This is a genomic window from Marinomonas profundi (assembly GCF_020694005.1).
GTDB classification, from domain to species: Bacteria; Pseudomonadota; Gammaproteobacteria; order Pseudomonadales; family Marinomonadaceae; genus Marinomonas; species Marinomonas profundi.
Map to the genome: position 1 here is coordinate 634387 of NZ_CP073013.1, position 115343 is coordinate 749729.

Here is a 115343-nt window from a genome sequence, read left to right on the forward strand (position 1 = left end):
TATATCTAACAGCCAATATCTATAAATTGTTTTTTTGCGTTATGATACGGCACAATTTTTTAAAACCTATGAACCTGTTTTCTGTTCAGAAAAGTTAAATAGGGAATGGCGGCGAAAAGTCATCTTCGATTCAAATAGGCAACTAGCCTGAAATGTTAGGGGAATTACATGTCAACGAAACAAACCATTTACTATACATTAACGGATGAGGCGCCAGCGTTAGCAACCGCTTCGTTACTGCCAATTTTTGGTGCTTTTGCAAAAGAAGCCGATATCGAGCTCAAGCTTACCGATATCTCTTTAGCAAGCCGTGTTATTTCTGCTTTTTCTGACCTTCTTCCTGCTGACAAGCAAGTAGAAGACGGCCTAAAGTTCCTCGGTGACCTTACTGCCAATCCAGAAGCAAACATTGTTAAACTGCCTAACATCAGTGCTTCCATGCCTCAGCTTTACGCCACAATTAAAGAATTAAACGCGGAAGGTTACGGTCTTCCTGAATACCCAGAAAACCCACAAACAGACGCCGAAAAAGACATTCAAGCACGTTACTCTAAAGTATTGGGCAGCGCAGTAAACCCGGTGCTACGCCAAGGTAACTCTGACCGTCGTGCACCAGCTGCGGTGAAAGGCTTCGCTCGCAAAAACCCTCATTCAATGGGTAAATGGAGCAAAACCTCAACCTCTCACGTGGATCACATGCGTGGTGGCGATTTCTTCTCTTCTGAACAATCTCTCACTATGCAGGCCGCACAAACGGTTCGTTTAGAATTTGTAGGCAAAGACGGTTCTGTTGAAGTGAAAAAATCCCTGCCTCTTATTGCGGGTGAAATTCTAGACAGCATGAACATCAGCACCAAAAAACTTCGTGCTTTCTTTGAAGCCTCCTTACAAGAAGCCAAAGCCGACAACATCATGTGGTCTGTGCATTTAAAAGCCACCATGATGAAAGTGTCTCACCCTATCGTATTTGGTCACGCGGTAACGGTATTCTACAAAGACGTATTTGAAAAATACGGCGAGCTTTTTAAAGAAATCGGCGTGAACCCAAACAACGGTTTAGGCAGCGTTTACGACAAGATCCAAAGCTTGCCTGAAGCGAAACAAGCAGAAATCAAACAAGCCATTCAAGACGTATACAAAGTACGCCCTGAGCTTGCTATGGTAGATTCCGACAAAGGCATCACCAACCTACACGTACCAAGTGACGTGATCGTTGATGCGTCTATGCCAGCAATGATCCGTAACTCTGGTAAAATGTGGGGCCGTGACGGCAAAGCCTATGACGCTAAAGCCGTTATTCCAGACAGCACGTACGCTCGTATCTACCAAGAAACCATTAATTTCTGCAAAACCAATGGTGCATTCGATCCTGTCACTATGGGCACCGTGCCAAACGTAGGTCTAATGGCGCAAAAAGCCGAAGAATACGGTTCTCACGACAAAACTTATGAAATAAAAGCCGATGGTGTCATGCGCGTTGTCGATGCAAACGGCAATGTCCTCATGCAACACAATGTAGAAAAAGGTGACATCTGGCGCGCTTGCCAAACCAAAGACGCCGCCATCCGTGATTGGGTGAAACTTGGCGTAACGCGCGCTCGTCAATCTGACACGCCAGCAGTGTTCTGGTTAGACGAAGAACGTGCGCACGATAACGAGCTACGCAAAAAAGTAGAACGTTATCTAAAAGATCACGACACCAGCGGTCTAGACCTTCGCATCATGTCTTACAGCGAAGCCATCCGTTTCTCTATGGAACGCATTGTTCGTGGCAAAGACACAATTTCTGTAACAGGCAACATCCTTCGTGATTACCTAACGGATTTGTTCCCAATCCTAGAATTGGGTACGTCTGCGAAAATGCTGTCTATCGTACCTATGCTACAAGGCGGTGGCATGTACGAAACGGGCGCAGGCGGTTCTGCTCCTAAGCACGTTCAACAGCTAATGGAAGAAAACTACCTGCGTTGGGACTCTCTAGGCGAATTCCTTGCTGTCGCGGTCTCTTTCGAAGAGCTTGGTATCAAGCACAATAATCAAAAAGCCAAAATCTTGGCCAAGTGCCTAGACAAAGCCACTGGCAAATTGCTAGACACCAACAAGTCTCCTTCTCGTAAAGTAGGCGAAATCGACAACCGTGGTAGCCATTTCTACCTAGCAATGTACTGGGCTCAAGAGCTGGCAGCGCAAACCGACAACGCTGAAATGGCGGCTAAATTTGCCCCATTGGCGAAACAGCTTGCTGAAAAAGAAGCGACCATTGTGGCAGAGCTAGCGGCGGTTCAAGGCAAAGCGGCTGGCCTAACGGGTTATTACCACATTAACCTTGAAGAAGTGACTAAGATCATGCGTCCTAGCACTACCTTCAATAACGCTCTATCTTCTCTATAAGACGCTAGACTGAAAGACAAACACCTTGTCTTTCGAACAAAATCAAAGCCCCAAGTCAATTCAACTTGGGGCTTTTTCGTTTTGTCGGAAAAATCACCCACAAAACAAAGCTAATCCCTGTCATGCCATAGAAGTACACCCTCCTTTTACCTATAATAGCGGCTCCCTGAAAACCATGTTCGAGGCGTTATCTCAATGGAATTAACTAGCTTAAATGCAATTTCCCCTATCGACGGTCGTTACGGATCGAAAACAAACGTACTACGTCGCTCCGTGAGCGAGTATGGTTTGCTGCGTATGCGAGTCATAGTCGAAGTTCGCTGGCTACAGGCTCTTGCCAAACACCCACAAATTATCGAAGTTCCGGCATTGAGCCATGAAGCCAGCGCTTTATTGGATCAACTGGCAGATAACTTCAGTGAAGCCGACGCCCAAGCGATTAAAGACATTGAGAAAACCACCAACCACGATGTCAAAGCAGTAGAATATTTCATCAAGAACAAAATGGCTGACAACGCCGAATTGGCGGCGATTTCTGAATTTGTTCACTTTGCTTGTACATCAGAAGACATCAACAACTTATCTCATGCATTGATGTTGCGTGAAGCATTGGACGACGGCATTACTCCTGAGCTTAAAAATGTCATCAAAGCCATCCAAGATCTTGCTATCGAGCACGCTGAGCAATCTATGTTGTCTCGTACGCACGGCCAAACCGCATCACCCACCACAGTGGGTAAAGAAATGGCCAACGTGGCGGCGCGTCTTAGCCGTCAACTTAAGCAAATTGAAAGCGTTGAATTTTTAGGCAAAATCAACGGCGCAGTCGGTAATTACAACGCGCACCTTTCGGCTTACCCAGATGTAGATTGGCAAGCACACGCGGAAGCCTTCGTTACTTCCCTAGGTTTGACTTGGAATCCTTACACCACGCAAATCGAGCCACACGATTACATCGCTGAGCTATACGATGCCATTTGCCGCTTCAACACCATCCTGCTCGATTTCGACCGTGATGTGTGGGGCTACATTTCCATGGGCTTCTTCAAGCAAAAAACCATTGCGGGCGAAATCGGTTCTTCTACCATGCCGCACAAGGTTAACCCAATCGACTTCGAAAACTCCGAAGGTAACTTGGGCATTGCCAACGCCATCATGGGGCATTTGAGCGCTAAGTTGCCGATTTCTCGCTGGCAGCGTGACCTAACCGATTCGACCGTTCTTCGTAACCTTGGTGTTGGCTTGGCGCACAGCCTAATTGCTTATCAAGCCACGCTAAAAGGCATCAGCAAGTTGGAAATCAACGCTGCACGTCTTGAAGCGGATTTAAACAACGCATGGGAAGTATTGGCCGAGCCAATCCAAACCGTCATGCGTCGCTATGGCATTGAATCCCCTTACGAAAAACTAAAAGAGCTAACCCGTGGCCGCACCATCGACCAAGCCACCATTGAAGCCTTTGTTGACACGTTAGACATGCCAGAACAAGCCAAAGCGGATCTTAAAAAGCTAACCCCCGCGACTTACATTGGTAACGCCGTGGCGCAAGCGAAAGCGATTCGTAACTGAGACTGATGCTTTAATAACCGTACTAAAAAGGGCCGATTTATCGGCTCTTTTTGCCTTTTGGCAGCGACTCTTTAGCAATATCACTACTTTCTTTGTTCTTTTTAATGAGCGACCTATGACAGACCTAAACACGCCTTTAACCATTCTTGGTGGCATGACAGCCCAAACCTTTATTGACGAATATTGGCAAAAAAAGCCTTTGCTAATTCGTGCTGGTCTGGTGAATTTCACCGTGCCGCTAGAAGCCGATGAGCTGGCTGGCATGGCCATGGAAGAAGAGATTGAATCCCGTATTGTCATTGAAAATGGACGCTCGCCATGGGAAATGCGCCAAGGCCCTTTTACCGAAGACACCTTTGCCACCTTGCCTGAAAAAGAATGGACGTTATTGGTTCAAGCGGTTGATCACTGGGTACCCGAAATTCAAAACCTAAAAGAACAATTTGAATTTTTACCAAGCTGGCGCCTAGATGATGTCATGGTCAGCTACGCGACAGAAGGCGGCAGCGTTGGCCCACATTACGACCAATACGATGTATTCTTAATACAAGTTGCTGGCAAACGCCGCTGGCAAGTCTTAGCGCCGGATGAATACCAAGACACTGCCATCCCCAATATTAAGCTACACATTTTAGACAACTTCCCAGTCAATCCAGACATGGATTGGGAATTAGAAGCCGGTGACATTTTGTATTTGCCGCCTAACTTTGCTCACAATGGCCGCGCCTTAGACGACGAGTGCATGACCTATTCCATCGGTTTTCGTGCGCCCAGCATGCAAGATGTGCTAACCGGCATTCGTGATAAGTTGTGCGAAACCGACAACATAAAAGACCGCTTTGCGGCACCCGAAACCGCTACTCGCCAACACAGCGCGCACATCAGTAAAGACGACATTCAATACTTACAAACCGAACTGGCTCGCCTTATTAATCAACCTGACCTACTTGCCCAGTGGTTAGGCGAAACCATGAGCGAAAGCAAATACCCCGAATACCTTGCACCGCTCAATCAAGAAGAACTAAACCACGCCTTTAGCAGCGCGACACAAGGCCAAACCTTTATTCGCCCTGGCGATGCACGTATTTGCTATTATGTTCAACAAAACACCAACCAACAAAGTGCTGAAAACAGCAGCAAGATTCGCGTCTTTTGTAACGGCGAACACCTACTTGTCGATGCAGAACTAACCGGCTTTGTAGAAGCCGTTTGTCATCAAGTTGAATTTGATTTTTCTGGGCTGGATTTGACCCAAAACACCGATCTAGAACCGCTCGTGCGCTTTCTTATTGGTCAGCAAGGGCTAATCGAATTGGTCGCGCCAGAAGAATAAAAGGACGCAATATTAAGTAAGGTAATTCACATGAAGGTATTAACGTCAGACTGGAACAGCAGCAAGGATCAACTCACCTTTGTGCGCAAACAAGTCTTTATCATTGAACAAGGCATCGACCCAATAGACGAATGGGACGAACTGGATGAAGACGCCGTACATTTTGTTTCTTTTGGCACCACGGCGGTTCCCACGGGAACCTGTCGGTTAACAGAAAATGGGCAGATCGCCCGGCTGGCCGTTTTACCCGCTTATCGTCACCAAGGTTATGGCGACATGCTGTTAACCCGCGCGGTAAAAGTCGCCAGAGAAATGGGCATTCGCAAGGTGTTTTTGCACGCCCAAATAGACCTCCAAACCTTCTATGAAAAACAAAATTTCCACAGCGATGGCAAAGTGTTTTTAGAAGCGGGGAAAATGCACATTCGCATGGAGCGGGATATTTAGATTTGATTCGGCTTTTATATTGATGGTTTTGTAGGTCGTGATTTATCGCGACGAGGGAATTCGTTGTTAACGATGGTGTTTGTGCATCATGATGGTTTTTGTCGGCATTTATCGCGACGAGGGATTTGATGTTAACGATGGTGTTTTTCGGAGCAAGTGCACGACCTACGGCTAAGTCTTGTAGGTCGCGACTTTAGCAACGGCTAATTAAACAACGGCAATAAGCTCAACATCAAACTGTAAAACAGAGAAAGGTTGAATCATTGCGCCAGCGCCTTGAGCACCGTAAGCCAATTCAGCCGGAATCGTCAGACGGTGTTTCGCGCCTTCTTTCATCAACTGCAGACCTTCTGTCCAACCCGCAATAACGCCAGTTAGAGGAAATTCAATCGGCTCGCCACGAGCAATTGAGCTGTCGAAAACCTGTCCGTCAATCAAACGACCTTCGTAATGCACGCGAACCGTTGATTCACGGCTTGGTGTTGCGCCTGTGCCTTCTTCCAGCACTTCAAACTGCAAACCACTTTCTGTGGTTTGAACACCATCTTTTGCTTTGTTGGTCGCTAGGAAGTCTTCGCCAGCTTTCACTGTTTCTTCCGATGCGGCACGACCTTTTTCTTCCATTTTTTGCTGTAGTTCAGCAAAAGCCGCTTCTAATTCTGCGCCTGGAACTCGCATTTCTACGCCGTTTAAGGCATCTTCAATCGCCGCAAAAAGATGCGTTAGAGACAATTCACCAAGATCGCTACCACCTAGTTGATCACCAATTTGACGACCAATGCCGTAGGCGATTTTTGCTTCGTTAGAGTCGAACGACAGTTCTGACATGTTTATACTCTCTTATTCGTTTACTAAAAATTGAACGCGTATCATAACATAGGCAAAAACCATGGGCTTGTTTTTCAAACCTTCCAATCCCTCAAAAGCTAAAAAAACCTCCCTAGCAAAAATATATTTATTCACCCCATAGATTTATTAAATGATATTCATTATCATTTATATCTCGTTATTTATTTGCCTAGGAGTAAGTCATGAAAACCAAAAGCTTTGTTCCGTCTTCCAAGCAACACCCAAACGATAACAAAACCACTGATTACTGGGGCATGCTGTTTGTGGGCTTTATTTTTCTGTCATCTATGAGTTGTTTTTTGTTTGCCAACCACAGCGGCAAACAAACCACTAACAGCTTATCAGACTCAAGGCAGGCAATAAGCGTGATAATCACTGATCCAGATCAGCGCCAAGAAAGTTAAAAAGACTAAGCTATAGGGACATTAAAAGAGGATCTTGCCATGTTACCTAAAATCAACACCATCGTTTATGCTTGCGATCTAGACAGCCAAACACAAGCCGCTATGGAACTTGTTTTGAGTTTAGCCAATTCTCATGATGCAAAAGTGATACTCATGCATGTCATGGAGCCACTAAATATTCAAGCGTCCAATATGATTAATAATTACCTGTCTGAAGAAGTAAGAAGTACAATGCACAAAGACGCGGTCGATGATATCACCGCTCGTATGGACAAAATGCGATCAGAGTTCATGACCAAGAACGCAGAAGAACTGTCCGCCCTAACAACGCCACCTAAGACACTGATTGTAAACGGCGTTCCTGCAGAATGCATTCAGCGCATCGCGAAAGAAAACAGTGCCGATTTAATTGTCATGAATAGCCGAACACACAGTCGATTGGGCCAAATGATCTTAGGCTCCACCGCCAATAAAGTGATTCACAGCAGCGCGATTCCCGTCCTAGTTGTACCGATAAAATAGCCCTTGTGCCTATTAAATAGCCCTTCACTCTAGCCAGTTTCATCGCGCTTCGATACACTTACTGTATATACAACCAGTAAGTGTATTTATGATTCTCTATATTGCCGAAAAACCTAGCCTTGCCCGCGCCATTGCGGCTGCCCTTCCTTCTCCCCAAAAAAAAGAAGAAGGCTGTATTTGGTTACCCAATGGCGACTGTATTAGCTGGTGCATCGGCCATTTACTCGAACAAGCCGAACCTCATCAATATAACCCAGCGTATAAAAGTTGGAGTTTAGATCACTTGCCCATCATTCCAATCGATTGGCAATGGCAAGAAAAAGCCAATACCAAAAAGCAGCTGGGCATCTTAAAAAAGCTCATTAAGAAAGCCACGCTATTGGTTCATGCGGGAGATCCTGACCGCGAAGGTCAATTACTGGTTGATGAAGTACTGCACTACACCAAGGTTCCCGCCCAAAAACTCAAAAATACGCAACGCCTTCTAGTCAATGACTTAACCCCTTCTGCGATCAAAAAAGCCCTGAGCAATTTGCGCTCCAATAATGAATTCGCCGCCCTGTCTCGCTCGGCATTGGGTCGGGCTCGTGCCGATTGGTTATTTGGTTTAAACCTCACTCGAGCTTATACCATTAGAGGCCGTCAGGCAGGCTACCAAGGGGTGTTGTCCATAGGTCGAGTGCAAACCCCAGTGTTGGGCTTAGTCGCTGCTCGAGACAAAGAACGAGACGCCTTTGTGCCCAAAGACTTCTATCAGGTATGGGCTAGCGTTCAAACGCCACAAGGTGTGATGTTTCAAGCGAAATGGCGGCCAAGTGAGGCCTGCCAACCCTATATGGATGAAGAGAATCGCGTGCTGAGTTTGCCTCTTGCGCAAAATGTTGCCCAACGTATTAGCAATCAACCCGCTATTGTGGTTGAAGCAAACTACAAACAAAAAAAGCAAACGCCGCCACTGCCCTATAGCTTGTCAGTCCTGCAAATTGATGCTGCCAAGGCGTTTTCTCTTTCGGCGCAACAAGTATTAGACACTTGCCAAGCACTGTATGAACGCCATCAAATAATCACTTACCCAAGGTCAGACTGCCGCTATTTGCCCACGCTGCAACACAAGGACGCGCCAGCCATTATCGCCGCGCTCGCTCGATCAGGAGGCGACCTTCAACAAGGCGCCCAAAACGCCGACGCATCACGAAAAAGCAAAGCCTGGAATGACAAACAAGTCACCGCTCACCATGCCATTATCCCAACCACTCAAGCCCATAAAGCGGCAACACTATCCAAAACCGAAGCCTTGGTGTTTGGCTTAATTGCTCGCCAATATCTTATGCAATTTTATCCTGAATACGATTATCTCGCGTCCTACATTAAACTCGACATTGCTGGCGGACAATTTGAAGCCAAGGGAAGCACGCCCATCGCATTGGGTTGGAAAGCGCTTTTACCGACGAAAAACCAAACCAAAGACCCAGAAGATGAAAACCAAAACGCCCTGCCAAAGTTAAGCAAAAATGACGAACTTTGGTGTCGCCACGGCCAAGTACAAGAAAAAGTCACCACGGCGCCAGCAGCCTTTACCGATGCAACGTTATTAGCCGCGATGACAGGCATCAGCCGATTTGTGAGCAATAAAGATATTCGCGCCATCTTGAAAGAGACCGACGGCTTGGGCACAGAGGCCACTCGGGCCAGCATTATCGAACTGCTTTTTAAACGCGGCTTTCTGATACGCCAAGGCAAACAGATTCACGCCAGCCAAACAGGTCGTGCTTTTATAGACTGCCTACCAGAACAGCTAGTCACTCCCGACATGACGGCCCAGTGGGAATCCGCCCTGAATGGCATCAGCTTAGGGGAAGCCAGCTATCAAGCTTTTATGGAGAGCTTAGAAAGCAATTTACAGCAATTACTCAGTGCTTCTCGGGACATGCCAACATCGGCATTACAAAACCTCCCCGCCTCCACAAAAAACCCGTTTGCTAAGCGAAAAAGCTCAACCAAGAAAAGGACAACGAGCACAAGAAAGACAACGAGCACGAAAAGCCCAGCCACAACAACAAAAAGACGCCCGAAAGCGTCTTCTTAAAAGCTTTATTTTCAACACCATGGCTCTTTATGACCTATTAGCCAAGCGCTAACCAAACACCCACGCCAATCATCAAGGAGCCAGCAATGCGATTCATAATACGCACATTGCCACTTTGCATCAGGATGGCTTTCAAGGTTCTGCCGCCCGCGGCGTAAATTAACAAACAAATTAATTCTAACGTCAAAATGATCGCAATCAGTACCGTAAGCTGGCTGGCCAAAGGCTGGCTAGTGTCCAAAAAAGGCGGTAATAAAGCCACAAAAAACGCCCAGCCTTTCGGGTTAGCAATCGCGGTCACGAAGCCTTGTGAAATAAGTTCAAAACGTGAAGCCGGTTTTCCCGTCTCATCCATTTTGATCGCCATTTTGCCTTTAGATAACCACATTTGTAGGCCAATAAAAGCCAAATAAGCGCCGCCGATATACTTTAAAAGCATAAACACACTGGGATAATTTAATAATAAAGCCGCCACGCCAATGGCCGATAAAATCGCCACCATCGCCACGCCAACAAGCTCACCCAGCATCATCCAAAGCGCACGTTTAACGCCAATGGTCATGCCCAACGTCATGGCTAACGTCATACACATACCGGGTGTGATGGAAACAAAAAAGAAGGTCGGCACAAAAGCCGAAAGAAGCGCTAAATTCACAAAAAGTCCTTATCAGAAATAGAGTACCAAGGTGGGAAAAATCGCATTATTTTAGGCAACTAGCAAGAGGCGATAGCAAAGAACGTAGCGGACGATAACACGAAAGACAAAAATGAATAACCGCGCGATAAAATGACTCGATAGGACGCCACTTTGTGCGTTATAACACACACATTAAAAGTGCTTTTTCGCCTTAAAAGTCGAGTCCTCAATAAACTTACTCCATTCGTCATCCAACTCGTTTTCGGCTTGATCGGTCATGCTTTTGGTCACTTCTTCCTCGGATTGCTGCAAAGCTAAATCCTCCTCAATTTCTTTTAGTACATCCTTATACCTCTGTATTGTCGGTTGAGCTTCTGCAGCGTCTTTAATCGGCGTTAACTGTGACAGCGCTTCTTTGTACATATCAATCGCCACCCTCATTTGCCCACTCAAAAACGCTTTACGTGCAAGATACGCGTGATAGTCAGCATTCACTTTATAATGATAAAAATTAAAAAGTTTGCTGTAACGATTCGCGACATCAGGGGCGATGGTTTTTTCTTTATGAGAAGCAACCAAAAAGGATTTAAACGACTCCAGTAGCCGTTTCACTTCAATGATTAACAGCTCATCATTAATAGGTTTGGCACGTCTTTTTTGTTTACTGGTTTGAAACTCAGTCATTTCTTCCGCTAAATGCCCACGACGGCGTGTCAGCGTGGGGTCCGGTTGCAATTGCAATAACTGGTCATAAATTGTAATCATTCGAGAAAAGAGCCACAAACGCAGGTCTTTTGGCTGATATTGAGGAGGCATATCATCAAGATAACGCCGCACTTGACGCAGTTGATTATTCAGCGCGGCCACTTTACGCAGTCTTTCTAATCGCGCTTGCTCTTTCAACTGCAACGCAATAGCAAAGGCAATAAACCCACCAATAACGAGTAAAAGTACAGTAATGGTAACAGCGGTCATATTGTATGTCGTTTACCCTAATCAGGTTTATACCAAATCGCCTGCCGTTCTCTTTACAAAGATAGACAGAAACATCTAATGTATTTTTTTTATTTGAGACGTTTACCAAGCTGTATGAACACTAATATTTTATCAAAAGCCTCTATTCTTATATAACATAGATCCCACCATTAAAACAAAAAAAGACCAGATAATCTGATCTTTTTTGGTTTGCCACTTATACGGTTAACGCGAGACTGAAAAACCAAGCAACATGTAAAAAATCATTGCCGAAAGTAACGCTGAAGCAGGCACAGTAATAACCCATGCTGCCGCAATACGTAATAACGCAGAGCGTTTGACCAATTCTTTTTTCGTGGCTCTTTTCAGGCTCTTACGCTCCTGAGACGAAATAGGTGAGGATGTTTGAGCGGCTTTCAGCTCTTTCAAAATAACACGTTTCTCTTCCACATCCGCCAATTTGAAGCGTTTTACAAATTCTTGCGTCTGTTGTCCATCATGGCCTGCAGACGTTGAATGAGCAACAATAGAAGCTAATTTTTTCTCGTAGGATTGTTTTAAATACTCACGTAAAAACCCTACCCCAAAAATCCCCCCTACTGCAATATGAGTAGAACTGACTGGCAATCCCAACTGAGAAGCAATAATAACAGTAATCGCTGCGGCCATCGCGACACAAAAGGCTCTGGTTTTATCCAGTTCTGTAATCTCGGAACCAACAGTTTTAATCAACTTAGGGCCGAACAAAGCTAGCCCAACCGCAATACCAACCCCACCGATAATCATTACCCATAGCGGTATAGTGGCTTTTCCGGAAACGGTTCCTGTCATCAAGGCATCATTAATCGCGGCAAGAGGCCCAATCGCATTGGCCACGTCATTGGCACCATGAGCAAAACTCAATAACGCCGCTGACACAATCAATGGAATGGTAAACAAATCATTCACTGCGTCTTTACTGTTTGCTAGCGCCGTCGCCGCTTTGTCGACAATTGGACGAACAACAAAATACACCGTCAAAGCAATCGCAAAACCTATCATGGCAGCGGTGGTAAAATCCAGCTTCCACAGTTTGCTCAAGCCTTTCAGGATCAAATAGGTGGAAAAAGCCCACATCATAAACCCTACCAAAAGCGGCACAACTTTTCGAGCGGCATCAATCATATCGCTTTTATAGGTAATGGCGCGCTTGATGTACATCAAGAACAGCGCTGCGATTACGCCGCCCATCACGGGGGAAATAACCCAACTGGCAACAATAGCAATCATCTGGTCCCAATTAGCAATATTCCAACCACCCGCTGCGATACCGCCACCCAGCACACCACCGACAATCGAATGCGTAGTAGAAACAGGCGCACCAAGATAAGTCGCTAAATTCAACCAAATGGCCCCAGCGAGCAAGGCCGCCATCATCACCCAAATAAAGGTTTCCGCGTCAGCAATAGCATTAGGGTTAATAATGCCATTTTTAATGGTACCGACGACATTACCGCCGGCAATAAGAGCGCCTGCGGCTTCGAATATAGCCGCAATCACAATTGCGCCTGTCATCGACAATGCTTTTGAACCTACGGCAGGACCGACGTTATTGGCAACATCATTGGCACCAATATTGACCGCCATGTACGCGCCAATGGCGGCGGCAATAGCCAAAGTAGATAAGTTAGAAATCCCCATACCATTAGTCGATGCGTAAAAGCCAGACGCTAAAACAAAGGCCAATGCAATTAACACTCGAATATATTCGTGACCACTTAATAAACTAGATTCGTCTTTCTGATTACTTGTAAGATCCATAAGGGCTCTTTGATTGTGTGATTAATCTATTCCAAGCTGTTGATTGATAAAAGAAAGGCTTATTCAATCAACGACATGTTTTTCCCAACATATCAGGTAGGCTTGGCTCTCAATTCATCCTGTCATATTTTTGTCATTACTAAATTTCGCGCCATTTTACACTGGCTATCTAAAGATAAAAACCCCTATTCAGAGCAATCAAAATAGCACAGCAGAGTGCCTTCAGCGGCAACGGTGACAAAAATACTACATTAGTATGACACTTTTGTTACCAGTCATATTGAGAGCAAAAAAAGCACACTAGGTTCAACATTCAAGGCTCAACATTCAATGACATTAACAGCAAGCCCGCCGCGTGACGTTTCTTTGTACTTATCATTCATATCTCTTCCTGTGTCGCGCATGGTGCGAATCACCTTATCCAAAGAAACATAATGCGTGCCATCACCTCGCAACGCCATAGAAGCGGAGTTAATCGCCTTCATTGATGCCATGGCATTGCGCTCAATACAAGGCACCTGTACCAGACCGCCAATAGGGTCACAGGTCAAACCCAAATTGTGTTCCATGCCGATTTCAGCGGCATTTTCAACCTGTTCAGGTGAGCCACCCGTTGCCGCCGCCAAGCCCGCCGCCGCCATTGCACAAGCGGAGCCAACTTCGCCCTGACAACCTACCTCGGCCCCCGAAATAGACGCATTTTCTTTAAACAGCAAACCAATCGCCGCCGCCGTCAGGAAGAAATCAATCACCCCCGCTTCACTAGAACGAGGACAAAACTCCCAATAATAATGCAACACCGCCGGAATAATGCCCGCCGCCCCATTCGTCGGCGCCGTCACCACGCGTCCACCAGCGGCATTTTCTTCATTCACCGCCAGAGCATAAAGATTGACCCAGTCCATCGCCCCCAGCGAAGGCGTAATCATATCCATACGAGTTTTGCTGGTTAAATCTCGGTGCAAACTGGCGGCTCTGCGTTTCACTTTTAAACCACCAGGCAATATGCCTTCATTACGAATACCTTGCTGTACGCACTCTCTCATGACAGACCAAATAGAGAGAATGCCCTGTTTGATTTCGGCTTCGGTGCGCCAAGTTTTTTCATTCTCCATCATGATCTGCGCAATGCTTTTATCTTGCTCTCGGCAAAGCTGAATCAGCGTTTCGGCGCTATGAAAAACATGCGGCAGTTCTGTGGCGTCTTCCACTATCGCCACATTACCATGCTCGTCTTCTTGAACAATAAAGCCCCCGCCAACAGAATAAAACGTTGCTTGATGAATCACTTCACCAGCGGCATCAAACGCCACCAACACCATACCATTAGCGTGAAAATCCAAACGATCAATACGGTGGAAAATTAAATCGGTCGCAACATCAATGTGAATACTCTGTTGAGATAACAAATTCAGCTGCGACGCGGCTTCTATTTGTTCGACACGCTCATTAACACGGCTTGGGTCAATCCGTTCAGGCAGCTCACCTTCAAGCCCCATCAGTACCGCCGTTCCCGTACCGTGTCCCTTGCCGGTGGCGCCAAGCGAACCGTACAAATCAATTTTTAAGCGATGCACTTGGGAAAGTAGATGCCGATTTTGCAATTGATGAGCAAACTGGTTAGCCGCGACCATCGGGCCAACGGTGTGCGAACTAGAGGGACCAATGCCCACTTTAAAAAGATCAAATAAACTGATTGCCATGGCCGTTTCCTCTGTCGACAAATACGTAAAAAACCTTAGCGCTTAAAAGACATAACGCCAGATCATTGGAAAACGAAATTAGCACTTATGAGACAAAGTTTCCAATAGGAAACAAGTATAGTGCAAAATAAATGACGCTCTATTCGAAAATAAGCACATTTTTGGCGCTTAGAGATCATTACAATATAGTGATAAAGCCAAGGAAAAGAAAAACCTTACAGACGCGGCATAAAAAAGCCAAAAGAACATGTCATGCTCTTTTGGCTTTTTCGCTATCCGTTAGGCTTTATGATCAGATCAAAAGAACCCAAGAGGATTGATGTCATAGCTTACCAACATATTTTTGGTTTGCTGGTAATGCTCTAACGCCATTTTATGGGTTTCACGACCCACGCCGGATTTTTTGTAACCCCCAAAAGCAGAATGCGCAGGATACTGGTGATAACAGTTCATCCAAACACGACCGGCTTCTAGGTTGCGTCCCATACGATAAGCAAGGTTAGTGTCTCGAGTCCACACTCCAGCGCCCAAGCCGAATTCGCTGTCATTGGCAATCGCGAGGGCTTCTGCTTCGTCTTTAAAGGTGGTCACACTCACCACTGGGCCGAAGATTTCTTCTTGGAAAATGCGCATTTCATTCGACCCTTTAAACAAGGTTGGCTGTACATAAAAACCTTGATTCAAACCATCGACAGATTCAATGCCACCGCCTATTAGCAATTCCGCCCCTTCTTTTTTGCCAATCTCGATATAGCTCATGATTTTATCAAATTGCTCTTTGGACGCTTGAGCCCCCACTTGCACATCGGTATCCAGAGGATTGCCGCGCTTAATGGTTTTCGTGCGCTCAATGACCAAGGCCATAAAATCATCATAAATGGATTCATGAATCAAGGCGCGAGACGGACAAGTACAGACCTCACCTTGGTTAAAGAAAGCCAATACCAAGCCTTCTACACACTTGCTAACAAAAGCATCTTCTTGCTGCATCACGTCAGCAAAGTAAATATTGGGCGATTTACCCCCAAGCTCAACACTAGAAGGAATAATATTTTCCGCCGCGCATTTCAAAATATGCGAGCCAACTGGCGTCGATCCTGTGAAGGCGATTTTGGCAATGCGTTTGCTGCTTGCTAAGGCTTGACCCGCTTCTTTACCATAACCATTGACGACGTTTAAAACCCCAGGTGGCAACAAGTCTTGAATCACTTTGACCAACTCAAGAATCGATGCCGGCGTCTGCTCGGCCGGTTTTAAGATCACACAGTTACCCGCCGCCAATGCAGGTGCCAGTTTCCACGCGGCCATCAATATAGGGAAGTTCCAAGGGATAATTTGCCCAACCACCCCTAATGGCTCGTGAAAATGGTACGCCACGGTATGCTCATCTAACTCAGCCGTACTGCCTTCTTGGGCCCGTAAACAGCCCGCAAAATAACGAAAATGGTCTGCTGCCAAAGGAATATCGGCATTTAATGTCTCGCGCACCGCTTTGCCATTGTCCCAAGTTTCGGCCACCGCGAGGGCTTCTAAATTTTGTTCGATACGATCTGCAATTTTTAACAAGATATTGGAACGGTTAGCGACCGAGGTTTTACCCCATGCCGCTCGCGCCGCATGGGCGGCATCTAGTGCAAGATTGATGTCTTCTTCTGTGGAGCGAGGAATGCGGCAGAATACTTCGCCATTGACGGGGCTAATATTATCGAAATACTGCCCTTTAACTGGAGCGACCCATTCACCACCAATAAAATTACCATATTCAGCATCGAAAGAAATAAGGCTACCAGTGCTACCAGGTTGTGCGTAAATCATAGATGTATCTCCATTATTGTTGTTTTTGTATTGGGTTTTGATCTTGCTATTAACCCTGATAACAAGCATAGAACAATGCTAGAGAAAAACTTGTCTGTGAGTCCATGAAACTTGTCTAACGATCCATTTCTACAGCGCTATTTGTATTGACCCGTAAGATCGTAGGAGTGATGATAAGTAGAATAAAAGAATAATTAAGCGCAAAGAGGTAAGTAAATGAATCGTCTTGCATCGACAGAGAAAACCGCATTACAGCACAAACGTATGCCTACTCAGCTGATTGAAAATCGTGTTTGTTTCGCCGGCCCACAATCTGAATTAAGCATTTATGACACCTATGAACAAGCTCAAAAAGTCAGCTTGAAAGCCGATTCTTTGCTCTATTGCGGCATGGTCACCGGGGCGAAAGTCATGCACACCAAAGACCATGACAACATTCCCTTCTTGCCCCATGAGTCCTTTATATTGGCGCCCAAAGAAGAAGTTTTTATTGATTTTCCCGAAGCCCAGCACCACCAGCCCACGACTTGCCTAACGATTGCTATTTCAAAAGAACGAGTGGCGCAAATTTGTGATCGCATGAATGACATTATGACGAGCGTTTTACCCTCTGACATAACACTCGACCCAAATCAGCACTTACATACCCTGCACACCCAAGCCACCCAACAGGTGATCGATCGACTCACCAGCGACTTTATCCGCAATGATCCGGATCGAGATTTGTTGGTAGACTTTGGCGTCAGCGAACTGGTGACGCGCATCCTTAGGCATCATGGACGAGACGCGCTATTGCGCTTCACCCAACGCTCTCCGGATGCCAATGGCCTTACTTGTGTTATCCAGTGGATAGAGCACAATCTTGCTCAGCCGTTGGATATCAATATCCTCGCAAAAATGGCGTGCATGAGCCGCAGCCGTTTCTATGAAAGCTTCAAACGACAGTTAGGCTGTACGCCACTTGAGTACCAACATCAGCGTCGCATGAGCCGAGCACACCAACGCCTCCAAGAAAAATGCTCTGTTACCGAGATCAGCTACGAACTAGGTTATTTAAGCTTGAGCCACTTCAGTCGACGCTTCCATCAACACTTTGGTCTGACGCCACGTCAAGTCGCCCAAAGTGCACTCCACTCTTAACCCTTAAAACGCTTAACGAGACTCTTTAATCGGACTGTCTAATCGGGCTCGTCACTAAAAAATATGACGCAGTTTCGAGCGACAATAGATAAAAACACCCAGCATACAGATCAGGCTCACCATCAAAGCAAAGAAAGGCACCAACTGACCAAGCTGATACAAAGAAGCCAGAATAACTGGGCCTAATGCCGCCCCTAACCCTTGCATAGAGGCATTCATACTGGCGAGACGACTTTGCTGATCATCTTTTACCAACAAGGTTTGTGCTGTCACAATGCCTGGAAATAAGAAACCAAAACCCGCCCCAAATAAGCCCATTGCCAGCAACACACTCACATAGGAGTCGAACAATATAAACACCAATTGCGCCAACACCCCCACCCCAACACCACAGAAAATCAGCGTTGCCACACCCGGCCGAAATCTCGGCACCAAGATCATTTGCACCACAATACTCAAGCAAGACATGGTCATCATGGCAAAGCCCAACTGATGCGTAGTCTGCGCCACATCAAGCTGAAATCTGTCTTGAATCAAAAAACTCATGATTTGCTGAACCCCTGTCATGGCTAAAATCGACAAAGAAGACATGCACAAAAAAGGCATCACAGGCTGGGTAAACCAATTAATCGCTGGCGGCTTTTTAAATTGGCGTACATGCTTGCCGTCTTTCACAAACACCACCACCAGCAAGGCCGCGCAGCCTGCCAGCAAAGCAATAATATAAAACGGTGCTGTCAGCCCTAACCCACTCAACAGCGACGCAAACGCGGGGCCTAAAATCATGCCAATACTAAAAGACGCACCAATCATCGCAATGGTAGAACTGCGGTGCTGAATATCCGTATGCGCAATCAAGTAAGTTTGAATAGAAGGCAACACCCCAGCAATGCCAAGGGAAAAAACAATCCGCAAGGCAAACACACCATAATACGTCTGCTCGGCGGACAGGTGTCGCGCTAAGGCTTCTTGCAGCACAAACCCCGTCAGCGCAATGGTAATCGCATAGCTACTCATGCCAATAATAACCGAACGCACACGCCCAATGCGGTTAATAATACCGCCCCATAAAAACGCCGCGACCACAAACATAGCCGCCCCCACCGTAATAAGCGTACTGATACGCACATCCGTTAAGCCAATTTCACGGCCAATGGGCGGCAAAGAAGTAAAAATAAACGACTGCCCAATGCCCACTGCCATCAAACAAGACAGCAACAGCCAACGGGACAAACGTCCATGACGAGGAGAAAGCGCTTCAGAGTGAGTCAAGGTAAATCCTTATGATCAAATATATCGTCGGCTTAGGTACTAAATAGGCAGACAAAAAACCGTCGGGGAGTCGGTGTAATGCGGTGATTTATCATCCTGATAAATTGAAGGATTAATTTAACATGTTTTTGACCGTTTTTTGGCGCATTTGAAAAAAACGGGGCTAAAAGATAAAAATAATGACTATCAAGACGCGGCCAAAAATGGTTAAATTTTTTCTCATAAAAAAATCAAGAACACTATGCAGCCACTTTTTAAACACCCAAATTTTGTCCATTTCTGGATTGGCCAAATCGCCTCTTCTTTTGCCTTTCAAATGCTCAGCGTTGGTATCGGCTGGCAAATGTACGATCTTACTAACAGTCCGATGGCCTTAGGTTTGGTGGGGCTTTGCCAATTCCTTCCACAGTTACTATTAACCTTAGTAGTGGGGCACGTGGCGGATCGATATAACCGTCGTCTTATTTGTGTTTGTACGCGTTTTACCATGGCGATGACAGTCGGCATTCTTGTCTACGGCAATATGACATCGACCGTTTCAGCCAATATGATTTACACCTGCGCCGTACTGCTTGGCACCGCGAGAGCGTTTGAAATGCCGGCGAATCAGGCTATTTTACCCAACCTCATTCCGAGCGCTTTATTGTCTCGTGCCGTCAGCGCAATGGCGTCAGCACGGGAAATATCCGTTATCGCAGGCCCAGCGCTTGGCGGTCTTATTTACCTGCTCGGCCCAACCACACTTTACGCCTCTAGCATGAGTTGTTTTTTGCTGTCTTGCGTCATCATGTTCTTGTTACGCTACAACTTTACGGTAACCACAAAGTCACCGATCAATATCGAACATCTATTCGGTGGCTTAACCTTTATACGCGGCAATAAAGTCATCCTTGGATCCGTCTCACTGGATATGTTCGCCGTCTTATTAGGCGGCGCAACGGCGCTGTTACCGATTGTCGCCAAAGACATTCTTCAAACCGGCCCTTGGGGCTTGGGGCTACTGCGTTGTGCGCCCGCGCTGGGGGCCTTATTGATGTCGGTGTATTTGGCGCGTCACCCTTTAACTCACAGCGTCGGCAAAATCATGTTTGCGGCGGTGGCTATTTTTGGGGTGGCGACGATTGTTTTTGGTTTATCCGAAAGCTTGATCCTCTCCATGCTAGCCCTCACCCTGCTGGGCGCTTCGGACATGATTAGCGTGGTGATTCGCTCCACTCTGGTACAACTGGAAACACCTGATGACATGCGAGGACGCGTCAGCGCGGCCAATTCGGTCTTTATCGGCAGTTCAAATCAGTTAGGCGAATTTGAATCTGGGGTAACAGCAGCATGGTTCGGCGTGGTGCCCGCTATTATCATTGGGGGAGTCGGCACCATTGCCGTCGTTGGTTTGTGGATGCATTTGTTTCCCGATCTGCTAAAACGGCGCACTTTAGACAAAGAAAACGATTAAGCGCTATTGTCTAGGCTTAGCGCTAAACCGCACGTTTTACAATAATCTGAAAAAGCCCTAACAACACCAGCGCATACACTAAAAAACTAACGCTCAATGACGTCAGCCCAAATTCTCCGCCAATCAAACCACTTAAAAACGGCAAGGTCATGGCGCCCGTGACAGCCGCGCTCATTTGAAACCCGATCGCATGCACAGAATAACGTCTCCCCACCCGTGTGGCTGTCTGGGAAATCATGCAAGGAAAAATCGGCGCAGCACAAAACCCCATTAACGCCAAACCCAAATAGCTAGTGTAAGGCGTCATACTGAAAGTAAACAGGAGCGTGCCTAAAGCGACGCCAAGCAAACAAAGCCGCAATAATTGGTCCACTGGAAAGCGTTCCACTAAGAATCCAAAAATAGCCCGCCCAAATGCTAAGGCGCCCCAATACACAGCCACCCAAGTGCCGGCACTGGCGAGGGAAATACCACGAGATTCCGTCATCACCGTAAACGCCCACTGCCCAACGCCGACTTCAACACCAGAATACAAAAAGAAAAACGCGATCTGAAAACGAATCACTGGGTGCTTTAGAGCCTGAAGTTGCGTCACAGGCCCAAGATTTTCATCAGACATATCGGCTTTTTTAGGCGCATGCTTGTCACTTTCCCACAAGTGTCGACTGAATAAAAACACCAGCGCCATGACAAACAAGATAGCCGCCAGAACCGCATAACCCAAACGCCAGTTTTGCGAAAAACTCACTAATACAGTGGTGGCGATGATTGGGCCTGCCGTCGCGCCAACACCAAAGGCCGCGTGCAACCAATTCATATGGCGGGTTGAGAAATGCTCTGCCGCGTAGGCATTTAATCCCGCATCGATGGCACCGGAGCCCATGCCAATGACGACTGAAAACAGCACAAAAATAACAAAAGAAACGCTGAAATAAAAACCGAATAAACCACAGCTAACCAACACGCTGCTGACCACCAACAGCCAACCCACGCCAAACCGATTGATCAAATAGCCAACGGAAAAGCTCGACATGAGGTAGCCAACACCGCCCGCTGCAATGACCAATCCCAACCACCCCATTGGAACCGAAAATTCCGCCCGAACAAACGGCCAATTAATACCATGAGCGGCGTCAGGCAAACCTAAACTAATAAACCCCAGATAGGCAATAAACAACAACACGCCAGATGTACGCACTAACTTATCCTTAGTTAATTTTTTTACTTATTTGAGCGTATCAGTGCGCTAAATAAAATCTTTAAACTCACTTAAACTCACTTAAACCCACTTAAATTCACTTATACCACTTGCGCTTATCCTTCTCGATCGGCTTCCACTTCCAATTAGGCGCGTCCCCCTTCCAAAGATAAACCAACAACAAAACCAACGTGCTAACCGACACAATTACCGCCCATTTTAGCAATTCAACCTTGGGGTCAACGGTCAAACTCACCACCGCAACCGTAGCGATATACAACACCAATACTAGCCATCCCTGCCATGTATTGGGTTTACCCCAACCCCAGCCATTTTCCTTCGCGGGAAACCATACTGTTTTTTTATCTGTCATAACCAAGCCTCAAAATGCAAAAAGTCTGTCCTAATATGCTGCCTCACTTTGCCTGAATTTGGCGCATAAAAAAAGAGCCCGTACTTTGAAGTGAGTCTTCGGCTCTTTTTATTTGAATAAATGATTAACCTTGAAAAACGCCGCACGCCTGATTACGGTCGTACCTCCCTCATCAGGCCTACAAAACGTATCCAACCTTCGCGGGAATGACCACGCTGGATTTTACAGCAAGCTGCGGGGAATTTATCTTGCCAGCTTATCTTGCAAGGAATTCCGCACGGGTTTTGTCGCTGCGTTTAAACAAGCCACCTAAGGCGGTGGTTTGAGTCGACGAACTGGCGTCCATCACGCCGCGGGCTTTGACACAGTAATGCACAGCACTAATGCTGACGGCGACATTATCGGTTTCCAATAAGGCTTGTAATGTCACCAAAACTTGCTGGGTCAAACGTTCCTGTACCTGTGGTCGTTGGGCAAAAAAGCGCACGATTCGATTTATCTTAGACAAGCCGATGATCTTGGTTTTCGGCAAATAAGCCACCTTAGCCAAGCCATCAATGGTCACAAAATGATGCTCACAAGTGCTGATAAAGCTGATATCACTCACCTTCACCATTTCATCCACTTTCATCTTGTTTTCAATCACGGTGATCTTAGGGAACTGGCCATAATCCAACCCTGAGAAGATCTCCTTCACGTACATTTTAGCAATGCGATGGGGCGTTTCGGCTAGGCTGTCGTCGCTCAAGTCCAAACCCAATGTGGTAACGACATCTTCAAACGCATTTTTAATACGCTGGTATTTCTCTTCACTGGTCAGGCCATTATCGATCATGGGGGTTTCTAAACCACTGCTGACAAGGGCATCGCGTACTTTTATCGCCGCGTCAGACAAGACAGGACGAGTTAAATTGGTTGGTTCCGCTACGTTAGTTTTCATATGTTTGTCCTACGTTACTTAACCCTGTCTTATGACATGAAGGTGTTCAAAAAAGGCATCCTACTGGGTGGATTAAACCAAATGTCGACCTCCATCAAGTGACAAGGTTCGACCTGTCATATAGTGACTGTCTAAGATGTATTGTACGGCTAATACACCCTCTTGTTCTCCTGGCTCTCGACTCAACAAAGACTTATGCAAGGCTTTTTGTCGATATTCAGCGTCGTCATCGTCATGAAACATCAAAAGCGAAGGCGCTATGGCGTTCACTTTAATGTTAGGCGCAAAACGCTTGGCAAACGAATGAGTAAGGTTAGCCAAACCCGCCTTACTCGATGCATAGGCAATGTGTTTATCACTGCCTTTTTCAACGACATAATCTGTCATGTGGATGATGTCTGTCATCTCACCTTGCTGGGATTTCGCACATAATAATGCTTCAAAGGCAAGATTTATACGATAAGGTGCAAATACATGCACTTGCCACATTTTTTCCATCAATAACGCGGTGTCTTCGCAATGCTCCTCCGATTCCCATTCCGACGCATTATGGATAATTCCTCGCAAGGCTTGATAGTCTTGCTGTATCTTGGCAATGAATGCATCCACCCCCGCCAACGTAGAAAAATCCGCTTGGATGCAGCGTATGCCCTGCGATTCTAGATCGGCAATGCTGTCTCTGCTGGTTCGGTAAGTGACAAGCACATCATAATCTTGCGCTGCGAGTGCTTGGGCACAAGCAAGACCAAGACGTTGTGCCCCACCCGTGATGATAATAGGCATTTTACCCGTCATAAGTACCCTTTCCTACTGAGTTATGTTCATCAATGACATAAAAATACGATTCAATCTAAATGCTATGTCGCTTAAATACGCTGCCACTTAGACGTGGTGTATATTTCTGCTAAATTTAATTACGCACCTTATTGAGAAAAAGATCAATATCCGCAATCCAAGTTTATTGTTTTCACGTATAGACTGAACAAAGATCAACCAAAATGCGCTAAGACCACCCTGTCTCCCGTTCGACTACCCAATAAAAGAAGGAATGACCATGTCTCAATCCATTGAAAAATCAAAATCTTCTCTTCTCACACCCAGCAGTATTCCGCAGGAAGCCTTTGACTGGTATGACGAGTACGCCCATGGTGACATAGATCGTCGTACTTTTTTATCTCGCCTAGGCACGCTCAGCATCACCGGACTGACTCTTTCTACTGTTGCTGGCGCCTTGACGCCCAATTACGCCTTAGCAGAACAAATCTCTTTTAATGACCCAGACATCAGCGCAAGCTATGTCGAGTTTCCAGCGCCCAATGGCCATGGCACAGGTCGCGGCTATTTGGTCATCCCCAAAAATGTTAACGCTGACAACAAAGCGCCTGCCGTCTTGGTTGCCCATGAAAACCGTGGCCTTAACCCTTATATTGAAGACGTGGCCAGACGTCTCGCAAAAGCCGGCTTTATTGCCTTTGCTCCCGATGCACTGTTCCCTCTCGGTGGTTACCCTGGCAGTGACGATGCGGGTCGTGAAATGCAAAAAACCATGGATAGCAGCAAGATCGAAGGGGATTTTATGGACGCCGCAACGCTGTTAAAACAGCACGCGTTTAGCAGTGGAAAAGTCGGCATGGTTGGATTTTGTTTTGGTGGCTACTTAACCAATACACTCGTTGCCATGATGCCAGATACCATTCACGCTGGCGCCCCGTACTACGGCACACCCGCTAAATCGAATATTGATGACATTAAAGCCCCCCTGCAAATTCATTTTGCCGAGCTAGACAAACGCGTCAACGACACTTGGCCTGAGTATGAAAAAGCCCTCAAAGCCAATAAAGTAGATTACAGCGCGTATATTTATCCTAAAACCAACCATGGCTTTCACAATGACTCTACCGCGCGTTATGACGAGAAAAATGCCGAGTTAGCGTGGCAACGCACCATCAGCTTCTTTGATAAAACCTTACGCACTTGATAATAAAATGATGGGATTCATGGACAAACAACGGCCTGTCTATTGAGGACAGGCGGTTGTTTTTTTGGTCTCGAAAGCAGTAGTGTTTTGAGGGTATTTAAAATCAATGCCTCGTACATTGGGCGTTTGTAGCCATAGAGACTCGCACAAATCAGACACGCTAATATCATTACTGGATTGCAGCCAAGCCACCACGGCTTTGGCGACATTAGGATAGGAAATTTGCACCACTCGGCTTGTCTCTAACCATTCTTGAATAATCGCGGAATTGAGTGTTTCACTGGTTTTAGCAATGCCGAGCAAATCCAACGCGATGGCATTAGAATGCTGCTCTATTTGCCCTTTCAATGGCTTCGCTAGAATACGACGGCCCAATTGCAGCGCTTCTGAGTTCAATTCAAAGCCCGCATTACAAAGCACAGATTCGCACTCGCTTAAATTCTTTTGGAACACATCTCGGCCAAAGGGAAAGACAGCGACATTGCCATACACACCCGGCTCAATGTCTTTACAATGTAAACGAAACTGATAGTTTGGCACGCCTTCAAGCCAGTCTAAAACCGCTTCGCTGTTTTCAAAAGGCAAATACACCAGAACCTGATCAGAGCTCGCTATATTAACCATGGTCTGCGTATGAATCAGCGGCGGCAATATTGGCTGGCCAAAATGATGCCAATGGGCGCCTAATTGCGTCACCGCTGGCGCGAAATTCGACATAATCCACTGGGCAATAACATTCTTTTTATAACGTGGAATATCATATTTAAACGCATATTGATGACCAAATCCCACGCAAGGCACGCCTTGGCGTTTAGCTGCCCACGCCACAATAGGCTCAAAATCGGTCATCACCAAATCATAACCACGGGTATTTAATGCTCGAATATCTTGATACAACCTGATGAAGTTCGCCTTTCGACAGGTGGCGTACAAATCTAACTGGCCATTGCGCGCCACAAAACTCAACCCTTGAAAGGTACGATATTCACCAAATACTGCCATATCAAAATAGTCGTGCGCGGGTCGCCCTGAAAAAACAAAATCCACCTCGATACCCGCCAGTTTCATTTCAGCTGCCATGGCTCTTGCACGCGTGATATGACCATTTCCAGTACCTTGAACGCCATACAGTATTTTCATAACAGCACTCCGATCGCCACGGCCGCACAAATGCTGCCCAGCAAAGCCCCAATCACGGTATCGGTTGGAAAATGTACGCCGAGAAAAATACGCGATAAGCCCACATTGGCAGCCCAGAAGTACAGCATAATATTCAGACTGGGAAACCACTCACTCAAACAAAAGGCCACAAAAAATGCCCCTGATGTATGGCCAGATGGAAAGGAAAACTGATCCGATGGGATAATAAAACTATTGAAACCGTCTAGGGCATCCGCTGGACGATTGCGCTTAAAACCGCGCTTTAAGACAAAATAAATCCCTCTTTCAAACACGAAACCAAACGCCAAAACAGCCACCAGAGTTTCGTATTCCGCCCACCACAGCAACAATGCCCCTAAAGCATACAAGGGGCCATCGGCTGAAAAGGAAATCGCCCGCCCGAGAGTGGTTAGCTTGGCCCTATGTTTACGCGCCATACACCAAGAAAAAGTCTGTACATCAAATGCATGGATATTTTGCAGTATGTTCATGCTCATCACCTCACTGGTTTGTCTTACTTTCAACATAGACCAGTAAAATGTCTTTTCTGTGACACTAAGGTGACAACTTAAGGAAAGGGGCCTTTACCTCACAACCAGTTGGTTAGCATAATACCAACGCCTATCGATTGGGTTTGGTGGTTATAGTCCAATAGTGATTGCCCGTAGCCATTAAAGTATTGGATATAGCCTCGGGTTTTCCCCCATAAAGGAAAGGTAAACCCAACCTGTACCGCGCCTCTATTACCAGAGGATTTAAGATTATTCCGCAACATCAGGTCAATACTGTAATCGTCGATTACATGCATCACATTAAACTCACCATAGCCGTAATAGTTTTCAATGTTGGGGTTATCGTCTATATCGGCGCTTTCAGGGAATCGGTACCATGGCTTAAAAGAAAACACGGTATCGCCATTCTCAAATAAGAAATCCACATAAAAACGGTTCCACGAACGAGACAAATCCCCCGTCTGGCCATTAGATTGATGATTAAACCCATAGGAAACATAGCTTGGCTTAATGCCTAAAAACCCGTCCTTCGGCTTAGTCACAATAAAGACTTCTGGTTCATGGTTGGTATCACGAAAAGGCGCCGAGATACGGCTATTGTAGGCCTGCCAATAAGCTTGCTGAGTATAGGCAAACCACAAACTTGTATTGCGCCCCACCACCTCATACACCACAGGAAATTTAACGCTTAGCTGAAATTTAAACTCGACGCTCTCTAAGGTCTCACCGTCCGCCTGATCGCCTAAGAAAGAACGATCATTAGGGTTTGAAGTATAAGCAAAAGGCAGAAAATAGTTTGGTCGATGAGGGGTTAAAACAAACGGGTTATTCAAGGTCGCCGTTTCTCTATTTTCCCTTTGCTGAAACAAGCCATTCGCTTCTCTTGCACGCTGAGCAATCGGCTCTGGCACCTCCGGCTCTTCTGGCGAATAAACCTCACTTTCGTCTGTTTCTTCTTCCGTCTCGCTATCATCGGTACGATCAACGGAACTATCATCACCAGTACTATCTCCAGTACTATCTCCAGTACTATCTCCAGTACTATCACCAGAACCATCAATAGTACTATTAAACGAGGTATTTGAAGCCGCTGCCGTTGTTTGCGATCCGACTTGAGCCCATAACAAACTGGGCATGGCAATGCTTAAAAAAAGCATCGCTGAGCAAAGGGTATTCATTCTATTTAAAACCTTCTCTGGTGATAAAATGCACCATTGCTATTTGATTAAAACGACTAGGACAGCACAACTTTCTTGGCATAAGTGTCACGCTCCATTTCACAGACTTCTACCGAGAAACTCACATCTTTTAATGAAAACTGCGTTAGCGCATCAAGCACCAAATGGGAAAGCTGCTTTCTTTGCTCTAGAGTTCGACCGGACAACATCCTCAATATGACGTGTATAAACGCATCTTCTCGACCCGCCGTCAAAAAGCTTTTATAGGGAAAACTGCGCAATTTAATGTCTTCCGCCGTAAATAACGTCGATGCAATGCAGGCTTTCTTCACGGCTTCAAGTAAATCAACCGGCGGCACTTCTTGTTCTAAATTCTGACTGTACTCAAGAATACAATGTGGCATAGACACTCCTTTTAGACTTATTTTAAGACCTTGTTAATCAATAGCCTCGTATCGGATCGACGGCGGGCGGAATATCCCCCGTTAATCGATAGCGTTTAATATTCGAGGCAACAATGTTACTGGCGCTAATCGGATGGGTTGGCGCAGAGATATGCGGCAACACAGTCACCGACTCATGACGCCAATAAGCATGTTCAGCTGGCAACGGCTCTTGCCCAAACACATCCAAAACCGCATGAGCAACATGCCCTTTTTCAAGCTCAGCTAACAACGCATCGTCATCAATGATCGCGCCACGAGCAAAGTTAATGATACTGGCACCAACAGGCAAAAACGCTAAATTTTGTCGATTCAATAAGCCTGCGGTTTCTTGCGTTAAAGGCAACAAACACACCAGTATATCACTTTGACTTAATAACGACGTCAATCCCTCTTCACCCCAAAAACACGACACATCGTCTATTTGCTTGGCGTGACGACTCCAGCCCGCCACGCTAAAGCCATTATCAACCAAACGCTTGGCACTCACTCGCCCTAACTCACCTAAGCCAAGCACGCCAATGCGGCGCTCTTGCGCCTGTACCATCGGGCGCGGAGCCCAAGCTTGCTGTGCCTGTTGTTTGGCATAACGGGGCATATCACGATGAAGAAAAAAGGTCCACGCCAACACCGCTTCTGACATGGTCTTGGCTAAATTAGAGTCGACTAAACGCACAATGGAAAAAGTCGGAGATTCTAACTCATTCATCATCCGCTCAACCCCAGCCCACACACTGTGCACCCATTTCAATGCCGGTAATGCCAATAAATCATCAGGGTTAGGATTGGCAACAATCGCGACATCGCATTGTTGTTTTTGCTCTGCTGTTAACTCAGCAAATGGCAGGATAACCTCGTCTGGTAAAACCGCTGCAAGCTGCTTAATCCAGACGCCTTGTTCTGCAACACTCATACGACTAACAAAAGGAATCATTGTGCATACACCTGTGCCAAATCTTTAAAGCCTTTCAGCTCAATCGCATTGCCACTGGGGTCTTTAAAAAACATCGTCCATTGCTCTCCGGGCTGACCTTCAAAACGAACACTAGGCGCCAAGTCAAACACCACATTCGCCTCGGTTAAGCGCTTCGCCAGTTTTTGCCATGCATCCAACGGCAAAATCAAACCAAAATGCGGCATAGGCACAAGGTGTTCCCCTACTCGTCCCGTTTTTGTCGTTGGGCTAGGCTCACCCAAATGCAGCGATAATTGATGACCGTAAAAATCAAAGTCCACCCAAGTCTCTGTACTGCGCCCTTCCTCACACCCTAAAACCTGAGTGTAAAAAACACGTGTTTCTTCCAGCGACGTCACATGATAAGCATAATGAAATAAAGCAGACATAAGCACTCCTAGCATAATCCATGAATGAGTAAATGAGCCTAGAAAATACAGCACACACAGAGAAAGTAAACATCAAGCTCTAGTGTCGATTTATATACTTAGCATTAGACGAAAAAATGCGGGGCCTGAGTCTGCCCCAAAAACACCCTAAAACAGAGACCTTAATTCAACGCATCATAGACAAAGGTCGAGACAAATTTATCCGCTGGCAACGGATGGCCGAAATAATAGCCCTGATAATGAAAGCACTGCATTTCCCACAATCTATGGTATTGCGCAGCGGTTTCAACCCCTTCTGCTAAAACACTAATATTAAGCGCTTTTGACATCGCAATAATCGCACGGACAATCGCTTCATCGCTGCCATCTACCAATAAATCACGCACAAAAGATTGATCAATTTTCAGTCTATCGATGGGTAAGGATTTTAAGTATTTCAAGGAAGAGTAGCCGGTGCCAAAATCGTCAATAGACAGATGCACGCCTAAGGCCTTTATCGCGTGCATTTTTTCCAGACAAGACGATAAATCATTGAGTAACGTGTTTTCGGTAATTTCAAGGTCAATGCAGCCAGCAGGAACATCATGTTGCTCAAGCTGTGCTTTTAGCATGGGCAAAAACCCCGCCTGCTGGAATTGAATCGGGCTGACATTAATCGACATACGCCAAGAAGCATGCCATTTGCCTTCTTTTAGCCAGATCGCGACTTGCGACAATGCCTCATTCAACACCCACTGCCCAATCTCCACAATCAGCCCAATTTCTTCCGCGACCGGAATAAAGACCGCAGGCGAGATAAAGCCTTTGTCTCCCTCCTTCCAGCGGATCAGCGCTTCCGCACCGATAACCTGTCCGTTCGCATCATTCTGTGGCTGATAGTAAAGTGCAAATTGCTTATCTTCTATTGCATGATGAAGGGCTTTCTCCATCTCAAGGCGCGCATCTGAAACCGCCTGCATTTCAGACTGATACAAGGCAAACGTATTGCGTCCAGACGCCTTTGCTCGATATAAAGCGGTATCCGCTTGCTTTAAAATTGTTTCAGCGAAGCCTTGTCCTGCGTCGTGGCCAGAAAAAATAGCGCCGCCTAAACTGGCGGTAATATGCACCTCATGATGACCGGCTTTTTTCACTTGTTGGCAAGCCGACATCACCCGCTCAGCAAAGCGCTTTATGTGCTTTTCCACCGCCGTTCGGTCATCGCCTAGGGACTCCAATAAAAAAGCAAATTCATCCCCACCCATGCGCGCAAAAACAACCTTATTGTCAACCTCAATAAGAGAAAGCAACTGATCCGCAAGGCTACAAAGCAACTGGTCTCCGACATTGTGCCCAAGAGAGTCATTGATGACTTTAAAGTGATCAACATCCATAAACACAACCGCTGAATAGCCCAAAACATGCCTTTCTCGTTGTACAACCTCTTCCAACCGATCTGATAAAAACTGACGATTGGGTAATTTCGTCACCGCATCGTAATACGCCAAGTAATGAATATGCGCCTCGGCTTCTTTGCGCTCTAATACATCGCGGACCAGTAGTATGATTTCGGTCTTACCTTGTAGCTGATATTTTGCTAAGCGTATTTCGACCGGAAGCTCTGCATTCTGTACTTGATAAACCGCTTCCACCGTTTTAGTGGAACCTTGCTGCAAAGAGTGCAGCACACAAGAAAACGCCGTCCACGAAGACGGCGTATGCAATTGCGCCAAAGAGCCAGACCGAATCTTTGATGCACTCATTTTAAGCATGGATTCTGCGGCACTATTCACCAAGGTTATGCGGTGGTCTTCATCCAATAATAAAATACCGTCCGCGGCGTGCTCTATCATCGCTCGGGTATGACGGTTGCTGCGCTCCAAATCGCTTAAAGCCGCCTTCAGCTTATCCCATAATTGCACGAAGCTTGCATGCAAGTTTCCCAATTCATCAGAGCGATGATAACGATAAAAGGAACCCGGTAAGGATAAGTTTTCATGACGCCCCACGGTCGACAAAGACTCAGTTAAACGCTTCAGCGGATGCGTCACTAAAAAGTAAAAAAACAACGAAATCAAAGACGCTAAAAGCACATCTTTAAACAAGTTATAAGTGAGAATAGACAAGTGTTCGGTGAAAATGGCCTCTAATAAGACACGCTTTTCAGGATAAATAGACAGGTAACCCGCCTGAAACTCTGGGGTTTCGAGACGCAACTCGCGACGGTATTGCGGTAAATCTGATAAAAAATACTCCGCCAATGACGGCGAAATAGAGAAGTCGCCTGCTGCAGCCGTCGCCTCAACAAACAACACACCCGCATCATCTCGAACCTCCACACGCGCAATCGCTGAACTGGTCAGTAAGCTATCAACTTGCTGTTGTGCAAAGTCAACATCCAAACGAAAAACCGCTTCTGCCAACGGCTTGCCAACAATCGCCATAAGCCCGGTAAAGTCTTGATTAATCTGTGCTTTATGTTGACGAATCCCTTCTACCACCTGAATAGCACTACTGACTAAACTCAATACGACCGCCAACGCCAAGGTTAAAACGGCTTGTTTAATAAATAATGATTTGGAAAATACCATGCCCATTCAGACTCGCTTAATGTTCCATATTTAGTAATTTTAACGTCTAAAAATAGACAACATTCACAATCAAACACACTGTCTCGCAACATAACACGGACGACATAAGAATAGAATAACATGCGCCCAGTGTTTGCTTTTGTTACCAACCCAGATGAGCCGAGGCACGAAGGCGTTATCTGGCAATGTAGACGACAACTAACTTGAAAACTCCGTACAAACGTACCCAACCTTCGCTTGAAAAACTCCGATGATTCCCCCCAAAAAAACAAAAAACCAGCATGAGTGAACATACTGGTTTTTGATTGAACCGGCTCCTCTGGCTCGGAATAAAAGTTAACCGATGACGGCACCATCTTCACGCGATATAGCGATAACACTTGAGCGCGGCGCCGATTGCCCACCTTCAGGCCAATGGGAGTTGCCCTTCTCACCTGGGTGCTGAATGCTAATAAACATCGTCGTTCTGCCAGGGTTCCAAGCAAATCCGGTGACTTCACATTCATTTGGCCCAACTAAAAAGCGACGAATTTCACCGGTTTCAGGGTCCCCTACCAGCATCTGGTTATTCCCTTGGCCTTTAAAGTCTTTTTCATTTGAATAGTTGCCATCGGTTTGAATCCACAACAAACCTTTAGAATCAAACGCCAAGCCATCTGGGGAGTTAAACATATTGTCTTGATTAATGTTTTTAGAGCCCGCATTAGCGTCGTCGAACACCGCAGGGTTGCCTGCCAATACAAACAAATCCCACTTAAATTCCGCACTGGTATGATCTTCGTTCATTGGCGACCAGCGTACAATTTGACCGAAGTTGTTTTTCACTCTTGGGTTAGCGCCCGTCGCTGGTGCTTCATCGCCCCCTTCGTTTGGTTTAACACCACGGTTTTTATTGTTGGTCAGCGCACAATACACTTCCACTTTATGAGGATGAGACGCCACCCACTCTGGGCGATCCATGGTCGTTGCGCCCACTTTAGACGCTGCCAGTCGAGTATGAATCGCAATTTCAGCGTCGGTCATACCGGTTGTTTTGGGTGTTAACGCTAACCATTCACCGCGATTGTTATCATGAAATTTCGCCACGTATAACGTGCCTTCTTCTAGCAAATCGCGATTATTACCACCGGCCAAATACTTGTGCTTCGACACAAAGCGATACAAAAACTCACCGCGCTCGTCATCGCCAAGGTAAACCACTACATGACCGTTACTGGCAATCGCTACTTCGGCATTTTCATGTTTAAAACGGCCAAGCGCCGTACGCTTTTTAGGGCGCGACGTCGGATCTAATGGATCGATCTCAACCACATAACCAAAACGATTTGGCTCATTTGGCTCTTTTACCAGATCAAAACGCGCATCGGCCAAGGCCCAGTCATAACGCCCCTTGCTACTAATACTATAGCGTTTAAAACCGTCACTCATTTTGTAGTTTGCATCGCTTGCGGAAAAATAACCGTTAAAATTCTCTTCGCAGGTTAAATACGTTCCCCAAGGCGTCTGACCACTACCGCAGTTATTCCACGTGCCTTTCGCCACTAACCCTTTAGGGTCCGCTGAGGTTTGCATCCATTTGTGACCACGAGCAGGGCCCGTGATGTCCATTTCCGTATCGGCGGTAATGCGACGGTTGTAAGGCGAGTCTTGCACCACACCCCATTTACCACCACGTTGAGCCACTTCAATAACAGACACGCCATGGGCGGCTATATTTTTGCGCACATCATCGGCATTAATCGGCATGGCATCAGCACGATTAGCGTGTAAAGTTTTAGGGTTAGTGTATTCATGATTGATGGCCATAATTTGCTTGCCATCTTTAGAAAACAGCGCCATGCCGTCGTTGTGATCGCCAAAGGCCAATTCCTGAGAAGCCCCCGTGCCACCCGTCGCTGAATCAAACGCTGGCGCATTGCTCCATAAAGGGTCGCCCCAAGACACAACCACTTCCCATTTATAACCTTCTGGCACAGTAACAGCATCAAGCGCATTCGCTTTCACCATACTAAAAGCAAGACGTGAGTCTGTCGTCGTCGACGCAGCAAGCGCATTACCAGCCGCCAACGTGGTAGACCCCATCACAAACGCGCTGGCCCCCACTGCCGCACCGCCGCCTAAAAAGCCACGGCGAGAAACCATTTTATGCGCCACTTCTTCAAACTCAACCACTTCTGGCGCCGGACGTACTAATTCGTCTAACTCATCAAAACTCAAATTCTGCATCTGTTCGATCTTCATCATACTGCCCCTGCATTTTTCAATAGATAGTCATTCAATGGATCGTTGTCCAAGAAATAATGGTTCAAGTGATAGTCTTTAATAATCCTGACCAAAAATGAGCCCTCCCCTGCAAGAGAGCGAACGCTAAATCTATAAACAAAACATGACATTAGAATGACAGTTAAACGACACTATGATTATATGAGGAAAGCAAACCTATAAAATGCACTCAAAACGGCAACCGATGTTACTCATAAAGGTGATGCAATGATAAACTCTCTGCGTAAAATACCCATTAATCTACGACTAACCAGCTTGGTAACCTTCTTCTCAATAGGACTTTTTTTCGTTGTTTATTTAGCATTAACGGCCAACAAACAATCCCTGCTTGACGAAAAATACAAGCAAACAAAGCACGTGGTCGAAACCGCTACCGGTGTTTTTAGTTACTTTTATGACCTAGAACAATCTGGCCAGCTCAGCCAAGCCGATGCCCAGCGCTATGCCATGGAAACCATCAAAAACACCCGCTACGCAACCTCTGAGTACTTTTGGATTAATGATTATAGCGCCACCGTCATCATGCACTCGATCAACCCCGCCTTAGATGGCAAAGACTTATCGAATCTAGAAGACCCTAATGGCAAGAAGCTGTTTGCAGAATTCGCTAAAGTGGCCAAAGCGCAAAATGCTGGCTTTGTCGATTATTTATGGCCTAAGCCCGGCAATGAAAATCCAGTAGAAAAAATCTCTTACGTGCAAGGATTCAAACCTTGGGGTTGGATTATTGGCTCTGGAATATACCTAGATGACGTCGACGCTCAATTCGAACAGGAAGTCATTCGACTCAGCCTTATTAGCGCGGCTATCGTTTTAATGGCCTTGTTTATTTCATTCTTAATCCTTCGTTCAATTCTCTTTCCCATCAGCCAAATCCAAGGGGCATTAGAAAATATTGCTAACGGTGAAGGCGATTTGTCTACGCGTTTACCTGAGTCTGGGAACGACCAATTAACCAAAATTGCCTCTCATTACAACAGCTTCGTAGCACGTCTTTCCAAAACCCTTACCACCGCTGTGTCCCTCAACAAAGCAGTAGAAGATAAAAGCCAAGAACTCAAAACGGTGGCAGCGCAAACCCAAAGCCTAACCCAACAACGAGAAGGCATGTTTGCTCAAATGGCAGACGCAATAAGAGAAGTAGACAGCTTAAAAAACGAGGTGATCGAAAGCACCCAATCCACCCTCACCTCCGCCCAAAACACCGCAGAGAAAACCAAAATCGGACAAGACTCGATTAAACAAACCGTACAATCACTCGATAAGTTATCCCATGAGCTGGAAATTGGACTAGAAGCCGTCATACAACTGGCCGAACAATCACAAACCATTGGTTCCGTGCTCGATGTCATCAGCGCCATTGCAGAGCAAACGAATTTATTAGCTCTGAATGCGGCTATCGAAGCCGCCCGAGCGGGCGAACAAGGCCGTGGCTTTGCCGTAGTAGCCGATGAAGTTAGAGGGTTAGCAAGCCGTACTCAGTCTTCTACTGATGAAATTCAAACCATGATTAGTAAATTACAAAGCGGCGCAAAAGCAGCAGAAACAAGAATTACAGAAAGCCATCAACAATCCCAAAAAACCACACAAGAAATGGCGCTCACCACACAGTCCCTTCAAGACATAGCCGTATCAGTTGATGACATCAACCAAGCCAGCAACCAAGTCATACAAAGCGTTACGATACAAAGCGACCTAGTACAAAAACTCAGTCATTTAAATGAACAGGTTTCAGAGCTTTCGTCTCAAGCGAGTTTACAAGTTAAACAAACCAACGAAACCAGTGAAATACTGGTCAAAACCACCCATCAAACTCAAGAAGTCATGTCGGTCTTTAAACTCTAACGCTTAAAACCATAGTCATAAAAAAGAACCATAAAAAAAACAGCAAAACCAATCACTCAAAGATTGGTTTTGTCTGTTTGGTTCGAATAGAGTACAGACCTCCCATGCCGTACTTCCAAGCCCTCTCTGAGCGATTTTTTAAGGCCTTTCACCACCAAACTATAAGAATGATCAATCTGGCGTTGAATTTCTCCCAATGGCAAATCTCCCGCCAAAACAACCGAATTCCAATGGCGCTTGTTCATATGGTAAGCCGGAATCACATCCGTAAAAATATCGCGCAGCTCGATGGCATGGTCGGGTGAGCATTTTACATTGAGCAATTGACGACCTTGATACCGAATCAATAAAGCAAACATTTTTCCGTGAACTTTGAAAACCGCCGTATGATCATCAAAGGGATAGTCTTCAACCGCTTCGGGTTTGGACAACAGATATTCTTTTACCACTAAATTATTCACCGAAAACGCCACCTCTAGCCTATTAGAAGCCTTCAATCATGAGCAAACAAACGGCTCACAACAAGCCCTCACCTCACCATAAAACGAAAAAAGCCGCTTACTCAATAATCAGCAAGCGGCTTTTAGCAAGCAACTATCTACAAGCAACTATCTACAAGCAACTATCTAAGTGCTAGGTTCGATTAGCCTTGGTGAGCAAGGTACTCATCGTAGGTGCCTTGGAAATCCACCACTTTTCTGCCTTTGATTTCAATCACTCGATTCGCCAACGACGACACAAACGCCCTATCGTGGCTAACAAAAATCAAAGTACCATCAAAGTCGAGCAAGGCATTGTTTAACGCTTCAATGGCTTCCATGTCCATGTGGTTGGTCGGCTCGTCCATCACTAAGACGTTTAAGTCCATCATCATTAACTTGCCAAACAATAAGCGGTTTTTCTCACCACCAGAACAGACCCGCGCTTTCTTATTGAAGTCGTCTGCGGTAAACAACAAACGGCCCAACATAGCGCGCACTTTTAAATCGTCATGTTTGGCCGTACGCCATTGCGACATCCAATCAAACAAGGTTAATTCGCAGTCGAAATCTTCGGTACTGTCTTGTGGACAATAACCAATGACCGCGTTTTCAGCCCATTTTATCGCGCCATGCTTAGCGTCTAACTCTTTCATCAAACAGCGCAAAAAGGTCGTTTTACCCGCGCCGTTTTCACCAATAATGGCCAACCGTGAACCCGCTTCTAAAATAATATTGCCATCAGAGAAAAGCGGTTCGTCGTAACCATGACCCAGATCTTCTAGGATCAAGGCATGACGGTGAAGCTTTTTGTCTTGTTTAAAGCTTAATGACGGCGTCATACGGCTTGACTGCTTCACTTCAGACAATTCAATTTTTTCTAATTTCTTCGCCCGAGAACTGGCTTGTTTGGCTTTCGAAGCGTTCGCAGAGAATCTATTAACAAAGGCTTGCAAATCGTCCATTTCCGCGCTTTTCTTCGCGTTTTCAGTTAACTGCTGCTCACGGATCAAAGACGAGGCTTCCATGAAATACTCATAGTTACCGGGGTAAATACGCAGCTCACCAAAATCGATATCCGCCATGTGCGTACACACAGAGTTCAAAAAGTGACGGTCATGGGAAATAATAATCATGGTGCATTTGCGCTGATTCAACACACCCGCCAACCAGTTAATGGTATGGATATCCAAGTTGTTAGTCGGTTCGTCCAACAGCAAAATATCAGGATTAGCAAACAAAGCTTGGGCTAACAAAACACGCAGCTTCCAACCTGGCGCTACTTGGCTCATCAGGCCAAAATGAAACGCCTCCTCAATACCCGCTTCTAACAAAATATCGCCCGCGCGGCTTTCCGCACTGTAGCCATCCATTTCAGCGAATTCCGCTTCTAGCTCGCCCGCGCGCATGCCATCTTCTTCACTCATTTCTGGCTTGGAGTAAATGGCATCACGCTCTTGCTTGATTTTCCACAGCGCCACATCGCCCATAATAACGGCATCAACCACCGTGTATTCTTCAAAAGCAAACTGATCTTGGCTCAAGGTACCGACTTTTTCACCCGGCGTAATAGACACATTGCCAGACGTTGGCGTCAGCGCCCCACTGAGAATTTTCATGAAGGTAGACTTGCCACACCCGTTCGCGCCAATCAGGCCATAGCGATTACCGTTACCGAATTTTGCAGAGATGTTTTCAAACAATGGCGTTGCGCCAAATTGCATGGTGATATTAGCCGTGGAGATCAAAGGAAAAAGCCCTAAAACAAAGAGAAAAGAAAAACGTTCATACAGACCACAAAAATAGGGTCAAAAGACAAACACAAAGATGGGCGAATATAGAGACTTAGTCCGCTAAAGTCGAGGATTAAGTGATGTTTTTTTGAACGTTTTACGCCACGCTTTCTTGCGTATTTTTGTCAGAAGAAAGTGGTGCTTCGGTGACAGGTGTTTTTTGAGAATCGTCCGCCGACTTTTGGGAATCGGCCGCCGCGGTCTGCGCGTCGTTTGCGCTAGAGGCCGTCATAAATTGTGCGATGAAGAAACTCAGTATCTCTTTGCTGGCGCCATTAAGCAGGCTCTTGCTGATTTTCTGGGTTATATCAAATTGAGTGCTTGCTCCCAGTACAAAGCTGGCAATCAGCCCTGCTGGGCTAGTCGCTTTATCGACAAGATTATCAATGGCTTTTTCACGAGATAGTTTGGCATGTTTTTCAAATACCTGAGTGCGCAGATAAAGGCGTTCACGCTGTTGATGCATGCGTTTAATGCCAAACATAATTATTCCTCATCGGTTGGGATAATGGCATCCAAAGTACGGGTAAAATCCATGCTTGCTAGTGTTCGTTTTACCCAGTAGAGCAAACCCACTGAGCTCAAAAACGTCACTAACGTGGCGGTTAATAAAATATTAACTAAAGAAAAACCGTAACTCCAGGCTATCGCTGCGCTGCTGGCAATGATCAATAGCCAGGTTGTGAGTAATAAAAAAATCACCCCACACATTAGAGCAAGAAGCTGAGCGCTAGACGCCACCCAAAGTTTGGCTTCTAGCGCGCCAAGCCCTAATACACTCTTCAGCCAACTTTTATGGCTCTCAATAACGCCATCAAGGTCAGATTTTTTTTCTGGTGCATCTGCTTGTTGTTCATGCGCTTGTTGTTCATTCGCTTGTTGCGCATCAGAATAGTGTGGGGATTGCATCTATGTTGTTTCCTATGCTTATTTACGTTTGCATAAGAAACTTGCTGCTAACGCACCCGCCAAAAACGCAATACCAATGGTTTTTACAGGGTGCTCTTTGGCGTATTCACCTACCGCTGAAGAGATCTTTTCAGATTGATTTTTTGCCGTATCCGCGATTTTATGCGCTTGCTCACTAATTTGATGCGCCACTTCTTCAATGCGTTCTTGGCTCTGTTCTTTCATTTGTGCGGCACTGTCGACACCTTTATGGGCGGCTTCTGCCGCGCCATCTACTTTTTCGTGTGCCTTTTCTTGAGTCGTACTTTTCGTCGTTGTCGCCATGATTACTCTCCTTTTTAAAATGACTTTTCTTTTACTGACATGTTTTTACTGACTTTCGCTATTTACCCTACTGGGTTATATTTCGTTGGTCAAATACAAGCCCTAAAACACGACTGGCTTCCTTTTTGTGTGGTTGATCTTTTCGAAACTAGTTTAGTTTTGTGACTAAAAGCTGCTCAACCCTGACACCTTCCAAGTCCAACACTTCAAACTTATAGCCATTATGAACAAAAAAATCAGTGCGTTTGGGCAAGCGTTTTAAACTGTAGGTAATAAAACCGCCTAAGGTTTCATATTGAGTACGGTCTGGAAATTCTTCAATACTCAGGCTGCGCATTACGTCATTGATCGGTGTTAGCCCTTCGATTAACCAAGAGTTAGCGTCGCGCTGTACGATTTGCTCTTCGTCATGAGGCGTTAACAAGCCGCCCATAAAGCCGCCTAATAAGTCTTTTACCGTGACGATGCCGACAATCGTGGCGTATTCGTTAACAATGACCGCAAAGGCTTGCGGCGCCACTCTGAAGGCATTGAGTGCTTCCGAAAGCGTTAAGGTTTCCGGTAAGTAAAACACTTCTTTATCGATTTTTTCGGGCTTAATCTGAGCCGGTTCGCCCTTTAGCACTAAGCGTAAAATTTCTTTCGATTCAATAATGCCTTCGATTTTATCCAAACTACCGTTACAAACCAGAAAGTCATTGTGTGGGTGATCAATAATTTTTTGGCTGATTGCTTCGCTGCTGTCATCAATATCAAAATAAATAATCTGATCTCGTGGTGTCATGGTACTGGAGATATTTCGCGTTTCCAGTTCAAAAACGTTGCCAATCAGTTGATATTCTTGACTTTGCAGGCTGCCATCTTCTGCTCCAGCGTCCATCATGGCAACAATATCTTCCGTCGTTACCACTTCGTCACGATCAATCGGCACATTAAAAATACGCAGAATCGTATTGGTTAAACCATTAAAAAGAAAAACCACCGGCGTTAAAATAAAGGTCACCCAAAGCATAGGCGTAACCATACGAACCGCCACGGCTTCTGGCATGATCATGGCTAAACGTTTTGGCAATAAATCGGCGAATAAAATAAACAACGATGTCAGGCAAAGGAATGAAAACACAAAACTAATTTGATCCAATAACGGCCCCGAATAGAGCAAGTTCACCACTTGCTTGATGTAAGGCGTCAATGCTTGTTCACCGATAATACCGCCCAAAATCGCAATCGCGTTTAGAGCGATTTGAATCATGGCAAAAAACGCACCGGGTTTTTGTTGCAGTTTTATCACCGCTTGGGCTTTTACGTTTCCCTCATCAGCCAGCACGCGCAATTTGACCTTTCTTGCGGCCGCCATGCCAATTTCAGACATAGCAAACAAGGCACCGGCTATAATGAGCAAGCCAATACTTAACATATCATTCATTTTTTTCTCTCTTGTCACCAGAAACGATCAAGGCGTCGCTTAGGTTGAACATTGCAACACCATTTAAACCAGCATTATAGAAGCAAGCGGAACCGATACAACGCTTATTTTCTATACTTTCAGAAGGCGAATAGCCCATACTAAACCGTCGAATGACAACGTAAAATATACCCGTGAATGTTTTGTTAACGTATCTGAGGCTTCCATGATTATCACACTAACCACACCTGCCATGCTGTTTCCTGCGGTTTCGTTATTACTGCTGGCGTACACCAATCGCTTTGTGACGCTGGCGTCGCTTATTCGTCACTTTGACCCCAAACTGGAAGATGAGAATATCAAGGAGCAAATTGCCAATTTGCGCAAACGTATTTATTTAATCCGTCGCATGCAAGAGGCAGGGGTTATTAGCTTTTTTCTTTGTGTTTTGTCGATGATGGCGATTTACCTTAAATATCAAGAAATCGGCAGTTATATCTTTGGCGCTAGTTTGGTTTGCCTTATGTATTCGCTGTATTTATCGGTCCGAGAAATCACTATTTCTTGCGATGCGTTGGAGTTGCATTTGCAATATTTCAGCACCAGTGTGAAACAACAAAATCGCAAAAAATAATCTTAGTCACGCAGCGTTTGCACGTTAAACCCTTTCAGGGAAGACGCAGGTGAATAATGCGAAAAATACTCGGCAAATGGCTCATCGATGACTTTTTTATGCGTCAAGCTCGCATGACGAAGGAATAAAACACCGTCTTTTCGAATCGCAATGCCTTGGTGGGAGACGTTCATATTGGTGCCTATCCATTGCTTTAACGGCCAATCAGGACGCACCATGCTGATAACACTGCCAGAAGGAATACGCGCTAATAAAGCCTGATTCACCTCTCTCGCCTCTCCAACAAACAAGGTTGTCAAGGGAACATAGGGCAAATAAGCGGGCTCAGGGGCAAAACCACGTCCCTCGGCTTGCAACTGACTCAAACGCGTTTGACAGTCATTTGAAGACAGCGCGTCGCAGCGCAGCACATCGCTGCTAAGGTGTTGATACCAAGCCGCTTTGTCTATAATAGTCTTTGCGACCTGAGCCTTTCCCTGTGCGACATCTGGCGTTATATCCAGCAATTTATCTTGGTTATTGTGAAACCAGTCCAAACTGGGAAAGTGATTACGCGATACAAAAGACACTTTTGCGTCTTGGTAACGTAGCGCCATTAAGTTGGCTTCAAATTCGGCAGAAGAAGCCGACATAACCCCCGCCAACAAGGTTTCAACATAAGTGGTACAGTCAAACACATCAAAGCGCATCAGCGGGTCTTTATCGTATTTGCCCCCTGCCCCTTCACCAACACTGCCTCCCGCATACGCCGCACCGAGAAAAACACCACTCAAGGCGGCCATTTTTTCGCCATAGGACGATGCCTCTAACGAACCTCGCGCGACGGAATAATCGTCTAGCGTTTGATAAAAAAGTGCCTTATTCGCGGCATCAGAGGCGTTTACCGGAATCGCTTGCACAAGGGTCGAAGATAAAAAGCAACAAAACAGTGTGCTAACAATGAAGACTCTTTTAATAGCCTGACCCATGCAAACTTCTCCATTACAGGCAATGCCCATTTTAAACATTAAAAATCACTGGTTAAAAATCAAACGTTTTCTATGTTAGTATTCACGGCAGGTTAAAAGCTCTATCGGTTAAAAAAGCAATTATTGGTTAAAAAGGCAATTTCATGCAAATCAACAACACTTCATTCCCCTATGGTCAGCAAGGCTTTCAGCGTAGCCAAGACAAGCTAGATCAGGCCAGTCAAAAAGTCGCCAATGCATCCACACAAACGCTTGCCCAAAATAGCACTCAACCCAACACGCGATACGGCTCACCGATTCAAGACGGCTTAATTGACGCCAAAAGCAGTGAATTAGAAGCAAAAGCCAATGCCAAAGTGATAGAGGCGTCCGATAAAACCATTGGTCGACTTATCGACATCACGGTTTAAATACCAACGTTTAAATACGAACGCTTAGACATGAGAACTTAGAGCGCCATTAATAGTTCACGTACTTGATCGACCGATGTAAAACGCACAATACGCCCAACTTCTTGCCCGTTGTTTAACAAAATCAACGTCGGCCAAAGTTTAACGGCAAACTGCCGCCCTAACCGCTTGCCTTTACCATCAAACACCTTGATATGAGGAAGCGTAGAATAATCCGCCATAACACTCTTAGTTGCGTCCCAAGACGCCTGACAATGGCCGCACCAAGGCGTACCAAATTCCAGAACAGCCATACCTTTTAAGCCATTAATGTCTTCAAGGCTTGGAGCATCTTCAGCGTAGTCTGAGTTGAAACCTATTGTCATTGCTTGCATCACATCACCAAGGCTTTGTTTTAGCCATTATCTAATAACGTTAAATTCTTCTCGGCACTCCTCGGAGCCCATCTCAAATTCTCGGCAAATCCAAGGGCGATGTTCATAAATAGTACAGAGAAATGTATCTCTATCAACCGCAGAACACCAACCATCGTCTAGCCTGAGCATGGTTTCACCACCCCATTCATCCACCGATACATGCCTGTCTGGCACACCGGTGTCACTGATGATCATCACTTCCATACGACAACAGCAAGCCTGACAGCGAGAACAAGTCACATCAGAGTCAGCAATATTTTTAAGGGCAATATTCATAAATAGCAGAGAATTATCGAGAAAAAAGCAATATACACCGGATCCCATTTGGAAGATATTGGTGCAACCAATATTCAACTAATCAGAGCAAATCGATCAACGAACACCCACCCCGCAGGTTGGATACGTTTTGTAGGCCTGATGAGGGAGGTACGGCCGTGATCAGGCGTGTGACGTTGTTTAGCCTACAATGGGTTAATTTATATTATTTTTTGTAGGCCTGATGAGGGAGGCACGACCGTGATCAGGCGTGTGGCGTTGTTTAGCCTACAATGGGTTGATTTGTATTGTTTTTTTGTAGGTCGCGGCTTCAGCCCGACAAGGCGTGATTTGTCGTAATGCGTTTTTTGTCGGCATACTTTTTTCAGGATAAATCGCGACCAACAAGACCGACGAAAGTCGTTTAGCGACAACCTTCCTAGCGGGAATGACAAGGCTGGGGTTTAGTTATTTACGCCGCCAGCGACGAGGAATGAAACCTGAAGAGATTAAACAAACAAAAAAGCCCTCAGTCTAACGAGAGCTTTGTTGTATAAGGCGAGTCGTGTTTAGACCTTAAATTTCACCACCAACTCGTTTAGCTCTATCGCCAATCGAGTCAATTCAGCGGTGCTGGCACTGGCCTGATTCGCGCCGACCGCCGTTTGCGTCGCTAAGTCACTAATGGTAGTGATGTTGCCATCAATTTCTTTGGCGACATTAGACTGCTCCTCAGCCGCGCTGGCAATCACGTGATTACTGTCGCTAATGGCAATAATACGTGCGGTAATTTGTTCCAGTGCTTTAGACGCTTCTGCTGCCACCGTTTGCGCTTGATGGGTTTTTTGACTGGTACTTTCCATGGAAGACACCGCTTCATTGGCTGAAAGCTGCACTTGACGAACCATGGTTTCTATTTCACCGGTAGATTCTTGAGTACGATGCGCAAGATTTCTAACTTCATCCGCGACCACCGCAAACCCTCGACCCGTTTCACCCGCCCGAGCCGCTTCTATCGCCGCATTCAATGCCAGCAAGTTAGTTTGTTCTGCAACCGCGCGAATCACGTCCAAAATCTGCCCAATTGACGCCACTTGCTCAGCCAATTGATTAATGACTTTCGTGCTGTTCGCCATTTCGTCATTCATATCAACAATCACCGCCGTCGTCTCACTGACTCGCGCCTTACCTTCGGCCGCCAGCTTGGCAGAATCAGCCGATGCTTCAGAGGTTTGTTGTGCCGTTTTAGCGACTTCATCCACCGCAGAACTCATTTGTGCGATCGCCGCAGCGGCTTGTTGAATCTCATTATTTTGCAACATCAAGCCATTTGACGAACTTTCCGTTACCGTATTTAGCTCTTCGGCGGCAGACGCCAACTGGCTAGAAGAGTCGCCGATATGAATAATTGCCTCTCGCAAATTACCCTGCATGGCCTTTAAAGCCTGAGTTAAACGTGTTATTTCGTCATTGCCTTCGGGCACAATAGCCTGTGTTAGATCGCCCTTAGCAATCACCTCGGCCGACATAACCGCCGCCAATAGTGGTTTGTTAATACTTTTTGACAGCACCATTGCGATGAGCGCCGCCAACGCCGCTGCCACAACAATAATCGCCACGATAAACGCAACACTTTGACTGTACTTCTCGGCCGAATCCGCACCTGCTACATCGGCTTGTTCTTGGTTAGCCGCGACAAGCGCCCGCAACAGGTCCACCATATCGTCCGCCGCCTCATTCATCTGTGGCACCAAAGCATCAATCGCTGACGTATCCCCTGCCATTGCCAATGCAGCCACCTGACTTTGGAATTGATAATACTGATTTTCTTCTTCTTCGAACTGCTCAAACAAACGCCTTTCACTTTCTAAGGTGATCGTTGCTTCATATTCAGCGCGAGATTGTTCGACAGCTTTTTTAATCTGCTCAAGCGCCGCTAGCGTCTCTTTTTTAGCACTCTCATTAGCATCATTTAACAACCTTAAAGTAAATATCCTCACGCGCATTAAGTTACTATTAACATCCCCCAAACTCTCGATAGCAGGCAAGACATTAGTTTCAATCATTTCAGCATTAGCACGGATGGTTTTCATTGACGAAACCGCCACCCCGCCCAAACAGATGAGTAACACTATCACAAGCAAAAACGCCATGTTCAAGCGAAACTGAATATTGAACTTTCTTAACATCATTACCTCCAAAAATCACACTGACCGTTAACAGGTTTATATAATACTGAATTGCTCTTATCTTGCCCGTATTAGTTATTAACCCTAAAGTCGGCCAACCAAGACTCGAAGTCCATATCAGAAAGGGGCGGCGAGAATAAATATCCTTGAAAAATACGATAACCCATGTTTTTCAATTGAATAAGCTGCTGTTCTGTTTCAATACCTTCTGCAACAGAAGTGACACCTATTTTCCGACTAATAGAAAAAACGGTTTCACTAATTTCTTTAGACATATCACTTGGTAATTCGTTCACAAAAACCCGATCTAACTTTAATTGCGAGACGGGGAATTTTAATAATCGTTTGAAATTCGAATAACCCGTCCCAAAATCATCCAACGAGATGTTGACGCCGACAGAATATAGTTCACAAATAATGGAGATGAATGGGCCCGTTGGTATTATTTTTTTGTTTTCGGTTACTTCGATTACCAAGCTGGAAAAAGGCACATCAAATTCCTCTAATATAGAGTAAATGATCTGTTCTATTTGGGGTAAAGCAAAACTCAGGGGGGAAAAATTAACCGCAATAAGAGGAAGCAAAACGCCTTTTTTCCGCCATATTGCCCATTGCTGACAGGCCTGTCGTAACACATACAAATCTAGCTCAGCAATCAACCCCGCCTCTTCTGCCACGCTGACAAACTCATCGGGGGATACCCAGCCAAACAGATCACTGTGCCACCGAGCCAAAACTTCCACACCGTAAAGGCAACCCTCTAATGTATCGACCTGTGGCTGATAATGCACGCTCAAGCGCTGGTCTTTCAAATCAAAACGAAGGGCATCGACTAGGCGATCATATCGGCTGTGTTCTGTTTCAACGTCGAGAAAGGCATCTTTTTCTTCACGAATAATCAGGCTGTAATACAAGGATCCCAGCAGCGACATTTTTTCGACAAACACCTTAACCTTGTAGGCACCGGTGTGTTTTGGCTGTAACAAAAGGGAAATCGCTTTTCCCGCTATGTGCTTAAATTCACTCACAGCAAAACGTCGTTGATCCGACTCTGACCAAAAACAATCGACAGGGAGCGTCACTTTCTCACCCGAATAGGAGCCCAGCAATGTTTTTTGGGCCTTATAATTACAAGAAACAATCAAATCGTTACTGTCCAACACAATTAAACTATCAATCGTTTCTTGTAAGTCGCCCCAATCACCGCCAGTATTCAACCCCTTTGTTTTCACAAGCTAATCCTTCTACTGCATGCTTCAATCAACACCAAATACCGTTTCTCATTTGCCTTTAAGACAAGCTTCTCATTTGTCTTTAAGACAAAAAGGTTCGTCAATATTGCCCATAAGGCAAATAGTGTCAAGCGAATTGCCTGACAGGTTTTGCCGTATAGGCAAAACTAAACGGATAATCTTGTCATGAGTATTGGCCAAGTTATCAAGATTTTGCGAATTCAGCGCAAAATGACACAAGAACAAATCGCACTGGAAGCTGATATGGCCACCAGCAATGTGTCACGAATTGAAAAAGGCCTAAGACACCCTTCTCAACAAGCCTTACAAAAGCTGGCGAAAGCATTAAACACAAAAGCATCGGTACTGTACGCCGCGAGCGAACAACCTATTTCAGATATCTATGGCTTTCTAGAAAAAGAAAACACAGCAGAAAAGCAAGAAGGGAACATTTATCAGCTTTTGCTAAGCCATGAAGCACAGACTGTTTTGAAGCTGTTCAGTGAACTCACACCAAACAACAAATCACTGCTTTTAGAGCAACTCAAAACACTGCATAAATGGCAAGCCAAGGTGGATGTGTGCGATCTTTTATTAAAAAAGTAACCGTATATTTAAAGAAGTGACGGCTGACGTCAAACGGGTCAACACGCGATCTCAACACCAGCCATAAACAAAGTTCGGCACAGAACCTAAGACCTAAGCACCATAATAAAAAATGGCAAAGTAATGGCTTACCGTGCCTGAGAGGACAAACAAATGCCACACAAAATGGCCATAGCGTAACCTTGAATCGAGTACAAAAAACACCACTCCCAAGGTATAAAGCACACCGCCTAACACTAACAATAGCAAGCCATTCGGCGCCATTAGAGCCACTAACGGTTTAATCGCAATGACAATAAGCCAACCCAATACAACATACAAGGTGGTCGATAAAGCAGGATGCGACGCCTTGCCAAAGGCTTTAAGAGCCACACCAATCAAGGCCAAGGTCCACACCGCGGCGAGCAAAGACCACCCCCAAACGCCCTCCAGAACCCCTAACGTAAAAGGGGTATAAGTCCCGGCAATAAGCAGGTATACCGCCGAGTGATCCAACACACAAAACAAGCGCTTAGTCTTCGGCAGTGTTTCAGGAATCGCGTGATACACCATAGAAGCAAGGTACAACAAAATCATCGTGGCGGAGAAAATACTCACCCCAACGACAAAACCTACCTCAGCATTATTTACCGCACTAACAATTAAAAACGGCGTCCCCACAATAGCAGCAACGAACCCTAAACCATGACTGATACTGTTGGCAATTTCCTCACCTAACGACTGACCACGCTTCGAATCTGCAAGTCGATATTCCATTTTTTATCTCCCCCTAGAATCAAGGTTAAAAGCATGGAACAAACACCCCAATTAAACAACCCGCCCCAAGGGGCGAGGTATCGGTGTGTCATTCACGAACCCACCGTCATTCCCGCGAAGGCGGAGTTTTTCAAGTTAGTTGCCGCTAAACGACTAGCTCGCCTCACACACCATGGGGGCCTGATAATCCAGATTCAACAATTTAAAGTAATTTTCCCCCAAGGCAATATGCCGAAACGCGTTATCATCCAAGTATTTCAGTATTCGGCTGGTCACGTCTAACTCTTGCTGATAGACATTAAAATTATTTCCCCTAAAGGCCACAAAATCCGAGCCGGGTAAAATTCGCTCAGCATAGTGGTTCATAAAATCCACGTACAAAGGCCGATTCCCCCATTGACTAAAGTAAGCGTCTTCTAAAATTCGCCATGAAATATCAATCAGCAAATTCGGGTATTGATCCAACAAACGCGACAAGATGGCAATATGTTCAGCCGCTGGCAGACTTTTTTGCTCGTAAGACAAGCCCATGTGCGCCCAAACAATTTTATTATCAGGATACAGGGCTAACGCTTGCTCCATTAGAGGCAAATACAAGGTAGGAGACTGATCATTCCCCAAGTCTGAGTGGATGGTAATGGGGTAATTTCGAGCCTTTAACTCCGCCATAAACCCAGCCCATTTGGTAATGTCTTTGGGGCTAGCGGCTTTATGACGATTATTGAATTGGGCCTGTTTTACCAAATTCACTTCCCCCATCCAATGGAACAAACCGGGGTACTCCTTTTCATAAAGCTTCATCAGCTCAACCGTCGGTTCAGGGTCTGATAAATCAGTAAAGGTCATTGATAAGGTAAGGTGAAGATCATCCGGTTTGTATTCCAACATATTGGCCGCGTTGACAAAATCATTGCGCACCGTAGGCGCTACCGGCGTACCAGGGCACTTTAAATAGTTAGAACAACGAGAATTCGCCGGCAGCATTTGTCCAATCCCATAAACATTGGCAAAGCGCACACTGGTCTGCGACAAATAGTCATTCACTTCATTAAACGGGATCGCCCTGCCGTCAAAAGGTCGGTAATGTAAATGCGTGTCGACCACAGCGGTATAAGGCTCTGTCTCTCGATCGTAACAAGCCGCCCCGCCTTTAAAAGAATCTAACGAACGCAGGGCCGGCGGATTATCAGAAAAAACACAACCACTCACCAACAAAGAAGCCAACACAGCAAAAGGCACACAACAACGCATCACAAACATTTCCATTGACCCACATAATGAAAGAGTAAACACAAAGACATTACAAAACATCCCTGCCCATGTGTAAACCACTATTCAATATCGTTTTTAAGGGGTTAAACGTCTTGACCTATGACCTATATCTAAGGTTTATACTGAAAGGCTCTTTATAGAAGACAAATCAACAGGAGGAAACCAAGATGTACCAAATTGGCGAACTGGCAAAAGCCTGCGGCATCAACAACGACACATTACGCTTTTACGAAAAAAACGCCTTACTGACGCCATCGCACCGTTCAGAATCAGGCTATCGTCTTTACTCAGAAAAAGACAAAGACATTTTGCAATTTATTCTACGCGCTAAACACGTCGGCTTCACCCTTGCTGAAATCCGCGAACTGCTTTCCATTGAAATCGACAAAGCCAACAACGCCTGTGCCGATGTCAAAACCTTAGTAGACAGAAAATTGTTTGACGTCGAAAACAAACTCGCCGAATTGATTCGCTTTCAAACCTCACTCAAACGCCTGTCTAACGCGTGTTGCGGCGGCGCAGAAAGCGCCGAACACTGCACCATACTCGAAGCGCTGGAATCGGATACGGACAATGTTCGTCATGAGCACAATCATCATGTGTACGATCATTACAAATAATACACGAGAACGGATTAACCCTTGCGTGAGCCAACCGCAGATTCTAGTGCTCGTCGTATATTACGTGCCAGTTCTAAACGTGTGTAGGGTTTGGTCAATAGCAGATTGTGGGTACCAAACTGGGTATCATGGGCAAAGGCATTGCTGCTATAACCCGATGTATAGAGTACTTTCATCGCTGGACAAATGCTCCTTACTTCGTCCGCTAGTTCACGGCCATTTTTTCCACCAGGCATGATGATATCGGTGAACAAAAGGTCAATCTTCGTATTCTCTTGAAATATTTCTAAGGCTGCATGAGCGTTTTCGGCGCTAATCACTCGATAACCCAGCAAGCCGAGTTGCGTTTTTGCAAACTCACGAACCAGATCGTTATCTTCCACCAGCAAAATAGTTTCGTTCCCCCCAACAGGCAGTGCCATTGCGCTATCCTGACTGGCGGCATCACGCTTCTGCTCATCGTCGGCGGCCCGTGGTAAAAACAGTTTCACCACGGTGCCATGACCCACTTCAGAATAAATACTCACGTGTCCTTTTGATTGCTTCACAAAGCCAATCACCATAGACAAACCCAGCCCTGTACCATGCCCCACTCCTTTGGTGGTAAAAAAAGGCTCAAAGACGCGTGACAAGTGCTCTGGCGCTATACCAATGCCACTGTCTGACACACAAATCATAATATAATGACCCGCTGTCACGTCGACATTATTATTCGCATAGTTTTCATCTAAATAGGCATGCGCCGCAGACACCGCTATTCGACCACCATTTGGCAGCGCATCACGGGCGTTTAAACATAAGTTTAAAATAACGTTTTCAAGTTGAGAAACATCCACCACCGCCAGCAAATTAGAGCCTTCGCAACTAGAGTCAATCTCAATATTTTCGCCTAATGTTCTGGTCAGCAAGGTGTTAAGCTCAGTAAGCATTTTTTCAATATCTACGACACTGGGCGTTAAGGATTGACGACGGGCAAAAGCCAATAAGCGTTGCGTCAAATCCGCACCACGCTCAGAGGCTTTAAAAATCATATTTGCCAGCATACGCTGTTCAGAATGCTGTGGAAGTTGTTCTGTGAGCAACTCGGCATTGCCCAAAATAATCGTCAGTAAATTATTAAAGTCGTGAGCCATACCGCCGGTTAGTTGGCCTATGATATCGGACTTTTGGGCTTGACGAGCAAGCTCTTCGGCCCGCAGCCAATCGGTAATATCCTTACCAATAGCAAAAAGCTTTTTCTGTTCTTCAACCCAAACTGCAGACCATAATATGTGCACAACATGGCCGTCTTTGTGTAGGTAACGGTTTTCAAAATCGGCAATGGGCGTTCCACCCAACACCCCTGAAAAAATTTGCACAGAATCCTCAACGTCTTCTTTAACCAGAAACTCCGCATAGTGTCTGGTCTGCATCTCCGCTGGCTCATAGCCCAAAATATTCGCACTTTTATTGTTGATACTGACAAAATGACCCGAGTGATCAAAGACACAAATCAGGTCTTTCGAGTTTTCAATAATCGCGCTGTTTTTTTCCAGCGTCTCGCGCAGCTGAATTTCGATCAGCTTAGAGTGTGTATTGTCATGCCCTTCGACAAAAATACCGATCACCTGACCGCTTTCATCACGAATCGGTTGGTAGATAAAACTCAAGTAGCGGGTTTCACGGAGGTCTGGCTCAATGTCTAATACAATGGGGACATCTTCCCCAATAAAGGGCTCGCCAGAAGCATAAACTTGGTCAAGTAACTCATAAAACCCTTGCCCCTCAAGTTCAGGCAATGCCGCACGCAAACTTAACCCCAAAATATTACGGCCCCCCACCAGCTGGGTATAAGCATCATTGGCAATATTAAAAACATGTTCTGGCCCATACAAAACCGCAATAAAGCCTGGCGCTTGTTTAAACAAGCCCATTAACCTTTCCTGTTCCAATTTAAGCGCGTCGGTTGCTTTTTTCTGCGCGGTAACATCGGTGCAAATAACCAATATTCCACCCACGCCATTCGGAGCAAATTCATCGTCAATTGGGCTGCTACTGTAAGTCCACCAACTGTTCTCCACTTTTCCGTGACGCGTAATAGGCATCAGCTTCTGTTCGTTCCAAATGGCGCCCTGCCCCGCCATAACCAACGCCACTTCCGGTTCTATAATGTGCCAAATTTCACCCCACACATCCCGGCCTTTTGCCCCTAATGCTTTGGGATGCAGTTCCGGCCCCATAGTGGCTCGATAGGCGTCGTTATAAAAGCAGATCAAACTCTCACCCCAAAAAACAAAAATAGGGTGATTGGTATTCAGCATTAGGCGAATGGTCGTACGCAAACTCTGCGGCCAACATTCGAACACGCCGACAGGGGTAAGCGACCAGTCATAATCCCGAATCAACTGCCCCATCTCCCCGCCACCCGCGATAAAAGCGCTATGCTGATCGGTTTGTGACGCCGTTTTCACCGGAACGGAAGAAGGGGAATTACCGGCTTTTTCATGCATTTTTTTCATCATCCTGCACGTCTTTATCCAATACTCGTCGTACTTTTGTCGCCAGTTCTAAACGAGTATAAGGTTTGCTTAACAACGCCACGCCGGGGTCTAAGCGTCCATGGTGAATAATGGCATTTTCACTGTAACCCGAGGTAAACAACACCTTTAGTAAGGGGTAAGCCACTCGCGCTTGATCCGCTAACTCTCGGCCATTCATGCCGCCTGGCATAATAATATCAGTGAGCAACAAGTCGATATCATCGTGTGCTTTCAGTGCTTCTAGCGCGTCCGGTCCTGATATCACCGCCGTTACGCGATAACCCAACAAATGCAGCTGGTTTTCAAGATGCTGTAAGACTAAATCGTCGTCTTCAGCGATCAAAATATGCTCATTGCCTCCCAGTAATGGCGTTTTTGTTTTGGCAGGAACCACTAAACGCGGGGCCGACTTCGCTTTTGGAAAATACAGTTTAACGGACGTGCCTTCGCCAATTTCAGAATAAATATTGACATGCCCGCCGGACTGTTTGGTAAAGCCAAACACCATGCTCAACCCCAGCCCACTGCCTTTCCCAACGTCTTTGGTGGTGAAGAATGGTTCAAAGGCGCGATGCACTGTCTCGTTGCCCATACCAACACCGGTATCAGACACACAGATCATCACATATTCGCCCGGCACCACTTCAGGGTGATGGGACGCATAATGACGATCTAATACCGTATTAGCCGTTTCAATGGTGAGTTTTCCACCGTACTGCATGGCATCGCGGGCGTTAACCACCAAATTTAACAGAGCCGTGTCCAGCTCTCCGGCGTCAATTTCAGTGATGCCCAACTGTGGATCAGGCACAAATTCCAGTTCAATATTTTCTGATAAAGTACGCCGAATTAACGGTTTCATTGAGGTGACTTGATGGTTCAAATCGGTCGGTTTTGGGTCTAAAGGTTGACGGCGCGCAAACGCCAATAAGCGGCTGGTTAATTCCGCGCCTCGCCGAGCGGCAGAAACGGTCATTTCCGCCATCGCTCGCTGCTCCGGATCGACTATCTGATCCGCCAGCATTTCCGAGTTGCCCATGATCACCGTCAGCAAGTTGTTAAAATCATGCGCCACGCCACCCGTTAAGTGTCCGACGGCTTCCAGCTTTTGAGACTCACGCAAGCGCTGCTCCATTTCCATGCGCTCAGTAATATCGCGCTCTACAGACACTAAATGAGTGCAATGACCATCATTGTCTATCAATGGCACAATTTCCATTTCGAGCCAATATTCCTTGCCGGACTTGGTGTAGTTAATCAGCTGAGCACGCACAGATTGCCGCTGTTGCAGCGCCTCTTTAATACGCTGCAACTCTTGACGGTCCGTTTTGGGCCCTTGTAACAATCTTGGACTTTTGCCAATTACCTCGGCGGACGAATAACCTGTTACCGCCTCAAAAGCGTCATTCACATAAAGAATTCTGGGGCCCGGCTCGTTTAATGGTTCTGCTTCCGTAATAATAATGATGTCATTGAGCCTCGACACCGCGGTATTCAGCAGCAGCAAGCGTTCCCGCTTTTCACGCTGCTCGGTGATGTCTGAGAAATAAATGGTTAATCCATCAGGCGAGGGGTAAATATGCACTTCGAGCCATTTATCCGCGGGAGAATAAAATTCCTCAAAATGCAGTTTGCTCTGGGTTTGGGCCGCTTTTCGATACTGCATCGCAAAAGCACTCTGGTAGCCTATACCACACTTTTCCCAAATAACATTGCCGAGTAGTTCCTCTATGGAGCTGCCAAGCGCTTCTGCGGCTTTATGGTTCAGATAGGTAAAGCGAAAATCGTGATCTAGGGTAAAAAAAGCATCGGTGATACTTTCGACCGTATGGCGAAATTGCATCGCCAAGCGCTCAGATTCTTCGCGAAAACGCAGCAAATCATCAATATCACTGGAAGACCCAATCCAGCGCTGAATCTGCCCATTGTCATCGCGTTGTGGAATGGCTTGTGTTTGATGCCAAATATATTCTCCATCGTGTCGCTGAATACGAAAATCTACATGGTATAGCTCACCCGTTTGTACAGAACGCTGCCAGGTCGCCAGAGTGTTTTCGATATCGTCCGGGTGAATCAAAGCAAGCCAGTCAGCCAAAATAGTCTCACGGCTTTTGCCGGCAAAATCAGCCAAACTGCGGCTAGTGTAATCCACCACACCACTGGGATCCGCCAACCAGACCTGTATCGGCATGGCATCAATAAAGTTTTCTAGTGTCTGGCGCTGGGCTTGTTCTAGCTTGCTAATTTCCACATTTTGCTGGGCTAAAACACGCAATTTTCGACAATAAGCATAGCTTAATAACAGAATAGCCACTGACAGTAAGCGGTTGCTGATAATATAAAACTCAGGCAAGTCAGTCGCATTGGGGGCACTAAAATAGCCGACGATCACTCCGACGACCGCCAGCGCCAAGACCGCCTTATGAAACCCGTCTCCGACCCGCGCCCGTAGCACTGCAAAAATCACTACAGGGAGATACAGAATGCCGTGAGCAAAACCAAGCGGGGTGATTAAGTCCGTATAAAAAACACCGACTAACAGCCCCAAGATAATGATATTTTGCCCTAAGCGGTCAAAAATACGCCCCGTAAAATGATTCACACCACCACTCCTGCCATCCATTATCAATCACTATCAGTCAAAAATTACCAGCCACTAACTGCCAATCAAAAATTACCAGCCACTAACTGCCAATCACTATAGCCGACGATCGCGCCGTTTCAACCGCACAACCCAGCGTCATTGTCGTGGTAGGCGCTAACGCAACACTGGCAAATAATACGTTCACCGGCATGGCTAATGCTTCACTCTGCTGTATAAGGCATTGCGCAATGGCCGCTTGCAAATGCTGCGACACCTGTGCCGATTCCCCTACCCGCAGGATGACAATCTCGGCGCCTCGATAGCGACCAATTAAGTCGCTCACGCCTGTCGCGGCAATGACGACATCGACCAAACGCTGCAAAAAACGGTCACCCACGTCGCGCCCTAGCTGTCGATTTATTTGCCCAAGATCATCTAAAACAAGGTAGAACAGCGTCACCTCTTGAGCCAGCTCAGTCGCAAGGGCTTGTGTCTGGTTAGCGCGCAGCAAAAAGCGTTTTTTATCCACCAATTCTGGAATCGGGCCATGTACTGGCACCAACATCTCTGCCAGTTCAAGCTCTACCATTTTGGATAATTGTTTCATGGTGTGAATGTCGCTATCAGAAAGCGATCTTATATGACGATCCAACACACACAGCGCGCCTATCTTGTCGCCATTGGGCAAACACAGCGGATGACCGGCATAAAAACGTATATGCTCCTCTCCTTGCACCAAATTAAGCGCCTGGAAGCGATCATCCAAGGTCGCATCTTGAACCACCAAAATGTCATCGTAACCAATCGTGTAGGTACAAAAAGACTCGCTTCTGGGTAGATCGGTAATGGATACCCCGACTTTAGATTTAAACCACTCTCTGTCATGATCCAGCACCGTCACCAACGCAATCGGCACCGACAATAAACGTGCCGCCAGTTCAGTAAGGCGATCAATATTGCGATCAGGCGCAGAACCAAACAAGGTGGAGTGATTCACCGACACCAACCGAGACTGTTCACGCGTCGATTCTCGTCGCTCAAACCAAGGAATAACCGCTTCGGCTGGCATCGGCTTAGCTATGTGGTAGCCTTGCGCCAAATCACAGCCAAGCTCTTTTAAGAAGTCTAATGTGGTTGCGTCTTCCACTCCTTCAGCGGTGGACAGCATGTTAAGACTACGCCCCAGATCAATAATTGAACGCACCACCGCGCTAGACACGGCCGAATTTCGATTCGCCATGACAAACGACTTGTCGATTTTAATTTCCGAAAACGGCAACTGCACTAACTGCACCATAGACGAATAGCCTGTACCAAAATCGTCAATGGCTAAGTGAAAGCCTTTTATACGCAATCGCGTCAAGGTGTCCAGCGCGGTCACAAATTCACTGGTTGCGCTGGTTTCTGTTAGCTCTAATATCAAGCGATTACGTTCTATTTTCCATTCGTCACACTGTTCAACAATCCAGTTTAATAGCGCTTGGTTATTGAGACTTTTGGCAGAAATATTCAATGAAAGCGTGGTCGAACGCATCGTCGTCAAGCCAGCAACCGGAACATACTGTGACACACTGGCAAACCACGCCAAAGACTGCTCGACAATCAGCCGAGTAAGATCGTCAATCAAGCCATGCTCTTCGGCCATGGCGATAAAGGTTTCGGGTGAGACCCAGTGCCCATGCCACTGCCACCTTGCTAACACTTCAAACCCGGACAAGGTGCCAGTACGGCAAAAAATTTTTGGTTGGTAAGCCACGCTAATTTGCTTCGTGTCTATCGCGTTTTTTAAGTCTGCTAAGCTAGGCTCGTTAGCACGGCTTTGCGGCACGAGCAAGGCATTGCTCGTCGAGGTACCGGCTTGTTCCAGTAGCGCCCTAAGAGCATGAGTAGAGAAGGGTTTCGCCAGTACCCCAAGGGTGTTTAAACCATGTTCGCTGGCAGAAAGTCGAGCCGCATCGAGCACGCGCTCCCCCATGCCGCTGGTGATGATTAAATCGGTAGAATAACCTTGCTCCGCCAGCTTGGCGATAACCTCTAAGCCATCCATCTCTGGCATCAATAAATCTAACGCCACGACGGATGGACACCAGTCGCGCATCAACACAAAAAACTCACTGATTGAAACCGTGTACTTACACTCTAAGCCTACATACTCACCCATTCTACGGATGGTATCGGCTATCATGGCGTCATCATCCAGTATCAGCAATTTAAGCCGAGCATTATTGTGCATCATATTGTGTCCTGTATATGCGATTCTTAACCAGTAATGTAGAGGTCTAATATAACAGTCTAATGTAACAGTCTGATCGCCCGTTACGCTGTGAAATGTTAACTAGTATAGAGCTAAACTGCGAATAAAAATCAAACGTCAGCAAATAAGCACTGCGTTGCTGTTTTTACTTACTTTGCTGGTTTTACTTAAACGCGAACTCAACTCTCAAGGACGACACTTCTACACCACTATATCCATCTTAATGGCTTGATTTCAACAAAAACGTTACCAAGGAATATCATTAGGAAACACTGACAAAAAAGCACCCACCACGCGTTTATACGTGATGGGTGCTTTTATCGTTAACTACTTACAGTTTGAACTTCATGACCAGCTTGTTTAAGTTCTCCGCTAGTCCGGCAAGCTCGTTGCTGGAGGCGCTGGTTTGATTTGCTCCTGCAGCGGTTTGCATAGACAAATCACGAATATCAAGCAAGTTTTTGTCCACTTCTCTGGCGACCATGGCTTGCTGCTCTGCGGCGCTGGCGATGGTTAGGTTCTGATCATTAATTTGGCTAATCAGCTTGGTAATTTCAATAAATGTCGCACCCGCCTCATTGGCCACGCTCAGCGTAGCAACGGCACGCTGATTGCTGCTTTGCATGTTACTCACCGTGCGGCTGGTTTGGTCTTGTACCGACTGAATCAACTGCTCGATTTCCAGAGTCGATGACTGAGTACGGTGCGCTAGCGCTCTTACCTCGTCGGCCACCACCGCAAATCCGCGTCCGGTTTCTCCTGCTCGGGCGGCTTCGATGGCCGCGTTTAACGCCAGTAAGTTCGTCTGATCCGCAATACCACGAATAACGTCCAACACCGAGCCGATATTTTTGACACTGGCGGCCAAGGTTGAAACATGTTGCACCGATTGTTCGATTTCTGTGGCCAACAACTCAATGGTTTTGATTGTTTCATTGACTTTCATTTGACCTAATTGAGTTTTTTCGTCCGCTTCTTCTGCGTTTTCACTGGTTGAGTTGGCGCTACGCGCCACTTCTTCAATTGCCGTAGTCAATTCCGTTACCGCCGTGGCGGCCTGTTCTAGTTGACCACTTTGCTGGGTGACCACTTGAGTCGATTGATTAGTCACCACGCTCAACTCTTCAGAGGTACTGGCAAGCTGGCTGGAGGAGTCGCCAATCAGGGAAATCGTGTTGTGCAGCTGTGTCTTCATCGCCTCCAAAGTATTCAGCATCTCAGCGGCTTCGTCTTTATGGGGATCTTTGAAAGACACCGTCAAGTCGCCGTTGGCGATACTTTTCGCCATGTCGACGGCTTGTCTAATCGGCAACAGTAAACTTCTGCTATAGAAAATCGCGATCAACACCAACAGCACTATGGTGATAGCAGAAATGGCTATCAGTGCATGACGAGAGTCTAAGTAGGCTTCAGTGGCGTCAATATTAGTGTCTTCCGCTCTGGTTAGCTGATAAGCCGACAGCTTGTTTAATTCTTCTAATAAAGCATCCACTACAGGAACAACGGTATCACGACGATAGTTCACCGCGGCCCGATTATCGACACCTTCAGCCCCAATCAAACGGTACAGTTCCGGCAAGCGTTCCAAAAAGGTTTGATGCGATGTTTTGACATTGGCGAAAATGGCTTTTGCATTATCGCTTCTTGCCAATGACGCCATAATGCCACTGTTTTTCTGATACACTTTATTCACTACATTAATACGATTGACTATATCTTGAACGTCTTTTGACGTCTCAGCATCGGACAAATCACCCACCAACACCCTAACTTGCAAGACATCTCTGCGTAATTGCGCAGCGGTGTTTAAAGCGGGCATTCTATGCTTAGTAAGCACTTCAGTTACATCGTTGAGCGCATCAAGCTGATAGACAGAAAAGCCTCCCATAAACAAGGTAATGACCCCTAATACACCAAATGCCAGTGCAGAACGCATCCCTAACTTAATATTTCGAATCATACCCTGTCCCTTTTAAAAATTGCGCTTTAAAAACAATGAAAGAAAACTACATAAATATAATAGAGTACAAATTATGAAAAAAATATGCTCAGTTGAAATATTCAATCAAATAACAGTGACGGCACAAAAATAAGAATAGTGATGAGAAATACAGGCGATTACTGCTGAAATCTAGGCTGTGCTGCTTTTGCAGTACGCTTATTACTCAGATAGACCATCGCAATAGCCCCAACTAACAACAAGATCGCAAGGTATCGATTGCCGTCTAATGGAATAATATTATTCTCTAGCCAGCCAAAATGGTCGATGATCAAGCTCATGATAAGTTGACCTGAAATAGTACAGACGGTGGCGGCCGCAATGCCGATTTTAGGCACGGCAAACACCACGATCAACATGTACATCACACCAAACAAGGCTCCGCTAAGTTGCCACTTAGGCGCACTAAAAAGCGTTACGTCATGGCTTGGTTCAAAAAAGAAAAACAACAAGAACGAGACAGCAAAGCCAATCACAAACGTCAGCCAAGCACTGGCAATGACGCCAACACTATGACCAAGACGGCCATTAATAGAAGATTGTACCGACAAGGCCACGCCACCTAATATCAACATAAAAACTGCAAAAAACACGGTCATATAACGATTCCTAATTCAATGATTTTTAGCTCAAAAGCCAAAGGGCGGCGACAATCATCACCAAGGCCAATAGCCGATACGGATCAATCCCGCGTTTTGCACTGCCTAACAGACCATAATGGTCAATCACTAAGCTCATGCCGATTTGCCCTAACAAAACACTGGTCATTGTCATACCGACACCAATAATCGGTGTGGCGATAGTAAGAAAGACCACATAAACGGGGCCTAAAATCCCCCCTGTGAGTAACCACTTAGGTTGTTTAAACAGCTCCGGCAAATTAGGCTTAGCAAAGAAAATCATGATCAATGACAGCAGTATTGACCCAATCATAAAGATCGCTAAGGTCGCTGAAAAATGCCCAACCAGTTCGCCTAATGGCCCCAATAATCCCGCCTCAATCGACAAGCCCATACCGGCGGCCAGCACCAAAAAATACACCACTATTTGCATCTGTTTTATCCCACTCGTTTTCGTTGCGGGCATTGTTAATTAGTGCTTAAATTAAATCAATAACACAGATAACAAGTGATAATTGTATTATGAGCATCAAACCTCTGAGAGTTTTTTTGTCTGTCGCCAAAACGGGCAGCTTTATTGCGGCAGCAAAAGAGTTAGAGCTACCGCCATCGTCTATTTCTCGGTACATTGCCAGTTTGGAAGAAGAGCTGGGGCAGCGCCTATTTTATCGGCACACTCGTGCGGTAAAACTCACGGAAGTGGGTCGCTATTATTTCGCAGAAGTAAGAGAAGCATTAACCAGTTTAGATTTGGCAACCGAGCACGCCAAAGGCTCACTGCTGGTTCCACAAGGCAACTTAAACATAAACGCGCCGGTTTCATTTGGCCGTTTACACTTATCCAAACTCATCGGCCAGTTTCAACAGCATTATCCCGATATTAATGTCGAACTAATGTTAACGGACGCTTATGTCGACCCGGTGGCAAATGGCTCAGACATTGTGATTCGAATCGGCGGCCTCGAAGACTCTAGCCTGAATTATCAACCCATCGCAGACGAACAATTCGTACTGTGTGCCGCGCCAAGTTATCTTAAAACCATAGAAGAACAAACCAACAAGCTATCGCACCCCAAGCAACTGCTCGATTTAAACTGTTTGGTGTATAAGGGAAACAACGGTCGTCGACATTGGTTTTTTCGACAAGAAGGCAAAGCCACCGTCGAATATATTGAAGTCACCGGCAACCTGTGCAGCAATAATGCAGATATCTTGGTACAAGCCGCATTAGCGGGCCAGGGTATTATTTTATTTCCACGCTGGTTGGTGTTTCAACACTTGGCGACAGGAGAACTGGTGAGCTTATTAGAAAACTGGGAAGGCGCAGAAAAAGACACCCCACAAAGCATTTATGCCCTCTATCCAGGCAATCGAATGAAGTCATCAAAGGTACGGTACTTTTTAGATTTTATGGCGGCATTTTTTGGGCATTCACAGCCCTATTGGGATAAACGTCTTATTGAAAACACATAAAAAAGAGACAGATAAAAACGCACCTGTCTCTTTTTTTATCTGTCTCTTTATAAGATAGTTTTTGACATTATTTTGCTGTGATCACGTCCATCACTAGCTTGCCGCCCACCTTGATCGGACCGTCTTCTTTGGCGCCCAAGGTGTATTCAAAGATACCCGTTTTCATACCACCCGCTTCGCCATGAAGCATCAACATTAGCATTTCACCTGACTTAACTGGCTCCGTCAGAATAGCAGCAACGTCATGGTTTTCGCCTTTTTTAAGTGGCGCATACGCCACCACTGGGCCAGGCTTCATCGCCTTATCAGTACGATGCACAACCAACCAGCCATTGTTCTCAGCCATGATCATATCGGTTGTCACCGTTCCTCCAGATACATCCTGATCACTGCCTTTTACCGCAAGCTTACCGCTCATTCCACCAGCCAATACCGCGCCAGCCATTGTGACAATACCCAAACCAAGCGTAATGCGTGAAAGTGTATTTTTCATAATAAAACCTCTCCATTGTGTCTCGTTGAAATAGTATTTTTTTGCTTACTACTTTAGTTACGAGGACAATTTAAAAAGGTTTCAGAAAGTCTGACTTTTTCTACTTTTTCATTTCAAGAAGAAAAAAGCCAAGCAACACACCTTAGTTAGGCTGGTTGCTTGGCTGGTTATAAAATGATTAAAGTGCTGTCGGGTAAAGCCTACCATGAATAGCTGGCCCAGTAGGGACGCCAGTTGGCGATCCTCCCAAAGGCTCTACACTAATACCAAAGGTCGCATGACGAATCACCGCAGGGTCATAATTGATCTGCTTTTGAATCGGTGCCGTCACATTCGCCAATAGTCCTAAAGAGCGTGGTGCCGGACCAATTTCATCCGCCTTGATCCACAACTGATAGGTTTTGTCTGTTTGCCCTTGAGCCATCACCGGCCGAACAGTTAACTGACGTGTTTCAATGTCCAGCGACATAATAAAGGCCGGTTGACTATCATCCGCTTGAAACACGGCCACAAAGGGCGCGCTCGCTTGAATTGGCGGCGAAGCAGGTGGTTTTACCACCATAAACACCGCAAGACAGGCTGCAATCGCCGACGTACCTAGCGCGGTAACGCGCCAGCGCTTCAACGTCGTGCGCATGGCTTCCATCTCCACGACCACCGCCGATGACGCTTTATTCATCACAGAATCATTACTTACTTTGGTATGGGAGCGATCATCTAACTTGGCCAAAATATCATCAAACAAATCGACTCTGGGTTCCGCCGCTTGTACATAGTCGTTTAAGCCCGCAAGATGGGTCTGCCAGCTTATAATCGCTTGCTCTAGAAGCGGGTCTTCTTGGCGGCGCACCTCTACGGCATCACGCTCAGTTTTATCTAACGTACCCAGCACATATTCTGCGGCCAACGTATGGATGGCTATTTCTTCGTCGTTATTCATAAATTCATACAACCTTGCAGTAATTTTATACTGCGATGAAGCCAAGTTTTAATCGTTCCTAATGGTTGATTTAAACGCTCCGCAAGCTCCTGACGAGAAAACCCATCAAGGTAAGCCGCCTTAATCATTTCTGCCCGAGGTGACTCAAGTTCGGCCAAACATGCCTCTAGCTTTAAAAGGTCTTGGCTCTTGCTAAAAGAGTCGTCTGGCGCCATCGAATCATCGGCGATTAAATCAAAGTCCACATCAATTTCGCTGTCTGGCAGCTGGTTTTTACGCACTTCATCAATCGCTCGATTGCGTGCGATGGTTGCCATCCAAGTAATCGGCGAAGCGACGCCTGCATTATAAGTAGATGCTTTTTCCCATATCTTGAGATAAACCTCTTGCAACATCTCTTCGGCCAATGCCTGATGCTTTAAGATACGATAAACAATGCCAAAAAGTTTCCGATGCGTAGATTGATATAACTCAGAGAAAGCATGACGGTCTTGTTGGGCGACTCGGCCGAGCAAATGTACCAGCGATTCTGTCGTTTGCTGTTCTGATAATAAAGATTGCGTCATAAGGCTCGTATCAATTGATATCCACTCAGTGAAATTTCCATACCACCATCGAGTGATTCAGGCAGCAGATTGCTTTTATAGTAGACAATAAATACGCCCAACAAAAAAGCAAAAAGCCCCAAATATTGAATTCAACATTTGGGGCTTGGCGTTCAATATGTCAACAGCGAAACTCGCTCGTCAAAAACACACCTAACGGATTAAAAGCACAACTAAGAAGCGAGGCAAATTGCGCGACCATGGTTATGCACTTCCACCAGTTCTTTGTGTAAGCTGCGAATGGCTTTTTCGTAGTCTTCTTCGTCGACCACAAATTGCATATCGACTTGGCGCATCGATTGGTGCATCGCCAAGACGTTCACATCTTGCTCGGCAATGGCTTTTACCGCTTTAGCCAACATCCCTGTGGTTTTCATATCACTGCCAATAGCAGAGACAATCGCCACTTTACGTTGCGTAATTTCTGCATCGGCAAAACGCTCGTGCAATACTCGCATAACGCGCTTTAAGGTTTTTAAGTTAATCGCCAAATAATGCGTAATGGTGTTGGCGTTAATGTCTTTGGCAATAATATGAGCATGAAACTGTCTTAATACCTTAAGAATGTCCACATCAAATTTATCGATATCGCCCGCCATGTCTTGGTCAAATAGTTCTACCGCAAACACACCTCGACACCCTGCGATGATTTCAACACATGGCGCGTCACTGACATAATCTCCAGTAATAAGCGTACCGGTGTGCTCTGGCTCAAAGGTGTTTTTCACGCGTAATGAAATACCACTTTGGCGTAGACCTTTTGCCGCTTTAGGGTGAATGGCTTCCATCCCGAGGTTGGCGAGCTGATCGGCCACATCGTAGTTGGTTCGGCCAATGGGCACGGCGTTGCTTTCACCGACTAAACGCGGATCGGCGCTGCTTAAATGGAACTCTTTATGAATCACCGCTTCACGCGCTTCGGTCAGCACGGCAATTCGGCTGAATGTCATTTCGCTATAACCGCGATCAAAGGTCGACATCAAGCCAGTTTCGCTGTGCGCATAACCGGTTGCAATCGGCAGCTCTTTGCTCAGATCAATGCCTTTAAACGCATCAAGAATACGCTCGTCAAGTGACATATGACTTGGGCTGTTCCAGCCGGTTAAATCAACAAAAACCGCATTCACGCCGTCGCGTTGTAACAAATGCGCGGTGTTCCATGCGCTGTGAGCTTCACCAAGACTGGCGAGCATTTCACGCACTGTCGCAAGGTGTTCACTGATCGAAAAATGACCATGCTGACAAAGACGATGTAAGTCTTCTAAACACTCTTGCGCTTCTTTAAGACGGCTCGTTAGAAAAGCATCTGCTTTGTGGCGCAACTCACCCGCTTCAAATAAAGCGTGGTTGATTTCAAGCATGGCATTGCGTACGTCTTGCAAGGCTGGAAACCAGTTGTTTTGCTTACGCTCTTGGGCGAATAAAGCAAATACGCCAGCATCGCCGGTTTTTTTATGCTCCAGCAACTTATCTGTCATCCCCGCATAGGCCGAAACGACAAAAACACGCTGGTACATGCTGTCCGCTTGAGCGGGTTTAAAAATAATATTATCTCGAACCGAACGGTAGTCACTCATGGACGTACCGCCAATTTTTTCAACTGTATGTTGTCCCATCATTTATCCAATCTATCTAGGGGTCAAAGGCGTCCTTCAACCGAAATCAAAAACTGCCGCTATATTGTCATAAGGCTGCGGAAAATTTAAGCATTAATCGCACTTTCTAAGCTCAGTAATCGGTAAATAAAATGAGCGTGCTAAGGCTTAACTCTGTACGCATTGAGTATTGAACAAAAAACATAATGGAGGACAATAACATGCAGCAGAGGAGTGAGTCAGAATGCTATTAGGCGCCTCAGAAAAGAGGCGCTTAATAGTAAAAACACGGCATTTAACGAAACGCCGTGAGAGTAAAAGACGTGACGATTAATCAAGAATCTCGTAAGCGCCTTCTGAGTTGTGTACTTCTTTACCCGTTACTGGTGGGTTAAAGACACAAGCCAGCTTTAGTTCTTTAAACGCACGTAGGGTATGTGCATCATGTTTGTCTAGCACGTAGACAACACCCGGTTTGATCTGATGCTTTTGCCCTGTTTCACGACTTTCGACTTCACCTTCACCCGAAATACAGTACACAGACTCAAGATGATTCTTGTAATGCATGTCGAAATCTTTGCCTTCGTAGATGGTGGTGATGTGAAAAGAAAAGCCCATATTGTCTTCTTTTAATAAAAGACGTGTGGTTTCCCAATTACCATCTGGGGAGACAACTCGGCGTTCGGTTTTTTCACATTCTGCTAAATCACGTGCAAACATTCTTTTCTCCTTATGATCCTAAGATCGATTAAGTGTCGGTATCTCGCTACCGAACGAAACTTGAGGTTTTTAACTTACGATTTACCTCACTCAAGTATAAAAAAGAAAACGCCTTCGCATCAGAAGGCGATCCTCTTACTAGGCGCCATGAGACTAGATGGCGATGTTGTAGTTCTCATCAAAATAGCTTTTTGCTTCTGGCATGTCATCTTCTTTGGCGCACACATCACGAATCGCGCGCTCTAGAATATCAATACCCTGCTTCAGATCTTCGTCGCTAATAATAAGCGGACAAAGGAACTTAACCACCTGATCATCGGCACCAGAGGTTTCGATCATCAAGCCGTTTTGGAAGCATTTCTTCGTAATTTTATTGGCTAATTCACCGCTTACACAGTTGATGCCACGCATCATGCCTCGACCTTGAACGATGAAATTACCCTCACCGAATTCGTTTATGATCGCTTGTGTGCGCTGATGAATGTATTCGCCTTTGCGTTTGATGTCTTTCTCAAATGCATCGTCTTTCCAATAGGTTTCAATCGCTACTTTCGCCGTTACAAACGCAAGGTTGTTACCACGGAACGTACCGTTATGCTCACCCGGCTTCCATTCATCCAACTCAGGACGCATAAGCACAACAGCAAATGGCAAACCGTAACCGCTCAATGATTTCGACATGGTCACAATATCTGGCTTGATACCGGCGTCTTCAAAGCTAAAGAAAGTCCCCGTACGGCCACAGCCCGCTTGGATATCATCAACAATCAACAACACGCCGTGTTTTTTACAAACCGCTTCAAGGTTTTGTAACCAACCAAAGCTTGCCACGTTAATACCGCCCTCACCCTGAACCGTCTCAACAATCACTGCGGCTGGCAGATCAACGCCACTACTAGAATCCGTTAGGACTTTGTCTAGGTATTCTGTGGTTTCAATGCCGTCGCCTAAGTAGCCGTCAAACGGAACCGTTGATACACCCGCACCCAAGCTTAAACCTGCCGCGCCACGGTGATGGGAGTTCCCTGTTACCGATAAAGCGCCCAAGCTACAACCATGGAAGCCATTGGTAAAACTCACAATGTTTTCACGACCCGTTACGTTACGTGCCAATTTAAGTGCTGCTTCCACAGCATTGGTACCGGTTGGGCCAGTGAACTGCACCATATACTCCAAGCCACGAGGCTCAAGGATGTGCTTTTTAAACACTTCTAAAAACTCGCCCTTGGCTTTGGTATGCATGTCTAAGCCATGAGTAATACCGTCATCCAGTATGTATTCGACCAATTTTTCTTTGAATACAGGGTTATTGTGACCATAGTTCAAAGTACCTGCACCCGCTAAGAAATCCAGGTACTTGTTGCCTTCTTCATCAAACAAATGAGCGCCTTGGGCACGGTGAAAAACACGTGGAAAAGAGCGTGCATAAGATTGTACTTCTGATTCAATTTCGTCAAAAATTTTCATATTGTTATCATCCTTTAAATGAATAAACCATTAATTAAAAACATAAGCTAAACGCGTAATGTTAAAGAAAACTCGAGAGCGAAAGACTGACTTTCTAGCTCATCTTGTTTTCTTACGATAAAGAAATAGGGCCGATTCGAACCAAATGCTCGGTGTCATGCTGACCTTTAAAATGCGTCTGTTTATCAAACATAACGGATTCTTCCAAAGGCGCACCCAGCTGATCGGCAAGGCGACGAAACAAAGCCCATGAGCCTTGGTTTGACGCTGTAATACTGGTTTCGATGTAACGCACGCCAGAACAGCTGGATCGTTCAAGCAATGATGAAACCATTTTTTTCGCTAGGCCCTGACCGCGAGCTTTTTCACTCACCGCCACCTGCCAAACAAACAATGTGTCTAATTGATTGGGAATAATATAACCAGAAACAAACCCCACTAAGCCTTCATTTTCTAGGCTAGCCGCAATCGACGTTTCACTAAAATGGCTGGCTTGCAATAAGTTGCAATACACCGAATTAGTATCCAGTGGAGGGCAAGACGCCACCAATTCATGTACGGCCATGCCATCCACTGCACTGGGTTTAGTAAAGACTATTTTTTCTGAATTCATAACAATATCCATTAGAAAACAAAGCATTAATATCTCGTAATCTTTATAAATCACATCATCAACAATCATCTACATAGCTGATTTATATGATATAAACATTACTTAACTGACCTTTAAGTCGATTTGATTTGATGTCTAACCATTTTACCTGAAAACAAATTCATGTCCAGCCATTTATTTAGAGAACTAACTATTAGAGGCGTAATCTTAGCGTGCAAATGGCGCCAACCCTAGCCAGCATTAGGCTTGGCAAGCACCCTCCAATAAAGTCGAAAATCGACTAAATACAGGCACAGTCGATAAGATAAATGCGATAAAAAAGTCATTTTTAGTTGCATATAAGTGGCGAAATTCGGAAAATCCGCCCCCTATTCGGAGTTTTGCTTACCAGCATTCCTTCATGCTGGCGAAGTGGGAAGCGCAAGTATGGATAAAAATAACTCCGAACGCTGTTTAGGAAGCGCTTTCGACATGATTAATACACGCATCGTCTTAGCGCCTCGTTGTATATTGCTTTCAACTATTTAGAGATAACTATGAAAAATAAAACCTCTATCCAAGGCTCGTGGGCGAGTCGATGGATATTCATTTTAGCGGCCACAGGCTCTGCCGTTGGCTTAGGCAATATCTGGAAATTCCCATACATTACAGGTGAAAACGGCGGCGGTGCATTCGTACTTGTCTATCTTGCTTGTATTTTACTGGTTGGTATTCCAATCATGATGGCCGAAGTATTTATTGGTCGTCGCGCTCGTAAAAACCCTATTAATGCGCTAAGTGATCTAGCCGAAGAGTCTGAAGGGACAAGAAAATGGGGGATCATTGGGGTCATGGGGATGCTATCTGGCGTGCTTATTTTCTCATTTTACTCCGTCGTAGGTGGTTGGGTATTACATTACATTATCGCCATGCTGACGGGCGACATGGCAAACGTTACTTCTGATCAAGCGGGTGACGCGTTTGGTGCTCTGCTTGCAAACCCTATGACATTGTTAGGCTGGCACACTCTGTTTAGCATTATGACAATCGTTGTCGTGGCAGCGGGAATCAATAAAGGCATAGAAACAGCCACTCGCATCATGATGCCTGCGCTGTTTGTTTTGCTTATTGTTTTGCTTGGCTATGCCATGACAACGGGAGGCTTTGCGCAAGGTTGGGACTTTATGTTTCATTTTGACTTCGGTCAATTAACCTGGAATGCCGCCCTGATTGCCTTAGGTCATTCCTTTTTTACCTTGTCACTCGGCATGGGTACCATTATGGCGTATGGCTCATACATGACGAAAAATGCGTCCATAGGTAAAACGGTATTAACCATTGGCGCACTAGATACCGTGGTGGCGCTGGTCGCTGGCTTGGCTATTTTCCCTGTCATTTTTGCCAACGGAATGGATCCGGCCGCAGGCCCTGGGTTGATGTTCATCTCCCTACCCGTTGCGTTTGGACAAATGCCTTTTGGTCAATTATTTGGCACCTTGTTCTTTGTTCTTGTGGGTGTCGCTGCATGGACCTCGGCCATTTCATTACTGGAACCTACCGTGGCTTTCTTGGTAGAACGCTTCAAAATGAAACGCATCACAGCGTCTATTGGTTTAGGCCTTGTGGTTTGGGCGTTAGGCATTGCTTGCTTAGGGTCATTTAACTTTATGTCAGATGTCACCTTCTTTGGCAAAAACACGTTTGACTTCTTAGACTACATTACCGCCAACATTATGCTGCCATTAGGCGGTATCTTGATCGCGCTGTTTGCCGGTTGGGTGGTTAAAGACAAATTCGCACAAGACGAATTAAATCTTTCCAGCACTGTCTTTAAACTGTGGAATGTGTCGATGAAATTCACCGCACCAGTGGCAATTGCAATTGTGTTGTATTTCTTGATCAATCCATTGCAGTAAGCTTTCTACCGACTTCTCCGCCGGTGCAAAGCACTGGCGGGGCTGTTTTTCCTTAAACTAACAACCACTTTTTTTTAAAAACTAACAACCACTACATAGATCTTAGCGCGTAATTCTCTCCCGCTGTTTGTAGCGTCTTAGTCAGCTCCGACGCCACGTCTGCCTGTTGCACCTTGTTCCAAATAATCTCATGAAAATAAAACGCCACGGTATTAATGGCTGGCTCAACAATTGCCACCAAACCGCCCACCAAAAGACTGCCAGTAATAAGGTAGGCAACGGTAAACGCAATCGAAAAGTGCATCACTGCAAAGGTCATTGTCTTAGCCATTTTTAATCTCCTTCTTTAATTTAATAGAAAGAGTAAATGACACATGGTGATTGTAAAAATATATTATTGATATCTGTTTAATAGTTTTTTTGTTTTTTTAAAAGACTATTTGGTTAGTCGGTTATTCGCGCCACAAAGTCAGCAACTCCTTCTAGCGCGTCTGAATAGACTTTTACCTCTCCCTGCATGGTCGCTTTAGCGTCGTGAGCCGCCAACCAAAAGCTCGCCCCAACCACCCCAACGGGCCGCTGCCATTGCTGCATTTGCTCTAGCAATTCTGGCGCTTTACCCACCCATTCATTGTCACAAAATACCAACACAGACTGAGCCTGGACACCGCCGACCAGTGTGGTCCAATCATGGCTGGACGACACGCTTGGCACAATTCGACAGGACAACCCCTTATCCAATAAAATCGCCGCCGCCATATAACACCACAATATGCGCGAACTGCTTCCCGTAACAAGCACCCGTGGCGGCTGTTTTTGCTGGGGTTTAAACTGATTTACCCGAGCCATTAACGCTGGCAACACAACCGATTCACAAAACGCCAAGGCCGCGCCCTTGCCCATCCGCTCAAAGCTTGGCAACAACCAATCCCGTACCGCGATATTGGCAGGGTACTGCGAAAAAATTTGCTGATACATTTGCTCAATTTTATCCTGTTGAAACGTTTCTGCGGCTTTTACCAATGCCTGCTGCCAGTCCAACCATTCACTAGAGGGTAGCGCGCTTTCTAACGTCGCATCCTGCTCCAACAAAGCCCGCACTTTACTCACCGCCACGCCTTGCTGAATCCAGCGCAGTATATTTTCAACTCGTTGCACATCCGCTTGATCGTAAAGACGGTGGCCTTTGCCTGTGCGTTTTGGCTTTAACAAACCATAACGCCGTTCCCACGCCCGCAGTGTCACCGAGTTAACGCCGGTTCTTAACGATAATTCTCTTATCGGGAAGTAAGCGGCACTCTCTCGTAAAGCGGCATCATCCTGTAAATCCGACACCCCCCGTAAAACCGACGCATCTAAAGACGCCACAACCTGTTTATTTTTCACTTCAACATTTTTATCCAACTCGTTTACACCTATATTTTTAATGCATCAGATTTATTTTCGACAAACACCCAAAGCCCATGACACAGCAATCTAAACGATTTAAAAAACAAACCAATATTGTACAACAATTTATTTGTACAATTTTATTGCTTTTCTTGTACGAAATTATATATTGTATAAGAACATAAACACAGCAGCAGGAAAACACATGAACGCATCAACCGCCAATTCTCCCCATCCAGCCAAATTTGACCTGTTTGTTGATGTGCCAAGGCAATGCTGAAGGTGCATTGATCAGTGCCCTTTCGCTGGTTAACAAAATCGAACACACACAATAAACGTCATTCTATTGGTTTTTGGAGGGTTTAATTATGCCACTTTCTCAGTATTCACCAGATCAGCTCACCCATAAAATCCCGGTTGGCATCAGTGCTTGCTTGCTAGGGGACAATGTTCGATACAATGGCGGCCACAGTCATTCAGACTATTGTGATAAGGTATTAACCCATTACTTTGACTACCAAAAGTTCTGCCCTGAAGTGGCCGCAGGGTTTGGCACACCACGGCCCACATTACGCCTAGAAGGTGATCCAAACGCACCAAGAATGACGTTCAGCAAAAATTCAGAGGAAGACGTATCCGCGGTATTTATGACGGCCTCTAACCAGTATCTAGAAAATTTATCGCATCTGGATGGCTACATTTTAATGAAAAAATCCCCCAGCTGCGGTATGGAACGTATCAAGGTGTACCAAGAAAACGGCCACCCTCATATGCAAAGAAGTGCTGGGCTTTTTACCAAAGCGCTCCAGCAACGTTATCCCTTATTGCCCGTAGAAGAAGACGGTCGTCTAAATGACCCCGCACTAAGAGAGAATTTTTTATTGCGTGTCTTTACTCACCACGACTTTCGTCACAGTGTTGGCGAAGAGGCAAAAATGAAAGACCTTATCGCTTTTCATAGCCGCTATAAATACATGGTCATGGCCCATTCCCAACCGATATATCGCAAACTCGGGCGCCTGCTTTCAGGCAATGACCCAAGACCCATTAAGGCATTGAAAGCCGCCTACTTTGAAATATTAATGACCACCTTGTCAAAACCCGCGGCACGTAAAAACCACTGCAACGTCTTAATGCATTTGGTGGGGTATTTAAAACACGCTGTAGACGTTTCGGTACGTAAAGACATATTAGACGTTGTAGAACAATACCGCCGTGAAGAGGTCAATTTGGCAACGCCAGTCACCTTATTGCATCACTATTTAAAGCACTACGGCAGCGACTATATTAATAAACAAAGCTATTTCATTCCCTACCCATCCCCTCTTGGCATCCGTAACACGGTTTAAGGTAGTTAATAACATGAAAACCAACCATCTAGTTTGGCTGAGAAATGACCTGCGTTGGCGAGATAATCCCGCGCTTTATTATGCCTCTGTCGCCGCACAAGCCGAGCAGAGCAACCTTGCGGTCATTGTCACGCCTACTCCCGCTCAATGGTCTGAACATAACGAATCAGACGCCAAAACAGGGCTAAGAGCCGGTCTAGTCAACAGGTTGGCCACAGCACTCGCGGCGCTGGGTATTCCACTGCATAGTCTCGAGGCCAAGACGTTTGATCAATTGCCCGAGATCATCTCGCAGTTTTGCTTAGACAATGACATCCACAATGTGTGGTTCAACCAAGACTTGCCCATTCACGAACAACAACGTGACAAAGCGGTTTGCGAGCGTTTACAACAACACCAGATCAACACTCATTTACAGGCCGAAGACCTGATCGTCGCCCAGCCTGTGCTAAGCCAACAAGGTACGCCATTCAAAGTATTTACGCCTTTCTTTAAACGTTGGCTCACACTGCTTGCTCAGCAAGATATCACTCCATTTGCAGACCCAGAACCACAAGCTGAACCGCTGCCCTTTACCCCCACCAGCTTCACTTGGGAGATGCCCTTTAGAGAAGATTTATGGCCAGCCGACCAAGACACCGCCAAGCAAAAACTCTGGCAGTTTTGCCATCACAAAGAGCGCCATTATCAAGCCGGCAGAGATTACCCTATTGAGCCCGCCACCAGCACGTTATCGCCTTACCTCGCCCTTGGCGCCTTGGGGCCAAGACAGTGTCTAGAAGCGATTTTTTACACCTGCGATCAAGAAGGAAAACGCTGGCAAGACAGCGTCTGGCTCAAGGAATTGGCGTGGCGCGACTTCTATCGCCAGCTAATGAAACACTTTCCTTTGCTGTGCATGAGTCACCCCTTTAAAGCCGAAACCAATGCCTTAATTTGGCGCCGCAATGAAGCAGAGTTTCAGGCGTGGTGTGAAGGCAAAACGGGCTTTCCTATCGTCGATGCCGCCATGCGTCAGTTAAACCAAACCGGCTGGATGCACAACCGCTTAAGAATGGTGGCTGCCAGCTTCTTTACCAAGCTGATGTTTGCCGATTGGCGCAGAGGCGAAGCGTATTTTATGAGTAAGCTAATTGATGGTGAATTCGCTGCCAACAATGGTGGCTGGCAATGGAGTGCATCGACAGGCTGCGATGCCGCACCGTATTTCCGTGTTTTTAATCCCACTAGGCAATCAGAAACCTACGATAAAGAAGGTGATTTTATTCGACGTTTTGTGCCAGAACTCGCGCCGCTAGACGCAAAATCTATTCATGACCCAAAGCCAGAGCAAAGAAAGCGCTGTGGTTATCCTGCGCCCATCATCGATTATAAACCCGCCAGACTGGCGGCGATTGCCGCTTTTGATGCGTTAAAAGGAAAATAGTGCGATAAATAATGCTTTGAACTGTAATATTTATTAAAACTGCCTTTTAGAGCCTCTCACAACATTATATAATCGACCAAATTCTGGGGATCACGAATCACTATGCCTAACTCACCGCAACACCTACACGATGTTCTCGTTCACTTACGACGCATCATTCGAGCCACTGATCTGCAGTCAAAACGCGTCGTCAAAGCCTGTGGTTTAACCATTCCACAAATCATGGTGCTGCGCTCCATCGAAACACTTGGGGATGTCACCGTACGCAAAATTTCAGACAGCGTGTCGCTGAGTCAAGCGACGGTAACCACCATTTTGAATCGTTTAGAAGACAGAAAGTATGTGGAACGCGTCAGAGGGCAAAAAGACAAACGCGTCGTAAACGCGCGACTCACAGAACATGGCTTGGAAGTATTGAAAACAGCGCCGCCTTTACTGCATGAAAAATTCATTGGGGAATTTGAATCGCTAGAAGGCTGGGAACAAACACAAGTTCTCGCGTCATTGCAGCGCATTGCGATGATGATGGACGCAGAAAATTTAGACGCGGCACCGCTGTTGGATATCAATTCTCCTGGCGCGTAAATCCAAACATCGCCTCCATCCAAACATCACAGATAATCGTTGCGCCTTATCATGCGCAACGATTGCAACCACAGATGAGATACCTTAATTATTTAAGATTAAGCACATCCTGCATATCGTACATACCTGCGGCTTTTCCGTTTAACCACGTCGCTGCTCGCACCGCGCCTTTGGCAAAGGTCATTCGGCTGCTGGCTTTATGAACAATTTCAATCCGCTCACCTTCCGTTGCAAACCACACACTGTGCTCTCCCACGACATCGCCAGCACGAATGGTTTCAAAGCCAATTTCTTTTTGAGTACGAGCGCCAGTTTGACCTTCACGGCCATAAACAGCACAGTCTTTCAAATTGCGACCTAGCGCTTCAGCAACCACTTCACCCATACGCAATGCGGTACCAGAAGGCGAATCTACCTTATGACGGTGATGCGCTTCGACGATCTCCACATCGTACTCGTCCCCCAAAATTTGCGCCGCGGTGGCCAGCAATTTCAGGGTTAAATTCACCCCGACACTCATATTCGGTGCAAAGACCACAGGCGATTGCTGAGCCACTTGGTTTAGCCTTGCTTTTTCAGCGTCGTTTAAACCCGTTGTGCCCACCACAATAGCCTTTTGATGTTGAGCACAAAAAGCCGCATTTTCTAACGTTAACGTCGGCGTCGTAAAATCAATCAAGACATCAAAATCATTCACGCAATCCGCCAGTGTCGCCACCGCCGTCACACCAAGTTTGCCAACGCCCGCCATTTCTCCAGCGTCTACGCCAATCAAACTACTGCCAGGCTTTACAATTGCGGCCCCTAACGAGATGCCATCGGCATCATGAATAGCCGTAATTAAATTTTTGCCCATGCGCCCAGATGCGCCAATCACTGCTACCCGCATTGTGTTTACTTCCTCAATATTTTGTCTGCGCAAACCATAGCAAAAATCGACCCAAATCTCAGCATTAAAATGGTCATGTTCTTTAGACAATAAAAAAGACGCCGGAGCGCCTTTATTGTCGAGAAAAGAATAACTAGGTGACTGCCGAGAACCATCAGTGACACATTAAGACAGTGGCTTAAAAAGACGATAAATTAAAAATACGCTGAATTAAAAAATCTCATCCGGTCGCAATTCCTGAATACTGTCTAGATCAAATTCAAACGCGCCATCATCCTGTAAGTCCGTTGACTCTGAACGCATCACGGAAGGCGGAGCATCGTTCTGCTTAATCACTATCTCAACGCGCCGATTAGTCGCACGGTTGCTGGCTGAATCGTTAAGAACCAAAGGCCGAGTATCAGCATAGCCAGTCACCGCAAAACGACCTTGATTAAGCTGCCCAGTCGAGAACAACTCTTCGGCAACAGCAATAGCCCGCGCCGAAGACAATTGCCAGTTGGAACGAAACTGACGGCTGTCTATGGGCACATTATCTGTGTGCCCTTCAACCGAAATAGTGCCTTGAATTCCCACCAGCACACTACGAATCAAATCAATAACGGGAATAAAGGCGTAATTTAACTCCGCAGAACCAGACTCAAACGAGCCTTTGTCTTTGATACGAATGGTAATGGTCTCTTCTTTCGTCTCTATCTCTACATTGCCTTTTGAAATTTCTTCGCGCATCACCGACGCGATCATTTGAGCATCGCCTTCTGTTTCTTGGATTTTTTTCTCGCGCTCAAGATCCGCAAAAGACTTGTCTACAAAGGTAATCGGCGAAGGCGAACCAGAATCACTCTGATCTTTTAATTCCGCATCACCTGGCTTACAAATGACCTCTAAGGTATTTTCAGGGGTAGAGTCTACTTTTTGCCGAACTTCATTAATTGGCGTTGGCTCAGGACGACCTGGGCTGAACTCCTGAGCAATTATTGAGGTGCCCATTGGAATCGAGTCCGCTTCAACTTCTCGTTGCACACCAAATGCCATTTTCAAAGAGCCGGCAAGTTGCTTAAACTTGATAACATCCATTTCTGAAAATGTCAGCAAAAGCACAAAGAAACACACCAACAAGGACATAAGATCCGCAAAGGTACCCATATAAGCGGGCAACCCCTCAACACATTCTGGGCAATCTGATTCTTCTTCGTCACTCATTATTAGATCCGTTTACAGCTGATATATTATCCACGTTCGATTCGCTTACTTTCTGCTATGTAAGTTTTCAAAGCACCATCCAAAATACGCGGATTTTGACCAGACTGAATCGCAAGCAAAGCATCCAGAATGAGCTTCTGGCAGATCAATTCTTCATCGGCACGAACGTTTAATTTGGTCTGAATAGGCAGACACACCATGTTAGCCAGCGCCGCACCATAAAGCGTCGTCAGAAGCGCGACCGCCATGGCAGGACCAATAGATTTTGGGTCTGACATATTAGATAACATCTGCACCAAGCCAATCAAGGTGCCTATCATCCCCATCGCCGGCCCTACATCACCAAACGACTTAAACACTTTTGCGCTGCTGTTATGACGATAATAAGATTGATTCATATCCCTAGAGAGCTGAGTTCGAATCACAGTACCATCGTGACCATCCACCAGCATCTGAATGCCTTTGGATAAAAAAGGGTGGCTCACCTCCCTGCCCTCTAATGACAACAAACCGCCTTTACGAGCGTCGTCTGCCAAGCTGTATATTTCATCAATTAAAGTATCCAGAGGCACACTTCTGAACATAAAAGCTTTGGCGGCGATTTTTCCCGCACTCAAAAACTTAGCCAGAGGATATTGCATCAAAACAACAAAGGTCGACCCGACTAATACGATCAGTATTGACGGGACGTTTACAAACATTCCAGCCGATCCGCCAAATACTATAGCGGAAACAACCACTACAAAAGACCCTATAAGCCCTATTAACGTTGCGATATCCACACACGTCTCCCGATAAAAAGCGATAATACGACACGATACATTTGTGTGATTCTATACGAAACAAAGACCAAGAATGGTATCTTCTTAGAGGATTTTTGTAACTTTCATTAACACGCCCTCGAACCATAAGCCATTTTCTGTTACAAAACATAGATTAATCAAAGAGAAACCATCATGTCCCGTAAAACAAGTGTCCGTCATTTTGAAGAAAACCTCAGCGAACTCGACATTCTTGTCACTCAACTTGAGTCAAATCAGCTCTCGCTTGAAGACGCGCTAAAAGCCTTTGAAAAAGGTGTTAAACTTAGCCAAGAATGCCAATCAGTCCTCACCCAAGCTGAGCAAAAAGTTCAAATTCTGCTGGAAAAACAAGACGGTGAGCACCTAGAAACTTTTGATCCGGAACTAAATTCGTGACTTTAGACGATTTTTCTCACTACGCGCGTCAGCGAGTAGACACTTACCTTACGCAAAATTTAAACCAATATAAACCCGCCAGACACTTACAAGAAGCCATGGCTTACAGTCTTTTCAATGGTGGCAAACGCATTCGTCCCATGCTGACGTACGCGACCGCGTCTTTATTTGGCGACGCAAACAGCCTCACAGACGCCAGTGCAGCGGCCATCGAATCAATTCATGCTTACTCACTGATCCACGACGACCTTCCTGCCATGGATGACGATGACTTACGCCGCGGTAAACCCACCTGCCATATCCAATATGACGAAGCGACCGCCATACTCGCCGGGGATGCGTTACAGACGTTTGCCTTTGAATTATTAAGCGACTCAAAACATCAAAATACCAAAGCCCAACTAGCATTAATTCAAGAACTTGTTCACGCCTCTGGCCGCCATGGCATGGTTGCAGGGCAAATGATTGACTTAGCCAATGTCGGCAAAGAAATCGATGTTCAGGCCCTTGAACAAATGCACCAACACAAAACTGGCGCACTGATTCGCGCGAGCATTCGCATGGGTGCCATCAGTACTTGTAATAAGAGTGGCGCCAAAAACGAAGCCGATTTTGCGGCGCTGGATGTTTACGCCGCGGCCATTGGTCTGGCCTTTCAGGTTCAAGACGACATTATTGATATTACCAGCGACACAACCACACTGGGTAAAACGCAGTTTTCCGATGAAGACGCCAATAAACCGACTTACCCAAAATTACTCGGATTAGAAGGTGCTCAAGCTCTTGCTCAGACTTTACATCAACAAGCTATTACAGCGATTTCACCTTTTGGTGAGGCGGCTCAGCCTTTAGTTGAGCTTGCGAACTATATTATTGGCCGCAACCACTGATATACTTACCCGCTTTTTTAGATTAACTACTATGTGACCAAACCTGTGCCAATGTTTGAAGAGATACCCACAGCGCGACCTAATACACCGCTACTTGATCAAGTCAACGCGCCCGCTGACTTACGTGCTTTTAAAAAAGAGCAATTACCAGCGCTCGTCCGTGAATTGCGAGAATTCATGCTTTACAGCGTCGGACAAACTGGCGGACATTTTGGTGCAGGCCTTGGCGTAGTCGAACTCACGGTTGCGCTTCACTATTTATACAACACCCCAGAAGATCGCATTGTTTGGGATGTCGGTCATCAAGCTTACCCGCATAAAATTCTTACCGGACGCCGAGAAGCCTTACTTAATATCCGCCAAGAAAACGGCATTTCTGGCTTCCCTAAGCGTGATGAAAGTGAATACGATACCTTTGGTGTTGGCCATTCAAGCACATCAATAGGGGCGGCTTTAGGCATGTCCATTGCAGCCCAACAATTAAAAACGGGGCGCAAATCTGTTGCCATCATAGGCGATGGCGCCATGTCTGCCGGTATGGCGTTTGAAGCCCTTAATCACGCAGGTCATGTTAAGGCTGACATGCTGGTCATTTTAAACGACAACGAAATGTCTATCTCAAAACCCGTTGGCGCCTTATCCAGTTATTTTGCGCGTATCTGGGCCAGCAAAACCTATGACAACATTCGCAAAGGCGGACAAAAAGTCTTTTCAGGACTGCCTTCTGCACTGGAGCTAGCGCGTAAAGCCGAAGAACACATGAAAGGCATGGTTTCGCCGGGCATGATGTTCGAAGAATTGGGCTTTAACTACATCGGGCCCATTGATGGTCACGATATGGATCACTTGTTAACCACCATCGCCAACTTAAAAGACCGTTCTGGCCCGCAGTTTTTGCATGTTATCACCAAAAAAGGCAAAGGCTTTGAACCTGCCGAAGGCGATCCAATCGGCTATCACGCCATTAACAAAATTGAACCCGACCCAAAACCTAATATCGAAAAAAGCACACTGCCAAAATACTGCAACGTGTTTGGCAAATGGATATGTGATGCGGCAGAACAAGACGACAAGCTCGTCGCCATCACACCCGCGATGAAAGAAGGCTCAGATCTGATTGATTTTGCCGATCGCTTTCCAACCAGATACTTCGACGTTGCCATCGCAGAACAACACGCCGTGACGTTAGCCGCCGGCATGGCATGCGACGGCATCAAACCCGTTGTGGCCATTTATTCGACATTTCTACAACGCGCGTACGATCAGCTTATTCACGATGTGGCGCTGCAAAACCTGGATGTTTTGTTCGCCATTGACCGCGCGGGATTAGTGGGTGAAGACGGCCCTACCCACGCTGGCGTATACGATTTAAGCTACCTTCGCTGCATTCCAAACATGGTTGTTATGGCGCCGTCCGATGAAGACGAATGCCGTAAAATGCTACAAACAGGCTATGAATACAAAGGCCCAGCCGCCGTGCGTTACCCTCGCGGAACCGGCCAAGGCGTCGACATTGAATCGACCTTAAACACGCTTGAAATAGGCAAGTCTCGCACGTTGCGAACGGGTCAATCTGGCATTGTGATTTGCGGCTTTGGGCGTCCGACTTACGATGCATTGCACGCCGCAAACAACCTAGACGCCACCTTGCTTGATATGCGCTTTGTTAAGCCTCTCGATGAAGCCGCATTACTCGCACAAAGTCACGCAAAACTGATTGTCACCGTGGAAGAGAATGCCATTATGGGCGGCGCAGGCTCCGCCGTCAGTGAGTTCTTATTGGCCAATAATCTCACCATCCCAACCCTTCATCTTGGCCTACCAGATCAATATGAAGAACATGCCAGCCACGCCTCTATGTTAAAACGCGTTGGATTGGATGCCCCCGGCATTGATCAAATGATCAAACAAAAACTTACTCAGCTATAGCGCTCACACCGTCGCAAATAGCACTGAAAACACTAGAACAGAAAATAAAACGAAAAACTAAAAATCCGCTGACGTATTAGTAAAAAACTAACGTCAGCGAATTTTTTCTATCTACAGCACCATTTCTACAACCCCCTTTAAACTGAGCTCTTTTCACCTTATATTGAGCCATTCCCATTCGTCTTAGTGAGCAAATCACGCCATAATGAGCACACGATTATTTGAGTAGCCATAAATGAATATCACCGAAGCAGAACGTGATGCCGTCTATAAAACGATTTTTTCCCGTCGTGATGTGCGTCGTGAGTTCAAATCAGACCCTATCCCCCAAGCAGTATTAGAAAGGATACTGCTGGCAGCCCATCATGCCCCAAGCGTTGGTTTTATGCAGCCGTGGGATTTCATTACCATTCAGAGCCCCATCACTAAAAGCGCGATTAAAAAAGGCTTTCTGCAAGCCCATCACGAATCATTAGAACAGTTTGAAGGTGATCGGCAAAATCAATACAAACGTCTCAAGCTGGAAGGTATTGAAGAGGCCCCGCTCGGCATCTGCGTCACCTGCGACCGAAGCCGTACAGGCCCCGTTGTCTTAGGCCGCACCACCAAACCTGAAATGGATTTATTCAGCGCCGTCTGCGCCGTGCAAAACCTCTGGTTAGCCGCTAGAGCCGAAAACATAGGCGTTGGCTGGGTGAGTATCATCCACGATAACGTCGTCCGAAACGCGCTAAAAATTCCAGAAAACATAGATATTATCGCCTATCTATGTGTCGGCTATGTAGACAGCTTCCACTCAACTCCCGACCTAGAAAGAGCCGGATGGCTACCAAGACGCGATGTCAAATCGGCCATTCACCACGAATACTGGCAAGAACCAAGCTTCGACTAGACCACCCTACTAAAAGCGAAGCCTAGACGTCATAACAAAGAGTTTAAGTCGCCCTTAACCCATCACTCAAAAGCACCAACAGACACGCATAAAAACGTCGCGAAATGTTCTCTAACTGACGCTTTCATATCTTCTATTAACAGAATGCCATGCAACACTCTTGTCCTATAAACCACTGCCCTAAACAAGCCTTGTATCCTTGGCGGTGTGCTGACTACTAACCAACTCACCCAATTTTTCATTCTCAAACGGGGCGCTACCATGGTCAAAATGTTGTCTGGCGTTTGGCCCTTATTACTGGGACTAGGAGACGCGGGCACCTCGGTGCTATTTATTGGCGCGTCTATTTTAGTCTCCATTTCATTTGCCCCTATCCTCTTGTCCGTTACTCCAGCGCCGACAGTGGAAGTAGCCCGTCCCATGAGTTTGCGTAACCTGTTTTCGGGTTCGCAATTAGGCACGGTGGGCATTTTCTAACACTGTAAGTTACCTCGGCGTCACACCGACCTCTTCTCCTGTCGCCGTAGAGGCCGCTGGGGGGCTGCCGAACACGCCGAACGTGAAAACGAAAGCTATGAACAAGCCTCCACCCCCTTGAATCGCTTAGTGGTCAGCGGAAGATTTCGTGATATAGTATTTAAAGGTAGTACCTTTAAATATCGAGGTGAAAAAATGGCGACATCAGTAAAACTTGACGATGATCTGAAAAGCAGAATCCAGCACTTGGCTGAAGCGCGACATCGTTCATCACACTGGATTATGCGCGAAGCGATCCGTGATTATGTTGAGCGGGAGGAAAAGCGTGAATCTTTCAAACAGGACGCATTGCGAGCCTGGGAAGACTATCAGGAAAATGGACTACACCTGACGCTTGAAGAAGCTGACACCTGGCTGGCTAAGCTTGAAGTGGGTCAAGACGTGAAAATCCCTAAATGCCACACCTGATCTGGTCTCCGGCAGCTCTCACTGACGTACAGCGCATCTATCGCTTTCTCGTCCAAAAAGATGAAGACGCGGCTCAACGTGCCATCAAAACAATACGGGCTGGCGTAAAAATACTGGCGCACCAGTCAAAGGCCGGGCGTCCAGTTGAGGATATGGATACAGCATTTCGAGAATGGCTGATCGATTTCGGAACCAGTGGCTATATAGTGCTGTATCAATTCGATGGTGAAACCACAACGATTCTTGCCATGAGACATCAGAAAGAAGCCGGGTACTAAGACAAGAAAGAATAATGACCAAGTTTGCGCGGATGTCCTGTTAAATTGACCCTGTTAAATTGACCCTGTTAAATTGACCCTGTTAAATTGACCCTGTTAAATTGACCCTGTTAAATTGACCCTGTTAAATTGTCATGCAATACGAAAGGTGAACACGATGCGTGATAAATATGATTTTGCAAAAGGCGAACGTGGCAAGTTTTTTAAACCCAACGCCAGCATGAACTTACCCGTATATCTAGAAGCAGAGCTACTGGATTATTTTAGAGCAAAAGCTCAAGCTAAGGGCGTTGAGCTGAACGTGATGGTCAATGACCTACTTAAAAAAGACATTGCCTTGAATGAAGGCGTGAAGTGAACCAAGCCTGTGTTTTGCGGGCTTTCGTTTATTAATTCTAACGATAATTATTTATATGAAAATTTCTTTAGATTCCGTGGGTTAGATTCGTTGATTTTCCTTCCCCCTCTCAGTGTCGCGCCATTAACCGCTAAACCCTCTTGCCAAAGCACAGGTCGCTTTGGCGTTTTTGATTTTAGCTAGAACCAGTTCAGGCTCGTCATCCATAATCTCTTGAGCCGCCAAGAGCGCGGCGGATTCAGCGACGCCGTAGACGCCGACGGTGTTGAAGATGTAATCAGATTTGGTGCTAAGAAACGATTCCATTGGCGCAAGCTCTTGAGCGCTGTAGGTGTTGAATTTCCACTGGTATTTTGCCGCGAGGGCAATGAGGTTGGTTTCGTCAGCTTTGATGTCGATGCTGTTTAAGGAATGAATCTGCTTTGGGGTTAAGCCTTTTTGCGCTAAGGCGTCGAGCATCAGGCTTTCCAAAAATTCCAGTGGGCAGTTGCGTTCACAGCCCATGCCCAAAGTATAAATTGGATTCAGATACGGCTTAGCAGTGGTCATCACCAGCTGGGCGCCAAGGGATCTTGCCACATGTGCGCCCCATTCGTTGGCACCGCCTTCATGGCCGGATAACAACGGAATAACAAATTTACCCTCTTCATCCAATACCAAGACTGGCGGATCTTGATACTTATCTTGCAACACTGGCGCGAGGGTGCGCATAACGATGCCAGTGGCGCAGATAAACACCAGCCAGTCAGCGTTTTTAAACGCCGTCTGCACGAACTCGGCAAAGGGTTTTGGTTTGTAATCGACCCTTACCTCAAAATGATTCGCCTCAGGCCATTCAGCTTGTAAGCGTTCAGCAAGTTGTTTGCCTGCGGGTGTTAATGCGATAAGGCGTATCACCTTGTGCCCCGCTCGCTTTTGGTCACCACAAACAAGGAAAAATACGGGCCTGCTTTGTCTTCCAAGGTCGACACATCGCGCACGATACGTTCGTTGTCACGACCAATATATTCAAGGTATTTCGCGTCTTGCATACGATTGGTTTTACGCAGCGCCATCAAAATACGTGGACGCGCACGCCCAGCTTTCATGATGACCACACTGTCGTGCTGTTCTAAGGCGGTATCAATTTGCTGTGCGGTATGACGACCGCTAACCACGGCAAAGGATTCTTTTAATACGGTTAACGGATGATTCAAAGCCGACGAGGCCGCATTGATGGACGATACGCCCGGCACCACTTGGCAGTGAAACTCGCCTTCTAAGCGCTCTAATAAATACGCAAAAGAGCCAAAGAACAAAGGATCGCCTTCACACAAAAACACCACGTCTTTGCCCTGTGATAACTCATTGGCAATGGCTTTTGCGCCGTTATCGTAGGCCGCATTCGCCAAGGAGCGATCTGTCGACATAGGCATGACGATGGCAATCTCGTTTTGCGCATGGGTCACACCCGCAAAGGCTTCACTAGCGATGGTTTTCGCTTGAGAGCCGCCTTCGTCATTGGCAAGATAACTCACCACACTGGCACCTTGAATCAAACGTAAGGCTTTTAAGGTGATTAATTCTGGATCGCCAGGACCGACGCCCACACCAATAAATCGGCCTGTTTTTTGCGATGTTTCCACGGCACTCATTGCGCGTTTTCCTTATAGATTGTCTTATCGTTTATATTGGCCGATGTTGTAGCCGTATATTTTCTAAAATGATACAAGGTCACGGGTAGGCTGGGACGAAATAATCGCTGCCCCGCTAGGCGCTCGCCTTTGGCAATCGACACTTGCAGGCTTTGTTCGTCTGCGTCTTGTTCTGCGTCGCGCTGTTGGGCAAATTGCATGACGTGGTATTTTGTCTCTTCAGTCACAGCGCTCACCATCAAGCTGCCGCCAATGGGCAATAGATCCCACACTTGCGTCATCAAGGCGGTTAATTCGCCATCGCTGCCACCAATGAAGACCTTGTTTGGCAAAGTATTCTGCCCTTTATTTTGAGCAAGCAAATCCACCAGCGCATCCGGCGCTCGCCCCGCCACAATGGATAAATTCTGTATCACACCAAAACGATCTTGATTAGCCGTTAAACAGGCCAAGCGATCTGGATGATGTTCAATGGCAATAATCTGGCTGCGCGGATGCCAATAGGCCATTTCCACACTCACGCCACCGCAACCCGCGCCAATGTCCCAGACTGTGTCGCCCTGTTCGATATTCATATAAGACAAAATCGCCAAACGCACTTCTCGCTTGGTAATCATGCCTTTACCGTCGCCCTTATCTGTCACAAAAGATGCATCGGGAATACCCACAGAGCTTGGATAACGTGAGATTTGCTGGCTGGTTTTCAGCGCAATCACATTGAGCGGATCAAAGGCTAATTCGGTTTCTAGTACGTCCTTGATAAAAGCCTCGGCGACAAAAGTACGCACTTTTTCTTGTGCATAACCCAAGGCTTCACAAACTGTAATTTCGCTTTGATCCAGCCCTGCTCGCACGCATTCTTCGGCAATCTGTTTCGGTTGGCTGTACTGATCGGTCAGCAACAGCAAGGTTTTATTGGACTGCAAATGACGACGTAAAGACGCCAATGGACGACCGTGTAAACTGACCACTTGCACGTCTTGCAAGGACAAACCGAGACGATGACACGCCATTTGAATACTGGAAACATTGGGATAAAAACGCAGCGTATCAAGCGAAAAAGTGCGCATTAACCAAGCGCCAATGCCGTAATACAAAGGATCGCCAGACGCCAATACCACCACTTGGGTTGCTCCTTGTGATTGCCACTGGGCGAAAGCGTCTTTTAGCACCTTGAGTTTAGGCAAGTCTTCACGCTGCGCCTGATGGGCATAGTGCGCAATGGTTTCATGCTGACGCGGTGCACCTAAAACAATGTCTTGTGGTGATAAACTCGCCAAGACCGCTTGCGCCGCAATATCAAGATGCGCAACTTGATTGACACCCAAACCGATAACATGGATTGGCATTTGTGTTTTTGTCATTAACCTACTTCCATTCAATGCCATTAAGTTAAACTAGGTGGATTTTCATCATCCAATGAACAAGCCCCAACGCCTGATAACGGTCGTACCTCCCTCATCAGGCCTACAAAACTAGGCGGATTATTATCGATTAATTGTATGCATTAATAATACTCGCCTAGATTGCAACGCAGCAAAGCATTACAGCTGGCCGATGTTACCGCGCTGCCGCCCATTCTTCCGAGCAAGGTAATACACTCGACGCCAAGCTTTTCATGGGCTTGCCATAGAGCGTCTTTCGATTCAGCCGCCCCAACAAAACCGACTGGCATGCCAATAATCAAGGCCGGTTTCGGTGCGCCCTGTTCGATCATTTCCAATAAGCGATACAAGGCCGTTGGCGCATTGCCGATTAATACCACGCTGCCAGCGAGATGTTCTTGCCATAAACTCAGTGCCGCCATAGAACGGGTTTCACCTTTGCTTTTGGCCAATTCTGCGGTGCGAGGGTCATTCAAAAAGCACAATGGCTCCCTCATTATCATGCGTTTGGTCACGCCTTGTTTAACCATTTCCACGTCACACAAAATCGCGCCGTTATTCGCTAATGCCTCGCGCCCGACTTGGGTGGCATTGGCGCTAAATCGCACCTGCTCGGCCACATCCGGCAAGCCAAGGCTGTGTACCACGCGCATCACCACTTGCTGCTGGTCTTGGCTCAAACCAGACAAATCGGTTAACTCACGGATTTGGCGAAAGCTGTCGTTCTCAATGGCTTGAGGGTTATTTTCGTATTGATAGTTGTATTGATAGTCGTCTGAAGGCGTCACTGTTGGCTGTCTTTTGGTTGATTCTTACTATGGGAAGAAGTCTTGCCCCAAGCCGCTAAACAGGCTTGCAGGCAATCGTCTGTGTCACTAAATTCACGCTCGGCTTCGGGTAAGATTGGCCGAGCATGCAATAAAACGGGGATCGATAATTCACGGGCGGCTTCGAGTTTCGAATAGGTCGCTGAGCCACCGCTGTTTTTACTGACGATCACATCGATACCATGATCCACTAATAGTTGGCGCTCGTCTTCTAAGGCAAAAGGCCCAATGGCTTTTATCCAATTTATATTATCCGGCAGAGGAAATTTGGGCGCCACCGCCGTTCGCCACACAATACGTTCGATGCTTGGCAATTGCAAAATACGTTCGAGAAAAGCCTCGCTCATTTGCCCCGCGCTTAACAATGGCACACGAAAACCATCAAGCTGAGCCAATAAATCGGCTTCGTCTTGGTAATCTTGCCAATGATCGCCCTCTTTTTGTTGCCAAGCGGGACGATGAAAACGCCAGCACGGAATGCCCATTTCTTTGGCGGCCATCACCGCCTTGCTGCTCATGGTTTGCGCATAAGGATGAGTGACATCCAAAATAGCGCCGATGTTATTGTCTCGTAAATACTTCACCAAACCGCCAAATTGGGTAAAACCACCGACCACCAGCTGACAATCTACCTTTGGCACGCGAACCAAGCCCGCTAAGCTATAGACGACTTTCAGACCAAACTGATGTAAAGAATCCGCTAAACGGCGAGCATCCGCAGTACCACCGAGTAATAAAATCTTCATCGCGAGTTTTCCTTTGTTTTATCGGCATCTAAAGCCTTACCAACAAATTGACCTTTGCGATCAATCGCCCACACTTCTAGTTCTATATGAGTAGGAATGTATTGTCTGGCGAAGTCTAAGGCTTGCTGACAGATGGCATCGGCCAGTGGTAATCCCGCTGACATGGCGAATGACAAGGCTTCCACGCTGGTGTTGGCCTTTGTCATACGTTCTTGCAAGGCGTCACCGGCACCTAAACTAGCGGCCAATTGCGCCAACGCCCCAAGGTCAATGCTGGACACGCGACTGTTTAAATCCATGTGATGCTGAGCTAACTTGCTGATCTTACCAAAGCCACCGCAGATGCTGAGTTTTTGTAGTTGTATGGGACCAGCTTGCTCAACTTTTCTGATGTGTTTTAGCACAGCACCGATAAAGTCCCCCATTTCAATCAAGGCCATATCATCGAGCTGATAATGGCTTTTTATCGCATCTTCACTGGCGTTGCCTGTGGTCGCTGCTATGTGTATAACAGAGTTCGCTCGCGCCACATCGATGCCTTGATGAATAGACGCAATGTAAGCGGCACAAGAAAACGGACGCACTATGCCCGTGGTGCCTAAAATGGATAATCCGCCCACAATCCCCAAACGTGGATTCATGGTTTTTTGCGCGATTTGCTCGCCATTGATCACACCAACGGACACATCAAAGCCGCCTTGGTAATGATAGGTTTGCGCAAAACCTTCTAGATGCTCCGTCATCATTTTACGCGGCACAGGATTGATCGCCGGTTCGCCAACGTCAAGCAGCAAGCCTGTGCGTGTCACCGTTCCCACGCCTTGCGCCGCATGAAAGCGCACACCTTGTTCTGGCGACAATCTCAGTTCGACAAATAAGGTCGCACCATGAGTCGCATCAGGGTCGTCGCCAGCGTCTTTGATGGTGGCGGTCTTAATACCACTCTCTATGGTTTGATACTCAATAATCGCTAAATCGACCACTTTGCCTTTGGGCAAGGTAACGCTCACGCAGGGATCTTGTTTTTGGGCAAAAAATGCCTGTGCCGCCGCCACACAACAAGCTGTCGCGCACGTACCTGTGGTTAAACCCGTGCGCAGTGGCGCAGGCGATTCTGCACTTTCTGGCCACATAATCGGCTAGCCCTGCTGACCGGCTAAAAAAAGCTTAGCCGTCGCATCAAGGTTCGAAGGGAAAAACAAATGTAAGTAACTGGCGGTTAAACCTTGCTGCTGATAAATCGCTTCACCCGGTGCCGGATGTCGTTGTCGACGACCATAGCCAACTGGCTCCGGTGTGTTGACACTGCGTGATCTATGGTGAGCATGGCCGCGAATGTCCCCTTGCGGTATCACCGCGGTTTGCATGCCTTGGCAGCCACGTTTGCCGCGCATCGCGCCTTGGCCGGCCAAAATACCCAACATAGGGTATTCGTTTTCGTCGAGATCCGTCAGCGTCTCCAAGCTATACAGCATGCCACCACACTCGGCCAGAATGCCTTTGCCAGTGTCATAAAAATCTTTGATCGCTTGACGCATTGCGGTGTTTTCAGACAAGGCTTTGGCGTGCAATTCTGGATAGCCGCCCGGTAGCCAAAGGGCATCGGCATCCGGCAAGGCTTGATCATGTAATGGCGAGAAAAATACCAGATTAGCGCCTAAGCTTTTTAGCGCTATCAGATTGGCATCGTAGATAAAACTGAACGCCGCATCTTTCGCCACCGCGATGGTTTTGCCAAGCAAGCTTTGCTCGATAGTTTGTTCCGCGTCTACTTGGTTTGCAGGGTAAAACGGCATAGCATTCGGCAAGCTTAACAAACCTGTATCTTGGGTTTCTTTTAACCATTCCACGGCCGCTTCGAAACGAATTTCTAGTTCATCTTTCACTTCATCCGCTTGCACCAAGCCTAAGTGGCGTTCTGGCAAGGTAATCGCTTCGTCACGCTTTAATGTGGCGAGCAATGGCAAGCTTGCTGGCAGTGCCTCGCGGATTAATTCTGCATGGCGTTCACTGCCACAGCGATTGGCTATCAAGCCAGCTACTTGCACGTCATTGCGAAAATTCGCCAAGCCAGTCGCTACCGCAGCGGCGGTTTGCGCCATGCCCTTTACGTCCATGACAATCGCCATGGGAAGACCAAAACGCGCTGCCAGATCGGCACTGGAAGGTTCACCATCAAACATGCCCATAGCGCCTTCAACAAGAATTAAATCCGCCACTTGCGCCGCTTGGTAGAGTTTGTCTTGGCAATAATCTTCCCCTGCCATCCAGATATCAAGCTGTTCGACTGGCTGTTTAGAGGCTTGCGCAAGTATTTGTGGATCAAGGTAATCTGGACCCGTTTTAAACACGCGAACCACTTTGCCCTGATTGGTAAAATAACGCGCCAAGGCCGCCGTAATAGTGGTTTTGCCTTGATTCGACGCGGGCGCCGTCAAAAATAACGCGGGACAATGAACAACAGAAGGTGTCATAAAGCCGTCTCTAAAAGGTGTCTAAAAAATGTCTAAAAAGTCTCTAACAAGGAATCTAATAAAATATATTGGGCACCCAAATGCTGGGCAATAATGTGACCTCGACCGCGTTTAACAGGCGCGTTTTCGGTATCGATCAATAGCGTGTTACCGAGTAAAACAAGATCGGACACATCCGCTTGAGTACGGCCATCGGTCAATAAATAAGTTTGGCTGTGCAGGCCTGTCGTTGTTTTATGTTGCTGGGCTAAATACTCACTGGCGTTTTCAATGGCGGCGCGAAACGGCGTACCGCCACCCGCGCCTAAACCCTCTAATAAATCAGATATTTCCTTTGGCGCACGGACTTTTGGCAAAATCGACGACACACCGTCTTGCCCAAACCCTAAAATAGCAATCTGTTCTCGAGCTAAATACGCACGATGAGCAATGTCTAAAATAACGCCCTTAGCTTGCGCAAAAACGCCTTGGCTTAAAGTAGACGCAGAAGTGTCCAACAGCACCAAATGCAACACTGATTGGCCTGTTTTATTGGGTTTATGCGTCAGGTCTTTCGGCGGCCATTCCTGCGGTTGACGGATGATGCTACGAAACCAATCAATGCCATTTGTTGGCTTGCCATCCGCCCATGGAACCACATCAGGGCGATAACCGCCCTGCTGATTACCTTTATGCTTTCCCGGCGTCACCTCATCAATACGAGTGTGAACTGGGCTTCGTTCGTTCGGTTTATCCTGAATGGCGACACGGATCGGCGCACTGCTGGCAAGGGCTTGTGGCGACATAGTCCCCCACTCACCGGAACCATCTTGTTCATTTGTCTGATTGTCTTGAGGTCGATCGCTTTGTTGCTGATGACTTTTGTTGAATGAAGGCGAACGTGACTCGTCAGGACGACGCGACGGCGATGGGCTTGACGCTTGAGGCTGAGTTTTAGCCTGGCGACGATGGGCTAACACCAAGTCTTCTACTGCTTGGATATCATCGATAGCAACGACTTTTGCACCACGCCAAGCGGCGTGGGTCATCGCTGCTCGAATCCACACAATGTCACCACGCACACCATCAATATTGGCTAATTGGCAACGCGTCGCCACTTCTAAACGCAGCTCATCAGAACAACGCACTTGTGCCAAGGCTTGTCTTGCCAGACGAATGCTGTTTTTTAAGTTGCGCTGTTTGTATTTAAAGGCATCACAAAAAGCCGATGGATCTTGGTCGTATTCATCACACAGACGAACAATCTGTACGCGTTCTTCAAGACTGTATTGATTCACCAGTTCCACCATCAAACCAAAGCGATCTTTTAGCTGTGGACGCAATTCTCCTTCGTCTGGGTTCATGGTGCCAATCAATAAAAACCGCGCAGCATGTTCATGACTAATGCCATCGCGTTCGACACGATTCACCCCACTGGCTGCCACATCTAGTAGTTGGTCAACTAAGTGATCGGCCAGTAAGTTTACTTCGTCCACATACAAAACACCGCCATGGGCTTTGCTCAGTAATCCAGGCTTAAAGGCGACCTGTTTGTCTTGCAACACTTGCTCTAGGTCCAGTGCACCAAGCAAGCGATCTTCACTGGTGCCAAGCGGCAAGGTAGCAAAAGGGGCCAATTCTTCCCCATCGAGTGCTGGCATCACGCCAGACAAACCACGCGCCAAGGTAGACTTTGCTGAGCCGCGCGGGCCGCTGATCAATACGCCACCGATATGTGGATTAATGGCACACAAAATCAACGCCAGTTTCAGCGGTTCTTGCCCTGCTACGGCGGTAAAAGGAAAGTCACTGGAGGCGAAACGGGTCATCGAGCTACCTGTTGTGGTTTGTAAAGGTGAAGAAGAAAATCATTAGCCGTCTATTGTAGGCGTTTTCTGGATGATTTGTCTTGTTTGACCTTATCCATGAGCAAGATCTGTGTCAAACCAAACCCATTCAAGACACCTTGAACGGGTTCAATAGTCCTGCTAGCCGTTTTGCTAAATCAGTCCTTGTTAATCAGCCTTCTTCATCATTCATTTGGTATTGTGCAATCAAGGTCTCGACTGAGCCTAAGTCAAATTGGTCAATGGCGTAATGCAAGTCTTTACGCTGCGCATGAGATAACTTAGCGTGCAATGTCGAAAAGGCGGCTTGTGTGGCTTGCACGTCGCCGCCTTGTGCCGCGTCTAATAACGGCGCCCATTCAGCTGGGGTTAACGGACACAAAATCTCAGCCTCATCGTTGGGCATATTTTCGGTAGACGACATGCTGTTAGCATCGTAAACGGCGGCTTTACTGTCCAAATAAGGCGAGAATTGCACATCAAGGTGGGCAGTCAGTGCCTTGTAAATCGTATCAATTTGGTATGGTTTGGCAATAACTTGCCAAAATCCGTCATCCAGTAACGCCTGCTGTTCATGCATTAACGTAGAAGCCGTCACCGCGATCACCGGAATCTGACCCGTAGGATCCTCTTGCTGAATCACTTTCAATAAATCGATACCCGATTTATGCGGCATGCGAATATCGGTCATTACCAAATCTGGCGGATTTGCTCTAAAGGCCTTTATGGCTTGTTCACCGTCTTCGGCTTCAATAATCTGGCAACCGGCCTTTTCCAATAAAGACACTAATATATCCCGCGACCACGCATCGTCTTCGGCCACTAACACACAAATAGGCTCACTCAGCCGCATATTGATGAAGGCGGCTTGCTCTTCCGGCAAAACCACGCCACTTTCCTGAACGGTGGATAACGGCAAGTCAATCAAGATTTGCGTGCCAGCCCCTTCGCTGCTTTTCACCGACAAGGAGCCTTGCATCAATTTAATCAAGGTGGTCGACAAGGCCAACCCAAGCCCGGTTCCACCCGACGCTTCTCCCGCTTTGCCTTGCACAAAAGGCGTAAACAGATGCGCCATCAATTCATCTTCTATTCCAGGGCCGGTATCTTCTATCAGAATGTGAATGCGCTCGCCTTCTATTCGTGCCGCGACTTTCACGTAGCCCTGGGCGGTAAATTTAACCGCATTGCCTAGCAAGTTGGTTAATATCTGCTGGAATTTTACCGGATCCATCCAAATCAGCGCGCCCTCTTCTAGGTCACAGTCTACGACAAGGGTTAAGCCCTTATTTTGAGCTTGCCCTTGAAACAATTTGCCAATCTGATGAATCTCTTTGCATAAATTGATTTTTTGCTCATGTAAAACAAGCCGCCCAGACTCAATACGAGCGATGTCTAAAATGTCATTAATCAACGCCAACAAACGCTCACCAGCGCTCGCGATGGATAAAAACCGTGACCGAGAAACACCCTCTAACTGATTGTCTTCGCTGATCAATTGAGCGTAGCCAATAATCGCATTCAACGGTGTACGAATTTCATGGCTCATGTTCGCCAAAAAATGACTTTTCGCTTGGTTAGCTTGTTCGGCGGCTTCTTTGGCTTGTTCCAATTGTATGGAAGCCCGTTTTTGCTCGGTAATATCACTCATGATGTCGCCAACAGACGTTGCCTGACCATTTTCATCGCGCAATAAAAAATAGGTTTCGTGAGTCGGAAAAATACTCCCATCTATTTTTTTTGCTTGTAGCTCTCCTTGCCAAACACCATGTTCTTTAACATAAGGAAAAACCGTGTCATGCAGAAATTTCTGGCACACTTCTGGGTAAAAATCGAGATAGTTTAATGGCGCTAAAAATGATTCATCAGCGTCGTTGTTTACGCCTAAAAGCGTGCGTATTTTACTGTTAAAATAACAAATCTCCCCTTCCAACGTCGCCATGGCAAAGCCTTGCGCGGAGTTATCGGCGAAGCTTTTAAACAATTTCAGCTGATTAATAAGAAGGTGACGTTCTGTGATGTCTCGCGCCACGCCCAACATGCCATTAAAATGGGACGCTTCGGCGTTTATCGGCACGCGGTGCACGTCAAATAAACGAGGCTCGCCGCCATCTTTTGGGTAACCCCAGCTTTGTTCATGCACCGTGATGCCGCTTTTTAGGGCTTTATCGTCTTGACGCTGATAGTAATCACCTTTGCCGTCTAGGTTTAAATCCTTATCGGTTTTGCCTTTAATATCATCCGGTGACAACAAATTAAAATCCAAAAATGCCTGATTGCAATCCAAATATCGTCCTTGCTCGTCTTTAGACCAAACTGCATCGGGGATATTATTGAGCAAAGACGACAGAGTTAATTCCCGTTGGCGGGACTCTTCTCGTGCCGTAATTAAGGCATTTTCTGTGCTGACTAGGTGGCTAATTTCCTCAAAAACTCCCGCAACATTATGCACTTGATGGCGTTTATTCCAGCGCGTCGCACTGCCTCGCATTTCAATCCAGTAAGCAGTATGTTGAGCGTTTTCTATTCTCAGTCGTATTAATTTGGGTGAGAACTGAGCTTCCTGTTCCAGTAATTCTGCTTTCCATGTTTTAAAATGAGCGAGGTCTTGGGGCGATAAAAACGCCTCCCACTCCGTCATCGTCGTTGGGACTTTTTCCTCAACAAAGCCAAGGCGCATAAAAAATTCAGCCGACACATACAAGCGTTCCGTTTCTGGAAACCACTCCCAAATGCCGGCGTTAGTGGCCAAAATAGCCCTTGAATAGCGACGCTGTAACAGCTTAAAACGCACCAAAAAAATAAGCTGCAACACAACCAACACAAACGCAGTGATACAAAACAAAACAACCAGCACGTTAAAAATAGCAGGCAATTCAATATCCATGTTTAGCATTCCTTAACAACGGACTATCGCTGGTAAATGGCTCTTTAGGCCAAATAAGGTTGTGTGATTTAAAGCTTTTCGGGCTTATGGAAAAAGTAGCCTTGCCCCCATTCAACACCAAGCGATTGCAAGGCATTAACAATGTTTTGGTTTTCAACAAACTCAGCAACAACGGGTTTATTGAGCATTTGCGCCAGTTTCACGATTGAATCCACCATGCCGCGATGAATTTCGTTCACGTGCATATCTTTAATAAACATGCCGTCAATTTTTATCAGATCAAAAGGCAGATCCATTAAATACGCAAAGGACGAAAAGCCTGTGCCAAAATCGTCTAAAGCAATCGTGCAACCATGCTGATGCAGCAACGCCATAAAACGTCGAGTATCGCTAAAATTGTTAAGCGCTTCGGTTTCCGTAATTTCAAAACAGAATTTCCGGCCATCTAATTGATAATACGCCAGTTGTTCAATAATAAACTGAGCAAAGTTTTCTTCGCGCACCGACAAGGCCGAGACGTTTAATGCCACTTGATCTATCTCTTCCCAGAGTTCTGCTCGCTCAGATAATTGCTGCATGGTGTGGCTAATCACCCAGCGGTCTATTTTAGATACGATACCAAAGCGTTCGGCCGCGCGAATAAAGTCATTGGGGTAAATCAAGCCTCCCGTTTTTTCATCCTGTAAACGCACCAGTATTTCGATTTTTTTCTTTGATTCATCCTTCATTAATGAAAAAACTTGCTGGAAATGCACTTCAAACAAGTCTTTTTCCAGCCCATCAATAATGCGCAATCCCCAGTTCAAATTACCTCGGTGTTCATCATAGGCAAGGTCTTTGGCGTTTTTAATAATACGCGAATGAATACCGGACTTTTTACTTGAGTAACACACTTCATCGGCCAACATGACCACTTGTTCAAACGACACCATATCCAACGTAATCGGAATCGCCACTTGCGTAATACTCAGGCGAAACTGACGTTCATCCCATGCAAAAATAAAGTTTTTAAAACCTTGCTGTAACCTGCGGAAAAAGGATTCAACCGCTTCATCACCCCCTTCGCTAACGACAATGGCAAACTTGTCGCCACTTAAACGGGCACAAAAATCGTGCTGAGGGTCGCTCAGCTCACTCATTAAAATAGCAAGCTGATGTAAGAGTTCATCACCCGCAATACAGCCACAAGAATCGTTTATCAATCGAAACTCGTTAATATCAACCAAGATAAAATACGGGGTGTAAGCGGCGGTTTTTGCTTGAATCCCAGAAATGAGATAGGAAATGTGTTCGTCTAAAGCGTCACGATTATAGAGCTGGGTAACAAAGTCATGCTTTGCTAGGTAGTTGAGTCGATCTTGCATATAGCGCCGCTCATTCACTTCGGTGCGCAGATTGCGGTTGAGCAAATTCAAATCGGCGGTACGTTCTCGTACTTTTTCTTCGAGCGAATGGGTCAATTCTCTTAATTCATGGATCAGATGAAAGCGTTCTAATTGATGCTGAACCCTTGAGCGCACCTCTTCAACACGAATGGGTTTACTGATGTAATCGTTGCCGCCAGCATCAAATCCTCGGCTGATATCGTCCACTAAGGCGGTGACAAAAATAATAGGCACATCTTTATGTAGGGGGTTGGCACGAATTCGACGGCAGGTTTCAAAGCCATCAATACCGCCCATCATAACATCCAGCAAAATAAGACAAGGTTGCATTCGTTCTAACAGCGCCAAGGCACGTTCACCGGAGTTAGCCACCGCAATCTGGCAATCCAATGCATCTATTACTTCCTTTAAAACGCGTAAATTTTCGGGAACATCATCGACAATTAACACCGTTGGAGACTGCTTCATACCTAGCTATGCCTTTTCTATAATGTAGCCATCACATCAATAAAATAATGAAAAACCTATAAGCAAACAATAACCGTACAACATGGACAAATACTACCCCTGTTTGTCATCAAATATCCATCTAAGTTATTCATTCTAACCACGCTGCATGACAATGCGATTAACGCCACACGTTTCGCACTGAATACATTAATTAGTACGCAACAAAAGCGAAAGAGGGTTACAATATCGCCATGAGAATAACACTTAGACAATTACAAATTTTTGAAGCCGTCGTGCACACTGGCTCCGTTACCGCCGCGGCGGAAATGGTCTCCATCAGCCAGCCTGCGGCCAGTCAAGCGCTGCGTGAACTAGAAGCATTACTAGGACGCCCGCTGTTTCGTCGCCATGGTAAACGCTTGCAAATTACCCCCCAAGCTCGGCATCTTCTTCCTCAAGCTCGTGCGGTGCTCAGCCAAATAGAGCAGATAGAAAGCATGGGCAACGAAAATGAATTGAGCGGCTCCCTTCATTTGGCGGCCAGTGTCAGCGTTGGCAATTACGTACTGCCGAAACAAATGTCGCTGTTTAAGCGCCAACACCCCAATATTCGTTTTAATTTAGACATCGGCAACACTCAAAGCGTTATTCAGCAGTTACTTACCGGCAAAGCCGAGGTAGGCTTTATTGAAGGCTACTGCCAACACGCGGAGCTCATGACGCAAGTATGGCTCAAAGATGAACTGGTGGTGTTTGGTTCAAGCCAAGAAGAACGTCCCGAAGCGTTATCTTGGGAAGATTTAAAACAAGCCAGTTGGGTAATGCGAGAAGCAGGCTCCGGCACACGAAATATATTAGAACAAGCCACCGCCGCTGAAATACCGCAACTCAATGTGGTGCTTTCTCTCGCCCATATGGAAGCCGTGAAACAAGCGGTTATTCACCAAATGGGGCTGGGATGTTTGTCACGCATGGCGATTTCACAAGAGCTTAACTCCGGCCTGATTCGACTTTATCAAACGCCCCTTGAGCTCAATCGAAATTTATTAATCGTCACCCCAAAAAACACCGCATTAACTCAAAATGCGCAACGCTTTATTGATCTTTGTGGCACCGCCCCGACGTTATTAAGCTTGTAAATGGTGGATCGGATTAAACGAGTCAATAGCGGATCAATGAAACAGATGAGATGTCGTGATAACTCAAAACACGATATGAATGAAAAATCTGAAGTATTTAGCGTTGTACTTTACACCAAGGTCAATACAATCAATTCATACCACACATAAATCACGCGAATAGCATAACACTCATGAATATAAATAAGATCGATCTGAACTTGCTCATTTATCTCGATGTCCTGCTAAGAGAGTGCAATGTAACGCGCTCCGCGAATAAGCTTAACATTACCCAACCGGCCATGAGCAATGGCTTAAAGCGACTCCGTGACTTATTAAATGACCCCTTACTGGTCAGAACCAGTGAAGGCATGAAGCCCACAGAAAAAGCCCTCAGACTACAGCCTATTGTACGTAAGGTGCTGCTTGAACTAGAAGAAGCCTTACAACCTGAAGCCGATTTTAACGAAAGCACCAGTACCCGAGTCTTTCGCATAATGGCCAGTGATTACGCCGCTTCGACTGTGATTCCAAAGCTACTAAATCGCCTACGTGAATACGCCCCAGGCATCACCTTAGACATAATGACGCCGAGCGATGTCACCTTTCATGATGTGGAAGCCGGCAAAATTGACATGGCGATTAACCGCTTTGAAGAACTCCCTCAATCTTTTCATCAAAAAAGTGTCTGGTTTGATACCTTTGTCTGCATGATGAGTTCAAAAAACCCTATTAAAGACCATTTTGATATCGAAGCGTATTTACAAGCACAACATATTTGGGTGAGCAAAACAGGCTTTGGCGTCGGGGTGGGGATGGACCCAACGGATGTGCAGAAATTAGGCTGGGTAGATGAAGCACTGCAAACGCTAAACCACAAACGCAGCATCCGTGTTTTTACCCGAAGCTACCATACCGCGATGCATCTCGCCCTCGAACAAGATCTGATTGCGACCCTGCCCAAAAAAGTCGCCATGGTGAATAAGAAAAACCCTGACCTTGTCATTTTAGACCCACCTTTTAACATTCCCCAAATAGAACTAAAGATGATTTGGAGCCCATTACTACACCATGACGCCAGTCATATTTGGTTTAGAAGACAAGTCATCGACGTTGCCAATGAATTAAAAGATCAATCCGAGCAATAATTAAAAGGCGGACTTTATGTTTTCTGTTTCTCACGTTCACCACGTCGCCATTATTTGTTCTGACTACGAGCGGTCAAAACATTTCTACAGCGGCATTCTAGGCTTCAAAATCCTTAAAGAAACCTATCGAGAAGCTCGCTTGTCTTATAAATTAGACCTAGCCATTAACCAAGATCAACAAATCGAGCTTTTTTCGTTTCCAACCCCACCAGCAAGACCCTCTCGCCCCGAAGCCCAAGGATTAAGGCACCTCGCCTTTGCCGTGTCAGATTTACACGCCTGTATTCAGCACCTAGAGCAGAATAATATTGCGACCGAAGAGATTCGCTTGGATGAGCTTACCGGTAAACGGTTTACGTTTTTTGCCGACCCAGACGGCTTGCCGCTTGAACTCTATGAGGCATAAAAAAACGCACAGGACGGTTAAGTCATGTGCGTTTTCCAGAACAAGGGTATTTTCAGAACAAGGCGCCATCATACTAACAACGCGACTTTTTATTCTTCAGTAGAACCCACCGCTTCTTTAATCAGCGTTTGTAGCTCGCCATTGCTCGCCATCTCAACAATGATATCGCAGCCACCAACCAACTCGCCTTTCACCCAAAGCTGAGGGAACGTTGGCCAGTTGGCAAACTTTGGCAATTCTGCGCGAATGTCTGGATTCTCCAAAATATTCACGAAGGCAAAACGCTCGCCACAAGACATTAATGCCTGTACCGCCTGTGATGAAAAACCACACTGAGGCGCGCGAGGGTTGCCTTTCATGTATAGCAAAATATCATTGCTGCTAATCTGCTCTTTAATTGTCTCGATTGTATTGCTCATGCTAAAAACCTCACTGTACGATTGTCTATTGATAAGGGAAAGGCGCTGCAAATCCCTTGATTAAATGAAAGACGATTAAAATCATTAAACTTGGCTCAGTTTATTGGGCCTAGTGGTATATTTACAACCCCAAGAAGACGCTTTCGTTTGTGCTTTCTCCGGTTAATTGCCCTTTACTCACTTACCCGAGTGTATTAAATTGACCGATTCCCTTTTCAAAAGACTATTAAGGAGTCCTAGCGTGTCGCCCAGACATTTTCTTACTCTGAAGGATTTATCCTCTGATGAGTTAAAACAATTGCTATTTCGAGCTTCTGAGCTTAAGAAAATCCATCGTGAAGGCGCCCTCTTTCAACCGCTGAAAAATCGCGTGCTGGCGATGATATTTGAAAAATCATCCACTCGCACCCGAGTGTCTTTTGAAGCTGGCATGGCTCAATTAGGTGGCCATGCGCTGTTTCTGTCTTCCCGTGATACACAATTGGGCCGCGGCGAGCCAGTCGAAGACAGCGCGCGGGTTATTTCCAGTATGGTCGACGCGGTGATGATTCGCACCTTTGATCACCAAACGGTTGAGACCTTTGCCAAATACTCATCGGTGCCGGTGATCAATGCGCTGACTGACGATTATCATCCCTGCCAACTGTTAGCAGACATGCAAACCTATCAAGAACACCGTGGCTCGATTGAAGGCAAAAAAGTGGTGTGGGTTGGCGATGGCAATAATATGTGCAATTCCTATATTAATGCGGCGGTATTACTTGATTTCCAGCTGGTCGTGGCCTGTCCTGTGGGCTATGAACCGAATGCGGATTTGGTCGCAGAACACAGCGATCGAGTCACTGTCCTGCATGACGCTCACGAGGCCGCCAAAGGCGCCGATTTGATCGTGACTGACGTATTTGCCTCTATGGGTCAGGAAGACGAACAAGAACAGCGTCTAAAGGACTTTAAAGGCTTTCAGGTCAATTCCTCCTTGATGGCGAAAGCCAACTCAGACGCCCTTTTCATGCACTGTCTACCCGCCCACCGTGGCGAGGAAGTGTCGGCTGACGTCATTGACCACCCTGATGCTGTCGTCTGGGATGAAGCAGAAAATCGCCTACACGCGCAAAAAGCGTTGCTTGAATTTCTCTTGTGTCGATAACGACATTAACACGCTCGGTGTAAACCTTCGTTTCTCCGAGCGGGTTAATTTTCAAGCCTGGAACAAACGCATCAACAGTAAAGTACTATGAGTATTGAAGTGCTATGAGTATTATCGAAGTTAGGCATTTAAAAACACTGACGGCATTAAGAGAAACAGGCAGTTTAGTCGAAGCCGCCGAACGAGTTCACTTGACCCAGTCCGCCCTCTCTCATCAGCTCAAAGATCTTGAAGAAAAACTAGGCTGTCCACTTTTCATTCGAAAAACCAAACCGGTTCGCTTCACCAGTGCGGGGTTACGCTTACTGCAACTCGCAGACGACGTATTACTTTCATTTCGCTCGGCTCAACGCGATATTCAACGCTTCGCGGAAGGCGAAAGCGGGCGTCTACACATCGCCATCGAATGCCACAGCTGTTATGAATGGCTGATGCCCACGATTGACCATTTTCGCGAACATTGGCCCGATGTCGAACTCGACCTTTCAACGGCTTTTGGCTTTATGCCTCTGCCAGCATTGGCGCGGGGCGATTTGGATCTAGTGGTAACCTCCGACCCCCAAGACATCCCCAATATTGAATACATACCTTTGTTCCAATATGAGTCTCAGGTCGCTTTATCTCGACACCACCCACTGGCCAAAAAAGAATTTTTAAGCCCAGAAGATTTCGCCAAAGAAACACTCATTACCTATCCGGTAGAAACAGAACGTCTGGATATTTTTAAGCACTTTCTAAACCCAGCCGATATCTCACCCGCCAAGATTCGCCACAGTGAATTAACCCTGATGATGATGCAATTAGTCGCCAGTGGCCGCGGAGTTTGCTGCCTACCAAACTGGGCATTAACGGAATACACGAATCGGCAATATGTGATTACCAAGTCGCTGGGTGAAGAAGGGGTTTGGTGTAAATTATACTTGGCCATTAGAAAAGATCAGCGCGATAACGCCTATATGGAAGATTTGATTTCGACCGCCTCGAAAACGTGCTTTAAGAACCTAAAAGGCATTCTGGCGCCAGAGCTTTAATTTTACCGTAAGGCTGCCAGCATCAGGACAAGGTGTTCTGATGCTGGCTACGCGACCAAATGAAACTAAACTTCGCTCCACCGGTTTCACTTGCATCAATCAGCACAGCGCCACCATGCCAAAAGGCAATGCGCTGCACAATGGCCAAGCCTAATCCGTATCCGCCAGAAGCACGTGTTCGACTGTTGTCTAACCGCTGGAAGGGGACAAAAACCTTATCCCTGTCTTCAAAGGCGATACCTGGGCCGTCATCTTCAATGTCTAATTGCCAACGCTCGGCGTCATAAGAAAAAGAAACCACTATCTTGTCTGTGGCATATTTCGCGGCATTCAAAATAAGATTCTGCAGCGCTCGGTTCAAATGATGTTCATCTGCTATGGCCACATCATCTTGTCGAATATCGACTTCCACGTGCAAATGCTGAAGCAGCAAATGGTTATGCTGCAAGATACCGTTAACCAATTGGAAAACCGAAACTTCCTTGAAGTTTAGCGCTAATGACCCACCTTCTAATTTTCCATAGGTCAGTACTTCATCAACCAAGGTATTTAGCTCTTCCACATCGCCCTCTAACCCCTCAATCGTTTTCGCAACAATGGGGTCAACTTCATCCTTCATCACTTCTAAGCCAAATCGTAGACGAGCGATAGGGGTTCTCAGTTCATGAGAAATGGCATTGATCATTTCCCGTTGCACTTTTAATAAGCGCTGAATATGAGACGACATTGAGTCAAACGAATACGCCAGCTCTTTCAACGTGCCACTGCTATCGGGAATACCTTTAGGGACACCACTTCGACCCCGAGCAATTTGACGCGTAATGCTCTCAAATGTTTTGCGCTTAAAATCCAACGCAACCAGCTCACGCCAAATTAAAATCAACATGATGGCAATGCCTACGCCAACCACGACAACAACAATCCATGTCAAAGAGAGCGTATTACTATGGGTCACAGACAAGTACAGAGAACGGTTAGTGTCATCGTCTTTCCAGACAAAACCATATTCACTGTAAACACCATGCACTAGGGCAACGCCCGTCAAGGAGTCTGACAACTCAGGTGAAATGGGTTTTATGGAGAGGCAAGGCATGCTTTCTAACAAAGCAACTTTATCTTGGGAGGAGAGTTTTTCACTCAGTAACAGCCGCTTTAATAAGGCCTCTAACTGAAATAACGAATCGCTTTGTACCGCACGACCCACTAATACTGGCGCATCGATATCGCCAAACGTTAACTGATAACTGTTATCGGGAAACCTTAACCATTTTTTCTCGCCAATGAGCCGCGATACCGCCTCGACAGACAGGGAAGGCGTACCTTCAACCGCCCAGCTAAATTGCGATTCAGGAAGTTGACGACTAATATTGGTCAGCAGCAAGGCCGAACTGAATTCAGCATCCGCACAAAGTAGCTGTTCCACTCTTGCGGTGCCAAAACGTATTTGAATAAACTCCATGACAAGATAACACGCAGCGACAATAACCACACCGCCAAAAAGCAGATGTCGATATAAACGCCACATTTCTGTTTTCATGGGGCGTTATACATCTTTAACGAACAAATAACCCTTGCTACGAATCGTTTTTATGCGCCGTGGATGAATCGGATCATCCCCGATTTTAGAGCGAATACGCGAAATTCTGACATCGACAGAGCGATCTTGGCCATCATATTCAATACCTCGCAACTCACCGAAAATTTCTTCTCGACTCAAAATTCGCCCAGCATTGCTAGACAACAACCACAGCAAGTCAAACTCAGCGCTCGTCAGTTCTACCTCTTCGTCTTGTAACCAAGCCTCACGCCGAGAACTATCAATGGTCAGTGGGCCGAAGGTCAAATGCGGCTCAGCGATAGGTTCCTCAGCCGTCAAATCAACATCTTGCGTGCTACGACGCAATAAAGACTGCACTCGCGCCAGCAACACTCTAGGTTTAGCTGGTTTGGAAACATAATCATCGGCGCCGATCTCTAAACCCAAAATTTGATCTACATCGTCACTGCGAGCCGTTAGCATGAGTATGGGCTTTTTATAGTCATTGCGCACACTTCGACAGACTGTAAAGCCATCTGCACCAGGCAACATAAGATCAAGAATAACAAGTGAAGGCTGCTCTGAAATGATACGAGAAATAGCTTTTCGACCATCTGACTCAATGCCAACATTGAAACCATTTTTCTGTAAATATTCCTGCGTGAGCAAGGCTAAGCGCTCATCATCTTCAACAATCAAAATGCTTTGCTTATCATCCATATTCATTCGGCGCCCTCATCCTGCTATCATCGATTAAATTTTAATGGCTTACTTTTTATGGTTGTAAAATCAACGACCTAGAATCAATCTACTAAAAGATCTCGATATTGTCTAACTCTCTCGCGATTTACACCAAAATCCGAATAGCCAACACGCGAAGCAGAACGAATGTGTATCACACTGTCCGCTTCAGGCAGATAAAACTCAACATCATCAATGAAGCCAACAAGATGACTTTTCACTTCAAAATGCACGTAACCAAGGTAACGACTTATTATACGCGTGTTACCTTTAGCCAATATAGAAGACTCTATAAGCAACTGGGTTTCTTTGCGATCGCCGCGATAAATAATCGGCTCAATATAATGCGCTACATCATCAGATTGCGCTTGAGTAGAGACACAATTAGGCGAAGAAGGGCAGGATTTTAATAATCCGTCGGTAATACCAAGCCCTTCTGGTGACTTGTTCGACATACTGACATAAATAAAAAAACCGACAAAAAAGACAACAATCAGTGCAATAATCCAGCGCCCCATACTTCTTCGACTCCCCATCGATTTTTATTTCTATCCTTAACGAAACGATCTTTTACCTGGTTTTTTTGGTTTAAATTCAGGCTTATCATTACTCTGCCAATCAAAGCCTTTTGCGGAGCGACGAGCACCACCCGCCGTAGCTTTGTTTTTATGGCGTTTCACTTCCAATTTTTGCTGTTGCGTTTTGGGTTTCAATTCAGACAATTTAAGGTCTACCATGGCGCACAATGAATTAACATCAGGCTCTTCCATTTCCACCCAACGGCCTACTTTTGCTTTGGATGGCAAGAAAACAGGGCCGAAACGCACTCGTTTTAGACGGTTTACTTTTACGCCTTGTGATTCCCAAAGACGACGCACCTCACGGTTACGACCTTCCATCAAGCACACATAGAACCAACGGTTAATACCTTCTCCGCCGCCATCAACGATGTCAGTAAACTTAGCAATACCGTCGTCCAGCGTGACGCCTTTTTTCAGGGTCGCAATATTGTCCTCTGTCACCTCTCCCATGACGCGAACCAGATATTCTCGGTCAATTTCTGTCGAAGGGTGCATCAAGCGGTTTGCCAACTCACCATCGGTGGTAAATAACAACAGTCCTGAGGTATTAATATCCAAACGCCCAACCGCAATCCAGCGTTCGCCGCGTAGTTTAGGCAATTTATCAAACACAGTCGGTCGACCTTCAGGGTCTTTGCGAGTACATACCTCACCTTCTGGTTTGTTGTAAATAATAACGCGGCGATTTTCACCGGCTTCCGTCGCCACGATCGCGTAACCGTCGATTGTGATCGTGTCTTTGGTGCTGACTCGGTCGCCCAATGTCGCAACCTCACCATTTACCAATACACGTCCTTCACGGATGCGGTTTTCCATTTCACGACGTGAACCTTGGCCAGCTCTTGCTAATACTTTTTGTAACTTCTCGTCCATTACGAACCTCTTAGAGGGAATGCTTCTCAGCAACCCAGTTTTGATGATATAAATTCTACGGCATTATAAGCCAGACAGCGTGAGCCTTGACAGCTGAATATTCAACAATTTACGCAAACGGCGCTGGATCACCCGCCCCCAGCCGAATCACTTCGATGCTGTCAGCGTCCAATTTCACCACGGTCGTTGGCTGAATGCCACAATAGCCGCCGTCAATCACTAAATCTAACGCATGTTCAAGCGTATCGCGAATATCATAAGGGTCGGTCATGGTGTCTGTCTCACCGGGTAAAATCAGCGACACACTCATGATTGGTTCGCCCAGTTCTTCTAACAGCGCCGACACTATATTGCTCTTTGGAATACGAATCCCGATGGTTTTTCGTTTCGGGTGCAAAAGTCGCCTAGGCACTTCTGAAGTGGCGCTAAAAATAAAAGTATAAGGACCCGGTGTATTATTTTTTAACAGCCGATAAAGGCGATTATCAAATCGAGCATAGGTCGATATCTCCGATAAATCGCGGCATACCAAGGTAAAATTGTGCTTATCATCTAAACGTCGAATGGCGCGAATACGATCCAGCGCGGCTTTATCACCTAGATGACAACCCAGCGAATAACCACAATCCGTTGGATAAGCAATCACCCCACCATTACGAATCACTTCTGCCGCTTGCTTTATGAGACGTACTTGAGGGTTTTCGGGGTGTATCTGAAAAAATTGGCTCAACCTAGTATCCTCTTCTAAAATATTCTCTAATCATGAACTATGGCCAAGTTTGCCAAACTAAATCCACTTCACTTTCATGTATCTGAGTAAACTTGCCCACCTGCATCCAAGGTCCAAATGGCCCATGGTAATCACTGCCCGCTGAGGCTTTTAAACCGAACTCTCTTGATAATCGCTCCAGCAAACGCACACTGTCTGGACGCTCATTACCCGAGGCCACTTCCATCCCCGTTCCTCCCCACCGTTTAAAATCACCCAATAGGCGTTTTAATTTACTAACGGTCAGAGGGTAGCGTTTCGGATGCGCTAACACCAATTCCATATTATGACCAGAAAGCGCGCCTAGCACCGCTTCCAGATCTGGCCACACATCGCGTATTTGACCTAGTTTTTTATTGCCAAGGTAACGATCAAAGGCTTTATTGGCATCTTTTACAACGCCTTTTTCGATCAATAACTGAGCAAAATGCGGTCGACCAAGCTGGCTTTCACCCGCTAAGGCAATCGCCTCATCAAACAAATCGGGCAAACCTTGCTTGATTAATAAATCCGCTATGCGCCGGGCGCGGTCAAGACGTATCGCCTGATTGCCTTTCACAATAGACAACAACGCCGAATTATCCAGCGAAAAATTCAACGCCACCATATGCAAAGGAATTCCGTTCCACTGGGTCGATAGCTCAACACCGTGAATAAAGCTCAGTCCGTGCTCTGCTGATCGTAGACTTGCCTCTGCCACCCCATCGATCGTGTCATGGTCGGTTAAGGCAAACAGCGAAACATTCTGCTCGACGGCAAGATCAACCAGCGCGGTTGGCGAAAGCTTGCCATCCGAACGGGTAGAGTGTGAGTGTAAATCGATTTTTCGATAACGGGCGGTATCAGGCATAGATTGGCTGTTCTTTAAAAGGAATGGTGGTTATCATTCGTTCAGCATACCTAAATTGGTTTTTAGATGACAATATTATTCGTTTTTCTACAGAAGGAACAATCATGCTTTACTCCATTATTAGCGAAGATGTAACAAACAGCCTTAGTGCGCGTCAAAAAGCACGTCCAACTCACTTGGCTCGCTTAGAAGTACTGCAAAATGCAGGGCGCTTAGTATTAGCCGGACCCAATCCAGCCATAGATTCAGACAACCCTGGCGATGCGGGTTTTTCAGGAAGTGTCGTCATCGCTGAATTTGCCAGCCTTGAAGACGCCAAAGCGTGGGCAGACGCAGACCCTTATGTGGCCGCAGGGGTTTATCAAAACGTCGCAGTAAAACCCTTTAAACAAGTGTTCCCAAACGCCTAAAACCCCACCCTAGCCCTCCCCTTCAAAGACACAAGGGGAGGGAATAAAACCACAAGACTAGCACCTCCCCTGCCAAGGGGAGGCTGGGAGGGGGTTATTTTTTAACATCGGAATGACCTAAATCCCTTTCTGGGTCTATCACGTCTCGCATTCTTTGTTTTAACACTTTGGCTTCTGGGAAACCTTCTTCGGCTTTGCGGCACCAGATTTCTTCGCCATTGACTCTGACTTTAAAAATCCCGCCTTGTGTGGGTAATAAAGTGACGCTTTTAATATCCTCATCAAAGGTTGTTAACAGCTCTTGAGCCAGCCAAGCAGCGCGCAACATCCAGCGACATAAGGTACAATATTCAATTTCTACGGTTGCAGTTCGCATTTGCTTTCTCTCCGATAAGTTAACGTTCGTCTCTATTAATCAAGGAACTCTCTCATGCGTAAATCTATCATTACCGGTCTCGCTCTACTCCTTTTTTGTTCGCAACTGCAGGCAACTGAAGTCGATATTGTTACCAACCTAGGCACGATCCGAGTCGATTTAGAAGACGATGCCGCTCCTAAAACCGTCGCCAACTTTCTCCGCTACGCCGACGAAGGCTTTTACGAAGGTACCATTTTTCATCGTGTTATTCGTGGCTTTATGACACAAGGCGGCGGATTCACAGAGGACTTAGAACGCAAAAAAACCCACAAAGCGGTTGCTTATGAAGGCGACAATGGTTTGGCCAACAATAGAGGGACACTTGCCATGGCTCGTACGCAAGATCCAAACAGTGCCACATCCCAGTTTTTCATTAATCAAGTGGACAACGTCTTTTTGAATCACGGTGTACGTGGCGGTGCGGGTTATACGGTTTTTGGTAGCGTTATTTCCGGTATGGACGTCGTCGATGCCATTTCAGCGGTTTCCACTTCAACGGTTGGACCTTATCAAAATGTCCCCACCACACCGGTGATTATCGAGAGCGTGACGCGTGTTAACTAGTTACCAGTTAGACTCTCCTGAATTAAGTTGGGGCGAGGATGGCGCGCCCCACTCCAACCTGTTTGATGATGTGTATTTTGATAAAGAATCAGGCTTGGAAGAAACCCGCCATGTGTTTTTAAAAAACAACCAACTAAGCGAGCGTTGGGCCTCGCTGCAAAAAAAGACTTTCGTCATTGCGGAAACGGGGTTTGGCACCGGGTTAAATTTCTTATGCGCATGGCAAGCTTTTTTAACCCAAGCCGCCAGTGATAAACAGTTGCATTTTATCTCGGTAGAGAAATACCCACTAAGCAAAAGTATGCTGACAGCCGCGCTAAACATGTGGCCATCGCTAAACCATTACAGTCAGCCACTGATTGATGCCTACCCAGAGGTTTGCCATGGTTTTCATCATCTTGAGTTAGCACAAGGACGCATCCAACTGTCGCTTTGGTTTGGTGACGCAGAAGACGGTTTTGCCGCGCTTGATGCCGATGTCGATGCTTGGTTTCTGGATGGCTTCGCCCCCAGTAAAAATCCGCAAATGTGGTCAGACACACTTTTTAAGCACATCCATCGCCTGAGTCATCAAGGGACCACTTTTTCGACCTTCACCGCGGCCGGCATCGTGCGCAGAGGGCTGAAAAGCGTTGGCTTCGAGGTGCGTAAAGTCAAAGGCTTTGGTCAAAAAAGAGAAATGACCGTTGGCGAACTCAATCAGCCAACACCGCCGTTAACAGAGCGTATGTCACAGGGCCAATCTTGGTTTAACCTGCGCAGCGATAGCACCGCAGAAGTCACTAAAGTATTGGTTGTTGGCGCCGGGTTGGCAGGGGCAAACACCGCTTATGCGCTTGCCAAGCAAGGCATACGAGTGGAAGTGTGGGAACAAGGCAGCGTTATTGCTGGCGGCGCCTCAGGTAACCCACAAGGCATGCTTTATCCAAAACTCACCACCCAAGACAGCTTTCTCAATCGTTTTTATCTTGCCGCTTATTTGCACGCCACACGCTTTTACAGCGCGCTGGATAAGCAACGGACTTTTTGGGATCCGTGCGGCCTTATTCAACTCCCTAAACACGACAAAGAAGCAGAGCGCTTCCAAAAACTGCTGCAACAACAACTCTACCCTAAAAGCGTTTTGCAAGCCTCAACACAGAAGCCAGGCAGCTTATTATTACCTTTATCAGGCTGGGTCATCCCCAAAAAGCTCTGTGAAACACTCCTATCTCACCCGAACATTCAGCTCAGACTCAATACCGCACTAAAGGAACTGCAATCCACCACGCTCCAGCCAGAAGACAAAACCGCAATACGCTGGCGGGCCATTGCAGCCAACCATTCAGATACCTTCTCTCATGTTGTGTTATGCACGGCGAATGACACCAATGAACTCAGCAACCTTCCTCATCTGCCAATTTACCCAATTCGCGGACAAGTAGCGCAGATGAACATAGAAGACGCGGTCAACGCTTGCCTGCAAAAAGGCGAATCTGCCGAAAAAATAGACATTGAACAAGTATTGTGTGAATTTGGTTATGTTTCGCCGCCGATTGATGGTCTGATCCATTTTGGTTCGACTTATGATCTAAAAGACCAAGACACAGCGGTACGAGAGGAAGGACACAAGCGAAATCTCACCATTCTAGAAGATCTACTTGGCTTAAAAGGCAATACATTTAAAACAGAAGATTGCCAAGGCAGAGTCGCATTTCGTTGCGCCGTGACAGATTACACGCCGATTGTTGGCCCGATACAATCAACAGAAGTCTATCAGCAGGCGTATTCGACACTGAGCAAAAATGCAAAATGGCGATCCGATAACATCGCCGAATTAAATCAACAGCTTTACGTCAATATTGGCCATGGTTCGAGAGGCTTAATTTCCACCCCATTGAGTGGCCGCTACATCGCAAGTTTGATTGCCGGCACACCATCGCCCTTGGAGCAAAATGTCAGCCACACATTACACCCAAGCCGCTTTATTATTCGTGATTTAAAGCGCAGCCAGAAAGTCTAATATTGTCAAAGCAGGCCATTGCCACGACAGGCCATTGTCACGGCTGGCAACGGTCAAATGCTGTGCCGTGACACTCCTACCATGACACTCTTACGACTCAAATAACTCGCAAGCACTTGGAATCAATTCAACAAATCGATTCGAGGTTTGTGGGCGATAAATATATTTATTAAGGTTTGGCAGCAAGGCGCGCAATTGATCGCTTAACTGCAGCAAGCTTGGATTAATAGGCTCATAAGGATAGATATGATCCTGCAAGCTTAATTTGTGCAATTCATCCAGCTCATCTTGTAGAATGCTTTTCATCGCAAAAAATCGATCTTTCTGATTAATATCATTGGTTTCCCAATACGCATCAGAAAACGCCGAATTTAGTTCGTAAAAGATATGCAAGGCATCAGCAACATTTTTTTTAGACATATTATCTCCATCTTTTTCAGCAATCTTCATATTGCCCCTTGTATTGTTTAACCCTAACCTTATAACCTACATTCTAAACGTGAATCAATATAGGTGAATACCCCTTGAGTACGACAATGAATCATGACGTGACTTCTGACAATCTCTGGCAATCTTTGCAAGCAGAAGCAGACAAGCTTGCCCAAGATGAGCCTATTTTGGCCAGCTACTTTAACACCACTATTTTGCGTCATGACACATTATGTTCAGCATTAAGTTTTCTGCTTGCCAGCAAGTTAGACAGCATATCCATTCCCGCTATGGTATTACGAGAAGTATTCGAAGAAGCCATGGCAGATACTCACTCTGGCATTGTTAGATGCATCGAGCAAGACATTTTAGCCATAAAAGAACGTGATGCAGCGTGCGATACTTTCACCACGCCACTGCTGTTTTTTAAAGGCTTCCACGCGCTGCAAACCTACCGTGTGGCCAACTGGCTATGGAAGAACAACCGCAAGAGCTTAGCCTTGTACCTGCAAGGCCAAATGTCGATGGTGTTTAGCGTCGACATTCACCCAGCGGCAACCATCGGCTGCGGTGTCATGCTCGACCACGCCACTGGCCTTGTGGTCGGCGAAACCTGTGTGATTGAAGACAACGTCTCTATTTTACAATCGGTTACCCTAGGCGGCACAGGCAAAGAACATGGCGATCGTCACCCTAAAATACGCTCAGGCGTATTGATTGGCGCTGGCGCCAAAATCCTTGGCAATATTGAAGTCGGTGAAGGGGCAAAAATTGGCGCGGGCAGCGTGGTATTAGAAGCGGTTGAACACCATACAACCGTGGCGGGTGTGCCCGCCAAAGTTGTCGGCCACAATACCGAAGAAGAGCCATCCAGAGTCATGGATCACAACATCAACCACTGCGTTCGCGATTGCGTGGAATAATACGCCACCAATAAATAACCCCGCCCCAAGGGGCGAGGTATCGGTACGTTATTCGAAAAATGCTAGACTTTGTTCATATCTCATTCCCTCGAAAGAGGTTGTCGCTAAACGAATTCCGTGATCTTGTCGTGCCTTTAGGCCGACAAAAAACACACCACGACAAATTACGTCTTGTCGGGCTAAAGCCGCGACCTACAAAAACCAATATAAATCAACCAATTGTAGATTAAATAACATCTCATGCCTGACCATAGTCGTAATGACTTAACGCCTCTTTCGGAATCATCTTGATGGTTTCACTCTCTGTATCAAACAACAATACAGCGTCCCCACTTCGTAATGCTCTTAGCGCCTGATCACGTTTTTGCGCCACAGACAGATCATAATCGCCATAATCTGTGCCGTCACGAGAGACGATATCATCCAAAATAGTGTCTAAGGTATCTGGGGCCAACGAATCGTAAGGTATTAGCGTATCCAATTAGATCGCTCCATATTGACTCAGCAGGGCAATGACACCCGCTTCATCAATGATTGGTACATTAAGAGATTGGGCCTTAGTCAATTTCGAACCGGCTTTTTCACCGGCGACTAAGCAATCTGTTTTGGCAGAAACGGAACCACTCACTTTAGCACCGAGCGCTTGCAATTTGTCTTTTACTTGATCACGGCTAAGTTGACTCAACGACCCCGTCACAACATAGGTTTTACCTATAAGCGGCAGCTCATCAGCAGACGCTTGCTGTTTTTTCTCCCAGACCACGCCAGCGTCAAGCAAACCTTGAATGGTTTCTCTGTTTAATGCTTGCTCAAAAAACAGCCGTACATGTTGCGCCACGATGGGGCCAACATCGTCAACGCCGACCAAACTCTCTTGGTCTGCTGCCATTAATTCATCCAATTCGGTGAAGTAATTCGTTAACGCACGAGCCGTTGCTTCCCCTACTTCGCGGATGCCCAACGCATAAATGAAGCGGTTGTATTGCGTATTTTTTGCCGTTTCGATGGAAGCCAGCAGCTTCTCAACCGACTTTTGCCCCATGCGCTCCATCGATAATAAGGTCGCTTTTTTCTCACTGAGAGTGAAAATACCCACCGGCGTTTTAACCAGCCCTTGATCCACCAGCTGCTCAATCAGCTTATCGCCAAGCCCATCGATATCCATGGCTTTGCGAGATACAAAATGCTTTAACGATTCTTTTAGTTGCGCGCCACAGACCAAACCGCCAGTACAACGAATAATCGCTTCGCCTTCGACCTGCTCTAAATCCGAACCACAAACCGGACACGCGGCTGGAAACACCACTTCCACGGCATTGTCAGGGCGTTTATCCATCACAACCTGCACGACTTTGGGGATCACATCGCCAGCACGATGAACAATCACATAATCGTTCACTTTGACACCCAAACGGGCAATCTCATCTTTATTGTGCAAGGTCGCATTGGAAACCGTCACGCCACCCACAAATACCGGCTCTAATCGCGCCACAGGCGTAATCGCACCGGTACGACCGACTTGGAAATCCACCCCCAATACTCGGGTCATTTCTTCCTGTGCGGGAAACTTTCTGGCGATGGCCCAGCGTGGCGCACGCGCAATGAAACCCAATTGATTCTGCTGGGCGATTTGATCCACTTTATAAACGATACCGTCGATGTCGTAGGATAAGCTGGCACGCTTTTCATTAAGCCTTTCGTAGTACTCAATACAGCCTTGCGCGCCTTCTGCTGTTGCCATCAAATCATTGGTACGAAAGCCCCACTCGCTTAACTGCAACAAGCCCTCGTAGTGGCTTTTCGGCTGCTCCCAACCTTCCACATAGCCGATCGAATAAGCGCACATCACTAAGGGACGCTTAGCGGTGATCTTAGGGTCAAGCTGGCGCAGACTGCCTGCTGCCGCATTACGCGGGTTCACAAAGGTTTTTTCGCCTTGCTCAATCGCCAAGGCATTAAGCTTCTCAAAGCCGTCTTTTGGCAGATAGATTTCACCACGCACTTCTAACACCGCAGGCGGCGTTTTAGTACGTAACTTCAGGGGCACAGAGTAAATCGTTTTGATATTCGAGGTAATGTCTTCGCCAGACAAGCCATCGCCGCGAGTAACACCGCGCACCAAACGACCATTCTCATAACGCAAACTAATCGCCAAGCCATCTAGCTTAGGTTCACAGCAATAAGTCACTTGATCGGTATTGAGTAATTTTCGAATGCGCTGATCAAAGTCAGACAAGGACGCGTTATCAAACGCATTGTCCAACGACAACATAGGCACAGTATGGGCAACGTTAGCAAAACCACTGTCTGGCTTTTCGCCCACTCGCTGGGTCGGGGAATCGGCTTGAACCCAATCCGGGTGCTCAGCTTCTATCGCTTGCAGCAACTGATAATCACGGTCGTACACGGCGTCAGGCACGATTGGCGCATCTTTCACATGATAGGCATAGCTGTAATCATTAAGTTGCTGAATTAAGTCCAGCATCTGCTGATGCGTCATGTTTGTCTCTTGGCTCATAGATAAATAAACTCGAAAAATTCTTCAGACCTGCATTGGATAACAAACAGGAAAACAATCAAGGCCCCTTAGGGCCTTGATGCATACTATTGTTTACTGCGCATTAAGCGGCGACGCTCAAAATCCCGTATTCGCTGACGACAATGGGCGATCGTTTGCTCACTCATTGGGCTTCGGCGCTCATCTCGTAACTCTCCGCCTAGGTTGCGCACTAAGGTTTGCGCTGTTTCAAGCATAAAATCAAAGG

The 115343-nt window shown here is 46.3% G+C and carries 109 protein-coding genes (1 of these 109 running past the window's edge); 37 read left to right on the top strand and 72 right to left on the bottom strand.

From position 1 onward, the window contains the following. Positions 1-168 precede the first annotated feature (168 nt). The 4 genes from J8N69_RS02920 (at position 169) to J8N69_RS02935 (ending at position 5740) form a co-directional block, all read left to right on the top strand. On the top strand, positions 169-2391 hold the full coding sequence (locus J8N69_RS02920) for an NADP-dependent isocitrate dehydrogenase (protein ID WP_168822835.1): 2223 nt from the start codon (positions 169-171) through the stop codon (positions 2389-2391). 195 nt (positions 2392-2586) lie between these two features. Beyond that, positions 2587-3960 carry an adenylosuccinate lyase gene (gene purB / locus J8N69_RS02925; RefSeq protein ID WP_168822833.1) on the top strand — a complete coding sequence of 458 codons (1374 nt, stop codon included), beginning with the start codon at positions 2587-2589 and terminating at the stop codon, positions 3958-3960. Between the two features lie 115 nt (positions 3961-4075). Beyond that, positions 4076-5293, top strand: a complete 1218-nt coding sequence (locus J8N69_RS02930; protein WP_168822831.1) for a cupin domain-containing protein — start codon at positions 4076-4078, stop codon at positions 5291-5293. 30 nt (positions 5294-5323) lie between these two features. Then, complete coding sequence (locus J8N69_RS02935) at positions 5324-5740, top strand: GNAT family N-acetyltransferase (RefSeq protein WP_168822830.1); 417 nt, start codon at positions 5324-5326, stop codon at positions 5738-5740. 207 nt (positions 5741-5947) lie between these two features. Here J8N69_RS02935 and J8N69_RS02940 read toward each other — a convergent pair whose 3' ends face one another. Then, positions 5948-6568: an FKBP-type peptidyl-prolyl cis-trans isomerase gene (locus J8N69_RS02940; protein ID WP_168822828.1), complete on the bottom strand. Its 621-nt coding sequence runs from the start codon at positions 6566-6568 to the stop codon at positions 5948-5950. 203 nt (positions 6569-6771) lie between these two features. Between J8N69_RS02940 and J8N69_RS02945 the strand changes: the two genes are divergently transcribed. The 3 genes from J8N69_RS02945 to J8N69_RS02955 all read left to right on the top strand — a co-directional run bounded on the left by J8N69_RS02945 (position 6772) and on the right by J8N69_RS02955 (position 9601). Next, positions 6772-6993 carry a hypothetical protein gene (locus tag J8N69_RS02945; RefSeq protein ID WP_168822826.1) on the top strand — a complete coding sequence of 74 codons (222 nt, stop codon included), beginning with the start codon at positions 6772-6774 and terminating at the stop codon, positions 6991-6993. A gap of 39 nt (positions 6994-7032) precedes the next feature. Beyond that, positions 7033-7515 (top strand): universal stress protein, encoded by a 483-nt coding sequence (locus J8N69_RS02950; protein ID WP_168822824.1) that lies wholly within the window; start codon positions 7033-7035, stop codon positions 7513-7515. Between the two features lie 88 nt (positions 7516-7603). Beyond that, positions 7604-9601, top strand: a complete 1998-nt coding sequence (locus J8N69_RS02955) for a DNA topoisomerase III (protein WP_168822822.1) — start codon at positions 7604-7606, stop codon at positions 9599-9601. Between the two features lie 37 nt (positions 9602-9638). Here the strand turns inward: J8N69_RS02955 and J8N69_RS02960 are convergent, their stop codons facing one another. From J8N69_RS02960 to exaC, 5 genes are all read right to left on the bottom strand, one after another. Then, positions 9639-10256: a LysE family translocator gene (locus tag J8N69_RS02960; protein WP_168822820.1), complete on the bottom strand. Its 618-nt coding sequence runs from the start codon at positions 10254-10256 to the stop codon at positions 9639-9641. Between the two features lie 174 nt (positions 10257-10430). Beyond that, positions 10431-11213, bottom strand: a complete 783-nt coding sequence (locus tag J8N69_RS02965; protein WP_168822818.1) for a hypothetical protein — start codon at positions 11211-11213, stop codon at positions 10431-10433. A gap of 225 nt (positions 11214-11438) precedes the next feature. Beyond that, positions 11439-13013, bottom strand: a complete 1575-nt coding sequence (locus J8N69_RS02970; RefSeq protein ID WP_168822817.1) for an inorganic phosphate transporter — start codon at positions 13011-13013, stop codon at positions 11439-11441. A 320-nt stretch (positions 13014-13333) separates the two neighbouring features. Further along, a complete protein-coding gene (locus tag J8N69_RS02975; RefSeq protein WP_168822814.1) occupies positions 13334-14716 on the bottom strand; it encodes an L-serine ammonia-lyase in 1383 nt (460 codons plus the stop codon). A 297-nt stretch (positions 14717-15013) separates the two neighbouring features. Continuing rightward, positions 15014-16531, bottom strand: a complete 1518-nt coding sequence (gene exaC / locus J8N69_RS02980; protein WP_168822813.1) for an acetaldehyde dehydrogenase ExaC — start codon at positions 16529-16531, stop codon at positions 15014-15016. A 216-nt stretch (positions 16532-16747) separates the two neighbouring features. Between exaC and J8N69_RS02985 the strand changes: the two genes are divergently transcribed. Further along, a complete protein-coding gene (locus J8N69_RS02985; protein ID WP_168822811.1) occupies positions 16748-17671 on the top strand; it encodes an AraC family transcriptional regulator in 924 nt (307 codons plus the stop codon). Between the two features lie 54 nt (positions 17672-17725). On the opposite strand, the gene J8N69_RS02990 is transcribed toward J8N69_RS02985, so the two are convergent. Further along, a complete protein-coding gene (locus J8N69_RS02990) occupies positions 17726-18943 on the bottom strand; it encodes an MFS transporter (protein WP_168822809.1) in 1218 nt (405 codons plus the stop codon). Positions 18944-19184: 241 nt separating this feature from the next. Here J8N69_RS02990 and J8N69_RS02995 point away from each other — a divergent pair, with 241 nt between their 5' ends. Next, positions 19185-20396, top strand: a complete 1212-nt coding sequence (locus tag J8N69_RS02995; protein WP_168822807.1) for an MFS transporter — start codon at positions 19185-19187, stop codon at positions 20394-20396. A gap of 22 nt (positions 20397-20418) precedes the next feature. Here the strand turns inward: J8N69_RS02995 and J8N69_RS03000 are convergent, their stop codons facing one another. The 4 genes from J8N69_RS03000 to folM all read right to left on the bottom strand — a co-directional run bounded on the left by J8N69_RS03000 (position 20419) and on the right by folM (position 23702). Next, positions 20419-21594 (bottom strand): MFS transporter, encoded by a 1176-nt coding sequence (locus J8N69_RS03000; protein WP_168822805.1) that lies wholly within the window; start codon positions 21592-21594, stop codon positions 20419-20421. A 97-nt stretch (positions 21595-21691) separates the two neighbouring features. Continuing rightward, positions 21692-21967 (bottom strand): hypothetical protein, encoded by a 276-nt coding sequence (locus J8N69_RS03005; protein WP_168822803.1) that lies wholly within the window; start codon positions 21965-21967, stop codon positions 21692-21694. A gap of 256 nt (positions 21968-22223) precedes the next feature. Beyond that, positions 22224-22907, bottom strand: a complete 684-nt coding sequence (gene folE, locus J8N69_RS03010) for a GTP cyclohydrolase I FolE (RefSeq protein ID WP_168822801.1) — start codon at positions 22905-22907, stop codon at positions 22224-22226. 72 nt (positions 22908-22979) lie between these two features. Further along, entirely contained in the window at positions 22980-23702 is a 723-nt protein-coding gene (gene folM, locus J8N69_RS03015) for a dihydromonapterin reductase (RefSeq protein ID WP_168822799.1), read from the bottom strand. Positions 23703-23961: 259 nt separating this feature from the next. On the opposite strand from folM, the gene J8N69_RS03020 reads away from it, so the two are divergent. Then, positions 23962-24885 (top strand): dienelactone hydrolase family protein, encoded by a 924-nt coding sequence (locus tag J8N69_RS03020; protein ID WP_168822797.1) that lies wholly within the window; start codon positions 23962-23964, stop codon positions 24883-24885. A gap of 39 nt (positions 24886-24924) precedes the next feature. Here J8N69_RS03020 and J8N69_RS03025 read toward each other — a convergent pair whose 3' ends face one another. The 8 genes from J8N69_RS03025 to J8N69_RS03060 all read right to left on the bottom strand — a co-directional run bounded on the left by J8N69_RS03025 (position 24925) and on the right by J8N69_RS03060 (position 34337). Then, positions 24925-26025 (bottom strand): MJ1255/VC2487 family glycosyltransferase, encoded by a 1101-nt coding sequence (locus tag J8N69_RS03025; RefSeq protein WP_168822795.1) that lies wholly within the window; start codon positions 26023-26025, stop codon positions 24925-24927. Then, a complete protein-coding gene (locus tag J8N69_RS03030; protein WP_168822792.1) occupies positions 26022-26537 on the bottom strand; it encodes a phosphatase PAP2 family protein in 516 nt (171 codons plus the stop codon). The genes J8N69_RS03025 and J8N69_RS03030 overlap by 4 nt, the downstream gene beginning before the upstream one ends. Positions 26538-26635: 98 nt before the next feature. Continuing rightward, on the bottom strand, positions 26636-27736 hold the full coding sequence (locus tag J8N69_RS03035) for a phospholipase A (protein ID WP_227803959.1): 1101 nt from the start codon (positions 27734-27736) through the stop codon (positions 26636-26638). Between the two features lie 56 nt (positions 27737-27792). Next, positions 27793-28140 (bottom strand): 5-carboxymethyl-2-hydroxymuconate Delta-isomerase, encoded by a 348-nt coding sequence (locus tag J8N69_RS03040; protein WP_168822791.1) that lies wholly within the window; start codon positions 28138-28140, stop codon positions 27793-27795. A 37-nt stretch (positions 28141-28177) separates the two neighbouring features. Beyond that, positions 28178-29113: a 2-hydroxyacid dehydrogenase gene (locus J8N69_RS03045; RefSeq protein WP_168822789.1), complete on the bottom strand. Its 936-nt coding sequence runs from the start codon at positions 29111-29113 to the stop codon at positions 28178-28180. Further along, positions 29110-29523: a VOC family protein gene (locus tag J8N69_RS03050; RefSeq protein ID WP_168822787.1), complete on the bottom strand. Its 414-nt coding sequence runs from the start codon at positions 29521-29523 to the stop codon at positions 29110-29112. Before J8N69_RS03050 ends, J8N69_RS03045 begins: the two co-directional genes overlap by 4 nt. Positions 29524-29684: 161 nt before the next feature. Next, positions 29685-32099, bottom strand: coding sequence for a putative bifunctional diguanylate cyclase/phosphodiesterase (locus J8N69_RS03055; protein ID WP_168822785.1), 2415 nt, complete (start codon positions 32097-32099; stop codon positions 29685-29687). Positions 32100-32429: 330 nt separating this feature from the next. Beyond that, entirely contained in the window at positions 32430-34337 is a 1908-nt protein-coding gene (locus tag J8N69_RS03060; protein WP_332461494.1) for a PhoX family protein, read from the bottom strand. Between the two features lie 246 nt (positions 34338-34583). On the opposite strand from J8N69_RS03060, the gene J8N69_RS03065 reads away from it, so the two are divergent. Beyond that, positions 34584-36221, top strand: coding sequence for a methyl-accepting chemotaxis protein (locus J8N69_RS03065; protein WP_168822781.1), 1638 nt, complete (start codon positions 34584-34586; stop codon positions 36219-36221). Between the two features lie 56 nt (positions 36222-36277). On the opposite strand, the gene J8N69_RS03070 is transcribed toward J8N69_RS03065, so the two are convergent. From J8N69_RS03070 to J8N69_RS03095, 6 genes are all read right to left on the bottom strand, one after another. Next, positions 36278-36682 (bottom strand): MmcQ/YjbR family DNA-binding protein, encoded by a 405-nt coding sequence (locus J8N69_RS03070; protein ID WP_168822779.1) that lies wholly within the window; start codon positions 36680-36682, stop codon positions 36278-36280. 182 nt (positions 36683-36864) lie between these two features. Beyond that, positions 36865-38448: an ABC-F family ATPase gene (locus J8N69_RS03075; RefSeq protein ID WP_168822777.1), complete on the bottom strand. Its 1584-nt coding sequence runs from the start codon at positions 38446-38448 to the stop codon at positions 36865-36867. A gap of 142 nt (positions 38449-38590) precedes the next feature. Then, on the bottom strand, positions 38591-38977 hold the full coding sequence (locus tag J8N69_RS03080; RefSeq protein ID WP_168822775.1) for a hypothetical protein: 387 nt from the start codon (positions 38975-38977) through the stop codon (positions 38591-38593). Between the two features lie 2 nt (positions 38978-38979). Further along, positions 38980-39402: a hypothetical protein gene (locus tag J8N69_RS03085; protein ID WP_168822772.1), complete on the bottom strand. Its 423-nt coding sequence runs from the start codon at positions 39400-39402 to the stop codon at positions 38980-38982. Positions 39403-39420: 18 nt separating this feature from the next. Beyond that, positions 39421-39726 (bottom strand): DUF883 C-terminal domain-containing protein, encoded by a 306-nt coding sequence (locus J8N69_RS03090; RefSeq protein ID WP_168822770.1) that lies wholly within the window; start codon positions 39724-39726, stop codon positions 39421-39423. 148 nt (positions 39727-39874) lie between these two features. After that, positions 39875-41152: a hemolysin family protein gene (locus J8N69_RS03095; RefSeq protein ID WP_168822768.1), complete on the bottom strand. Its 1278-nt coding sequence runs from the start codon at positions 41150-41152 to the stop codon at positions 39875-39877. A 205-nt stretch (positions 41153-41357) separates the two neighbouring features. On the opposite strand from J8N69_RS03095, the gene J8N69_RS03100 reads away from it, so the two are divergent. Continuing rightward, complete coding sequence (locus J8N69_RS03100; RefSeq protein ID WP_168822767.1) at positions 41358-41765, top strand: DUF2721 domain-containing protein; 408 nt, start codon at positions 41358-41360, stop codon at positions 41763-41765. 2 nt (positions 41766-41767) lie between these two features. Here the strand turns inward: J8N69_RS03100 and J8N69_RS03105 are convergent, their stop codons facing one another. Continuing rightward, positions 41768-42733: an N-acetylmuramoyl-L-alanine amidase-like domain-containing protein gene (locus tag J8N69_RS03105; protein ID WP_168822764.1), complete on the bottom strand. Its 966-nt coding sequence runs from the start codon at positions 42731-42733 to the stop codon at positions 41768-41770. Positions 42734-42876: 143 nt separating this feature from the next. Between J8N69_RS03105 and J8N69_RS03110 the strand changes: the two genes are divergently transcribed. Next, a complete protein-coding gene (locus J8N69_RS03110) occupies positions 42877-43143 on the top strand; it encodes a hypothetical protein (RefSeq protein WP_168822763.1) in 267 nt (88 codons plus the stop codon). Positions 43144-43181: 38 nt separating this feature from the next. Here the strand turns inward: J8N69_RS03110 and J8N69_RS03115 are convergent, their stop codons facing one another. The 4 genes from J8N69_RS03115 to J8N69_RS03130 form a co-directional block, all read right to left on the bottom strand. Beyond that, on the bottom strand, positions 43182-43517 hold the full coding sequence (locus tag J8N69_RS03115) for a thioredoxin family protein (RefSeq protein ID WP_168822747.1): 336 nt from the start codon (positions 43515-43517) through the stop codon (positions 43182-43184). A 27-nt stretch (positions 43518-43544) separates the two neighbouring features. Beyond that, positions 43545-43835 (bottom strand): YkgJ family cysteine cluster protein, encoded by a 291-nt coding sequence (locus J8N69_RS03120; RefSeq protein WP_168822746.1) that lies wholly within the window; start codon positions 43833-43835, stop codon positions 43545-43547. 548 nt (positions 43836-44383) lie between these two features. Then, the gene (locus J8N69_RS03125) at positions 44384-46006 is read right to left on the bottom strand and encodes a methyl-accepting chemotaxis protein (protein WP_227803960.1); all 1623 of its coding nucleotides are present in this window, start codon (positions 46004-46006) and stop codon (positions 44384-44386) included. Positions 46007-46074: 68 nt separating this feature from the next. Then, the gene (locus J8N69_RS03130) at positions 46075-47235 is read right to left on the bottom strand and encodes an EAL domain-containing protein (RefSeq protein WP_168822744.1); all 1161 of its coding nucleotides are present in this window, start codon (positions 47233-47235) and stop codon (positions 46075-46077) included. A gap of 186 nt (positions 47236-47421) precedes the next feature. Between J8N69_RS03130 and J8N69_RS03135 the strand changes: the two genes are divergently transcribed. After that, positions 47422-47841 (top strand): helix-turn-helix domain-containing protein, encoded by a 420-nt coding sequence (locus J8N69_RS03135; RefSeq protein WP_168822743.1) that lies wholly within the window; start codon positions 47422-47424, stop codon positions 47839-47841. Between the two features lie 93 nt (positions 47842-47934). Here J8N69_RS03135 and trhA read toward each other — a convergent pair whose 3' ends face one another. Both trhA and J8N69_RS03145 read right to left on the bottom strand, forming a co-directional pair. After that, positions 47935-48597: a PAQR family membrane homeostasis protein TrhA gene (gene trhA / locus J8N69_RS03140; protein ID WP_168822742.1), complete on the bottom strand. Its 663-nt coding sequence runs from the start codon at positions 48595-48597 to the stop codon at positions 47935-47937. A 153-nt stretch (positions 48598-48750) separates the two neighbouring features. Next, entirely contained in the window at positions 48751-49863 is a 1113-nt protein-coding gene (locus tag J8N69_RS03145) for an amidohydrolase family protein (RefSeq protein ID WP_227803961.1), read from the bottom strand. A gap of 173 nt (positions 49864-50036) precedes the next feature. Here J8N69_RS03145 and zntR point away from each other — a divergent pair, with 173 nt between their 5' ends. Further along, positions 50037-50489, top strand: coding sequence for a Zn(2+)-responsive transcriptional regulator (gene zntR / locus J8N69_RS03150; protein ID WP_168822740.1), 453 nt, complete (start codon positions 50037-50039; stop codon positions 50487-50489). A gap of 14 nt (positions 50490-50503) precedes the next feature. Here zntR and J8N69_RS03155 read toward each other — a convergent pair whose 3' ends face one another. The 6 genes from J8N69_RS03155 to J8N69_RS03180 form a co-directional block, all read right to left on the bottom strand. After that, positions 50504-52990: a PAS domain-containing protein gene (locus J8N69_RS03155; protein ID WP_168822738.1), complete on the bottom strand. Its 2487-nt coding sequence runs from the start codon at positions 52988-52990 to the stop codon at positions 50504-50506. Continuing rightward, entirely contained in the window at positions 52971-55610 is a 2640-nt protein-coding gene (locus tag J8N69_RS03160; RefSeq protein ID WP_168822736.1) for a hybrid sensor histidine kinase/response regulator, read from the bottom strand. The genes J8N69_RS03155 and J8N69_RS03160 overlap by 20 nt, the downstream gene beginning before the upstream one ends. A gap of 82 nt (positions 55611-55692) precedes the next feature. Continuing rightward, positions 55693-57828, bottom strand: coding sequence for an EAL domain-containing protein (locus J8N69_RS03165; protein ID WP_168822734.1), 2136 nt, complete (start codon positions 57826-57828; stop codon positions 55693-55695). A 349-nt stretch (positions 57829-58177) separates the two neighbouring features. Continuing rightward, complete coding sequence (locus tag J8N69_RS03170) at positions 58178-59806, bottom strand: methyl-accepting chemotaxis protein (protein ID WP_168822732.1); 1629 nt, start codon at positions 59804-59806, stop codon at positions 58178-58180. 158 nt (positions 59807-59964) lie between these two features. Next, entirely contained in the window at positions 59965-60444 is a 480-nt protein-coding gene (locus J8N69_RS03175) for a DMT family transporter (RefSeq protein ID WP_168822730.1), read from the bottom strand. A gap of 25 nt (positions 60445-60469) precedes the next feature. Beyond that, a complete protein-coding gene (locus J8N69_RS03180; RefSeq protein WP_168822728.1) occupies positions 60470-60898 on the bottom strand; it encodes a DMT family transporter in 429 nt (142 codons plus the stop codon). Positions 60899-60987: 89 nt separating this feature from the next. On the opposite strand from J8N69_RS03180, the gene J8N69_RS03185 reads away from it, so the two are divergent. Next, positions 60988-61938: a LysR family transcriptional regulator gene (locus J8N69_RS03185; protein ID WP_168822727.1), complete on the top strand. Its 951-nt coding sequence runs from the start codon at positions 60988-60990 to the stop codon at positions 61936-61938. 67 nt (positions 61939-62005) lie between these two features. Here J8N69_RS03185 and J8N69_RS03190 read toward each other — a convergent pair whose 3' ends face one another. From J8N69_RS03190 to ectA, 7 genes are all read right to left on the bottom strand, one after another. Then, positions 62006-62431, bottom strand: coding sequence for a DUF7282 domain-containing protein (locus tag J8N69_RS03190; RefSeq protein WP_168822726.1), 426 nt, complete (start codon positions 62429-62431; stop codon positions 62006-62008). A 178-nt stretch (positions 62432-62609) separates the two neighbouring features. Continuing rightward, entirely contained in the window at positions 62610-63371 is a 762-nt protein-coding gene (locus J8N69_RS03195; protein ID WP_168822725.1) for an anti-sigma factor, read from the bottom strand. After that, positions 63368-63937, bottom strand: coding sequence for a sigma-70 family RNA polymerase sigma factor (locus J8N69_RS03200; RefSeq protein ID WP_168822724.1), 570 nt, complete (start codon positions 63935-63937; stop codon positions 63368-63370). Before J8N69_RS03200 ends, J8N69_RS03195 begins: the two co-directional genes overlap by 4 nt. 212 nt (positions 63938-64149) lie before the next feature. After that, positions 64150-65592 (bottom strand): aspartate kinase, encoded by a 1443-nt coding sequence (locus J8N69_RS03205; RefSeq protein WP_168822964.1) that lies wholly within the window; start codon positions 65590-65592, stop codon positions 64150-64152. A gap of 309 nt (positions 65593-65901) precedes the next feature. Further along, the gene (locus J8N69_RS03210; RefSeq protein ID WP_168822723.1) at positions 65902-66291 is read right to left on the bottom strand and encodes an ectoine synthase; all 390 of its coding nucleotides are present in this window, start codon (positions 66289-66291) and stop codon (positions 65902-65904) included. 153 nt (positions 66292-66444) lie between these two features. After that, positions 66445-67758, bottom strand: a complete 1314-nt coding sequence (ectB, locus tag J8N69_RS03215; RefSeq protein ID WP_168822722.1) for a diaminobutyrate--2-oxoglutarate transaminase — start codon at positions 67756-67758, stop codon at positions 66445-66447. Between the two features lie 112 nt (positions 67759-67870). Continuing rightward, the gene (gene ectA / locus J8N69_RS03220; protein WP_227803962.1) at positions 67871-68371 is read right to left on the bottom strand and encodes a diaminobutyrate acetyltransferase; all 501 of its coding nucleotides are present in this window, start codon (positions 68369-68371) and stop codon (positions 67871-67873) included. Between the two features lie 536 nt (positions 68372-68907). Here ectA and J8N69_RS03225 point away from each other — a divergent pair. Next, a complete protein-coding gene (locus J8N69_RS03225) occupies positions 68908-70266 on the top strand; it encodes a sodium-dependent transporter (protein WP_168822719.1) in 1359 nt (452 codons plus the stop codon). Positions 70267-70357: 91 nt separating this feature from the next. Here the strand turns inward: J8N69_RS03225 and J8N69_RS03230 are convergent, their stop codons facing one another. Then, on the bottom strand, positions 70358-70597 hold the full coding sequence (locus J8N69_RS03230) for a DUF2061 domain-containing protein (protein WP_168822717.1): 240 nt from the start codon (positions 70595-70597) through the stop codon (positions 70358-70360). Positions 70598-70710: 113 nt separating this feature from the next. Next, on the bottom strand, positions 70711-71670 hold the full coding sequence (locus tag J8N69_RS17100) for a MerR family transcriptional regulator (RefSeq protein WP_211084854.1): 960 nt from the start codon (positions 71668-71670) through the stop codon (positions 70711-70713). Positions 71671-72023: 353 nt separating this feature from the next. Here J8N69_RS17100 and J8N69_RS03240 point away from each other — a divergent pair, with 353 nt between their 5' ends. From J8N69_RS03240 to J8N69_RS03250, 3 genes are all read left to right on the top strand, one after another. After that, positions 72024-73004: a YbgA family protein gene (locus J8N69_RS03240; RefSeq protein ID WP_168822715.1), complete on the top strand. Its 981-nt coding sequence runs from the start codon at positions 72024-72026 to the stop codon at positions 73002-73004. Between the two features lie 13 nt (positions 73005-73017). Beyond that, positions 73018-74430, top strand: coding sequence for a cryptochrome/photolyase family protein (locus J8N69_RS03245; protein ID WP_168822713.1), 1413 nt, complete (start codon positions 73018-73020; stop codon positions 74428-74430). Between the two features lie 102 nt (positions 74431-74532). Continuing rightward, positions 74533-75015: a MarR family winged helix-turn-helix transcriptional regulator gene (locus J8N69_RS03250; RefSeq protein WP_168822711.1), complete on the top strand. Its 483-nt coding sequence runs from the start codon at positions 74533-74535 to the stop codon at positions 75013-75015. A gap of 88 nt (positions 75016-75103) precedes the next feature. Here J8N69_RS03250 and dapB read toward each other — a convergent pair whose 3' ends face one another. The 3 genes from dapB to pomA all read right to left on the bottom strand — a co-directional run bounded on the left by dapB (position 75104) and on the right by pomA (position 77889). Continuing rightward, the gene (gene dapB, locus J8N69_RS03255; RefSeq protein WP_168822709.1) at positions 75104-75904 is read right to left on the bottom strand and encodes a 4-hydroxy-tetrahydrodipicolinate reductase; all 801 of its coding nucleotides are present in this window, start codon (positions 75902-75904) and stop codon (positions 75104-75106) included. A 210-nt stretch (positions 75905-76114) separates the two neighbouring features. Beyond that, positions 76115-77107: a flagellar motor protein MotB gene (locus J8N69_RS03260; RefSeq protein ID WP_168822707.1), complete on the bottom strand. Its 993-nt coding sequence runs from the start codon at positions 77105-77107 to the stop codon at positions 76115-76117. 26 nt (positions 77108-77133) lie between these two features. Then, positions 77134-77889 (bottom strand): flagellar motor protein PomA, encoded by a 756-nt coding sequence (pomA, locus tag J8N69_RS03265; protein WP_168822705.1) that lies wholly within the window; start codon positions 77887-77889, stop codon positions 77134-77136. A 174-nt stretch (positions 77890-78063) separates the two neighbouring features. On the opposite strand from pomA, the gene J8N69_RS03270 reads away from it, so the two are divergent. From J8N69_RS03270 to J8N69_RS03305, 8 genes are all read left to right on the top strand, one after another. Next, positions 78064-78306 (top strand): exodeoxyribonuclease VII small subunit, encoded by a 243-nt coding sequence (locus tag J8N69_RS03270; RefSeq protein WP_168822703.1) that lies wholly within the window; start codon positions 78064-78066, stop codon positions 78304-78306. Beyond that, positions 78303-79196, top strand: coding sequence for a (2E,6E)-farnesyl diphosphate synthase (gene ispA / locus J8N69_RS03275; RefSeq protein ID WP_168822701.1), 894 nt, complete (start codon positions 78303-78305; stop codon positions 79194-79196). Before J8N69_RS03270 ends, ispA begins: the two co-directional genes overlap by 4 nt. A 51-nt stretch (positions 79197-79247) precedes the next feature. Continuing rightward, the gene (dxs, locus tag J8N69_RS03280; RefSeq protein ID WP_168822962.1) at positions 79248-81125 is read left to right on the top strand and encodes a 1-deoxy-D-xylulose-5-phosphate synthase; all 1878 of its coding nucleotides are present in this window, start codon (positions 79248-79250) and stop codon (positions 81123-81125) included. A gap of 235 nt (positions 81126-81360) precedes the next feature. Further along, positions 81361-82017, top strand: coding sequence for a 5,6-dimethylbenzimidazole synthase (gene bluB / locus J8N69_RS03285; protein ID WP_168822692.1), 657 nt, complete (start codon positions 81361-81363; stop codon positions 82015-82017). Positions 82018-82278: 261 nt separating this feature from the next. Continuing rightward, a complete protein-coding gene (locus J8N69_RS03290; protein WP_211084852.1) occupies positions 82279-82494 on the top strand; it encodes a hypothetical protein in 216 nt (71 codons plus the stop codon). A 195-nt stretch (positions 82495-82689) separates the two neighbouring features. Next, positions 82690-82962, top strand: coding sequence for a CopG family ribbon-helix-helix protein (locus tag J8N69_RS03295; RefSeq protein ID WP_168822690.1), 273 nt, complete (start codon positions 82690-82692; stop codon positions 82960-82962). After that, the gene (locus J8N69_RS03300; protein ID WP_168822688.1) at positions 82950-83240 is read left to right on the top strand and encodes a type II toxin-antitoxin system RelE/ParE family toxin; all 291 of its coding nucleotides are present in this window, start codon (positions 82950-82952) and stop codon (positions 83238-83240) included. The genes J8N69_RS03295 and J8N69_RS03300 overlap by 13 nt, the downstream gene beginning before the upstream one ends. A 157-nt stretch (positions 83241-83397) precedes the next feature. Then, positions 83398-83598: a hypothetical protein gene (locus tag J8N69_RS03305; protein ID WP_168822686.1), complete on the top strand. Its 201-nt coding sequence runs from the start codon at positions 83398-83400 to the stop codon at positions 83596-83598. A gap of 123 nt (positions 83599-83721) precedes the next feature. On the opposite strand, the gene J8N69_RS03310 is transcribed toward J8N69_RS03305, so the two are convergent. The 10 genes from J8N69_RS03310 to J8N69_RS03355 all read right to left on the bottom strand — a co-directional run bounded on the left by J8N69_RS03310 (position 83722) and on the right by J8N69_RS03355 (position 97230). Further along, positions 83722-84495, bottom strand: a complete 774-nt coding sequence (locus J8N69_RS03310; RefSeq protein WP_168822684.1) for a cobalt-precorrin 5A hydrolase — start codon at positions 84493-84495, stop codon at positions 83722-83724. Beyond that, entirely contained in the window at positions 84492-85232 is a 741-nt protein-coding gene (gene cobI, locus J8N69_RS03315; RefSeq protein WP_168822683.1) for a precorrin-2 C(20)-methyltransferase, read from the bottom strand. Before cobI ends, J8N69_RS03310 begins: the two co-directional genes overlap by 4 nt. Continuing rightward, positions 85229-86596, bottom strand: coding sequence for a precorrin-6y C5,15-methyltransferase (decarboxylating) subunit CbiE (cbiE, locus tag J8N69_RS03320; protein ID WP_227803963.1), 1368 nt, complete (start codon positions 86594-86596; stop codon positions 85229-85231). The genes cobI and cbiE overlap by 4 nt, the downstream gene beginning before the upstream one ends. 143 nt (positions 86597-86739) lie before the next feature. Beyond that, on the bottom strand, positions 86740-87405 hold the full coding sequence (locus J8N69_RS03325) for a precorrin-8X methylmutase (RefSeq protein WP_168822679.1): 666 nt from the start codon (positions 87403-87405) through the stop codon (positions 86740-86742). Next, positions 87402-88190 carry a precorrin-6A/cobalt-precorrin-6A reductase gene (locus J8N69_RS03330; protein WP_168822677.1) on the bottom strand — a complete coding sequence of 263 codons (789 nt, stop codon included), beginning with the start codon at positions 88188-88190 and terminating at the stop codon, positions 87402-87404. The genes J8N69_RS03325 and J8N69_RS03330 overlap by 4 nt, the downstream gene beginning before the upstream one ends. After that, entirely contained in the window at positions 88187-89323 is a 1137-nt protein-coding gene (locus J8N69_RS03335; RefSeq protein ID WP_168822675.1) for a cobalt-precorrin-5B (C(1))-methyltransferase, read from the bottom strand. The genes J8N69_RS03330 and J8N69_RS03335 overlap by 4 nt, the downstream gene beginning before the upstream one ends. A 6-nt stretch (positions 89324-89329) precedes the next feature. Beyond that, a complete protein-coding gene (locus J8N69_RS03340) occupies positions 89330-90664 on the bottom strand; it encodes a cobyrinate a,c-diamide synthase (protein ID WP_168822673.1) in 1335 nt (444 codons plus the stop codon). Between the two features lie 32 nt (positions 90665-90696). Further along, entirely contained in the window at positions 90697-92472 is a 1776-nt protein-coding gene (locus tag J8N69_RS03345) for an ATP-binding protein (protein WP_168822672.1), read from the bottom strand. A 190-nt stretch (positions 92473-92662) separates the two neighbouring features. Further along, positions 92663-95377: a PAS domain-containing hybrid sensor histidine kinase/response regulator gene (locus J8N69_RS03350; RefSeq protein WP_168822670.1), complete on the bottom strand. Its 2715-nt coding sequence runs from the start codon at positions 95375-95377 to the stop codon at positions 92663-92665. 68 nt (positions 95378-95445) lie between these two features. Further along, the gene (locus tag J8N69_RS03355) at positions 95446-97230 is read right to left on the bottom strand and encodes a GGDEF domain-containing response regulator (protein ID WP_168822667.1); all 1785 of its coding nucleotides are present in this window, start codon (positions 97228-97230) and stop codon (positions 95446-95448) included. A 233-nt stretch (positions 97231-97463) separates the two neighbouring features. Between J8N69_RS03355 and J8N69_RS03360 the strand changes: the two genes are divergently transcribed. The 3 genes from J8N69_RS03360 (at position 97464) to gloA2 (ending at position 99884) form a co-directional block, all read left to right on the top strand. Next, entirely contained in the window at positions 97464-98351 is an 888-nt protein-coding gene (locus tag J8N69_RS03360; protein WP_168822666.1) for a LysR substrate-binding domain-containing protein, read from the top strand. A 173-nt stretch (positions 98352-98524) separates the two neighbouring features. After that, positions 98525-99478: a LysR family transcriptional regulator gene (locus J8N69_RS03365; protein WP_168822664.1), complete on the top strand. Its 954-nt coding sequence runs from the start codon at positions 98525-98527 to the stop codon at positions 99476-99478. Positions 99479-99494: 16 nt separating this feature from the next. Next, the gene (gene gloA2, locus J8N69_RS03370; RefSeq protein WP_168822663.1) at positions 99495-99884 is read left to right on the top strand and encodes an SMU1112c/YaeR family gloxylase I-like metalloprotein; all 390 of its coding nucleotides are present in this window, start codon (positions 99495-99497) and stop codon (positions 99882-99884) included. An 89-nt stretch (positions 99885-99973) separates the two neighbouring features. On the opposite strand, the gene grxD is transcribed toward gloA2, so the two are convergent. Further along, positions 99974-100303: a Grx4 family monothiol glutaredoxin gene (gene grxD / locus J8N69_RS03375; RefSeq protein ID WP_168822662.1), complete on the bottom strand. Its 330-nt coding sequence runs from the start codon at positions 100301-100303 to the stop codon at positions 99974-99976. Between the two features lie 241 nt (positions 100304-100544). Between grxD and argF the strand changes: the two genes are divergently transcribed. Both argF and J8N69_RS03385 read left to right on the top strand, forming a co-directional pair. Further along, positions 100545-101450: an ornithine carbamoyltransferase gene (gene argF, locus J8N69_RS03380; protein WP_168822661.1), complete on the top strand. Its 906-nt coding sequence runs from the start codon at positions 100545-100547 to the stop codon at positions 101448-101450. A gap of 104 nt (positions 101451-101554) precedes the next feature. Then, positions 101555-102481 carry a LysR family transcriptional regulator gene (locus tag J8N69_RS03385; protein WP_211084848.1) on the top strand — a complete coding sequence of 309 codons (927 nt, stop codon included), beginning with the start codon at positions 101555-101557 and terminating at the stop codon, positions 102479-102481. A 22-nt stretch (positions 102482-102503) separates the two neighbouring features. Here J8N69_RS03385 and J8N69_RS03390 read toward each other — a convergent pair whose 3' ends face one another. From J8N69_RS03390 to J8N69_RS03415, 6 genes are all read right to left on the bottom strand, one after another. Further along, positions 102504-104018 carry an ATP-binding protein gene (locus J8N69_RS03390; protein ID WP_168822660.1) on the bottom strand — a complete coding sequence of 505 codons (1515 nt, stop codon included), beginning with the start codon at positions 104016-104018 and terminating at the stop codon, positions 102504-102506. A 6-nt stretch (positions 104019-104024) separates the two neighbouring features. Continuing rightward, the gene (locus J8N69_RS03395; RefSeq protein ID WP_168822659.1) at positions 104025-104744 is read right to left on the bottom strand and encodes a response regulator; all 720 of its coding nucleotides are present in this window, start codon (positions 104742-104744) and stop codon (positions 104025-104027) included. Between the two features lie 77 nt (positions 104745-104821). Beyond that, a complete protein-coding gene (locus J8N69_RS03400) occupies positions 104822-105277 on the bottom strand; it encodes a DUF1499 domain-containing protein (RefSeq protein WP_168822658.1) in 456 nt (151 codons plus the stop codon). A 36-nt stretch (positions 105278-105313) separates the two neighbouring features. Next, positions 105314-106213, bottom strand: coding sequence for a 23S rRNA pseudouridine(2605) synthase RluB (gene rluB, locus J8N69_RS03405; RefSeq protein WP_168822656.1), 900 nt, complete (start codon positions 106211-106213; stop codon positions 105314-105316). Positions 106214-106322: 109 nt separating this feature from the next. Next, positions 106323-106943 carry an L-threonylcarbamoyladenylate synthase gene (locus J8N69_RS03410; protein ID WP_168822654.1) on the bottom strand — a complete coding sequence of 207 codons (621 nt, stop codon included), beginning with the start codon at positions 106941-106943 and terminating at the stop codon, positions 106323-106325. Between the two features lie 37 nt (positions 106944-106980). Continuing rightward, positions 106981-107832 (bottom strand): PHP domain-containing protein, encoded by an 852-nt coding sequence (locus J8N69_RS03415; protein ID WP_168822653.1) that lies wholly within the window; start codon positions 107830-107832, stop codon positions 106981-106983. Positions 107833-107936: 104 nt separating this feature from the next. Between J8N69_RS03415 and J8N69_RS03420 the strand changes: the two genes are divergently transcribed. Beyond that, entirely contained in the window at positions 107937-108242 is a 306-nt protein-coding gene (locus tag J8N69_RS03420; protein ID WP_168822651.1) for a YciI family protein, read from the top strand. A 94-nt stretch (positions 108243-108336) separates the two neighbouring features. Here J8N69_RS03420 and J8N69_RS03425 read toward each other — a convergent pair whose 3' ends face one another. Beyond that, positions 108337-108618 (bottom strand): SelT/SelW/SelH family protein, encoded by a 282-nt coding sequence (locus tag J8N69_RS03425; protein ID WP_168822649.1) that lies wholly within the window; start codon positions 108616-108618, stop codon positions 108337-108339. A 54-nt stretch (positions 108619-108672) separates the two neighbouring features. On the opposite strand from J8N69_RS03425, the gene J8N69_RS03430 reads away from it, so the two are divergent. Beyond that, a complete protein-coding gene (locus tag J8N69_RS03430) occupies positions 108673-109224 on the top strand; it encodes a peptidylprolyl isomerase (protein WP_168822647.1) in 552 nt (183 codons plus the stop codon). After that, a complete protein-coding gene (gene mnmC, locus J8N69_RS03435; protein WP_168822645.1) occupies positions 109214-111226 on the top strand; it encodes a bifunctional tRNA (5-methylaminomethyl-2-thiouridine)(34)-methyltransferase MnmD/FAD-dependent 5-carboxymethylaminomethyl-2-thiouridine(34) oxidoreductase MnmC in 2013 nt (670 codons plus the stop codon). Before J8N69_RS03430 ends, mnmC begins: the two co-directional genes overlap by 11 nt. Positions 111227-111316: 90 nt before the next feature. Here the strand turns inward: mnmC and J8N69_RS03440 are convergent, their stop codons facing one another. Next, the gene (locus tag J8N69_RS03440) at positions 111317-111646 is read right to left on the bottom strand and encodes a hypothetical protein (protein ID WP_168822643.1); all 330 of its coding nucleotides are present in this window, start codon (positions 111644-111646) and stop codon (positions 111317-111319) included. A 116-nt stretch (positions 111647-111762) separates the two neighbouring features. Between J8N69_RS03440 and cysE the strand changes: the two genes are divergently transcribed. Then, on the top strand, positions 111763-112578 hold the full coding sequence (gene cysE / locus J8N69_RS03445) for a serine O-acetyltransferase (RefSeq protein WP_168822960.1): 816 nt from the start codon (positions 111763-111765) through the stop codon (positions 112576-112578). 238 nt (positions 112579-112816) lie between these two features. Here the strand turns inward: cysE and J8N69_RS03450 are convergent, their stop codons facing one another. From J8N69_RS03450 to zipA, 3 genes are all read right to left on the bottom strand, one after another. Then, a complete protein-coding gene (locus J8N69_RS03450; RefSeq protein WP_168822641.1) occupies positions 112817-113059 on the bottom strand; it encodes a YheU family protein in 243 nt (80 codons plus the stop codon). Then, complete coding sequence (gene ligA, locus J8N69_RS03455; RefSeq protein WP_168822639.1) at positions 113060-115078, bottom strand: NAD-dependent DNA ligase LigA; 2019 nt, start codon at positions 115076-115078, stop codon at positions 113060-113062. A 104-nt stretch (positions 115079-115182) separates the two neighbouring features. After that, positions 115183-115343 carry the end of a cell division protein ZipA gene (gene zipA, locus J8N69_RS03460; protein WP_168822637.1) on the bottom strand. Its footprint extends 853 nt past the window's final position, so only the last 161 of its 1014 coding nucleotides appear in the window; its start codon lies beyond the right edge, outside the window — the gene reads right to left on this strand; its stop codon occupies positions 115183-115185.

What these genes read in the sequence shown, in the direction of transcription:
- J8N69_RS03420 (WP_168822651.1), top strand. Translation starts at nt 107,937, where the DNA reads ATGCTTTACTCCATTATTAGCGAAGATGTAACAAACAGCCTTAGTGCG.
- J8N69_RS03105 (WP_168822764.1), bottom strand. Translation starts at nt 42,733, where the DNA reads ATGGGTCAGGCTATTAAAAGAGTCTTCATTGTTAGCACACTGTTTTGT.
- J8N69_RS03340 (WP_168822673.1), bottom strand. Translation starts at nt 90,664, where the DNA reads ATGACACCTTCTGTTGTTCATTGTCCCGCGTTATTTTTGACGGCGCCC.
- J8N69_RS03290 (WP_211084852.1), top strand. Translation starts at nt 82,279, where the DNA reads ATGGTCAAAATGTTGTCTGGCGTTTGGCCCTTATTACTGGGACTAGGA.
- J8N69_RS02975 (WP_168822814.1), bottom strand. Translation starts at nt 14,716, where the DNA reads ATGGCAATCAGTTTATTTGATCTTTTTAAAGTGGGCATTGGTCCCTCT.
- J8N69_RS03185 (WP_168822727.1), top strand. Translation starts at nt 60,988, where the DNA reads ATGAGCATCAAACCTCTGAGAGTTTTTTTGTCTGTCGCCAAAACGGGC.
- J8N69_RS03060 (WP_332461494.1), bottom strand. Translation starts at nt 34,337, where the DNA reads ATGATGAAGATCGAACAGATGCAGAATTTGAGTTTTGATGAGTTAGAC.
- J8N69_RS03095 (WP_168822768.1), bottom strand. Translation starts at nt 41,152, where the DNA reads ATGAATGATATGTTAAGTATTGGCTTGCTCATTATAGCCGGTGCCTTG.
- J8N69_RS03050 (WP_168822787.1), bottom strand. Translation starts at nt 29,523, where the DNA reads ATGTCTGCTTTATTTCATTATGCTTATCATGTGACGTCGCTGGAAGAA.
- J8N69_RS03425 (WP_168822649.1), bottom strand. Translation starts at nt 108,618, where the DNA reads ATGCGAACTGCAACCGTAGAAATTGAATATTGTACCTTATGTCGCTGG.
- J8N69_RS02965 (WP_168822818.1), bottom strand. Translation starts at nt 11,213, where the DNA reads ATGACCGCTGTTACCATTACTGTACTTTTACTCGTTATTGGTGGGTTT.
- J8N69_RS03110 (WP_168822763.1), top strand. Translation starts at nt 42,877, where the DNA reads ATGCAAATCAACAACACTTCATTCCCCTATGGTCAGCAAGGCTTTCAG.
- J8N69_RS03190 (WP_168822726.1), bottom strand. Translation starts at nt 62,431, where the DNA reads ATGAAAAATACACTTTCACGCATTACGCTTGGTTTGGGTATTGTCACA.
- J8N69_RS03260 (WP_168822707.1), bottom strand. Translation starts at nt 77,107, where the DNA reads ATGAGTGACGAAGAAGAATCAGATTGCCCAGAATGTGTTGAGGGGTTG.
- J8N69_RS02955 (WP_168822822.1), top strand. Translation starts at nt 7,604, where the DNA reads ATGATTCTCTATATTGCCGAAAAACCTAGCCTTGCCCGCGCCATTGCG.
- J8N69_RS03120 (WP_168822746.1), bottom strand. Translation starts at nt 43,835, where the DNA reads ATGAATATTGCCCTTAAAAATATTGCTGACTCTGATGTGACTTGTTCT.
- J8N69_RS03020 (WP_168822797.1), top strand. Translation starts at nt 23,962, where the DNA reads ATGTCTCAATCCATTGAAAAATCAAAATCTTCTCTTCTCACACCCAGC.
- J8N69_RS03135 (WP_168822743.1), top strand. Translation starts at nt 47,422, where the DNA reads ATGAGTATTGGCCAAGTTATCAAGATTTTGCGAATTCAGCGCAAAATG.
- folM (WP_168822799.1), bottom strand. Translation starts at nt 23,702, where the DNA reads ATGACGGGTAAAATGCCTATTATCATCACGGGTGGGGCACAACGTCTT.
- J8N69_RS03365 (WP_168822664.1), top strand. Translation starts at nt 98,525, where the DNA reads ATGAATATAAATAAGATCGATCTGAACTTGCTCATTTATCTCGATGTC.
- J8N69_RS03360 (WP_168822666.1), top strand. Translation starts at nt 97,464, where the DNA reads ATGAGAATAACACTTAGACAATTACAAATTTTTGAAGCCGTCGTGCAC.
- grxD (WP_168822662.1), bottom strand. Translation starts at nt 100,303, where the DNA reads ATGAGCAATACAATCGAGACAATTAAAGAGCAGATTAGCAGCAATGAT.
- cobI (WP_168822683.1), bottom strand. Translation starts at nt 85,232, where the DNA reads ATGAGTGCCGTGGAAACATCGCAAAAAACAGGCCGATTTATTGGTGTG.
- J8N69_RS02930 (WP_168822831.1), top strand. Translation starts at nt 4,076, where the DNA reads ATGACAGACCTAAACACGCCTTTAACCATTCTTGGTGGCATGACAGCC.
- J8N69_RS03195 (WP_168822725.1), bottom strand. Translation starts at nt 63,371, where the DNA reads ATGAATAACGACGAAGAAATAGCCATCCATACGTTGGCCGCAGAATAT.
- J8N69_RS03030 (WP_168822792.1), bottom strand. Translation starts at nt 26,537, where the DNA reads ATGAACATACTGCAAAATATCCATGCATTTGATGTACAGACTTTTTCT.
- J8N69_RS03080 (WP_168822775.1), bottom strand. Translation starts at nt 38,977, where the DNA reads ATGTTTGGCATTAAACGCATGCATCAACAGCGTGAACGCCTTTATCTG.
- folE (WP_168822801.1), bottom strand. Translation starts at nt 22,907, where the DNA reads ATGAAAACTAACGTAGCGGAACCAACCAATTTAACTCGTCCTGTCTTG.
- J8N69_RS03200 (WP_168822724.1), bottom strand. Translation starts at nt 63,937, where the DNA reads ATGACGCAATCTTTATTATCAGAACAGCAAACGACAGAATCGCTGGTA.
- cysE (WP_168822960.1), top strand. Translation starts at nt 111,763, where the DNA reads ATGAATCATGACGTGACTTCTGACAATCTCTGGCAATCTTTGCAAGCA.
- J8N69_RS03205 (WP_168822964.1), bottom strand. Translation starts at nt 65,592, where the DNA reads ATGGGACAACATACAGTTGAAAAAATTGGCGGTACGTCCATGAGTGAC.
- dxs (WP_168822962.1), top strand. Translation starts at nt 79,248, where the DNA reads ATGTTTGAAGAGATACCCACAGCGCGACCTAATACACCGCTACTTGAT.
- J8N69_RS03100 (WP_168822767.1), top strand. Translation starts at nt 41,358, where the DNA reads ATGATTATCACACTAACCACACCTGCCATGCTGTTTCCTGCGGTTTCG.
- J8N69_RS03115 (WP_168822747.1), bottom strand. Translation starts at nt 43,517, where the DNA reads ATGCAAGCAATGACAATAGGTTTCAACTCAGACTACGCTGAAGATGCT.
- trhA (WP_168822742.1), bottom strand. Translation starts at nt 48,597, where the DNA reads ATGGAATATCGACTTGCAGATTCGAAGCGTGGTCAGTCGTTAGGTGAG.
- J8N69_RS02940 (WP_168822828.1), bottom strand. Translation starts at nt 6,568, where the DNA reads ATGTCAGAACTGTCGTTCGACTCTAACGAAGCAAAAATCGCCTACGGC.
- bluB (WP_168822692.1), top strand. Translation starts at nt 81,361, where the DNA reads ATGAATATCACCGAAGCAGAACGTGATGCCGTCTATAAAACGATTTTT.
- J8N69_RS03385 (WP_211084848.1), top strand. Translation starts at nt 101,555, where the DNA reads ATGAGTATTATCGAAGTTAGGCATTTAAAAACACTGACGGCATTAAGA.
- J8N69_RS03045 (WP_168822789.1), bottom strand. Translation starts at nt 29,113, where the DNA reads ATGATTCCTTTTGTTAGTCGTATGAGTGTTGCAGAACAAGGCGTCTGG.
- J8N69_RS03090 (WP_168822770.1), bottom strand. Translation starts at nt 39,726, where the DNA reads ATGGCGACAACGACGAAAAGTACGACTCAAGAAAAGGCACACGAAAAA.
- J8N69_RS03390 (WP_168822660.1), bottom strand. Translation starts at nt 104,018, where the DNA reads ATGAAAACAGAAATGTGGCGTTTATATCGACATCTGCTTTTTGGCGGT.
- J8N69_RS03085 (WP_168822772.1), bottom strand. Translation starts at nt 39,402, where the DNA reads ATGCAATCCCCACACTATTCTGATGCGCAACAAGCGAATGAACAACAA.
- rluB (WP_168822656.1), bottom strand. Translation starts at nt 106,213, where the DNA reads ATGGACGAGAAGTTACAAAAAGTATTAGCAAGAGCTGGCCAAGGTTCA.
- J8N69_RS03055 (WP_168822785.1), bottom strand. Translation starts at nt 32,099, where the DNA reads ATGGGCATGGTATTTTCCAAATCATTATTTATTAAACAAGCCGTTTTA.
- J8N69_RS02935 (WP_168822830.1), top strand. Translation starts at nt 5,324, where the DNA reads ATGAAGGTATTAACGTCAGACTGGAACAGCAGCAAGGATCAACTCACC.
- purB (WP_168822833.1), top strand. Translation starts at nt 2,587, where the DNA reads ATGGAATTAACTAGCTTAAATGCAATTTCCCCTATCGACGGTCGTTAC.
- J8N69_RS03025 (WP_168822795.1), bottom strand. Translation starts at nt 26,025, where the DNA reads ATGAAAATACTGTATGGCGTTCAAGGTACTGGAAATGGTCATATCACG.
- J8N69_RS03355 (WP_168822667.1), bottom strand. Translation starts at nt 97,230, where the DNA reads ATGAAGCAGTCTCCAACGGTGTTAATTGTCGATGATGTTCCCGAAAAT.
- J8N69_RS03170 (WP_168822732.1), bottom strand. Translation starts at nt 59,806, where the DNA reads ATGATTCGAAATATTAAGTTAGGGATGCGTTCTGCACTGGCATTTGGT.
- J8N69_RS03005 (WP_168822803.1), bottom strand. Translation starts at nt 21,967, where the DNA reads ATGACAGATAAAAAAACAGTATGGTTTCCCGCGAAGGAAAATGGCTGG.
- J8N69_RS03330 (WP_168822677.1), bottom strand. Translation starts at nt 88,190, where the DNA reads ATGAAGATTTTATTACTCGGTGGTACTGCGGATGCTCGCCGTTTAGCG.
- J8N69_RS03335 (WP_168822675.1), bottom strand. Translation starts at nt 89,323, where the DNA reads ATGTGGCCAGAAAGTGCAGAATCGCCTGCGCCACTGCGCACGGGTTTA.
- J8N69_RS03065 (WP_168822781.1), top strand. Translation starts at nt 34,584, where the DNA reads ATGATAAACTCTCTGCGTAAAATACCCATTAATCTACGACTAACCAGC.
- J8N69_RS02950 (WP_168822824.1), top strand. Translation starts at nt 7,033, where the DNA reads ATGTTACCTAAAATCAACACCATCGTTTATGCTTGCGATCTAGACAGC.
- dapB (WP_168822709.1), bottom strand. Translation starts at nt 75,904, where the DNA reads ATGCGGGTAGCAGTGATTGGCGCATCTGGGCGCATGGGCAAAAATTTA.
- J8N69_RS03035 (WP_227803959.1), bottom strand. Translation starts at nt 27,736, where the DNA reads ATGAATACCCTTTGCTCAGCGATGCTTTTTTTAAGCATTGCCATGCCC.
- J8N69_RS02995 (WP_168822807.1), top strand. Translation starts at nt 19,185, where the DNA reads ATGCAGCCACTTTTTAAACACCCAAATTTTGTCCATTTCTGGATTGGC.
- J8N69_RS03245 (WP_168822713.1), top strand. Translation starts at nt 73,018, where the DNA reads ATGAAAACCAACCATCTAGTTTGGCTGAGAAATGACCTGCGTTGGCGA.
- ectA (WP_227803962.1), bottom strand. Translation starts at nt 68,371, where the DNA reads ATGAATTCAGAAAAAATAGTCTTTACTAAACCCAGTGCAGTGGATGGC.
- J8N69_RS02945 (WP_168822826.1), top strand. Translation starts at nt 6,772, where the DNA reads ATGAAAACCAAAAGCTTTGTTCCGTCTTCCAAGCAACACCCAAACGAT.
- J8N69_RS03165 (WP_168822734.1), bottom strand. Translation starts at nt 57,828, where the DNA reads ATGATGCACAATAATGCTCGGCTTAAATTGCTGATACTGGATGATGAC.
- J8N69_RS02985 (WP_168822811.1), top strand. Translation starts at nt 16,748, where the DNA reads ATGAATCGTCTTGCATCGACAGAGAAAACCGCATTACAGCACAAACGT.
- J8N69_RS03155 (WP_168822738.1), bottom strand. Translation starts at nt 52,990, where the DNA reads ATGATGAAAAAAATGCATGAAAAAGCCGGTAATTCCCCTTCTTCCGTT.
- J8N69_RS03125 (WP_227803960.1), bottom strand. Translation starts at nt 46,006, where the DNA reads ATGATGTTAAGAAAGTTCAATATTCAGTTTCGCTTGAACATGGCGTTT.
- J8N69_RS03350 (WP_168822670.1), bottom strand. Translation starts at nt 95,377, where the DNA reads ATGGATATTGAATTGCCTGCTATTTTTAACGTGCTGGTTGTTTTGTTT.
- J8N69_RS03225 (WP_168822719.1), top strand. Translation starts at nt 68,908, where the DNA reads ATGAAAAATAAAACCTCTATCCAAGGCTCGTGGGCGAGTCGATGGATA.
- J8N69_RS02970 (WP_168822817.1), bottom strand. Translation starts at nt 13,013, where the DNA reads ATGGATCTTACAAGTAATCAGAAAGACGAATCTAGTTTATTAAGTGGT.
- J8N69_RS03240 (WP_168822715.1), top strand. Translation starts at nt 72,024, where the DNA reads ATGCCACTTTCTCAGTATTCACCAGATCAGCTCACCCATAAAATCCCG.
- J8N69_RS03175 (WP_168822730.1), bottom strand. Translation starts at nt 60,444, where the DNA reads ATGACCGTGTTTTTTGCAGTTTTTATGTTGATATTAGGTGGCGTGGCC.
- zntR (WP_168822740.1), top strand. Translation starts at nt 50,037, where the DNA reads ATGTACCAAATTGGCGAACTGGCAAAAGCCTGCGGCATCAACAACGAC.
- J8N69_RS03210 (WP_168822723.1), bottom strand. Translation starts at nt 66,291, where the DNA reads ATGTTTGCACGTGATTTAGCAGAATGTGAAAAAACCGAACGCCGAGTT.
- J8N69_RS03400 (WP_168822658.1), bottom strand. Translation starts at nt 105,277, where the DNA reads ATGGGGCGCTGGATTATTGCACTGATTGTTGTCTTTTTTGTCGGTTTT.
- J8N69_RS03415 (WP_168822653.1), bottom strand. Translation starts at nt 107,832, where the DNA reads ATGCCTGATACCGCCCGTTATCGAAAAATCGATTTACACTCACACTCT.
- J8N69_RS03305 (WP_168822686.1), top strand. Translation starts at nt 83,398, where the DNA reads ATGCGTGATAAATATGATTTTGCAAAAGGCGAACGTGGCAAGTTTTTT.
- J8N69_RS03430 (WP_168822647.1), top strand. Translation starts at nt 108,673, where the DNA reads ATGCGTAAATCTATCATTACCGGTCTCGCTCTACTCCTTTTTTGTTCG.
- J8N69_RS03295 (WP_168822690.1), top strand. Translation starts at nt 82,690, where the DNA reads ATGGCGACATCAGTAAAACTTGACGATGATCTGAAAAGCAGAATCCAG.
- J8N69_RS03395 (WP_168822659.1), bottom strand. Translation starts at nt 104,744, where the DNA reads ATGAATATGGATGATAAGCAAAGCATTTTGATTGTTGAAGATGATGAG.
- J8N69_RS03300 (WP_168822688.1), top strand. Translation starts at nt 82,950, where the DNA reads ATGCCACACCTGATCTGGTCTCCGGCAGCTCTCACTGACGTACAGCGC.
- cbiE (WP_227803963.1), bottom strand. Translation starts at nt 86,596, where the DNA reads ATGACAAAAACACAAATGCCAATCCATGTTATCGGTTTGGGTGTCAAT.
- ligA (WP_168822639.1), bottom strand. Translation starts at nt 115,078, where the DNA reads ATGACGCATCAGCAGATGCTGGACTTAATTCAGCAACTTAATGATTAC.
- J8N69_RS03250 (WP_168822711.1), top strand. Translation starts at nt 74,533, where the DNA reads ATGCCTAACTCACCGCAACACCTACACGATGTTCTCGTTCACTTACGA.
- J8N69_RS03040 (WP_168822791.1), bottom strand. Translation starts at nt 28,140, where the DNA reads ATGCCACATTGTATTCTTGAGTACAGTCAGAATTTAGAACAAGAAGTG.
- J8N69_RS03230 (WP_168822717.1), bottom strand. Translation starts at nt 70,597, where the DNA reads ATGGCTAAGACAATGACCTTTGCAGTGATGCACTTTTCGATTGCGTTT.
- J8N69_RS03145 (WP_227803961.1), bottom strand. Translation starts at nt 49,863, where the DNA reads ATGGAAATGTTTGTGATGCGTTGTTGTGTGCCTTTTGCTGTGTTGGCT.
- exaC (WP_168822813.1), bottom strand. Translation starts at nt 16,531, where the DNA reads ATGATTTACGCACAACCTGGTAGCACTGGTAGCCTTATTTCTTTCGAT.
- J8N69_RS03270 (WP_168822703.1), top strand. Translation starts at nt 78,064, where the DNA reads ATGTCCCGTAAAACAAGTGTCCGTCATTTTGAAGAAAACCTCAGCGAA.
- J8N69_RS03345 (WP_168822672.1), bottom strand. Translation starts at nt 92,472, where the DNA reads ATGACCCGTTTCGCCTCCAGTGACTTTCCTTTTACCGCCGTAGCAGGG.
- gloA2 (WP_168822663.1), top strand. Translation starts at nt 99,495, where the DNA reads ATGTTTTCTGTTTCTCACGTTCACCACGTCGCCATTATTTGTTCTGAC.
- ectB (WP_168822722.1), bottom strand. Translation starts at nt 67,758, where the DNA reads ATGAAAATTTTTGACGAAATTGAATCAGAAGTACAATCTTATGCACGC.
- J8N69_RS03180 (WP_168822728.1), bottom strand. Translation starts at nt 60,898, where the DNA reads ATGCAAATAGTGGTGTATTTTTTGGTGCTGGCCGCCGGTATGGGCTTG.
- J8N69_RS03440 (WP_168822643.1), bottom strand. Translation starts at nt 111,646, where the DNA reads ATGTCTAAAAAAAATGTTGCTGATGCCTTGCATATCTTTTACGAACTA.
- J8N69_RS02920 (WP_168822835.1), top strand. Translation starts at nt 169, where the DNA reads ATGTCAACGAAACAAACCATTTACTATACATTAACGGATGAGGCGCCA.